This is a genomic window from Streptomyces sp. NPDC088350, from assembly GCF_044753545.1.
Lineage (GTDB): Bacteria > Actinomycetota > Actinomycetes > Streptomycetales > Streptomycetaceae > Streptomyces.
This window is the reverse complement of sequence record NZ_JBIVNL010000008.1, coordinates 1-110627: the sequence shown is the minus strand read 5'-3', so window position 1 is coordinate 110627 and position 110627 is coordinate 1. Positions and strand designations below refer to the sequence as shown.

The 110627-nt window shown below is 70.5% G+C and carries 115 protein-coding genes and 2 pseudogenes (1 of these 117 running past the window's edge); 49 read left to right on the top strand and 68 right to left on the bottom strand.

The genetic code is table 11. From position 1 onward, the window contains the following. The 6 genes in view from ACIQBL_RS28160 to ACIQBL_RS28135 are tightly spaced (at most 46 nt apart) and all read left to right on the top strand, a layout consistent with a single transcriptional unit that may run on beyond the window. On the top strand, positions 1-1361 hold the 3' portion of the coding sequence (locus ACIQBL_RS28160; protein WP_401945976.1) for a FadD3 family acyl-CoA ligase. It extends 223 nt beyond the left edge of the window; 1361 of the gene's 1584 nt are visible here — the last part of the coding sequence; its start codon lies beyond the left edge, outside the window; it ends in the stop codon at positions 1359-1361. After that, positions 1336-2559, top strand: a complete 1224-nt coding sequence (locus ACIQBL_RS28155; protein ID WP_401945975.1) for a CaiB/BaiF CoA transferase family protein — start codon at positions 1336-1338, stop codon at positions 2557-2559. Before ACIQBL_RS28160 ends, ACIQBL_RS28155 begins: the two co-directional genes overlap by 26 nt. Beyond that, positions 2556-3377: an enoyl-CoA hydratase/isomerase family protein gene (locus ACIQBL_RS28150; RefSeq protein ID WP_401945974.1), complete on the top strand. Its 822-nt coding sequence runs from the start codon at positions 2556-2558 to the stop codon at positions 3375-3377. The genes ACIQBL_RS28155 and ACIQBL_RS28150 overlap by 4 nt, the downstream gene beginning before the upstream one ends. After that, complete coding sequence (locus ACIQBL_RS28145) at positions 3377-4522, top strand: thiolase family protein (RefSeq protein WP_401945973.1); 1146 nt, start codon at positions 3377-3379, stop codon at positions 4520-4522. The genes ACIQBL_RS28150 and ACIQBL_RS28145 overlap by 1 nt, the downstream gene beginning before the upstream one ends. 11 nt (positions 4523-4533) lie before the next feature. Beyond that, a complete protein-coding gene (locus tag ACIQBL_RS28140; protein ID WP_401945971.1) occupies positions 4534-5682 on the top strand; it encodes an acyl-CoA dehydrogenase family protein in 1149 nt (382 codons plus the stop codon). Between the two features lie 46 nt (positions 5683-5728). After that, entirely contained in the window at positions 5729-6454 is a 726-nt protein-coding gene (locus tag ACIQBL_RS28135; protein ID WP_401946855.1) for an SDR family NAD(P)-dependent oxidoreductase, read from the top strand. Position 6455: 1 nt separating this feature from the next. Here ACIQBL_RS28135 and ACIQBL_RS28130 read toward each other — a convergent pair whose 3' ends face one another. Together ACIQBL_RS28130 and ACIQBL_RS28125 are read right to left on the bottom strand one after the other, a co-directional pair. Continuing rightward, on the bottom strand, positions 6456-7706 hold the full coding sequence (locus ACIQBL_RS28130) for an amidohydrolase family protein (RefSeq protein ID WP_401945969.1): 1251 nt from the start codon (positions 7704-7706) through the stop codon (positions 6456-6458). Next, positions 7700-8731 carry a CoA transferase gene (locus ACIQBL_RS28125; RefSeq protein WP_401945968.1) on the bottom strand — a complete coding sequence of 344 codons (1032 nt, stop codon included), beginning with the start codon at positions 8729-8731 and terminating at the stop codon, positions 7700-7702. The genes ACIQBL_RS28130 and ACIQBL_RS28125 overlap by 7 nt, the downstream gene beginning before the upstream one ends. A gap of 70 nt (positions 8732-8801) precedes the next feature. On the opposite strand from ACIQBL_RS28125, the gene ACIQBL_RS28120 reads away from it, so the two are divergent. Beyond that, on the top strand, positions 8802-9788 hold the full coding sequence (locus ACIQBL_RS28120; RefSeq protein WP_401945967.1) for an enoyl-CoA hydratase/isomerase family protein: 987 nt from the start codon (positions 8802-8804) through the stop codon (positions 9786-9788). A gap of 51 nt (positions 9789-9839) precedes the next feature. Here the strand turns inward: ACIQBL_RS28120 and ACIQBL_RS28115 are convergent, their stop codons facing one another. The 7 genes from ACIQBL_RS28115 to ACIQBL_RS28085 are packed head-to-tail and all read right to left on the bottom strand — an operon-like array spanning position 9840 to position 16058. Beyond that, positions 9840-10568, bottom strand: a complete 729-nt coding sequence (locus ACIQBL_RS28115) for an enoyl-CoA hydratase-related protein (protein WP_401945965.1) — start codon at positions 10566-10568, stop codon at positions 9840-9842. Next, positions 10565-11860 (bottom strand): amidohydrolase family protein, encoded by a 1296-nt coding sequence (locus ACIQBL_RS28110; RefSeq protein ID WP_401945964.1) that lies wholly within the window; start codon positions 11858-11860, stop codon positions 10565-10567. The genes ACIQBL_RS28115 and ACIQBL_RS28110 overlap by 4 nt, the downstream gene beginning before the upstream one ends. A 25-nt stretch (positions 11861-11885) precedes the next feature. Further along, positions 11886-12203, bottom strand: a complete 318-nt coding sequence (locus ACIQBL_RS28105; protein ID WP_401945962.1) for a hypothetical protein — start codon at positions 12201-12203, stop codon at positions 11886-11888. Continuing rightward, positions 12169-12552: a hypothetical protein gene (locus ACIQBL_RS28100; protein ID WP_401945960.1), complete on the bottom strand. Its 384-nt coding sequence runs from the start codon at positions 12550-12552 to the stop codon at positions 12169-12171. Before ACIQBL_RS28100 ends, ACIQBL_RS28105 begins: the two co-directional genes overlap by 35 nt. After that, complete coding sequence (locus tag ACIQBL_RS28095; protein ID WP_401945958.1) at positions 12549-13256, bottom strand: ABC transporter ATP-binding protein; 708 nt, start codon at positions 13254-13256, stop codon at positions 12549-12551. The genes ACIQBL_RS28100 and ACIQBL_RS28095 overlap by 4 nt, the downstream gene beginning before the upstream one ends. Further along, a complete protein-coding gene (locus ACIQBL_RS28090) occupies positions 13253-13939 on the bottom strand; it encodes an ABC transporter ATP-binding protein (RefSeq protein ID WP_401945957.1) in 687 nt (228 codons plus the stop codon). The genes ACIQBL_RS28095 and ACIQBL_RS28090 overlap by 4 nt, the downstream gene beginning before the upstream one ends. Before the next feature lie 4 nt (positions 13940-13943). Next, positions 13944-16058, bottom strand: a complete 2115-nt coding sequence (locus ACIQBL_RS28085; RefSeq protein ID WP_401945955.1) for an ABC transporter permease — start codon at positions 16056-16058, stop codon at positions 13944-13946. A gap of 210 nt (positions 16059-16268) precedes the next feature. Here ACIQBL_RS28085 and ACIQBL_RS28080 point away from each other — a divergent pair, with 210 nt between their 5' ends. From ACIQBL_RS28080 to ACIQBL_RS28065, 4 genes are read left to right on the top strand one after another with little or no spacing between them, the layout of a single operon-like run. Further along, on the top strand, positions 16269-16664 hold the full coding sequence (locus ACIQBL_RS28080; RefSeq protein ID WP_033282975.1) for a nuclear transport factor 2 family protein: 396 nt from the start codon (positions 16269-16271) through the stop codon (positions 16662-16664). Next, positions 16661-17776 carry an acyl-CoA dehydrogenase family protein gene (locus tag ACIQBL_RS28075; protein ID WP_401945953.1) on the top strand — a complete coding sequence of 372 codons (1116 nt, stop codon included), beginning with the start codon at positions 16661-16663 and terminating at the stop codon, positions 17774-17776. Before ACIQBL_RS28080 ends, ACIQBL_RS28075 begins: the two co-directional genes overlap by 4 nt. A 2-nt stretch (positions 17777-17778) precedes the next feature. Further along, complete coding sequence (locus tag ACIQBL_RS28070; RefSeq protein ID WP_401945952.1) at positions 17779-18567, top strand: acyl-CoA dehydrogenase family protein; 789 nt, start codon at positions 17779-17781, stop codon at positions 18565-18567. Between the two features lie 20 nt (positions 18568-18587). Next, a complete protein-coding gene (locus ACIQBL_RS28065; RefSeq protein ID WP_401945950.1) occupies positions 18588-19391 on the top strand; it encodes an acyl-CoA thioesterase in 804 nt (267 codons plus the stop codon). A gap of 28 nt (positions 19392-19419) precedes the next feature. Here ACIQBL_RS28065 and ACIQBL_RS28060 read toward each other — a convergent pair whose 3' ends face one another. The 3 genes from ACIQBL_RS28060 to ACIQBL_RS28050 all read right to left on the bottom strand — a co-directional run bounded on the left by ACIQBL_RS28060 (position 19420) and on the right by ACIQBL_RS28050 (position 22823). Continuing rightward, a complete protein-coding gene (locus ACIQBL_RS28060) occupies positions 19420-20181 on the bottom strand; it encodes an SDR family NAD(P)-dependent oxidoreductase (RefSeq protein ID WP_401945948.1) in 762 nt (253 codons plus the stop codon). An 85-nt stretch (positions 20182-20266) separates the two neighbouring features. Next, positions 20267-21415, bottom strand: coding sequence for a thiolase family protein (locus ACIQBL_RS28055; protein ID WP_401945947.1), 1149 nt, complete (start codon positions 21413-21415; stop codon positions 20267-20269). Next, positions 21408-22823: a class I adenylate-forming enzyme family protein gene (locus tag ACIQBL_RS28050; RefSeq protein ID WP_401945945.1), complete on the bottom strand. Its 1416-nt coding sequence runs from the start codon at positions 22821-22823 to the stop codon at positions 21408-21410. Before ACIQBL_RS28050 ends, ACIQBL_RS28055 begins: the two co-directional genes overlap by 8 nt. 66 nt (positions 22824-22889) lie before the next feature. Between ACIQBL_RS28050 and ACIQBL_RS28045 the strand changes: the two genes are divergently transcribed. From ACIQBL_RS28045 to ACIQBL_RS28035, 3 genes are all read left to right on the top strand, one after another. Then, on the top strand, positions 22890-23651 hold the full coding sequence (locus ACIQBL_RS28045) for an SDR family NAD(P)-dependent oxidoreductase (protein WP_401945944.1): 762 nt from the start codon (positions 22890-22892) through the stop codon (positions 23649-23651). A 5-nt stretch (positions 23652-23656) separates the two neighbouring features. After that, positions 23657-24418, top strand: a complete 762-nt coding sequence (locus tag ACIQBL_RS28040; RefSeq protein ID WP_401945942.1) for an SDR family NAD(P)-dependent oxidoreductase — start codon at positions 23657-23659, stop codon at positions 24416-24418. A gap of 122 nt (positions 24419-24540) precedes the next feature. Then, on the top strand, positions 24541-24723 hold the full coding sequence (locus ACIQBL_RS28035; RefSeq protein WP_401945941.1) for a hypothetical protein: 183 nt from the start codon (positions 24541-24543) through the stop codon (positions 24721-24723). Between the two features lie 12 nt (positions 24724-24735). Here the strand turns inward: ACIQBL_RS28035 and ACIQBL_RS28030 are convergent, their stop codons facing one another. The 9 genes from ACIQBL_RS28030 to ACIQBL_RS27990 are packed head-to-tail and all read right to left on the bottom strand — an operon-like array spanning position 24736 to position 34218. Continuing rightward, positions 24736-25554: an SDR family oxidoreductase gene (locus ACIQBL_RS28030; RefSeq protein WP_401945939.1), complete on the bottom strand. Its 819-nt coding sequence runs from the start codon at positions 25552-25554 to the stop codon at positions 24736-24738. Then, complete coding sequence (locus ACIQBL_RS28025) at positions 25551-26006, bottom strand: VOC family protein (RefSeq protein ID WP_401945938.1); 456 nt, start codon at positions 26004-26006, stop codon at positions 25551-25553. The genes ACIQBL_RS28030 and ACIQBL_RS28025 overlap by 4 nt, the downstream gene beginning before the upstream one ends. Continuing rightward, positions 26003-27061, bottom strand: coding sequence for a CaiB/BaiF CoA transferase family protein (locus tag ACIQBL_RS28020; protein ID WP_401945936.1), 1059 nt, complete (start codon positions 27059-27061; stop codon positions 26003-26005). Before ACIQBL_RS28020 ends, ACIQBL_RS28025 begins: the two co-directional genes overlap by 4 nt. Beyond that, entirely contained in the window at positions 27058-28014 is a 957-nt protein-coding gene (locus ACIQBL_RS28015) for an LLM class F420-dependent oxidoreductase (RefSeq protein WP_401945934.1), read from the bottom strand. Before ACIQBL_RS28015 ends, ACIQBL_RS28020 begins: the two co-directional genes overlap by 4 nt. A gap of 31 nt (positions 28015-28045) precedes the next feature. Then, positions 28046-28444 (bottom strand): cobalamin B12-binding domain-containing protein, encoded by a 399-nt coding sequence (locus ACIQBL_RS28010; protein WP_401945932.1) that lies wholly within the window; start codon positions 28442-28444, stop codon positions 28046-28048. Next, positions 28444-30045, bottom strand: coding sequence for a methylmalonyl-CoA mutase family protein (locus ACIQBL_RS28005; RefSeq protein WP_401945930.1), 1602 nt, complete (start codon positions 30043-30045; stop codon positions 28444-28446). The genes ACIQBL_RS28010 and ACIQBL_RS28005 overlap by 1 nt, the downstream gene beginning before the upstream one ends. Continuing rightward, positions 30042-31469 (bottom strand): FadD3 family acyl-CoA ligase, encoded by a 1428-nt coding sequence (locus ACIQBL_RS28000; RefSeq protein WP_401945928.1) that lies wholly within the window; start codon positions 31467-31469, stop codon positions 30042-30044. Before ACIQBL_RS28000 ends, ACIQBL_RS28005 begins: the two co-directional genes overlap by 4 nt. Further along, a complete protein-coding gene (locus tag ACIQBL_RS27995) occupies positions 31466-32644 on the bottom strand; it encodes an amidohydrolase family protein (protein WP_401945927.1) in 1179 nt (392 codons plus the stop codon). Before ACIQBL_RS27995 ends, ACIQBL_RS28000 begins: the two co-directional genes overlap by 4 nt. Positions 32645-32679: 35 nt before the next feature. After that, complete coding sequence (locus ACIQBL_RS27990) at positions 32680-34218, bottom strand: AMP-binding protein (RefSeq protein WP_401945925.1); 1539 nt, start codon at positions 34216-34218, stop codon at positions 32680-32682. Positions 34219-34281: 63 nt separating this feature from the next. Between ACIQBL_RS27990 and ACIQBL_RS27985 the strand changes: the two genes are divergently transcribed. From ACIQBL_RS27985 to ACIQBL_RS27975, 3 genes are read left to right on the top strand one after another with little or no spacing between them, the layout of a single operon-like run. Further along, on the top strand, positions 34282-35289 hold the full coding sequence (locus ACIQBL_RS27985) for a 2Fe-2S iron-sulfur cluster-binding protein (protein WP_401945923.1): 1008 nt from the start codon (positions 34282-34284) through the stop codon (positions 35287-35289). 16 nt (positions 35290-35305) lie between these two features. Continuing rightward, positions 35306-36025, top strand: coding sequence for an enoyl-CoA hydratase/isomerase family protein (locus ACIQBL_RS27980; protein ID WP_401945921.1), 720 nt, complete (start codon positions 35306-35308; stop codon positions 36023-36025). Next, positions 36018-36815: an alpha/beta hydrolase fold domain-containing protein gene (locus ACIQBL_RS27975; protein WP_401945919.1), complete on the top strand. Its 798-nt coding sequence runs from the start codon at positions 36018-36020 to the stop codon at positions 36813-36815. The genes ACIQBL_RS27980 and ACIQBL_RS27975 overlap by 8 nt, the downstream gene beginning before the upstream one ends. Here the strand turns inward: ACIQBL_RS27975 and ACIQBL_RS27970 are convergent. From ACIQBL_RS27970 to ACIQBL_RS27900, 15 genes are all read right to left on the bottom strand, one after another. Further along, a complete protein-coding gene (locus ACIQBL_RS27970) occupies positions 36781-37353 on the bottom strand; it encodes a TetR/AcrR family transcriptional regulator (RefSeq protein WP_401945918.1) in 573 nt (190 codons plus the stop codon). The two genes, ACIQBL_RS27975 and ACIQBL_RS27970, sit on opposite strands and share 35 nt — an antisense overlap. A gap of 394 nt (positions 37354-37747) precedes the next feature. Next, positions 37748-38050, bottom strand: a complete 303-nt coding sequence (locus tag ACIQBL_RS27965; RefSeq protein ID WP_401946852.1) for an LLM class flavin-dependent oxidoreductase — start codon at positions 38048-38050, stop codon at positions 37748-37750. Between the two features lie 12 nt (positions 38051-38062). After that, positions 38063-38374, bottom strand: a complete 312-nt coding sequence (locus ACIQBL_RS27960) for a DUF1330 domain-containing protein (RefSeq protein WP_401945916.1) — start codon at positions 38372-38374, stop codon at positions 38063-38065. A 30-nt stretch (positions 38375-38404) separates the two neighbouring features. Further along, positions 38405-38593, bottom strand: coding sequence for a ferredoxin (locus tag ACIQBL_RS27955; protein ID WP_401945914.1), 189 nt, complete (start codon positions 38591-38593; stop codon positions 38405-38407). Next, a complete protein-coding gene (locus ACIQBL_RS27950) occupies positions 38590-39885 on the bottom strand; it encodes a cytochrome P450 (RefSeq protein WP_401945912.1) in 1296 nt (431 codons plus the stop codon). Before ACIQBL_RS27950 ends, ACIQBL_RS27955 begins: the two co-directional genes overlap by 4 nt. A gap of 75 nt (positions 39886-39960) precedes the next feature. Next, positions 39961-40806, bottom strand: a complete 846-nt coding sequence (locus ACIQBL_RS27945; protein WP_401945910.1) for an NAD(P)-dependent oxidoreductase — start codon at positions 40804-40806, stop codon at positions 39961-39963. After that, on the bottom strand, positions 40806-41522 hold the full coding sequence (locus tag ACIQBL_RS27940; protein ID WP_401945909.1) for a DoxX family membrane protein: 717 nt from the start codon (positions 41520-41522) through the stop codon (positions 40806-40808). Before ACIQBL_RS27940 ends, ACIQBL_RS27945 begins: the two co-directional genes overlap by 1 nt. Then, positions 41519-42436: an alpha/beta fold hydrolase gene (locus ACIQBL_RS27935; protein WP_401945907.1), complete on the bottom strand. Its 918-nt coding sequence runs from the start codon at positions 42434-42436 to the stop codon at positions 41519-41521. Before ACIQBL_RS27935 ends, ACIQBL_RS27940 begins: the two co-directional genes overlap by 4 nt. Then, positions 42433-44094, bottom strand: coding sequence for a thiolase C-terminal domain-containing protein (locus ACIQBL_RS27930; RefSeq protein ID WP_401945905.1), 1662 nt, complete (start codon positions 44092-44094; stop codon positions 42433-42435). Before ACIQBL_RS27930 ends, ACIQBL_RS27935 begins: the two co-directional genes overlap by 4 nt. Beyond that, entirely contained in the window at positions 44091-45467 is a 1377-nt protein-coding gene (locus ACIQBL_RS27925; protein WP_401945903.1) for a cytochrome P450, read from the bottom strand. Before ACIQBL_RS27925 ends, ACIQBL_RS27930 begins: the two co-directional genes overlap by 4 nt. A gap of 36 nt (positions 45468-45503) precedes the next feature. Continuing rightward, positions 45504-45698: a ferredoxin gene (locus ACIQBL_RS27920; RefSeq protein WP_327406534.1), complete on the bottom strand. Its 195-nt coding sequence runs from the start codon at positions 45696-45698 to the stop codon at positions 45504-45506. A gap of 43 nt (positions 45699-45741) precedes the next feature. Beyond that, entirely contained in the window at positions 45742-47109 is a 1368-nt protein-coding gene (locus tag ACIQBL_RS27915; RefSeq protein WP_401945901.1) for an ABC transporter substrate-binding protein, read from the bottom strand. Between the two features lie 39 nt (positions 47110-47148). After that, complete coding sequence (locus tag ACIQBL_RS27910; RefSeq protein ID WP_401945899.1) at positions 47149-48354, bottom strand: CaiB/BaiF CoA transferase family protein; 1206 nt, start codon at positions 48352-48354, stop codon at positions 47149-47151. Continuing rightward, positions 48351-49781: an aldehyde dehydrogenase family protein gene (locus tag ACIQBL_RS27905; RefSeq protein ID WP_401946849.1), complete on the bottom strand. Its 1431-nt coding sequence runs from the start codon at positions 49779-49781 to the stop codon at positions 48351-48353. Before ACIQBL_RS27905 ends, ACIQBL_RS27910 begins: the two co-directional genes overlap by 4 nt. Before the next feature lie 5 nt (positions 49782-49786). Then, on the bottom strand, positions 49787-50518 hold the full coding sequence (locus tag ACIQBL_RS27900) for an SDR family oxidoreductase (protein ID WP_401945898.1): 732 nt from the start codon (positions 50516-50518) through the stop codon (positions 49787-49789). Between the two features lie 236 nt (positions 50519-50754). Here ACIQBL_RS27900 and ACIQBL_RS27895 point away from each other — a divergent pair, with 236 nt between their 5' ends. The 5 genes from ACIQBL_RS27895 to ACIQBL_RS27875 are packed head-to-tail and all read left to right on the top strand — an operon-like array spanning position 50755 to position 54895. Next, complete coding sequence (locus ACIQBL_RS27895) at positions 50755-51459, top strand: SDR family NAD(P)-dependent oxidoreductase (protein WP_401945897.1); 705 nt, start codon at positions 50755-50757, stop codon at positions 51457-51459. Next, positions 51456-52091 carry a carboxymuconolactone decarboxylase family protein gene (locus ACIQBL_RS27890; RefSeq protein WP_401945895.1) on the top strand — a complete coding sequence of 212 codons (636 nt, stop codon included), beginning with the start codon at positions 51456-51458 and terminating at the stop codon, positions 52089-52091. The genes ACIQBL_RS27895 and ACIQBL_RS27890 overlap by 4 nt, the downstream gene beginning before the upstream one ends. A 4-nt stretch (positions 52092-52095) precedes the next feature. Then, on the top strand, positions 52096-53361 hold the full coding sequence (locus ACIQBL_RS27885) for an aromatic ring-hydroxylating dioxygenase subunit alpha (RefSeq protein WP_200676570.1): 1266 nt from the start codon (positions 52096-52098) through the stop codon (positions 53359-53361). Further along, positions 53348-53668, top strand: coding sequence for a hypothetical protein (locus ACIQBL_RS27880; RefSeq protein ID WP_401945893.1), 321 nt, complete (start codon positions 53348-53350; stop codon positions 53666-53668). The genes ACIQBL_RS27885 and ACIQBL_RS27880 overlap by 14 nt, the downstream gene beginning before the upstream one ends. A 6-nt stretch (positions 53669-53674) precedes the next feature. Next, positions 53675-54895, top strand: a complete 1221-nt coding sequence (locus ACIQBL_RS27875) for an amidohydrolase family protein (RefSeq protein ID WP_401945891.1) — start codon at positions 53675-53677, stop codon at positions 54893-54895. 31 nt (positions 54896-54926) lie between these two features. Here the strand turns inward: ACIQBL_RS27875 and ACIQBL_RS27870 are convergent, their stop codons facing one another. Further along, positions 54927-55382, bottom strand: a complete 456-nt coding sequence (locus tag ACIQBL_RS27870; RefSeq protein ID WP_401945890.1) for a TetR-like C-terminal domain-containing protein — start codon at positions 55380-55382, stop codon at positions 54927-54929. Here ACIQBL_RS27870 and ACIQBL_RS27865 point away from each other — a divergent pair. From ACIQBL_RS27865 to ACIQBL_RS27850, 4 genes are read left to right on the top strand one after another with little or no spacing between them, the layout of a single operon-like run. Continuing rightward, complete coding sequence (locus ACIQBL_RS27865) at positions 55366-55707, top strand: hypothetical protein (protein ID WP_401945889.1); 342 nt, start codon at positions 55366-55368, stop codon at positions 55705-55707. The two genes, ACIQBL_RS27870 and ACIQBL_RS27865, sit on opposite strands and share 17 nt — an antisense overlap. Before the next feature lie 7 nt (positions 55708-55714). Further along, complete coding sequence (locus ACIQBL_RS27860; RefSeq protein WP_401945888.1) at positions 55715-56242, top strand: nuclear transport factor 2 family protein; 528 nt, start codon at positions 55715-55717, stop codon at positions 56240-56242. Further along, positions 56140-57060 (top strand): NAD(P)-dependent oxidoreductase, encoded by a 921-nt coding sequence (locus ACIQBL_RS27855; RefSeq protein ID WP_401946847.1) that lies wholly within the window; start codon positions 56140-56142, stop codon positions 57058-57060. Before ACIQBL_RS27860 ends, ACIQBL_RS27855 begins: the two co-directional genes overlap by 103 nt. A 32-nt stretch (positions 57061-57092) precedes the next feature. Further along, positions 57093-57893 (top strand): SDR family NAD(P)-dependent oxidoreductase, encoded by an 801-nt coding sequence (locus ACIQBL_RS27850; RefSeq protein ID WP_401945886.1) that lies wholly within the window; start codon positions 57093-57095, stop codon positions 57891-57893. A 20-nt stretch (positions 57894-57913) separates the two neighbouring features. Here ACIQBL_RS27850 and ACIQBL_RS27845 read toward each other — a convergent pair whose 3' ends face one another. The 6 genes from ACIQBL_RS27845 to ACIQBL_RS27820 are packed head-to-tail and all read right to left on the bottom strand — an operon-like array spanning position 57914 to position 63998. After that, positions 57914-58723, bottom strand: a complete 810-nt coding sequence (locus ACIQBL_RS27845; protein WP_401945884.1) for an enoyl-CoA hydratase — start codon at positions 58721-58723, stop codon at positions 57914-57916. Between the two features lie 21 nt (positions 58724-58744). Then, a complete protein-coding gene (locus ACIQBL_RS27840; protein WP_401945882.1) occupies positions 58745-59893 on the bottom strand; it encodes an acyl-CoA dehydrogenase family protein in 1149 nt (382 codons plus the stop codon). After that, complete coding sequence (locus tag ACIQBL_RS27835) at positions 59890-60741, bottom strand: acyl-CoA dehydrogenase family protein (RefSeq protein ID WP_401945881.1); 852 nt, start codon at positions 60739-60741, stop codon at positions 59890-59892. The genes ACIQBL_RS27840 and ACIQBL_RS27835 overlap by 4 nt, the downstream gene beginning before the upstream one ends. Continuing rightward, positions 60731-61702 carry an NADPH:quinone oxidoreductase family protein gene (locus ACIQBL_RS27830; protein WP_401945880.1) on the bottom strand — a complete coding sequence of 324 codons (972 nt, stop codon included), beginning with the start codon at positions 61700-61702 and terminating at the stop codon, positions 60731-60733. The genes ACIQBL_RS27835 and ACIQBL_RS27830 overlap by 11 nt, the downstream gene beginning before the upstream one ends. Further along, the gene (locus ACIQBL_RS27825) at positions 61699-62721 is read right to left on the bottom strand and encodes a phosphotransferase family protein (protein ID WP_401945879.1); all 1023 of its coding nucleotides are present in this window, start codon (positions 62719-62721) and stop codon (positions 61699-61701) included. Before ACIQBL_RS27825 ends, ACIQBL_RS27830 begins: the two co-directional genes overlap by 4 nt. After that, positions 62718-63998: an acyl-CoA dehydrogenase family protein gene (locus ACIQBL_RS27820; RefSeq protein WP_401945877.1), complete on the bottom strand. Its 1281-nt coding sequence runs from the start codon at positions 63996-63998 to the stop codon at positions 62718-62720. Before ACIQBL_RS27820 ends, ACIQBL_RS27825 begins: the two co-directional genes overlap by 4 nt. Before the next feature lie 145 nt (positions 63999-64143). On the opposite strand from ACIQBL_RS27820, the gene ACIQBL_RS27815 reads away from it, so the two are divergent. Beyond that, on the top strand, positions 64144-64809 hold the full coding sequence (locus ACIQBL_RS27815) for a TetR/AcrR family transcriptional regulator (RefSeq protein WP_401945875.1): 666 nt from the start codon (positions 64144-64146) through the stop codon (positions 64807-64809). Positions 64810-64882: 73 nt separating this feature from the next. Next, positions 64883-65944 (top strand): dihydrodipicolinate reductase, encoded by a 1062-nt coding sequence (locus ACIQBL_RS27810; RefSeq protein WP_401945873.1) that lies wholly within the window; start codon positions 64883-64885, stop codon positions 65942-65944. Positions 65945-65994: 50 nt separating this feature from the next. Here the strand turns inward: ACIQBL_RS27810 and ACIQBL_RS27805 are convergent, their stop codons facing one another. The 3 genes from ACIQBL_RS27805 to ACIQBL_RS27795 all read right to left on the bottom strand — a co-directional run bounded on the left by ACIQBL_RS27805 (position 65995) and on the right by ACIQBL_RS27795 (position 69405). After that, positions 65995-66516 (bottom strand): MarR family winged helix-turn-helix transcriptional regulator, encoded by a 522-nt coding sequence (locus tag ACIQBL_RS27805; RefSeq protein ID WP_401945871.1) that lies wholly within the window; start codon positions 66514-66516, stop codon positions 65995-65997. Between the two features lie 205 nt (positions 66517-66721). Then, complete coding sequence (locus ACIQBL_RS27800) at positions 66722-67465, bottom strand: polysaccharide deacetylase family protein (RefSeq protein WP_401945870.1); 744 nt, start codon at positions 67463-67465, stop codon at positions 66722-66724. 308 nt (positions 67466-67773) lie between these two features. Further along, entirely contained in the window at positions 67774-69405 is a 1632-nt protein-coding gene (locus ACIQBL_RS27795) for a UDP-N-acetylglucosamine--N-acetylglucosamine transferase (protein WP_401945868.1), read from the bottom strand. A 230-nt stretch (positions 69406-69635) separates the two neighbouring features. On the opposite strand from ACIQBL_RS27795, the pseudogene ACIQBL_RS27790 reads away from it, so the two are divergent. From ACIQBL_RS27790 to ACIQBL_RS27780, 3 genes and pseudogenes are all read left to right on the top strand, one after another. Next, positions 69636-70034, top strand: a pseudogene (locus ACIQBL_RS27790) (BlaI/MecI/CopY family transcriptional regulator); the annotation flags it as partial. Positions 70035-70080: 46 nt separating this feature from the next. Further along, a complete protein-coding gene (locus ACIQBL_RS27785; RefSeq protein WP_401945866.1) occupies positions 70081-71196 on the top strand; it encodes a M56 family metallopeptidase in 1116 nt (371 codons plus the stop codon). A 250-nt stretch (positions 71197-71446) separates the two neighbouring features. Continuing rightward, the gene (locus tag ACIQBL_RS27780) at positions 71447-72382 is read left to right on the top strand and encodes an alpha/beta hydrolase fold domain-containing protein (RefSeq protein ID WP_401945864.1); all 936 of its coding nucleotides are present in this window, start codon (positions 71447-71449) and stop codon (positions 72380-72382) included. 68 nt (positions 72383-72450) lie between these two features. Here ACIQBL_RS27780 and ACIQBL_RS27775 read toward each other — a convergent pair whose 3' ends face one another. Beyond that, positions 72451-72915 carry an Ldh family oxidoreductase gene (locus ACIQBL_RS27775; protein WP_401946844.1) on the bottom strand — a complete coding sequence of 155 codons (465 nt, stop codon included), beginning with the start codon at positions 72913-72915 and terminating at the stop codon, positions 72451-72453. A gap of 30 nt (positions 72916-72945) precedes the next feature. On the opposite strand from ACIQBL_RS27775, the gene ACIQBL_RS27770 reads away from it, so the two are divergent. Further along, positions 72946-73167: a hypothetical protein gene (locus tag ACIQBL_RS27770; RefSeq protein ID WP_401946898.1), complete on the top strand. Its 222-nt coding sequence runs from the start codon at positions 72946-72948 to the stop codon at positions 73165-73167. A 56-nt stretch (positions 73168-73223) separates the two neighbouring features. On the opposite strand, the gene ACIQBL_RS27765 is transcribed toward ACIQBL_RS27770, so the two are convergent. From ACIQBL_RS27765 to ACIQBL_RS27755, 3 genes and pseudogenes are all read right to left on the bottom strand, one after another. Beyond that, the gene (locus tag ACIQBL_RS27765; protein ID WP_401945862.1) at positions 73224-74144 is read right to left on the bottom strand and encodes a VOC family protein; all 921 of its coding nucleotides are present in this window, start codon (positions 74142-74144) and stop codon (positions 73224-73226) included. 186 nt (positions 74145-74330) lie between these two features. After that, positions 74331-74940 (bottom strand): annotated as a pseudogene (locus tag ACIQBL_RS27760) (LysR family transcriptional regulator). 91 nt (positions 74941-75031) lie between these two features. After that, positions 75032-75604 (bottom strand): carboxymuconolactone decarboxylase family protein, encoded by a 573-nt coding sequence (locus tag ACIQBL_RS27755; RefSeq protein ID WP_401946841.1) that lies wholly within the window; start codon positions 75602-75604, stop codon positions 75032-75034. Positions 75605-75838: 234 nt separating this feature from the next. On the opposite strand from ACIQBL_RS27755, the gene ACIQBL_RS27750 reads away from it, so the two are divergent. After that, entirely contained in the window at positions 75839-76249 is a 411-nt protein-coding gene (locus tag ACIQBL_RS27750; RefSeq protein ID WP_401945861.1) for a cupin domain-containing protein, read from the top strand. A 207-nt stretch (positions 76250-76456) separates the two neighbouring features. On the opposite strand, the gene ACIQBL_RS27745 is transcribed toward ACIQBL_RS27750, so the two are convergent. From ACIQBL_RS27745 to ACIQBL_RS27715, 7 genes are all read right to left on the bottom strand, one after another. Beyond that, complete coding sequence (locus ACIQBL_RS27745; protein ID WP_401945860.1) at positions 76457-77800, bottom strand: MFS transporter; 1344 nt, start codon at positions 77798-77800, stop codon at positions 76457-76459. Between the two features lie 125 nt (positions 77801-77925). Next, a complete protein-coding gene (locus tag ACIQBL_RS27740; RefSeq protein ID WP_401945858.1) occupies positions 77926-78876 on the bottom strand; it encodes a VOC family protein in 951 nt (316 codons plus the stop codon). Then, positions 78857-79984 (bottom strand): 4-oxalomesaconate tautomerase, encoded by a 1128-nt coding sequence (locus ACIQBL_RS27735; protein ID WP_401945856.1) that lies wholly within the window; start codon positions 79982-79984, stop codon positions 78857-78859. The genes ACIQBL_RS27740 and ACIQBL_RS27735 overlap by 20 nt, the downstream gene beginning before the upstream one ends. Beyond that, positions 79981-80685 carry a 4-carboxy-4-hydroxy-2-oxoadipate aldolase/oxaloacetate decarboxylase gene (locus tag ACIQBL_RS27730; protein WP_401945854.1) on the bottom strand — a complete coding sequence of 235 codons (705 nt, stop codon included), beginning with the start codon at positions 80683-80685 and terminating at the stop codon, positions 79981-79983. Before ACIQBL_RS27730 ends, ACIQBL_RS27735 begins: the two co-directional genes overlap by 4 nt. Positions 80686-80687: 2 nt before the next feature. Further along, the gene (locus ACIQBL_RS27725) at positions 80688-81473 is read right to left on the bottom strand and encodes a PIG-L deacetylase family protein (protein WP_401945852.1); all 786 of its coding nucleotides are present in this window, start codon (positions 81471-81473) and stop codon (positions 80688-80690) included. A gap of 61 nt (positions 81474-81534) precedes the next feature. Beyond that, positions 81535-82185, bottom strand: a complete 651-nt coding sequence (locus ACIQBL_RS27720; protein WP_043663832.1) for a GntR family transcriptional regulator — start codon at positions 82183-82185, stop codon at positions 81535-81537. A 94-nt stretch (positions 82186-82279) separates the two neighbouring features. After that, on the bottom strand, positions 82280-83134 hold the full coding sequence (locus ACIQBL_RS27715; RefSeq protein ID WP_401945850.1) for a LysR family transcriptional regulator: 855 nt from the start codon (positions 83132-83134) through the stop codon (positions 82280-82282). Positions 83135-83202: 68 nt separating this feature from the next. Between ACIQBL_RS27715 and ACIQBL_RS27710 the strand changes: the two genes are divergently transcribed. Further along, a complete protein-coding gene (locus ACIQBL_RS27710; RefSeq protein WP_401945848.1) occupies positions 83203-84099 on the top strand; it encodes an EamA family transporter in 897 nt (298 codons plus the stop codon). Positions 84100-84231: 132 nt separating this feature from the next. Here ACIQBL_RS27710 and ACIQBL_RS27705 read toward each other — a convergent pair whose 3' ends face one another. The 4 genes from ACIQBL_RS27705 to ACIQBL_RS27690 all read right to left on the bottom strand — a co-directional run bounded on the left by ACIQBL_RS27705 (position 84232) and on the right by ACIQBL_RS27690 (position 86877). After that, a complete protein-coding gene (locus ACIQBL_RS27705; RefSeq protein WP_401945846.1) occupies positions 84232-84528 on the bottom strand; it encodes a hypothetical protein in 297 nt (98 codons plus the stop codon). A gap of 63 nt (positions 84529-84591) precedes the next feature. Then, positions 84592-85767, bottom strand: a complete 1176-nt coding sequence (locus tag ACIQBL_RS27700; protein ID WP_401945844.1) for an NAD(P)/FAD-dependent oxidoreductase — start codon at positions 85765-85767, stop codon at positions 84592-84594. Continuing rightward, a complete protein-coding gene (locus ACIQBL_RS27695; RefSeq protein ID WP_401945842.1) occupies positions 85764-85961 on the bottom strand; it encodes a ferredoxin in 198 nt (65 codons plus the stop codon). The genes ACIQBL_RS27700 and ACIQBL_RS27695 overlap by 4 nt, the downstream gene beginning before the upstream one ends. Before the next feature lie 205 nt (positions 85962-86166). Beyond that, a complete protein-coding gene (locus ACIQBL_RS27690; RefSeq protein ID WP_401945840.1) occupies positions 86167-86877 on the bottom strand; it encodes a response regulator transcription factor in 711 nt (236 codons plus the stop codon). Positions 86878-87209: 332 nt separating this feature from the next. Between ACIQBL_RS27690 and ACIQBL_RS27685 the strand changes: the two genes are divergently transcribed. Next, positions 87210-88124 (top strand): SGNH/GDSL hydrolase family protein, encoded by a 915-nt coding sequence (locus ACIQBL_RS27685; RefSeq protein ID WP_401945839.1) that lies wholly within the window; start codon positions 87210-87212, stop codon positions 88122-88124. 32 nt (positions 88125-88156) lie between these two features. After that, on the top strand, positions 88157-88921 hold the full coding sequence (locus tag ACIQBL_RS27680) for an SDR family NAD(P)-dependent oxidoreductase (protein WP_401945838.1): 765 nt from the start codon (positions 88157-88159) through the stop codon (positions 88919-88921). 65 nt (positions 88922-88986) lie between these two features. Here the strand turns inward: ACIQBL_RS27680 and ACIQBL_RS27675 are convergent, their stop codons facing one another. Then, positions 88987-89199 carry a hypothetical protein gene (locus ACIQBL_RS27675; RefSeq protein WP_401945837.1) on the bottom strand — a complete coding sequence of 71 codons (213 nt, stop codon included), beginning with the start codon at positions 89197-89199 and terminating at the stop codon, positions 88987-88989. Between the two features lie 178 nt (positions 89200-89377). Here ACIQBL_RS27675 and ACIQBL_RS27670 point away from each other — a divergent pair, with 178 nt between their 5' ends. The 10 genes from ACIQBL_RS27670 to hemC all read left to right on the top strand — a co-directional run bounded on the left by ACIQBL_RS27670 (position 89378) and on the right by hemC (position 101420). Next, positions 89378-90538, top strand: coding sequence for a histidine kinase (locus ACIQBL_RS27670; RefSeq protein WP_401945836.1), 1161 nt, complete (start codon positions 89378-89380; stop codon positions 90536-90538). 22 nt (positions 90539-90560) lie between these two features. After that, positions 90561-91205, top strand: a complete 645-nt coding sequence (locus ACIQBL_RS27665; protein ID WP_329556767.1) for a response regulator transcription factor — start codon at positions 90561-90563, stop codon at positions 91203-91205. Between the two features lie 154 nt (positions 91206-91359). Then, complete coding sequence (locus ACIQBL_RS27660; protein WP_401945835.1) at positions 91360-93558, top strand: MMPL family transporter; 2199 nt, start codon at positions 91360-91362, stop codon at positions 93556-93558. A gap of 112 nt (positions 93559-93670) precedes the next feature. Continuing rightward, positions 93671-94879: a sensor histidine kinase gene (locus tag ACIQBL_RS27655; RefSeq protein ID WP_401945834.1), complete on the top strand. Its 1209-nt coding sequence runs from the start codon at positions 93671-93673 to the stop codon at positions 94877-94879. Then, on the top strand, positions 94876-95565 hold the full coding sequence (locus ACIQBL_RS27650) for a response regulator (protein ID WP_401945833.1): 690 nt from the start codon (positions 94876-94878) through the stop codon (positions 95563-95565). The genes ACIQBL_RS27655 and ACIQBL_RS27650 overlap by 4 nt, the downstream gene beginning before the upstream one ends. A 140-nt stretch (positions 95566-95705) precedes the next feature. Then, a complete protein-coding gene (locus tag ACIQBL_RS27645; protein ID WP_401946839.1) occupies positions 95706-96653 on the top strand; it encodes an ATP-dependent DNA ligase in 948 nt (315 codons plus the stop codon). 137 nt (positions 96654-96790) lie between these two features. Then, the gene (locus ACIQBL_RS27640; protein WP_401945832.1) at positions 96791-97567 is read left to right on the top strand and encodes an NPP1 family protein; all 777 of its coding nucleotides are present in this window, start codon (positions 96791-96793) and stop codon (positions 97565-97567) included. Positions 97568-97644: 77 nt separating this feature from the next. Next, on the top strand, positions 97645-99207 hold the full coding sequence (locus tag ACIQBL_RS27635; protein ID WP_401945831.1) for an MGH1-like glycoside hydrolase domain-containing protein: 1563 nt from the start codon (positions 97645-97647) through the stop codon (positions 99205-99207). A gap of 196 nt (positions 99208-99403) precedes the next feature. After that, positions 99404-100411, top strand: a complete 1008-nt coding sequence (locus ACIQBL_RS27630; protein ID WP_401945830.1) for a questin oxidase family protein — start codon at positions 99404-99406, stop codon at positions 100409-100411. 73 nt (positions 100412-100484) lie between these two features. After that, positions 100485-101420: a hydroxymethylbilane synthase gene (gene hemC, locus ACIQBL_RS27625; RefSeq protein ID WP_401945828.1), complete on the top strand. Its 936-nt coding sequence runs from the start codon at positions 100485-100487 to the stop codon at positions 101418-101420. A gap of 4 nt (positions 101421-101424) precedes the next feature. Here the strand turns inward: hemC and ACIQBL_RS27620 are convergent, their stop codons facing one another. The 4 genes from ACIQBL_RS27620 to ACIQBL_RS27605 form a co-directional block, all read right to left on the bottom strand. Beyond that, positions 101425-101940, bottom strand: a complete 516-nt coding sequence (locus ACIQBL_RS27620; RefSeq protein WP_401945827.1) for a hypothetical protein — start codon at positions 101938-101940, stop codon at positions 101425-101427. 189 nt (positions 101941-102129) lie between these two features. Then, the gene (locus tag ACIQBL_RS27615; RefSeq protein WP_401945826.1) at positions 102130-102990 is read right to left on the bottom strand and encodes an ABC transporter permease; all 861 of its coding nucleotides are present in this window, start codon (positions 102988-102990) and stop codon (positions 102130-102132) included. After that, positions 102950-103810, bottom strand: coding sequence for an ATP-binding cassette domain-containing protein (locus tag ACIQBL_RS27610; protein WP_401945825.1), 861 nt, complete (start codon positions 103808-103810; stop codon positions 102950-102952). The genes ACIQBL_RS27615 and ACIQBL_RS27610 overlap by 41 nt, the downstream gene beginning before the upstream one ends. Further along, complete coding sequence (locus ACIQBL_RS27605) at positions 103807-104262, bottom strand: MarR family winged helix-turn-helix transcriptional regulator (protein WP_401945823.1); 456 nt, start codon at positions 104260-104262, stop codon at positions 103807-103809. Before ACIQBL_RS27605 ends, ACIQBL_RS27610 begins: the two co-directional genes overlap by 4 nt. Before the next feature lie 143 nt (positions 104263-104405). Between ACIQBL_RS27605 and ACIQBL_RS27600 the strand changes: the two genes are divergently transcribed. After that, entirely contained in the window at positions 104406-105209 is an 804-nt protein-coding gene (locus tag ACIQBL_RS27600; protein WP_401945818.1) for a VOC family protein, read from the top strand. Between the two features lie 3 nt (positions 105210-105212). Here ACIQBL_RS27600 and glgX read toward each other — a convergent pair whose 3' ends face one another. Together glgX and ACIQBL_RS27590 are read right to left on the bottom strand one after the other, a co-directional pair. Beyond that, the gene (gene glgX, locus ACIQBL_RS27595; protein ID WP_401945816.1) at positions 105213-107348 is read right to left on the bottom strand and encodes a glycogen debranching protein GlgX; all 2136 of its coding nucleotides are present in this window, start codon (positions 107346-107348) and stop codon (positions 105213-105215) included. Next, entirely contained in the window at positions 107345-107848 is a 504-nt protein-coding gene (locus tag ACIQBL_RS27590) for a pep a2 (protein ID WP_401945814.1), read from the bottom strand. Before ACIQBL_RS27590 ends, glgX begins: the two co-directional genes overlap by 4 nt. 297 nt (positions 107849-108145) lie before the next feature. On the opposite strand from ACIQBL_RS27590, the gene ACIQBL_RS27585 reads away from it, so the two are divergent. Both ACIQBL_RS27585 and ACIQBL_RS27580 read left to right on the top strand, forming a co-directional pair. Beyond that, complete coding sequence (locus ACIQBL_RS27585) at positions 108146-108448, top strand: DUF5133 domain-containing protein (protein WP_401945812.1); 303 nt, start codon at positions 108146-108148, stop codon at positions 108446-108448. A gap of 72 nt (positions 108449-108520) precedes the next feature. Then, positions 108521-110512 (top strand): alpha-1,4-glucan--maltose-1-phosphate maltosyltransferase, encoded by a 1992-nt coding sequence (locus ACIQBL_RS27580; RefSeq protein ID WP_401945810.1) that lies wholly within the window; start codon positions 108521-108523, stop codon positions 110510-110512. Positions 110513-110627 lie beyond the last annotated feature (115 nt).

Below are 110627 nucleotides of genomic sequence, written 5' to 3'. Positions count from 1 at the left end.
CGCTCGGCATCCACGGCGCCGGGGCGATACTGGTTCCGCTCAACACGCGGTTCAAGGCGCAGGAGATCTCGTACATCCTGCGGAAGTCGGAGGCGGCGGCCGTGTTCGCCTCGCCCTTCCTGGGCAACGACTACATCGGCGAACTGCGGAAGGCAGACGCGGGACTGCCGGCCCTGCAGAAGACGGTGTCCGTTCTCGGTCCGCAGGGGGCTGCCGAACTGGCGTGGAACGACTTTCTCGGCGCGGGAGAAGGCGTTTCGGGTTCCGCCGCGCATGAGGCGATCGACCGGTTGACGCCGGACGACGTGTCCGACGTGATGTTCACGTCCGGCACGACCGGCCACCCGAAGGGCGTGATGCTCACACATGGCCAATCGCTGCGCGCCTATGGGTGGATGGCCGAGGAGTACACCTTCCAAGCCTGCGACACCTTCCTGGTGATCCCGCCGTTCTTCCACTGCTTCGGATACAAGGCGGGGTGGCTGGCGTCCCTGATGCACGGGGTGACCGTCATCCCCATGCCCGTCTTCGACGCCGGGCGGGCACTGGACCTCATCGCCCGGGAGCGGGTGAGCATCCTCCTCGGACCGCCGACCATCTTCCATGACCTGGTGAACCACCCCGACCGCGCCGAGCACGACCTTTCGTCGCTGCGGGTCTCCATGACAGGCGGCACCACGATTCCGGAATCGCTGATCCGCGCCATGAAAACGGAGTTGTCGTTCGACATCGTGATGAGCGCCTACGGCCTCACCGAGTCGACGGCGCTCGTGACCACGACCCGTGTCGGCGACTCCGAGGAGACGGTCGCTCGCACCACGGGGAGCGCCATTCCCGATGTCCAGGTCCGGATCGTCGCCGCCGACGGTCTGGACGTCCCGATCGGACTCGACGGCGAGATCCTCGTCCGCGGCTACAACGTCACCCGCGGCTACTGGGACGACCCCGACGCCACCGCCGCGACGATCGACACCGAGGGCTGGCTGCACACCGGGGACATCGGACGGCTCGACGACGACGGCAACCTCTCCGTCGTCGACCGCAAGAAGGAGATGTACATCGTCGGCGGCTTCAACGCCTACCCGGCGGAGATAGAGAAGCTGCTTCTCGGCTACGAGAACGTCCACCAGGTCGCCGTGATCGGGGTTCCCGACGAACGACTCGGCGAGGTCGGCTGTGCGTTCGTCGTCGCGCCACCGGACCACACCCCGACCGAGACCGACGTCATCGCCTGGGCCCGCCGGCACATGGCCAACTTCAAGGTCCCCCGGCATGTCCGCTTCGTCGACCAACTCCCGCGCAACGCAAGCCAGAAGGTACTGAAGGACGAACTCCGTGCCAGTTTCACAACTGCGGGCTGACGTGACTACAACAGGGCCGCTGGCCGGAATCACCGTGGTCGCGCTGGAGCAGGCGATCTCCGCTCCCATGTGCACCCGCACGCTCGGCGACTTCGGCGCCCGCGTGATCAAAGTGGAGAACCCCGAGGGCGGCGACTTCGCCCGCCACTACGACGACGTCGTCAAGGGCCTCGGCGCGCACTTCGTCTGGGTCAACCGGGGCAAGGAATCCGTGGCCCTGGACCTGAAGACATCCGGCGGCATGGACGTCCTGCACCGCCTGCTGGAGCGCGCCGACGTCCTCGTCTCCAACCTCACCCCCGGCACCACGGCCAAACTCGCTCTCTCCCCCGACGACTTGAGGACCCGTCACCCCGGTCTCCTCGCCGTCGAGATCGACGGATACGGCCCCGGCGGCCCCCTCTCCCACAAACGGGCCTACGACCTCCTCGTACAGGCCGAGTCGGGAGCCTGCGCGGTGACCGGCCACCCCGGAGTACCGGCCAAACCCGGCCCGCCGATGGCCGATGTGTGCAGCGGGCTGTACGCCGCCCTGTCCGTCGTCGCGCTGCTGTGCGGCAGAGAACGCGGTGTCGGTCCCGGCGCGTCGTCCGTCGCGGTGAGTCTGTTCGACACGATGACGGAGCTGATGGGATACCCGCTCACCTACACCCGGCACTCCGGCATCGAACAACAGCCCCTCGGCATGAGTTCCCCCGCCGTGGCACCGTACGGCGCACACCGCACCGCCGACGGCCACACCGTGGTCCTCGGCACGACGAACGACCGTGAATGGCAGCGCCTGGCACGGGAGTTGCTCGACCGGCCCGACCTCGCGGACGACCCGCGCTTCCGCGGAAACGCCGGGCGGGTGGAACACCGTGCCCTGCTGGAGCCGGAGATCAGCGCCTGGTGCGCACGGCACGACCTCGCCCACGTGCAGGACCGCGCGGACGCGGCCGGGATCGGCAACTCCCGCTACAACACGCCCAGCGACGTCATCAACCACCCCCATCTGCGGGCCCGCGACCGGTGGCGCGACATCGAGACGCCGTCGGGTCCGGTCCCGGCGCTGCTGCCGCCCCCGGTGATCGCCGGGTACGACCCGCCGATGGGCGCGATCCCCGCTCTCGGCCAGCACACGGACGCCGTACTCGCCGAACTCGGCCTGGCCGTCGAGGAGATCGCCGTTCTCCGGGAACAGGGAGCGGTGCGATGACCGGGGAGCCGGTTCTCCTGACGAGCGATGCCGAAGGCGTCCGGACTCTGACGCTGAACCGGCCGCAGCGCAAGAACGCGATCGACGCGGAACTCTGGGACGCCCTGAGAACTGCGCTCTCCGCAGCGGGCAGCGATCGTACGGTGCGCGCGCTGGTCCTGACCGGTGCCGGTGGTGCGTTCTGCTCCGGCGCCGACATCCGCAAAGGCGTCAGCGGCGAGCATCCGCTGTACCGGATGCGGACCCTGAGCGAGGTCACGCTGCTCCTGCACGAACTGCCGATCCCCACCATCGCCCAGGTGAACGGGGTCGCGGTCGGCGCGGGTTGGAACCTCGCCCTGGGCTGCGACTTCGTCGTAGCCACCCCGGAAAGCACGTTCTCGCAGATCTTCGCGCGCCGCGCGCTGTCCCTGGACTGCGGCGGCTCGTGGCTGCTTCCGAAGCTGGTGGGGTTGCAGCAGGCGAAGCGGCTGGTGCTGCTGGCGGAGACGATCGGCGCCGAGGAGGCCCGCGCCCTGAACCTGGTGACGTGGGTCGTGGACGCCGACAAGATCGACGCCTATGTGGACGACCTCGCCGCCCGGCTGGTGGCCGGAGCCCCGGTCGCCCTTGCGCAGAACAAGGCGCTCCTCAACGAGAACGCGGATCGCACCCTGCGCGAGGCCCTTGCCGGGGAGGCACGAGCACAGGCCATGAACTTCGCCACGGCGGACGTCCCCGAGGCGTATGCCGCCTTCGTGGAGAAGCGCCCGCCTCGCTACACGGGGCGCTGGGCGGTGCCGGGAACACCCGTGCCGAGAGCGACAGAGGAGACGTGATGCGTGAGGCAGTGGTGGTGGAGGCGGTCCGCACCGCCGTCGGGAAACGGAACGGCGGGCTGGCCGGTGTGCACGCGGCCGACCTCTCCGCCGTCGTCCTGAACGCGCTCGTCGACCGCACGGGCCTTGATCCCGAGGTCGTCGACGACGTGGTGTGGGGCTGCGTGGGCCAGTTGGGCGACCAGTCGAGCAACATCGGCCGCTACGCGGTGCTGGCCGCCGGCTGGCCGGAGACCATCCCGGGGACCACGGTGAACCGTGCCTGCGGATCCAGCCAGCAGGCGCTCGACTTCGCCGTCCAGGCGGTCATGTCCGGCCAGCAGGACGTCGTGGTGGCGGGCGGCGTCGAGGTGATGAGCCGGGTGCCCCTCGGGGCCTCGCGGGCCGGCGGTGTGCCGTACGGTCCCCAAGTCCTGGCCCGTTACGAGGGGTTCTCCTTCAACCAGGGTGTCTCCGCCGAGAAGATCGCGCAGAAGTGGGGACTGGGCCGGGGCCTCCTCGACGAGTTCTCCGCGCGGTCGCACGAGCGGGCGGCTGCCGCGCAGGACGGCGGGGCGTTCGAGGCGCAGATCGTGCCGGTGAGCGTCGGCACGGGCCCGGTGACGGTGGACGAGGGCATACGGCGTGGTACCAGTGTCGACACGCTCGCGAAGCTGAACCCGTCCTTCCAGGAGGACGGGGTGATCCACCCGGGCAACTCCTCCCAGATCTCCGACGGTGCGGCGGCCCTGCTGGTGACGACCCCGGAGAAGGCCCGCGAGCTGGGCCTGACACCGATCGTGCGCTACCGCGCGGGCGTGGTCACCGGTTCCGACCCGGTCCTCATGCTGACGGGGCCGATCCCGGCGACCGAGAAGGTGCTGCGCAGGGCCGGAGTCGGGCTCTCCGAGGTGGGCGTCTTCGAGGTCAACGAGGCCTTCGCGCCGATCCCGCTCGCGTGGCTGGCCGAGACCGGCGCGGACCCGGCCCTGCTCAACCCGCTCGGCGGCGCCATCGCGCTCGGGCATCCGCTCGGCGCGTCGGGTGCCGTCCTGATGACCCGCATGATCCATCACATGCGGGACCAGGGGATCCGGTACGGCCTGCAGACCATGTGCGAGGGCGGCGGTACCGCCAACGCCACCGTCGTCGAACTCGCTTCCTGACAGGGGATGTTGTGCGCCGAGACGTCTTCACCGACGACCACGAGGCGTTCCGCCGGCTCGCGCGGGACTTCATCGCGGGCGAGGTGGTGCCCCACTACGCCGACTGGGAGGACACCGGCCGACTCCCCCGCGCACTCTTCGAACAGCTGGGCTCACTGGGCCTGTTGGGCATGGCCGTCCCCGAGGAGTACGGCGGAGCGGGCCTCCACGACTACCGCTACAACGTCGTCCTCCAGGAGGAATCGGCGCGCGCGCTGGTGACGTTGGGCACCGTGCGCACCCAACTCGACGTCGTCCTGCCGTACTTCCTCGCCTACGCCGACCGGGATCAGCGCGAGCGCTGGTTCCCCGGTCTGGCGTGCGGGAAGCTGCTGACCGCCATCGCGATGACCGAGCCGGGGACGGGATCCGATCTCGCCGGAATCCGTACGACCGCCGTGCGCGACGGGGATGCGTACGTCCTGAGCGGCGCGAAGACCTTCATCACCGGCGGGCTCCTCGCCGACCTGGTCATCGTCGTGGCCCGTACGTCGAGCGACCCGGACAACCGCCGCGCCGGGCTCACGCTGCTGGTCGTCGAGGACGGTATGCCGGGCTTCACGCGCGGCCGGGTGCTGCACAAGCTGGGCATCAGGGTGCAGGACACCGTGGAGTTGGCCTTCGACGACGTGCGCGTGCCGGTCGCCAACCGGCTCGGTGAGGAGGGCGCCGCCTTCGGCTACCTCGGCCACAACCTGCCGCAGGAGCGGATGACCGTAGCGGTCGGCTCGGTGGCGCAGGCGCGCGCGGCCCTGGACACGACGATCACGTACGTCAAGGAGCGCAAGGCGTTCGGGAAGACGGTCGCCTCCTTCCAGAACACCAAGTTCGAACTCGCCGCCGTGGCAGCCGAGATCGAGGCCGCGCAGGCGATGCTGGACCGGGCGGTGCTCGAACTCGTCGCCGGCGAACTCAGCGGCCCCGACGCCGCCAAGGTCAAACTGTTCTGCACCGAGATGCAGGCCCGCGCGGTCGACCGCTGCCTGCAACTGTTCGGCGGCTACGGCTACATGCTGGAATACCCCATCGCCCGGCTCTACGCGGACGCGCGCATCACCCGCATCTACGCCGGGACCAGCGAGGTCATGAAGGTCATCATCGCCAAGTCCCTCGGATTGTGAGGCGGTTACGGTGCCGGACTTCTCCAGCAGACCAGGTGTCGCGTTCGTGGCGGGCGGCTCGGGCGGTATCGGAGCGGCGATCGTCCGGCTCCTCGCCGAGCGGGGCAGCGACATCGCCTTCACCTACCGTGCCAACCAGGAGGCGGCGGACGCGGTGGCCGTCGAGGTCACGAAGCTGGGCCGTCAAGTCCGGTCGATGCGGCTGGACTTGACCGACGAGGCCGCTACGGCCGAGGCCGTGTCCGAGGTGGACGGTGGCATCCACACCCTCGTGTACGCGGCGGGCCCGCACGTCCCGATGCGGCACCTGAGCAAGGTGACGCCGAGCGAGTACCGAGCCCAACTCGAAGGCGATGCCGTGGCGTTCTTCAACCTGGTGCATCCCGCGCTGCCGTTGCTCCGCGAGAGCCGGGGCAGCATCATCGCCGTGACGACCGTCGCCACCCGCCGCTTCCCGGTACGGGACGGGCTGTCGTCGGGTGCGAAGGGCGCGGTCGAGGCGGTGGCCCGGGCGCTCGCCGCCGAGGAGGGCCGGTACGGCGTCCGTGTGAACTGCGTGGCGCCCGGCATGCTCAACGACGGTATCGCCGGGCGGCTGATCAGCTCCGGCGAGCTGGACGAGGCCGCTCTCGCCGTCACCCGGCGCAACATTCCACTGCGCCGCTTCGGCGACGCCACGGACATCGCGGAGGCGGTCGCGTTCCTCGCCTCGGACCGCGCCGGGTTCATCACCGGGCAGGCGTTGGGAGTCGACGGCGGATACAGCGTGTAGGTCACGCGGGCGGGATAAGGCGACCTGACACGTATGCGGCGCGGACCAGTTCCCCGGACAGTGTTCGGAGGGCCTCGCGCAACGGTACGTGGAGCAGGCACAGGTCGGCGACCGCGCCGACCGTCAACCGCCGTGCCTGGCCCGGGTGTTGGGGTTCGCCGGTGAACAGCCGCAGAGCCGCCTCGGGTTCGAGCCGTTCGCCGTCGTCCCGCTCGGTCGCCGCCCGCATGACCGCCCAGGGGTCCGAGGTTCCGTACGGCGCGTCGGTGCCGGCGGCGAGCGGGATGCAGGCCTCGGCGAGGGAACGGCAACGGTAGAGGTGCGGGCGGTCGTCGGCGTCCACGTCGGTGGCGTACGCGTCGCCCCGTTCGACCGGGAAGTGGGGCTGGGTCACGACCGTCACCCCGAGCCGCCGCAGCCAAGGGATCGTCTCGACCGGGATCACCGATCCGTGCTCGATCCGGTCACCGTCGGCAGGGCCCACCTCGTCCAGGGCGAGCAGTGTCACCAGCAACTGCACCCGGGTCACGCAGTGCACGGCGACCGGCCGGGGCCTGATCTCCCTTATGGCGCGGGCGAGTTGGGCGGGTGGGGGGAGTGTCGGGTCGTCGAGCATCAGTTTCACCGGCTCGTCGACGCCCATCACGAGGAGCCGTTGCGGGAGGACCGACAGCATCTGGGTGAGCCCGCTCGCGGGGTGCGGGTCGGCGTTGGTGAACCCCGTGACGCCCAGTGCCGCCGCCCGCCGTCCCACCCCCTCCAGATCCAGCCGCACGGGCGGCACGAAGCCGCGCAGCCGCTCGTCCTCGCGCCAGAACCGCCCGTCGCCCTCCAGCCCGGCCGCCCGGAGCGCGGCGCTGTTCCACACCCACAGCGCACCGGTGCGATGCTGCACCCGCACCGGCCGATCGGGCGCGATCGCGTCCAGCGCCCAGCGGTCCAACTCCCCGGCGACGCTCTCGTGGTAGCCGACAGCCCGTACCCACTCCCCCGCCGGCCCACCCATCAGGGCCGCCGAGAGGGCCGTACGGTCTCGCACGTCCGACGGCCCGACGCGCACGGATGCGGTTTCGGCGGCCAGGGCCGCGAGGTGTACGTGGTGGTCGTGCAGGCCCGGCAGCAACGCACCGCCCCGGCCGTCCACCTCGCCCGGCCCCGTCAACCCGGTTCCGATCTCGGCGATCCGCCCGCCCGCGATCCGTATGTCCACCGCTGGTCCGTGGCCCTCGGCCTCCACGTTTCTGATCAGCACGGCGGGTGGATCCGTGTGTGCGTCTCCGCGAGTGTCGCGGCGCAGGCCGCCATGGAGACGCAGAGCAGTTCTCCGCCTCCCGCGGCGAGGGAACGGGCTGCGGCGTGGGCGGCGAAGACGCCGGTGACGGGGTCGGCGAGCGCGTCGCCGAGGAAGACGGGGTCGCCGTTCCGGTCGACGTCGGTCAGGCCGCCGGCCACGGCAGCGTCGTCTCCGAAGGCGATACGGTCGTTCTCGCGTCCGTATCCGGTGATCCCGACCCAGACCCGGCCGGGGCGGGCGGCGAGGAACTCCTCGGCGCGGAGCCCGAGCCGGCGCAGTGCGCGCGGCCGTGACGCCTCGATGACGACGTCGGCATCGGCGACGATCTCGTCCAGGGCGCCGGGGGCGAAGTCCACGACCAGGTTGTCGTGCCCGTCGTGCAGCCAGCGGTAGAAGGCGGGGCTTCCGAGGCGCGCACCGTCGGGTCGCGTCGCGCTCTCCACCTTCACCACCTTCGCGCCCGCCAGCCCCAGCAGCCGCGTGCACAGGGGTCCCGCCCAGAGCGCGGAGAAGTCGACGATCCGTATGTCGGCCATCGCGCGGGTACGCCGGTCACCCCACCGCTCGGCGTGCACCGCGGGCCGTACGCCTTGGGCCGATCCCGGTACCGCGGCGGCGATCCCGAGCAGCTGCGCGGCTTCGGCCGTCTCGGCGGCTGTGACCCGTCGTGCCGCCGTATGCAGGCCGCCGGGATCGTCCGGGGAACCGAGGAGCGCCAGCAGTGCGGGTACGGCGGCCCGGTCGTCGGGGCGGGCCAGGTTCACGGCGGCCCAGCCGTCGGCGGTTCGGAGGAGGTGACAGGAGCCGTTGGCCGATGTCCTTCCCGGATGTCCCAGGCCGGCCAGTCGGGCCCGTAGGAACAGCGCGCTCGGCAGATCGACCGGCGCGCCCGTCAGGTCCGTGAAGGAACGGGCGATGTCGGTGAGAGGGGTCAGGAACGGCTCGACGGAGTCCATCCAGGAACGGAGAGTGAGATTCTCCATGAGCTGAACCCCCTTCTCTCCCAAGGTGATCCCAAATTACACTCCGATCCACGTCTGGAGGGAGATCGCTGTGGAGTCGGCCTTCGTGATCGTCGACCTCGACCGCACTCCCGAGCACGAAACGGAAACACGTGACCGGGACCGTGTCGTCGTCGGCGTGGCGGCAGAGCCCACGGAGGCGGTCAAGGGCGTCGATGTCCTGCTCACTGGCGCCCCTGATCCGCCCAGGCCGTGGGTGAGGTGTGCGGATCCGCATGCCACGGCCCACGAGCTGGGTGGCGTCGTCGAGCGTCGGCCCGCCGCGTCGGTCGCGCTGGTGCAGGTCCTCCGGATGGGCAGCGGGCTCGCGGTATCGGACAGGCTGATTCTCGAATCCCTCGCCTACTCGACGCTTCAGGGCGGAGTGGACTTCCGGACCTGGCTGGCAGCAGCACCCCGGCGCACGCCGCGCACGGCCGAGACTCCCGTACGGCTCGACCGCGACGGTTCCCGGCTGTCCATCACGCTGGACCGGCCCTGGGTGCGCAACGCGTTCGACGCGGCGACACGGGACGCGCTGTGCGAGGCGCTCCAGGTGGCCGTGGCCGACCCGTCCATCAACCGAGTCGACCTGTACGGCAACGGTCCCGCCTTCTGCAGCGGAGGCGATCTCGCCGAGTTCGGTACGTCCCGTGATCCGGCGCGGGCTCACCTGCTGCGGGTACATCGCAGTCCGGGCGCGCTGCTGCACCGCTGCGCTCCGCGCGTGACCGCGCATCTGCACGGCGCGTGTGTCGGCGCGGGGATCGAGCTCGCCGCTTTCGCCGGGCGTGTCGTGGCCGCGCCCGACACGGTGATCCGGTTGCCCGAGGTCGGGATGGGGCTGATTCCGGGAGCGGGCGGCACCGCGAGCATTCCGGTACGGGTGGGCCGCGAGCGGACCGCGTATCTCGCCCTGTCCGGAGTGGAGTTGGGCGTCGGGGAGGCGCTGCGGTGGGGGCTCGTCGATGAGATCAGCACGGCGGCCGACGTGACCGCGAACCCTCCTCAGAAATCCGTCCGACACTCAGCACCGTGAGCTTCACTCCGGGGTCCGCACGACCATGGCCTCGGAGACCCCGGAGTTCCGTCACTTCCCCGTCCAGACCGGGCTACGGCGTTCGGCGAAGGCGCGTGCCCCTTCCGCCGCGTCGGCGCTCCTGAACACCGCCTCGACCTCTTCCGGTTCGGCCCAACGGCGTTCTCGCATCAGTTTCTTGGTCATCGCGACACCGAGAGGGCCGTTCTCGGCGATACGCCCGGCCAGGGTCAGCGCCTCCTCCCGCACCTCCTCGGCCGGTACGGCGCGGTTCACCAGGCCGAACTGCCTGGCGTCCGTGGCGGTGAGGAACTCGCCGGTCAGCCCCATCTCCAGGGCGACGGCGAGCGGCACCCGGTCGGCGAGGGTGGTACCGCCGCCGGCCGCGAACAGGCCCCGTTTCACCTCGGCGATCCCCAGCTTGGCGTCCTCGGCGGCGACCACCAGGTCGCAGGCCAGGGCAAGTTCGAAGCCGCCGGCGAGTGCCGAGCCGTTGAGGGCGGCGATCACCGGGGTGGTGATGCCCTCGCGGAAGAACCACACCAGGCCGTCGAACCTGCCGCCGCCCTTCGCGAAGGCCTTGAGGTCCATGCCGGAGCAGAACACCGTTCCGGCGCCCGTGAGGACGATCGCTCGGACCGCCGGGTCGGTGTCCGCTTCCCGGAGCACGGCTGACAGTTCGTCGATCAGCTCCGGGTTCAGGGCATTTCGGGCCTCCGGGCGGTTCAGGGTCGCCACGAGGACGGCGCCGACCCGTTCCGTCAGGACCAGGTCGCTCATCGGGCCGCCGCCACGGCCGCCCGGGCCTTGGAGCGGAACGCCTCCAACTTCTCGGCGGGCTCGATGAGTTGGTGGCTGCGGGACCGGGTGGAGACGTCGTGCCCCTCGGCCGCCCTGCGCAGCGCGCCCACGGTGGCCTGTTCGCGCGGGATATGGGCGAAGGGGTCGAAGGAGTACCAGCGCATCGCGTTCTCGTAGGTGATCTTCCTGGCCTCGTCGTCGGGGACGTCGCAGCTCGACAGCACGTCGTGCAGTTGCTCGGGGGCGTCCGGCCACAGGGAGTCGCTGTGCGGGTAGTCGCCCTCCCAGCAGATGTTGTCGATGCCGATGTCGTGGCGCAGCCGTACGCCCAGCTTGTCGGTGATGAAGCAGGTCAGGAAGTGCTCGCGGAAGACCTCGGAGGGCAGCTTGCCGCCGAAGTCCTGGAGGGTCCAGGTGGAGTGCATCTCGAAGGTGCGGTCGAGGCGCTCCAGGAAGTACGGGATCCAGCCCGTTCCGCCTTCCGAGAGGGCGATTTTCAGATTCGGGAACTGCTTGATCGGGGGCGACCAGAGCAGGTCGGCGGCGGCGGAGACGATGTTCATCGGCTGGAGTGTGATCATCACGTCGGGCGGCGAGTCGGCGGCCGGTACGGCGAGCCTGCCGGAGGAGCCGATGTGCACCGACATGACGGTGTCCGTGTCGGACAGCGCGCGCCACAGCGGGTTCCAGTACGGGTCGTGGAAGCTCGGGTAGCCGAGGACGGCGGGGTTCTCGGTGAAGGTGAGCGAGTGCACGCCCTTCTCGGCGACCCGGCGGACCTCCGCCGCGCACAACTCCGCGTCCCAGACGGCGGGCAGCGCCATCGGGATGAAGCGGCCCGGGTAGGCGGCGCACCACTCGTCGATGTGCCAGTCGTTGTAGGCCCGCACGAGCGCGAGGGAGAAGTCGGTGTCCTCGGTGGCGAAGAGCCGGGCCGAGAAGCCGGGGAAGGACGGGAAGTTCATCTGGGCGAGGATGCCGCCCGCGTTCATGTCCTTGATGCGCTCGTGCACGTCGTAACAGCCGGGGCGGATCTCGTCGAGGCCCTGCGGTTCGACGCCGTACTCCTCCTTGGGCCGGCCTGCCACCGCGTTGAGCGCCGAGTTGGTGATGGTCGCGCCGCCGAACTGCCAGACGTCGGTTCCGTCGTCCAGGTGCACCAGTTGGGGCGCGTCCTTCTTGTAGCGCTCGGGAAGGTGGTTCACGAACATGTCGGGCGGCTCGATGATGTGGTCGTCGACGCTGATGAGGATGAGGTCGTCGCGGTCCATGACGGCTCCTTCGGGGGTGGGTCGGTCAGTCTGAGGCGGGCAGCGGCTTGGCCGCCTTCAGGGCCATGGGGGCGCCGTCACAGGCCAGTTCGCCCGCTCCGGAGGCGGTGCAGAGGAGTTCGAGCGTCCCGGTGGCGTCGACGTACCGTTTGCCGATGAGGGTGGTGGTGCCGGCCGGTCCGGGCTTCGCCGCCGGCGCGTCCGCGGCGGGGACCAACGGGCTGCCACCACAGGTGAGTTGGGGTGACGTGCCGACGGGTGCGCGGATGACGACCACGCGGGTGCCGCAGACGGTGCTGGCGAGTTGGTCACCGGGGCGCGGCGTCGGTGCCGGTGGGGTCATGGCGGAGGTCCCTTTCGAGCAGGCGGTCGGCGAGGAGTTCCACGTCGTAGGACTGACGCGCCATCCAGTACCGCAGGAAGCCGGTGAGCGAGTAGCGCAGGAAGAGCGCGGAACCGACGACGCTCCCGGCGACCGCGGCGAGGCCGAGGGTGAGAGCGTCGTTCTGCACCAGCGGATCGCTGGTGTTGTGCGAGATGAAGTAGGCGCTCACGCCGAGGACGACGCCGATCGTCATCAGGGCGGCGCCGGCGCGCAGCCAGAGAGCGGCCCTTCCGGCGGCCGGGTCGGGGATTTTCAGGACGGTGAGTTCGCGGACGAAGCGGTCCGCTCGCGTCTCGGTGGACGTCATGTGGAACTCCCCAGGTAGAGAGCGGACAGTTCGGCGCGCAACCCGCCGTCGGGGTGGCCCTGCCGTTCGACCCGGCCGCGGACGAGGACGGCGGCATGGTCGCAGATGTCGAGGACGGCGGCGGCGAACTGCTCGACCACCAGGACGGCCACGCCCTGCCGGGCGATTTCGCCGACCTGCTCGTAGAGCCGGCCGACGACCAACGGGGCGAGCCCCATGGAGAGTTCGTCGAGCAGCAGGACGGCGGGGTCGGTGGCGAGGCCGCGGGCGAGGGCGAGCATCTGCTGTTCGCCGCCGGAGAGGGTGCCCGCGGCCTGTCCGGCGCGCCGGGCCAGGACGGGGAAGCGGGCGAACGCGATCTCCTCGATCTCCTCGCGGCTGCGGCCGGTGAAGGTCATCATCAGGAGGTTGTCGCGGACGGACAGGTTCGGGAACACGCCTCGTCCCTCGGGGATGAGGCAGACTCCGGCGCGTGCCAGGTCGCGGGAGTCGGCGCCGGTCATGTCCCGTCCGCCGAGGACGAGTCGGCCCGATTCGACGGGGTGGACTCCGGCCGCGACGCGCAGGGTGGTGGTCTTTCCCGCGCCGTTCGGGCCGAGCAGCGCCACCACCTGTCCGGCGGCGACGTCGAGGTCGACGCCGTGCAGGACGGTGATGCGTTCGTGGGCGGCGCGGATGCCGCGCAGTGCGAGAAGTGCGCTCACGCGTCCCCCAGATAGGCGGCGAGAACCGTTTCGTCGCTGCGGATCACCTCGGGCGGGCCGACGGCGATGATCTTGCCGAGGTCGAGGACGTACACCTCGTCGCAGACGGCCATCACGAGGCTCATGTCGTGTTCGACGAGGACGACGGCGGTGCCGTCATGGGTGAGGGCGCGCAGGAGTTCCGCGAAGCGTTCGGTCTCCTCCGCGTCCTGTCCGGCGGCGGGTTCGTCGAGGAGAAGCACCTTCGGGCGGATCGCGAGGGCCCTTCCCACCTCGACGAGGCGGCCGACTCCGGTGGGGAGGGCGTCGGGCGAGGTATCGGCGTGGTCGGTGAGATCGAGGCGGTGCAGGATCTCGGTGACGATCCGGTCGGCCCGGCGGCGTTCGGGGCCGAGTTCGGCGGCGACGAGCAGGTTGTCGCGCACGCTCAACCGGCCGAACAGTTCCAGGCGTTGGAAGGTGCGGGCGAGTCCGTGCCGGGCGCGGGCGGAGGGCCGGGCCCGGGTGACGTCCCGGCCGTCCAGCCGGACCTGCCCGGAGGAGGGCCTGCGCAGTCCGGAGGCGACATCGAACAGGGTGCTTTTTCCTGCCCCGTTGGGTCCGATGAGTCCGGTGACCCGGCCTGCCTCGGCGGTGAGGGCGACCCCGTCGAGAGCGCGGTTTCCGCCGAAGGAGACGGTCACTCCACTAACCTGCAGCGACGCCACGGGCCAGCACCTCCTCGTCCTCGGGGCGCCAGTCACGCCGTAGGCCCCACCACTCGACGGGGATCTCCGGCTCGCCGGGGTCGGCCTGCCGGGCGCTCGCCCAGGCGCGGAGCGCCACGGCGAGGACGAGTGAACCCCCGTAGTACGTCCAGTCGTTGATCACGTCGGCGAAGCGCAGCGCCCAGGCCAGGGCGAGGGCGCAGAGCAGGGCGGGCAGGGCGATGCGGTCGCGGGCGAGGGGCTCCCACTGCCGGCGGAGGCGGGAGACGATGCCGTCGGGGTTGTGGCCGAGTCCGACGCCGGCCAGGCCGGGAAGCAGGGCGACCAGGTTCGCGGTACCGGGGGCGATGGCGATCAGGGCGTTCGTCGGGGCGACGTAGGCGGTGCCGGCGAAGAGCCCGTTGCCGACCGCGCCGAGTCCGCCGACCACGGCGACGAGGAAGATCGGCAGTCCCGCGATGAGGCTGAACTGGTCGGCGGTGACGGTGCGTTGCTGCATTCCGTACAGGGCCCCGCCGAGTCCCGCGATGCCGGAGGCGAGGGCGAACACGGCGACCTTGGCGACCAGGAGGTTGCCGCCGAGGGTGGCGTACGCGGCCTCGCTGTCGCGCAGGGCGATCAGTCGCCGTCCGAAGCGGCTGCGGCGCAGGGCCGCCACACCGATGGAGGCGAGGGCGAGGCAGACTGCGGCGAACACCATCAACTCCCGCCCGCTGTCGAGCCGTAGACCGAAGAGGTGGGGTCCTGAGATGTCCACCGAGCCCTGGTCGAACAGGGCGATCCGCAGGCCGAAGACGTGGAACGCCGGGATGCCGAAGATCCACCGGTCGAGAATCACGGCGAACGCGGCTGTGCCCAGGGCGAGATACACACCGGAGAGCCGCAGTGCGGGGAGTGCGACCAGTGCTCCGGCCGCCGCGGAGACGAGGATCGCGGCACCGAGGGCCCACAGTTCGCCGTGGGCGCCGAGGTGTCCCCAGACGACGGCGCCGATGCCGGCCATGCTCAGCTGGCACAGGGAGACCTGTCCGGCGTACCCGGCGAGCGGGACGTACGAGAGGGCCACTACGCCCAGCGAGAAGATCGCTCCGTAAGTGATCAGATCGGCTTCTCCAAGGAGAGAGGCCAGTACCGCGCCGAAGGCGATGACGACCGCGGCGAAGACGAGGGTGCCGCGCGCGCTCGGCACCGGTACGCGGGCCAGCCGTCGCTCGCGGCCTCGCAGGCGTCGGTGCGGGAAGACCAGCAGGGCGAGGAAGAGCAGAAGGGCGGGGGCGGCGAGCCGCAGTCCGGGGAGGTACTCGTTCTGCGGCAGATAGCCGGTCAGATAGCTCTCCATGCAGCCGACGACGACGGCACCGAGGAAGGTGAGCGGCAGGCTGCGCAGCCTGCCGAAGACGGCCGCGGTGTAGGCGCTGACGATCAGCAGGGAGAGCTGGGCGGCGTCGAGGGTGACGGTCGGGGCGATCAGGATGCCGCCGATCGCGGCCAGTTGGGTGCCGAGGATCCAGGAGACCCGGCCGGCCCGGACCGGGTCGGCGCCGGTGAGGCCGACAAGTGCCCGGTCGTCGACGGCCGCGCGCATCTCGGCCCCGGCGCGGGTGCGGTAGAGCAGGACGCGCAGGCCGATGGCGACGGCGACGGCCACCGCCATGGTGATCGCCTGGTGCCAGGTGATGACGGCCGGGCCGAGGTGGAAGGGCTTGCGGGCGGCGAAGAACATCGGCAGGGGCCGGGCCACGTTCGGGTCCCAGATCCAGCGCGCGGTCGCGATCAGGCCGCTGAGCAGCGCGACCGTCATGACGAGCCGTTCGGCTTCGCCGAGGGCCTGGACGGGCCGCAGCACGAACCGCTCCACGAGCAGCCCGAAACCCGGGGCGAGTACGAGCAGCACCACGACCATCGCGACCGGAACGGGCCAGCCCCAGCCGACGGTCAGCTGCCAGTACATGAACGCGGACAGCATGCCGGCCGCACCGTGCGCGAAGTTGAAGACGCCGGTGGTGGTGTAGGTGAGCACGAGCCCACTGCCGATGACGGCATAGATCGCGGCCGTGCTCAGGCCGACGATCCCGAAGGTGAGGAACTGGTCCATCGCGTCGGATCTCCCCTCTCCATCGCTGGAAACTAGCTTCTCGTCTACGGAGAATCAACCATTCAGACAGAGACTGTTGACGTCGCCTTACATGGCATGGAAATCTGCCACTCATCTGAGAGAATGACATTCTCACTCATGGTGAAGGGTGGAAAGTCCTTGTCCTCCTTGCCTGTTCCGACTCCGCCCCCTGGTCCGACCGACGACCTGATGGAGATCCAGCAGCTCCTCGCCCGCTACGCGGTGTGCATCACCCGCGGCGACCTGGACGGGGTGCTGGGGGTCTTCACGCCCGACGGCACGTACAGCGCCTTCGGCGACTCCTACGGCCTCGACGAGTTCCCGGCACTGGTGGCCGCCGCGCCCAAGGGGCTGTTCCTCACGGGTACGCCGGCCGTCGACCTGTCGGGCGACACGGCGACCGGCACCCAGCCGCTGTGCTTCGTCGACCACGCCACACACGACCTGCGGATCGGCTACTACAACGACACCTACGTCCGCACGGACGAGGGCTGGCGGCTGCGCACCCGTGCCATGACGTTCATCCGCCGCAGCGGAGCGCACGACTCGGGCCGCCCGCACGCCTATCAGCGCCCGGGTACATGAACGTCGCCCCGGCGCCCGGGAACATGAACGTCACGGACTTCCGCGCGGGCCTGCGCGCCTGGCTGGACGAGCACGACCTGTCCCCCGGCCCCGACCACTCCCTGGACGCCCAGGTCGCTCAACTGGCCCGGGTTCGCCGGGCGTTGTACGACGCGGACTGGATGCGGTACGGCTGGCCCGCCGAGGTGAGGGGGCTCGGCGGGCCCGCGGTGCTGAGGGCGGTGCTCGGCGAGGAGGTCGCCACCCGGGAGTTGGCCGAGCCGGGGATCTACTCGATGATCGAGGTCCTCGCCCCGACGATGATCTCGTACGCCCCTCCGGCACTGGCCGCCGAGATGGTCCCGCGGCTGCTCAGCGGCCGTGAACAGTGGTGCCAGGGCTTCTCCGAGCCCGGCTCAGGCAGCGACCTCGCCTCCCTCACCACGCGGGCCGTGCCGCGCGGCGACCAGTGGGAGATCAGCGGCCAGAAGGTATGGACGAGCCTGGCCCAATTCGCCGCCCGTTGCGTCCTGTTGACCCGCACCGCGCCGGGACACAACGGGATCACCGCGTTCTTCGTCGACATGGACACCCCCGGCATCACCGTCCGGCCGCTGCGCACGATGCACGGCGTGGACGAGTTCGCCGAGGTGTTCTTCGACGACGTGGTCGTGCCCGCAGACCGGATGCTGGGCCGTCCCGGCGACGGCTGGCGCCTGGCGATGGACCTGCTCCCGCACGAGCGCTCCACCTGCTTCTGGCACCGGACAGCCCATCTCTACACGCGACTTGACCGCCTGCTCGCCGAGACGAGCATCCCGGACGACGCCGAACTCGGCGCCGCCTACCTGGCGTTGCACACCGTCCGCTGCCGCTCCCACGCCACGCAGCGACGCCTGGCCGCGGGGGAGCGCCTGGGCGCGGAGACCTCGGTCGACAAGGTGCTGCTGGCCACGGCCGAGCAACGGCTCTTCGAGACCGTGCGGGATCTCCTGCCCGGCGTACTGGAGTTGACGGACTCCCCATGGCGCTCGGAGTACCTGTACGCGAAGGCGGCGACCATCTACGGCGGCACGGCCGAGATCCAGCGGAACATCATCGCGCGCCGACTGCTCGACCTGGGGAGGGAGTAGCCGTGGACGCCGCCGAACGGGATCTGCTCGCCGAGACGCTCCGCAAGACGATGACGGCGGCGTCGGGGCAGGCGCTGGACGCCTCCCTGACGGACCTCGGCTGGGCCGAACTGCTCGCCGAACACCCGGACATCGCTGTCCCGCTCACCTTCCGCCTGCTCGGCGAGACGGGCGCCCACGCGCCGCTCCTCAACGACGTCCTGCTCAGCGCGGCGGGCCGTCCGGTGGGCGGCACACTGCCACTGCCGTACGCGGGCGGTGGTACGTGGGTCGTCTGGGAGCGCGACGACAGTGCCGCCGGGACGGCCCTGGACCCCGAGCTGCCCCTGCACACCGTGCCCGCCGGACCTCCCGTACCGCTCGCCGCCGGCCGTGTCGCGCTCGGCTGGTGGCTGGTCGGAGCCGGCCGCGCCATGCTCACGCTGGCCCGCCAACACGCCGTGGACCGTGTGCAGTTCGGCCGCCCGCTCGCCTCCTTCCAAGCCGTACGGCACCGGCTCGCCGAGACCCTCGTGGCGCTGGACGGCGCCGAGGCCACCCTCGTGGCCGCCGCCGACGATCTGAGCGCGCTGCTGGCCAAAGCGGCGGCCGGACAGGCGGCACTGACGGCGGCCCGGCACTGCCAACAGGTCCTCGGCGGAGTCGGGTTCACCGCCGAACACGATCTGCACCGGCACGTACGACGGGCCATGGTGCTGGACGGACTGCTGGGCAGCGCACGGGAGTTGACGCGCGAGGCGGGGGCACTGCTGCGGGCCGGAGGGTCCGCGCCACGGCTCGTCCAGCTGTGATCGACCGAGGAGTGACATCAGTGACCGATCTGTGGAGCGACCTGCTCTCCTGCCTGGACCTCGACACCCTCCCCGGTGACGTGTTCGAGGGCCGCAACCAAGAACTCGGGTACCACCGCGTCTTCGGCGGGCAGTTGCTCGCCCAGAGCGTCCGCGCCGCCCAACTGGCCTGCCCGGACAAGGCGGTCAAGAGCCTTCATGTGCAGTTCGCGCGCGCGGGACGGCCGCAGGAACCGGTGCGGTACGAAGTGACGCGACATCATGAGGGCGGCTCCTTCGCCACCTTGACGGTGGTGGCACGACAGACGCAGGGTGTCGCGGCCGTGGCGGCCGTGTCGCTGCACTCGCACGAGGAGGGGCCCGACCAGCAGATCGCGTTCCCGATGCCTCCGGTACCGGGGGCGGAGCACGACGTGGACCTCTCGCTGCTTCCCTGGGACACCCGGGCCACCGTCGACGTGGACTCGCCCAAGTCGGAGCCGCCCGAGTACGACCTGTGGATGCGCACACCGACCGTCGCGCCGGAACTCGCCCCGGCGTTGACGGCGTACACGAGCGATCTGAGTCTGATCGGTACGGCGCTCAGGCCGCTGGAAGGGGTCACCCAGCACGATTCGGGAACGGCGTTCTCCTCCGCCGTCACCGCGCACACGGTGTGGTTCCACCGTCCTTTCACCACGGACGACTGGCTTCTCCTGCGCCAGCGGAGCCCGCTGCTCGCCCACGGCCGCTGCTACGGGCGGGGCGATGTGCTCACCGCGCGGGGTTGCCTGGTCGCCTCGTTCGCGCAGGAGGCGCTGCTGCGCTTCCGTACGGTCGCGTAGCGGCCCGTCCCCGCAAAGCCCTCGGCGCTCAGCGCATGACAGTCCCGCCGTCGACGTTGATGACCTGCCCGTTGATCCAGGCCCCCTCGTCGGACATGAGGTGGGCCACCATGCCGGCGATGTCGTCGGCCCGGCCGTGCCGGGTGCTGCGCGTGCGGGCGAGCAGCGCCTCCAACAGGTCGGGCGCCGCGCCCTCTTGGATGGCCTGCGTCAGGATCAGGCCCGGTGCGACAGCGTTGGCACGGATGCCCTGCCTGCCCCAGCGGGAGGCGACATGGCGGGCGAGGGCGTTGATGCCCGCCTTGGTCGCCGAGTAGGCGGGGCGCGCTGCCTCGCCGGTGAAGGCGGCGATGGACGAGGTGTAGACGATCGCGCCGCCGCCCCGGGCCAGGAGCTCGGGAACGGCGTACCGGGTGACGAGCATGTGGCCCCGCAGATTGACGGCGAAGGTGCGGTCCCACACCGCGAGATCCATGTCGACGACGTCGGTGTCCTTGGAGACCGCGCCCATGTCGCCCGCGTTGATGTGCACGGCGTCCAGACCGCCGTACGTCCGCACGGTGGTCCGTACGAGTTCGCCGACCGAGGCCTCGTCGGAGATGTCGAAGCCTGCCGCAACTGCCTGGCCACCGGCATCTCCGATGGCCGAGGCGGTCCGCCTTGCTCCGTCCACGTCGAGGTCGCCGACGACGACCCGGGCACCCTCGTCCGCCAGTCGCCGGGCGGAGGCGGCCCCCAGTCCGGTGGCCGCGCCGGCGACGAGAACGACCTTCTCCTTCAGACCTTCCACGCTGTTCCCTTCACTTCGCCGACGCTCTCCACCACCGGGACCGACACCAGGACGAGGACCAACACCAGGACCGAGAACTCGCCCGCTACGGCGCCGGTACCTCGATGACCGTGGCCGAGCCCATGCCTCCGCCCGCGCACATCGCGGCGACGCCGATGCCTCCGCCGCGGCGGCGCAGTTCGTGCACGAGTGTGACCAGCATCCGGGCGCCGGTCGCGGCGACCGGGTGGCCCAGCGAGCAGCCGCTGCCGTTGACGTTCACGCGGTCGGGGTCGAGACCGAGCAGTCTCACCGCGGCGACGGGCACGGCGGCGAAGGCCTCGTTGATCTCGAAGAGGTCGACGTCGGAGGTCGAAAGGCCCGCGCGGGCAAGGGCTTTGGGGATCACCTTCACCGGGGTGAGGCCGGTCTCGGCGGGGTCGGCGCCGACCGACGCCCAGGCACGGACTACGGCGAGGGCGGGCAGGCCCAGCCGGTCGCTGGCCACCACCAGGGCAGCCGCACCGTCGTTGGCGCCGCCCGCGTTGCCCGCCGTGATGGAGAAGCCCTCTATCTCCGGGTGGAGCGGTTTGAGCGAGGCCAGCTTCTCCAGGCTCGTGGTGCGGCGGGGGTGTTCGTCGACGGAGAACAGGCCGTGCGGTGTGTCGATCGGCACCAGCTCCGCGTCGAAACGCCCTTCGTCGATGGCGCGAATGGCGTTCTGGTGCGAGCGCAGCGCCCAGGCGTCCATGTCGGCGCGGCTCAGGCCCGCGCGTACGGCGGTGTTCCAGCCGACGGTGATGGACATGTCCAGGTTGGGGGCGTCGGGGCGGTCGGGGTGCGTGGGCGGGCTCCAGGGTTCGACCCACTCCCCGTCTACGCGGAAACGCTGTTTCGGGGACGTGGAAGCGGAGTTCACACCGCCGGCGATGACGAGTTCGTCCATGCCCGCGCGGATGCTCGCCGCCGCGCTCTGCACGGCGGCGAGACCGGCGGCGCAGTGACGGTTGTGGGCGAGGCCCGGTACGGAGGTGAGGCCGACGGTCAGTGCCGCGTGCCTGGCCACCACCCCGCCGCCGTACAGGCCCTCGCCGAGGATCACGTCGTCGACCGCGTCGGGGTCGAGCCCGTCGGTGGCGGCAGCGGCGGCGACGATGTGGTGGGCCAGGTCGAAGGCGGTGGTGTCGCGCAGGGTGCCCTTGACGGCGGTGCCGACGGGGGTGCGCAGAGCGGACACGAGGACTGCTTCAGGCATGGGTGGTCTCCAACTCGGCCAGCAGGGTGCGGCGCAGCAGTTTTCCGGTCTCGGTCTTGGGGAGTTCGGCGCGGAACACGATCGTGTCGGGCGTCTTGGAGGAGCGCAGCCGGTCCTTGACCCACTGGCGGACCTCCGACGGGTCGCCCTCGCCGACCACTACGGCGACGATCCGCTGCCCCCACTCGGGGTCGGGCACCCCGATCACCGCCGCCTCCACGATCCCGGGGTGGGCGACGAGAACGTCCTCTATCTCGGCGGGAGCGATGTTCTCGCCCCCGCGAATGATGGTGTCGTCGGCACGTCCCTCGATGAACAGGTAACCGTCGGCGTCCAGTCGGCCCCTGTCCCGTGTGGGGAACCAACTGTCCGCGTCGAGGGCGCTGCGTCCGCCGTACTCTCCGGAGATCTGGTCCCCGCGCACGAACACCAGCCCGGTCTCGCCGACACCGGCTGGCTTCCCGTCGTCATCGCGGATCTCGATCTCGACGCCGGGCAACGGCCGTCCCACGGAGCCGAGTCGCTCCCGTACGGCCGGGTCGGCCGACGCCAGTGCCGCGCGGTGGTCGTCGGGCCCCAGTACGGCGACCGAGGAGGCCGTCTCTGTCAGGCCGTAGGCGTTGACGAACCCTGTCCCGGGGAAGATCTTCAACGCCCGTTCCACCACGGGTCGCGGGGTCCTGGCCCCGCCGTAGGCGAGGCTGCGGAGCGTGGGTGTACCGGCGTCGTCGGCCGGGACCTCCGCGACGATGCGGGCCAGCATGGTGGGTACGACGAGTGCGTGCGTGACCCGCTCGCGGCGCGCGGTCTCCAGCCACTCCCCCGCGTCGAAGGCGGAGAGGTAGACCAGTCGGCGGCCGGAGTAGAGGTTCGTCAGGAGGTTCATCAACCCGGCCACGTGGTACGGCGGAACGGCCACCAGCGCCACGTCGCCCTCCCCCGCCGAGGCGAACTCCTGGGTGTTCAGGACGTACGCCAGCAGGTGCCGGTGGCGCAGCAGGGCCGCCTTGGGCTCGGCGGTCGTGCCGCTGGTGTAGAGCACCACCGCGACGGAGTCCTGGTCCGGGGTCGACTCCAGTGCCTCGGCGGCCTCTTCCGCGCTCAGCAGGGCGTCGAGGTCGGCGGGACGCAGCACGAGGGCGCCGGGGTGGCGGGTCAGGAGGCGGGCCAACTGGTGTTCGCCGAGGCGGTAGTTGAGGGGGATGAACGGGATGCCCGCCAGGGCGGCGCCGAACAGGGCCACCGGGTAGGCGAGGTGACTGGGGCTCAGATACAGCACGGCCGGGTGGCCCTGGAAGCGGTGCGCGGCGGCACGGGCGCGGGCGAGCAGTTCCGAGGCGGTCAGGGAGCGGCCGTTCGCCGTGACCACCGGTCGGTCGCCGCCCGAGGCCACCATCTCGAGAATCATGGTTATATTCATGAGAATGCTATTCTCGTCTCACTAGAGCGCTGTTCGCAAGAGAGGAAATCCTTGATGCAGATCAGTGGGAGCTCCGCGGTGGTCGTCGGCGGGGCGGGCGGCCTGGGCGAGGCCACCGTCCGTCGACTGCACGCGGCGGGTGCGAAGGTCGTCGTAGCCGATCTGGCCGACGAGAAGGGCAAGACCCTGGAGCAGGAGTTGGGTGTGCGGTATGTGCGCACCGACGCCACCTCCGAGGACGATGTCCAAGCGGCGCTGGCCGAGGCGGAGTCGGCGGGACCCCTCCGGATCTCGGTGGACGCGCACGGCGGCCCGGCGAGCGGTGGCCGGCTCGTCGGCAAGGACGGCTCCCCCCTCGACCTCGCGGGCTTCCGCACGACGATCGACGTGTACCTCACCGGCGTGTTCAACGTGATGCGCCTGGCCGCCGCCGCCATCGCCCGCCAGGAGCCCGCCGAGGGCGGCCGGGGTGTCATCGTCAGCACCGCCTCGATCGCCGCGTACGAGGGCCAGATCGGCCAACTCCCCTACGCCGCCGCCAAGGGCGGGGTCGTCAGCATGACCCTGGTCGCCGCCCGCGACCTCTCCCCGCTCGGCATCCGGGTCGTCACGATCGCGCCGGGCACCTTCAACACGCCGGCCTACAGCAAGGCCGGCGACCAGTTGGAGGCCTACTGGGGGCCGCAGATCCCGTATCCGAAGCGCATGGGGCTGCCGTCCGAGTACGCGGGTCTCGTGCAGCACATCGTCGAGAACGACTATCTCAACGGCGAGGTCGTCCGTCTCGACGGCGCCCTCCGGTTCCCGCCGAAGTAGCCGACATGAGTCAAGTGACGGGCGTGAGCGCGCAGTTGAAGGGCAAGGTCGCGTTCGTCGCGGGCGCCAGCCGCGGTATCGGCCGTACGGTCGCGGTGGCGCTCGCCGAGGCGGGCGCCTCGGTCGCCGTAGCCGCGCGTTCCGAGCGGGAAGGTCGGCTGCCGGGGACGATCCACTCGGTCGCGGACCGGATCGTCTCAGCGGGCGGGCGTGCTCTGCCGGTGCCGTGTGACGTGAGCGACGAGGCGTCGGTCGACGCGGCCGTCGCCGCCACGGTCGCGGAGTTCGGCGGAATCGACATTCTCGTCGCCAATGCCGGGGTGCTGTGGCTGGGCCCGGTCGAGACGACGCCCCTCAAGCGCTGGCAGCTGTGTCTGGACGTCAATCTGACCGGGGTGTTCCTGGTGACCCGCGCGGTGATTCCGCAGGTACGCGCGCGTGGCGGGGGCTCGTTGATCGCCGTGACGACCGGTGGGGTGGGCATGACGGACCGGGGCGCCAACGCGTACTGGGTGTCCAAGGCGGCGGTCGAGCGGCTCTACCTGGGGCTCGCCGCCGACCTGCGGAAGGACAACATCGCGGTGAACTGCCTGGCGCCGTCACGGGTGGTGCTCACAGAGGGCTGGCAGGCGGGCGGCGGGGGCCGGGAGATCCCGCCGGAGATGGTGGAGCCGCCGGAGGCGATGGCGAGGGCGGCCGTCCTTCTCGCGGGCCAGGACGCCTCCGGCCTCACGGGTACCGTCCAGCGCTCGGAATCCCTTGCCTGAACGGCAGTTGGGCCCAGGCACGATGCGCGGTGGGCACGACTGATCGGCCCCATCGGGGGCACACGGAACGACGAGCCACCGGGGTCACCGGTGGCTCGTCGTCCATCCGTAGGGGTTCTCAGATGCTTGCCTTCGTGGCTGCCGCGCTCTTCGTCATCGCTTTCCTGATCCGTGTCACCGAGACATCGACCCAGCTGGTCTTCACCCCGACGAGCCTCCTGCTCCTCGGACTGGCCTTCCTCGCCGCGCACTCGGCCGGCCTGGGGACGGGCTGGTCCGCGCGCCGCAGCGGACGCCGTCGCTGACGCGGCAAGGGGTTACCGGACCGCCGCGCACACCCCGCCATCGACGAGAAGGTCGATCCCGGAAACGAAAGCGGCCTCGTCCGACAGCAGGAACGCCACCGCCGCCGCGACGTCCTCGGCCCGACCCACCCGCCGGAGCGGCGTCTGCTCCACAAGAGCGGCCATGGCGGGCTGGGCCGAGGCCTCCTGTTGCCCCTGCGGGGTGTCGATGACACCCGGCGACACGGAACACACCCGGGCGCCGTGCGGCCCGAGCCGGACCGCCTCCCGCCGTACGAACCGGTGCACGCCGTGCTTGGCCCACGCGTACGCGAGACCGGTGTTCTCCACGGCCGGCCCGAGTGCCTCACGGAGCCGGTCGAGAAAGTCGTCCCGCAGGGGATCGTCGAGAATCGCCGCTACGACCGGATCGGCCGCCAAGTTGCCGAGGAGCGGGGCCATCGAGGCGAAGCACACCATCGCCGTCCCCTCGGTGGCGAGCGGGCGGAGCGCCTCGGCGAGGCGTGCGGTGCCGACGAGGTCCACGTCGAAGATGCGGCGCCAGTCGGCCATGGTGGGCGAGATCCCGGCGGCGTGGGAGACGGCCCTGAGGGTGCCCAACTCAGCTACCCGCGCCGCGAGTTGGGCCACTCCTGCCGTGTCGGTGATGTCGAGGACGAACGGCTCGACCGCCATCTCCCCGTCCGCGGCGGCCAGTTCCTTCGCCGCGGCGGTCACCGCCGCCTCGTCCCGGTCCACCAGCAGCAGCGTGTCCACCAGGTCGGTGAGCCGCCGCGCGCAGGCCAGTCCCATGCCGCGCCCGGCGCCGGTCGCGATGCCTACGGTCGTCATGCGTCCCCTCCTCCATGGCCCCAGAGCTTCTCCAGCCCCGGTCGCGCCACCCGGTCCACGAGTTCCACGAGCAGTCCGCTCGGAGCGCGCAGGAAGGCGAACGGCGCGCCGCCGGAACCGGCCCGGGTCGCCTCGGTCGCGAAGCCCTGCCGGGTCAGTTCGGCGGCGTCCGCGGCCACGTCGTCGGACCAGTAACCGACGTGGTGGACTCCACCGCTGGGCACCGGTTCCCACAGGGTTCCCGGGATCCGACGGATGATCTCCAGTCGGGGCAGCGTCCGGGAGTAGGCGCAGCTGATGTCGAGAACGGCGTTTCCGGTCGGCAGCGTCAGCGGAACCGCCCCGCCGATCTCGGCGCACCACTCGTACCCGAACGCCGCCGAGAACTCGGCCAGTGTCCCCTCGAAGTCCTCGACGACCAGCCCGAGATGGAACTGGTCCTCCGCCCTCATGACTCGGCCACCGCCCCGGAGACGTCATGCTCACCCAGCCGGGGCGGCGGCCCGTAGCCGGGCTCGTACCCCTCGACCCGCACGGAGCTGCGCACCAGCCTGAAGTCCCCCGCCGTCACCACGGCCTCCGGCGTCGCCGCCAGCGCCTGCGGCAGCGTCCGTACGGCGGCGGCAGGCACCCCGAGCGGACGCAGCCGCGCCTCCCAGGCCGCGGCGGTGTCACGGGCCAGGGCATCCGTCACGGCGGACAGCACCTCCTCACGCCGCTCGGCGCGTTCGGCCATGGTGGGGAATCCCTGGACGCCGGCCTCGGCGGCGAACGACTTCCAGAAGCCGTCGTGGGTGATGAAGAGCGCCAAGTAGCCCTCGGCGGTGGGGAAGAGCTGGGCCGGTACGTAGTAGGAGTGCGCGCCGAGCGGCAAGCGGCGCGGCTCGACGCCCTCGTTGAGGTAGGCGGAGGCACGGTAGTTGAGCTGAGACAGCATCACATCCCGCAAGGACACCTCCACTTGACCACCGCGCCCCGACACGATCTGGGCGAGCAGCCCCAACGCGGCTGTCAGTCCTGAGGAGTTGTCGGCCGAGGAGTAACCGGGCAGGGTCGGTGGAGCGTCCGGATCACCGGTGAGCGCGGCGACGCCCGTGGCCGCCTGGACCACGTAGTCGAAGGCGGGTTCGTCGCCCGCCTCCAGCCCGTAGCCGGTGAGCGCGACGCACACGATCCGCTCGTTCCACTCGCGCAGCACGTCGTACGTCAGGCCCAGCCGGTGGATGGCCGACGGTTTGAGATTGACGAGCAACGCGTGGGCGTCGGCGACGAGTTCACCGAGCCGGGCCTGTCCGTCGTCGGTCGTGAGGTCGAGGCGGACGCTGCGTTTGCCGCGGTTGAGGCTGGCGAAGTAGGCGTCGCTCACCTGGCGCGAGATGTCCCCGCCGGGTGGCTCGATCTTGGTGACCTCGGCACCGAGGTCGGCGAGCATCATCGTGGCGTAGGGGCCGGCCAGCATGTGGCCGACCTCCAGGATGCGGATGCCGTCGAGCGGTCCGGCGGTCATCGCAGGTCCGCGGCGAGGGCGGCGAGCATGTCGCGGGTGCGGTACTTGGAGGCGACGAGTTCGTCGCGGGTGTCGCCGATGGGCAGCAGCCGTACGGACAGATCGGTGACCCCGGCGTCCGCGAACCGCTTGAAGCGGGCGGCAATGGCGTTCTCGTCGCCCGCCGCGCACAGGTCGCCGATGTCGCGGGCGTCGCCGTATGCGAGAACACGCTGGTAGTTGGGCGAGATCTCGGCCTCGCCGAGGATGCGGTTGGCGCGCTCGCGGGCCTCGTCGACCCGGTCGGGGCCGCACAGGCAGACCGGGATGCCCGCGACGATCCGCGGTGCCGAACGTCCGGCGCTTTCGGCGGCCTTGGTGATGCGGGGGACGACGTGTTCGGCGACCGCGCGTTCGTCGGCCATCCACAGCACGGTCCCGTCGGCCCGTTCCCCGGCGAGGCGCAGCATGACCGGGCCGAGGGCCGCGAGCAGGACCGGCAGCGGGGAGACGGGGTCGAGGGTGAGTGGATTGTGGACGGTGAAAGTGTCGTTCTCGACGTCGACCATGTCCGTTCCGCCGAACGCGGCGTCCAGGACGTCCAGGTAGTCGCGGGTGAGGGCGGCCGGTTTCTCGTACGGCAGTCCCAGCATGTCCTGGATGATCCAGTGGTGGGACGGTCCGAGGCCCAGCGCGAGCCGCCCTCCCGCCGCGGCCTGGGCCGACATCGCCTGTCGGGCAAGGGCGATGGGGTGCTGGGCCTGCAACGGGACGACGGCGGTGCCGAGTTCGATCCGCTCGGTGCGCGCGCCCATCAGCGCGACGGCGGTGAGCGCGTCGAAGTCGGTCGGGATCTGCGGCACCCACACGGTGTCGAAGCCCGCCTTCTCGGCCCATGTCACGTCGTCGATCATCCGTGTGACCTTGCGGACCGAGTCTCCGCGCTCGGGCCCGATCATCACTCCGATGCGCACGCTGCCTCCAGGTTTTCGGGTCGCCGCAGGGTCATGGCGAGGTGACGGATGTCAGGGCGCGCATCTTGGCCACGAGGGCGTCGAGCGGTGTGCCCGTGGGAAAGACCGCGGCGGCTCCCGCCGTGAGCAGTTTCGGTACGTCGGCCGGCGGGATGGTGCCGCCCACCACGACGGCGATGTCCTCGGATCCGGTGGCGCGCAGGGCCTCGATCACCCGGGTGGTGAGAGCGAGATGTGCGCCGGAGAGAATGCTGAGGCCGACGACGGAAACGTCCTCCTGGACGGCGACGGCCACGATGTCGTCGACGCGCTGCCGGATGCCGGTGAAGATCACCTCGAAGCCCGCGTCGCGCAGCGTGCGCGCGACGATCTTGGCCCCGCGGTCGTGTCCGTCGAGCCCCGGTTTGGCGACGAGCACGCGGGCGGTCATCAGAACACCACCGGTTGCTGGAACTCGCCCCAGACCGCCTTGAGCGCGGCCACCATCTCGCCGACCGTGCAATAGGCGTTGGCGCAGTCGATCAGGATGGGCATGAGGTTCTCGGTCCCTTCCGCGGCGCGGGCCAGTTCGGCGAGGCGTTGCCGTACGACGCCGGCGTCGCGGGTGGCCTTGACGTCGGCGAGCCGTTTCAGCTGCCGGTCGCGGCCCTCCGCGTCGAGTTCGTACGTGGCGAGGTCGGGCGGGGGTTCGTCCGAGACGAAGCGGTTGACGCCGACCACCGGCCGGGTGCCCGCCTCGACCTCGCGGTGCGACTGGTAGGCCTCGTCGGCGATGAGGGTCTGCAGATAGCCGTCCTCGATGGCCCGGACCATGCCGCCGTAGCGCTCCAGGTCGTCCATGATCTCGACGATGCGGGCCTCGGTGGCGTCGGTGAGCGCCTCGACGAAGTACGAGCCGCCGAGCGGGTCCGCGACCCTGGCAACGCCCGTCTCATGAGCGAGAATCTGCTGCGTGCGCAGCGCGAGCGTCGCCGACTCCTCGCTGGGCAGGGCGAACGGCTCGTCCCAGGCCGCCGTGAACATCGACTGGACACCGCCGAGGACGGAGGCGAGTGCCTCGTAGGCGACCCGGACGGTGTTGTTCTGCGCCTGGGGCGCGTACAGGGAGGCGCCTCCGGCAACGCACCCGAAGCGGAACATGGCCGCCTTGTCGCTGGCCGCCCCGTACCGCTCGCGCACGATGGTCGCCCAACGCCTGCGTCCGGCACGGTACTTGGCGATCTCCTCGAAGAAGTCGCCGTGCGTGTAGAAGAAGAAGGAGACCTGCGGGGCGAACTGATCGATCGTCATACGGCCCCGGGCGAGCACCGTGTCGCAGTAGGTGACCCCGTCGGCGAGGGTGAAGGCCATCTCCTGTACGGCGTTGGCGCCGGCGTCGCGGAAGTGCGAGCCGGCGACCGAGATCGCGTTGAAGCGCGGCACTTCGGCCGCGCAGAACTCGATCGTGTCGGCGATGAGCCGCAGCGACGGTTCGGCCGGCCAGATCCAAGTGCCCCTGGACGCGTACTCCTTGAGGATGTCGTTCTGGATCGTCCCGGTGAGTTTGGCCCGTGGTACGCCCGCCCGTTCGGCGGCGGCGACGTAGAAGGCGAGCAGGATCGCGGCCGTGCCGTTGATGGTGAAGCTGGTGCTGATCCGGTCGAGAGGGATGTCCTCGAAAAGGATCTCGGCGTCGGCCAGGGTGTCGACGGCGACGCCCACCCGGCCGACCTCCTCCCCGACTTCGGGATCGTCGGAGTCGTAGCCGCACTGGGTGGGCAGGTCGAGGGCCACGGAGAGTCCGGTGCCGCCCTGTTGGAGGAGGTAGTGGTAGCGGCGGTTGGAGGACTCGGCGGTGCCGAAGCCGGAGTACTGGCGGAGCGTCCACAGCCGTCCCCGGTAGCCGGTGGCGTAATTGCCGCGTGTGAAGGGGAAGTTGCCCGGCGGGGGTGGCTCGGCGGCGATGTCGTCGGGGCCGTAGACCGGTTTGAGCGGCAGGCCGGACGCGGTCCGGACGAGGTCGTCGCCCTGGGGCGGTGTGGGAGGCGTCATCGCAGGAGGTCCTTCATCACCTTTCCGGTGGCGTTCAGCGGCAGTTCCGTGCGGAACTCCACGGTCCGGGGCACCTTGAACCCGGCCATCCGGCGCCGGCTCCACTCGATCAACTCGTCGGCGGTCAGCGGCTCCCGGAGGACGACGAAGGCCTTGCCGACCTGTCCCATCCGTTCGTCGGGGACGCCTATGACGGCGGCCTGGGCGACCGCCGGGTGTTCCATCAGGAAGCCCTCGATCTCGGCCGGGTAGGCGTTGAAGCCGCCGACGATGAACATGTCCTTCTTGCGGCCGACGATCCTCAAGTAGCCGCGCTCGTCGAGCGTGCCGAGGTCCCCGGTGTGCAACCAGCCGTCCGCGTCGATGGCTTCGGCGGTCGCGGCGGGGTCGTTGAAGTAGCCGCGCATCACGCTGTAGCCGCGGACCAACACCTCGTCGTCCTCGGCGATCCGGACCTCGACGCCGTCGCAGGGGGTGCCGACGGTGGTGGCGATGTCCTCGAAGGAGTCGCCGGGCCGAGTGGCCGTCGCTGTCCCCGCCTCGGTGAGGCCGTAGCCCGTCATGATCGAGGTGAAGGGGAGTTCGGTCATCACGCGGCGGATCAGCTCGACGGGGATGTCGGCGGCTCCGGTCACCGCAACTCGCAGTGAGGACAGGTCTCTTGTGCCTCGGTCGGTGAGCAGGGAGTGGTAGAGCGTGGGCGGGCCGGGCAGGACCGTCACCTTCTCGCGCTCGACCAGGTCGAGGACCTTCTCCACGTCGAAGACGGGTACGGGCAGGATGGTCATGCCGCGGATCAGCGAGGCGACCATGCCCGCCTTGAAGCCGAAGATGTGGAAGAACGGGTTGACGATCAGATAGCGGTCGCCTTCCCTGACCCCGGCCAGGTCGCACCACTCCGCGTACAGCCGGAGGGTCTGGGCGTGGGTCATAGGGACGCCCTTGGGCCGGCCGGTGGTGCCCGAGGTGAAGACGATGTCGCTGACCTGGTCGCCGGTCACCTTCCGCTCGAAGGGTGAACCGCTCGCCAGGAAGCCGGACTTGAGGTCGATGATCGGCACGCCGGGCGGTGCCTTGAAGTCTAGGCCGAGGAAGCCCTCCTGGACGAGAACGGCCTTCGCACCGCTGCGCACGATGATGTCGTGCGCCTCGTCCGCCTTGAAGCGGGTGTTCACGGGCACCACCACACCGCCCGCGGTCAGGAGACCGAAGGCGGCGACGATCCACTCGGCGGAGTTGGGCGCCCAGATCGCTACCCGGTCGCCCTGCTCCACGCCGGCCGACGCGAACGCACCCGCAGCCGCACGCACCCGCTCGACCAGCTCGGTGAACGTGAGGCGGAGCGGGCCGTCCACCACTGCTTCGGCGTCACCGAAGCGGTCGGCCGCGCTCAGCACCATCTGCGGGATGCTCTCCCAGGTCATACGCCGATCAGGCGGGCGAGGTTGCCGCCCATGATCTTGGCCTGGTCGGCCTCCTTCATGCCCTGGATGGCGTCGATGTAGGAGACCGGGTCGGCGAGCCCCTCGGGGTGGGGGTAGTCGGACCCGAACAGGACGCGCTCGACTCCGACGACCTCGGAGAGCGCGGCCATGTCCTCCTCCCAGAACGGGCTGATGTGGATCCTGTTCCTGACCTCTTCGACCGGGTCGCCCAGGAAGCCCTTCGGCTGCTTCTTGTAGGTGCTGGCCAGCTGGTCGAGCAGGGGCAGCAGCCAGGAAGAGCCGTTCTCGATGACCGAGACCTTGAGTTCCGGGAAGCGGAACAGGGCTCCGTGGCAGACCCAGGACGCGACCGCGTCGGTGACCGGGCGCCACTCGGACATCATCCGGAAGACCTGCGCCTGGAACGGCGTCATCTCCTGGCTCTTGCCCTCCCAGTCGCTGGAGTAGCGCGAGTAGCCGCTGTCGGAGGAGTGCATGGCGACCAGCACGCCCGCCTCCTCGACCCGCTTCCAGAAGGGGTCGAACTCCGGCAGCGCGAAGGACCGCGACCCGCCGTAGCCGGGGACCGGGGCGGGCCGGACGAGAATCGCCCTCGCTCCGCGCTCCAGGCACCACTCCAGCTCGGCGATCGCCTTGTCCAGGATCGGCAGGCTGATCACCGGGGTGGTGAAAATGCGGTTCTTGTAGTTGAACTGCCAGGTCTCGTGCAGCCATTGGTTGAGGGCGTGGACGACCACATGGATCAACTCCGGGTCGTCCCGCATCCGTTCCTCGACCAGGCTGGCGAGGGTGGGGAACATCAGGGTCTGCTGGATGCCCAGGTCGTCCATGAGCGCCAGCCGCGGGCCGGGCTCGCGGAACGCCGGGATCGACCGCATCGGCTCGCCGAACAGTTCCCGGTGCGACTTGCCCTCCGGGTTGCCCTCGCGGAAGTAGTCCTCCCACGCTCCGGGCCGGGCGACGACCTCGAACGTGGGATTGGGGATGTAGTCGCTGATCTGACCGCGGATGGCGATCTTCGTACGGCCCTTCACCTGCACGTACTGGATGGCGCTCGCGTACTGCTTCGGCAGGTACCGGGTGAGCGCATCCTCGGTCTCGTACAGGTGGTTGTCCGCGTCGAACAACGGATACGGCGGCACGCGCGATGGCATGAGATCCTCCTTCGCAGATTGCGAGAATCCTATTCTCACTCTTGATGGGCGGCAATATCCTTGCGGAGAACGAACTTCTGGACCTTGCCGCTGGCGGTGCGCGGGAAGTCCGCGACGACGTGCAGTTCCTCCGGCCACTTCTGGCGGGCCAGGCCCGCCGCCGCGAAGTGGGCACGCAGGTCGTCGAGAGTGGGTTCGGGGTGGCCCGGTCGGAGCCGCACGACGGCTGCCGCGTGCTCGCCCAGACGGGCGTCCGGTGCGGCCACGACCGCGGCCTCGGCGACGGCCGGCAGGGCGAGGAGAACCTCCTCCACCTCCAGCGCGCCGATGTTCTCGCCGCCACGGATGATGATGTCCGCCTTGCGGTCGGTGATGGTGAGGTAGCCGTCCTGGTCGAACTCCCCGATGTCGCCGGTGTGGTACCAGCCGTCCGCGTCGAAGGCCCGCTCGGTGAGGGCGGGGTCGGTGTAGCCGAGGCACAGGTCCGGGCCTCGGCTGAGGATCTCGCCGTCCTCGGCCAGCCGGATCTCCACCCCGTCGAGTGCGTCTCCGTCCGTGTAGAGGCGCTTGTTCTCGGGCGCGGTGTGGGCCGAGGCGGTGATCGAGGGGTGCTCGGTGCTGCCGTAGGCCCGGAAGACCGTGATGCCGAGGTCCGCGAGCCGTCTGGTCACCGCGTTGGGGACGGCCGCGCCGCCGAGGCCCGCGTACTTCATGCGCGCGAGGTGGGCGGGGGTGAAGTCGGGGTGGTCGAGGAGGCTCGTCATGTAGTACGCGGCGCCGCCGCCGACGGTGAGTCCGTCGCGGGCCATCAACTCCAGGGCGAGGCCCGGGTCCCAGGTGTCGGCGAGGTTCACCGGGCTGCCGTCGAGGACGGGGATCAGGAAGGCGTTCACCATGCCGATGAAGTGGCCGACGGGCGCGGAGGTGAGCTGGTGACCGCGGTCGGGCGGGTAGCGGCCGGCCAGTTGGCGGGTCTCGAAGCCCAGGGTGCGGTGGCTGTGCACAACTCCCTTGGGGTCGCGGGTCGTTCCGGAGGTGAAGGCGATCAGCGCGGGTCCGGACGGGTCCGTGGGTACGACGCCGGGCAGCGGTTCGTCGGCGAGCAGGTCGTCGAAGTCCCGGCCCACGACGCCGACCACGGGGATCTTCGCGCTCAGGTCGGGGTCGTAGTGGAGATGTCCGAACCGGTCGGCGGTGACGAAGACCTTGGGCTCGACGGTCTCCAGGATGTAGCCGACCTCCTTGCGGCCGTAGAAGTGGACGATCGGCACGACGACCGCGCCGAGGAACGCCGACGCCCAGAAGACCGCCGCCGCCTCCATCCAGTTGGGGAGTTGGAGCGCTACGACGTCACCGGGGCCCACACCCCGCTCGCGCAGTCCGGCGGCCAGCCGGCGGGCCGTCAGTTCGACCTCGGCGAAGGTGCCTTCCCAGGGCCGTACGGCCGAGTGCACCCGGAACACGGCCCCCGGGGCTGCCGCCAGGCCCCGCGTCAGGAGGTCACCGATCGTCTCCCTGGTCCACCAGCCCTCCGCCTCGTAGCGGTCGACCAGTTCAGCGGGGATCGTTCGCACGACATGAACCCCTCTCGTCATTGAGAATTGCACTCTCTCAGAGCGAGAAGGTAAATTCCATACATGGGACGAGACCACGGGTTCCACCCGGTGCGGATCACACGGATCATCCAGGAGACGCCCGACACACGGACATACGTACTCGACGCGCCCTTCCGGTACCGGGCGGGCCAGTTCGTGACGATCAAGGCCTGTGGCACGCTGCGCAGTTACTCCATGTCCAGTTCGCCGGAGACGGACGCCGAGTTGATGACGACGGTGAAGCGCGTTCCGGGGGGCCTGGTGTCCAACTGGATGCACGACCACCTCGCGCCCGGCGATGTCGTCGAAACCACGCTGCCCGCAGGGGTGTTCTGTCTGAGAGAGAGCGGCGGGGCCTCCGAAGCCGCCGCTCCGGTGGTGGCGTTCTGCGGGGGCAGCGGGATCACACCGATCCTCTCGCTCGCCAAGTCGGCGCTGGCCGGCACCGGTCGCCCGGTGCGGGTCCTGGCCGCCGACCGGGACGCGGGCGCCGTCATCTTCGCTGCCGCGCTGGGCGAGTTGGCCGAGCGGTACCCGGACCGGTTCGAGGTCCGCCACCACCTCGACGACCGGCAGGGGTTCGTCACCGCGGACCAGGTGCGGGAGTTCACGGGCGCCGACACGAACGCGGATTTCTATCTCTGCGGGCCCGCGCCCTTCATGGATTTGGTGGAGAACGCGCTTCTCTCCCGGGGAGTGGCCCCGGAGCGGATCTTCGTGGAGCGGTTCGCGCAGGTTGTCGATCCCCCGCCGCCCGAGGCGGCCCCCGAACAGGAAGGCACCGTCACTCTCGTGCTCTCCGGCAAGCGGCACACGCTCGCGCAGCGCTCCGGCGAGACGTTTCTGGAGAGCGCGCGTCGGGCGGGTCTGGCCCCGCCGTTCTCCTGCGAGGCGGGCAACTGCGCCACCTGCATCGCCCACGTCACCGAGGGCGAGGCCAAGATGCGCGTCAACAACGCGCTCGACGAGGACGAGGTCGCCGAGGGCTGGGTCCTCACCTGCCAGGGCGAGCCGACCACCCCGCACGTCACTGTCGTCTACGAAGACTGAGGCGAGGACTGAGGCCATGGACGTAGATCTCGAACTCGACGGGGGCCTGGCGGTCGTCACGATCGACCGCCCACAGGCCCGCAACGCCATCGCCCCGACCACGATGGACGAACTCGACAAGGTGCTCGACGCGGCCCAGGGCGCCAAGGCCCTGGTCATCACGGGTGCCGGTGACCGGGCGTTCGTCTCGGGCGGAGACCTGAAGCAGTTGAGTGCGATCCGGACCGAGGAGGACGCGATGGCCATGGCCCTGCGGATGAGGGGGATCTGCGATCGCATCGCCGCCTTCCCCGGACCGGTGATCGCCGCGTTGAACGGGCACGCGTTCGGCGGCGGCGCCGAGGTCGCGGTGGCCGCCGACATCCGCGTCGCCGCCGACGACATCAGGATCGGCTTCAACCAAGTCGCCCTGGCCATCATGCCGGCGTGGGGCGGCGCCGAGCGGCTCGCCCAACTCGTCGGCAAGGGTCGGGCGTTGATGCTCGCCGGTGCCGGGACGGTCCTCGACGCGGCCGAGGCCCAACGTGTCGGACTGCTCGAACTGGTGCTGCCGCGCGCCGAGTTCGCCGAGGGCTGGCGCACCCTGGCCAGATCCCTCGCGACCAATCCGGCGCGGGAGATCAAGCACGTGATGAGCGGAGCCGTCCCGGAGGAGGAGGCGGCCCGGGCCTTCGCCCGCCTCTGGGTGTCCGACGAGCACTGGCAGGCAGCGGAGAGGGTGATGTCCCGTGGGTGACACGCGAGTGGGGACGACCGGAGCGGGCGCCGACCTGGCCGACGTAAGAGCGCGCACGGACCGTGCGGCGGCCGGCGACGGGCGGGTGCGGGTCGAGTCGAGTCCGATCGGGCCGATCGTACGGCCGCCGGACGCGAGCGATCTCGTCATCCTGTATCTGCACGGGGACCGGCAGTTGTCGGGTTCGCCGGAGTCGGCGGTGGACCTGGCCGAGCGGCTCGCGCTGCGGACGGGGGCCGTGGTGGTGTGCCCGCGCTACCGGTCGTCGTTCCCCGGGGCGCTCGACGACGTGCATGCCGTGTACAACTCGTGCCAGGCCCGTGGTCCGGTCGCGCTGGCCGGTGAGCGACTGGGGGCGGGGCTCGCGGCCTCGCTGCTGGTGCGGCTGCGGGACATGGGGGCGCGGGAACCGGACTGCGCGGTGCTGAGTTCGGCGCTGCTCGACCTGACGTTGGACGCGCCGAGTCTGCTGCTCAACGCGGCGGCCGATCCGGGCTTCGACATCGACGAACTCCGGTTGCACGCGGCCCGGTTCGCGGCCGGAGCCGATCGCACCAACCCGCTGTTGAGCCCGCTGCACGCCAACCTGCACGGGCTGCCGCCGATCCAACTCCTGGTCGCCGGTACGGATCCGCTGCTGGACGACTCGCTGTCGTTCGCCGCACGCGCGGCCCGTTCCGGGGTCACGGTGGATCTCCGGGTACGGCCGGACGCGGTGAGTCTGCATCCGGAGAGCGTGACGGCCATGGCCGATTTCATACAGGCGTGGGCCCGAGCAGCACGCCCATGACATCGCGGATGATCTCGGGGTAGTCGGTCTGCTCCTCGTCGAGCATCCACTGCTGCTGGACCCCTTCGAGCATCGCGACCACGGCGGTGGCGGCGGCCCGGGGAGTCAGGCCGCTGGGCACGTGGTCGCCGTAGAGCGCGGTCAGCTGCTCGGCGGTCTGCTCCTGGACCGACCGGTAGTAGTCGTGGCAGAACCGCTGTGCCTCGTCGCTGCCGGTGACGCCCTCGGCCACGAGAACACTGTGGATCTGGGCGAGACCGGGGTTCTTGTGGTCGTAGGCGATGACCTCGGCGAGCTGCCCGGGCAGGTCCTTGCCGGAGTCCGGGTGGAGGGCTGCCAGGTGTTCGCGGGCGAGGTCCTCGCGAAGCCGGACGAGGGCGAGGAGCAGCCGCTTCTTGCTCGGGAAGTAATGCAGCACGCCTTGTCTGGTCAGGCCGGCGCGCTCGGCCACAGCGTCGATGGATGCCTTCTTGTAGCCGTACTCGGCGAACACCGCCAGCGCGGCGACAAGGACCTCCTCGTGTCGGGTCGTCGTCATCGAGCACCCTTTCCACCTCGGCAACACGGATGTGACATTACGGTTGCCGCGGCGGTTGAGCGACCCTTCCAGCCATTGTTGATCGATTGCACGTCTGGTGTGCCGTCTCCCGGTGCGCGGTGGCGAAGGCACGCAACTCGCGGGGCACGTCGGGGCCCGAGGGCGTGAGTTCGCGGTCTCGTCTGGGCAGTTCGGTGACATGGCCCTCGAAAGCCACGAGGTGGTGGCGCTCTTCCGGCTGCGGCGCTTCGAGGCCACAGGGGCACTTCGAGGGGGCGGGGTGCCGCGCGGTCGGCCGTGTGCAGCATGTGGACCGGGTTGCCGTCGACGGCGCCGGTATCGCCGGCGAAAAGGCCGTGCGGCGTCGTGATGCAGTCCGCAAGTGCCGTGATTTTCAGGGGCGTTGGCCGACGGCGACCCGAGCGGTGAATCCCGTGCCGAAGCAGGCGCGGAGGCGTCCGCCGGAGAAGGGGTCGATCGTGGCGATGCCGGACGCCGCCGCCGTCACTGAGCGTTGGTCAGGGACAAGGACGGAGATGCCGAGTCCGACGCGGGTGGTCGCGCGGGCGGCCGGCGCGAGGTGTCGAAGGGTCCTCCCCCAGGGGCGCGGAGTCGTGGATCCACGCCCGGGAGTAGCCCAACTCCTCGGCCAGCAGAACGAGTTCCGCGACGTCGGACCGGCTGTGGCAGCCCGCAGGACAGCTCCGTCTCACTCGCCCCGGGGCGGCATCTCGAAGCCGGCGACGATCACCGCGTTGGTGTCGGCCGCGGCCTGTCGCAGGGGCTTCGCGCGCGCGTAGGCCTCCGACTCGTACCACCTGCGCGCGGCTTCCACCGACTCGAATTCGAGGACGACGGTACGGTCGCCGTGCCACTCGCCTTCGAGGAGGTGCGGCTGTCCGTCGGCGGCGAGGACGGAGGCGCCGCCCTGGGCCATCGACGGGCCGGCCGCCCGGCTGTAGGCGTCCATCCCGGCCGGGTCCTTGACGGACTCGGTCAGGATGACGTACCCCTTGGGCATGTGTTCTCCTCAACTCACCTCGACAGCGGGCTAGTTCACTGTGATCGCACGCTCGGGGCAGCTGCCGGCGGCCGTGCGGACCTGTTCCTCGTACGCGGCGGGGACTTCGGGGGTCAGCACCTCGGCGTAGCCGTCGTCGGTCAGGTCGAACACCTCGGGGCAGATCGACCAGCAGATCCCGTGACCCCGGCAACGGTCGGTGTCGACGACGGCTTTCATCGGGCGGACTCCTCGGCGAGCGTGAACTCCAGGTTCAGATGGGTGAGTCCACGCAGGATGTACGTCGGCAGGTAACGGAAGTTCCGTGCGTCGGCGGGGCCGTGCACGCTTTCCGAGATCCTGATGTCCGTCGTACGGTCCAGCATGCGCTCGATGCCCACCCGGGCCTCGGCGCGGGCCAGCGGGGCGCCGGGGCAGGTGTGGGGGCCGCGGCCGAAGGCGAGGTGGTGGCGGGCGTTGGCGCGGGCCGGGTCGAAGGTCTCGGGGTCCTCGAAGTGGCGCGGGTCGCGGTTCGCGGCGCCGTTGAGGACCATGAGGGTGGTGCCGGCGGGGATGTCGACGCCGCCCACCGTGGACGGGACGCGGGAGAGCCGGAAGTCGCCCTTGATGGGGCTCTCCGTGCGCAGCGTCTCCTCGATGAAGTTGGGGATGCGGTCGCGCTCGGTGCGCAACAGGCTCTGCAGATCCGGGTCTTCGGCGATCAGCTTGAGGGCGTTGCTGAGCAGCCGGACGGTGGTCTCCTGGCCGGCCGCGAAGAGGTTGGTGGCGACGCGGGCCACGTCGGCGACGTCGGGGGTCGAGCCGTCGGCGAACTTCGCGGTGGCGAGGCCCGTGATCACGTCCTCGCGGGGTTCGCGGCGGCGCTCCTCGACATAGGCCGAGAACTGCCCGTACAGGTACTCCAGCGGCGAGTACGACACCTTGCCGTCCGTGCTGCCGATGCCGGCCTGCGGCCGGTGTTCGAGGCCCTCCACGAACGCGTTGCGGTCCTCGTCGGGCACACCGAGCAGATCGGCGATGACCCTCAGGGTGAAGGGACCGGCGAACCCGCTGATGAAGTCGCCCTCGCCGGCGGCGAGATACGCGTCCAGCTGCGCGTCGGCGAGGTGCCACATCGACGCCTCGTTCTCCTTGAGGCGGCGCGGGGTGATCAGCCGCATCAGCAGTCCGCGGTGGTCCGTGTGCATCGGCGGGTCCAGTGTGGGCAGTTGGTCGCTCATCGGGAGCTGGTCGCGGTACTGCTCGATCAGCGCACTCACGTCGGCGTCGCCTTCGAGTGGGACCGGGAACCCGGGGAAGGGTCCGGTCACCGACAGACAGGACGAGAACGTGTCGGAGTCGTTGAGGACCTGTATCGCCTCGTCGTACCCCGTCACCATCGTCACGTCGTGGTGGCTCTCGCGCTGCACCGGGCACTTCCCGCGCAGGGCCGCCAAGTAGGGATAGGGGTCCGCGACGACCTCGTCGTCCTGGAAGAAGTCGATCGCCTCGAAGTCCTTCACGGTGTGCACGGTTCCCTTCCGTCACCAGTCTGACGACGAGCGACGATATCAATCTTCTCCTATGGCGAGAAGCTCGTTTTCACTTCATGGAGAGGGAGTTGCGGGTGCCGTCCGGCGACCTTGGCCCATGTGGTCGAGGGCCGCGTCGGCCGCCGCCAGTACGGTGCCGGTCTCGGCGCCCGCCGCTTCGGCGAGGTCGGCCAGCAGCCTGACGTCCTTGCGGAGCAGCGGTCCGGCGCGCTCCGCGAGCCGGTCGAGCGTGCCGCCCGCGGACTTCACCCGGTCCAGCGCGAAACTCGATCCGCTGCCGTGGAGGACGACTTCGGCGAGTGCGCCGCGGTCGATGCCGAACCCCGGTGCCAGAGCGAGCGTGTCGGCCGCGGTCGCCAAGTTGGCGGTGAACAACAGGTTGTTGAGGAGTTTGGCGATCTGTCCCGAGCCCAGCGGGCCCATGTGCACGACGGGATCACCGAACGTCTCGAACACCTTGCGGCAGTAGGCGACGGTGCCGGACTCGCCGCCCGCCATCACCAACAGTCGGCCCTCGGCCGCCGCCTTTCCGCCACCGCTGACGGGCGCGTCGACCACCGACACGCCGTGCACCTGGGCCCGTTCGGCGAGCCGTCGGCAGGTGTCCGGGTGGACGGTGCTGTGCACGGCGATCACCCCGCCCCGGCGCAGACCGGTCAGCACACCCTGCTCGCCCGTGACGACCTGTTCGACATCGGCGTCGTCGACGACACAGACGCACACCAGGTCGCTGGCGGCGGCCAGTTCGACGGGGGACGCGGCCCGCCGCGCCGGCGTGTCCGCGAACGCGGCGAGCGTGGCCGGGCGGCGCGCCCAGAGCGTCGTGACGAAGCCCGCTTCGACGATCCGGCGTGCCATGGGCGCGCCCTGATTGCCCAGCCCGATGAATCCGACGCGCATCAGCGGGCCTCCTGGTCGACCGACTCGGGGATGTTCTCGGACTCCGGCCCGGCGACGCTCAGGGGTTCGGTGGCCGGCTGGGGCCCGATCTCCGTCCGGGGCCCGGTGTCCGGCTGGGGCTCGACCGCCGTCTTCGGCTCAGCGTCCGTCTTCCGCTCAGCGTCCATGGTGGGCTCAGCGTTCGTGGTGGACGCGGGCTCCGTGGTGGGCGCGGCCTCCGCTTTCGGCTCCGGTCGCCAGAACGTGCCCAGCAGTCCCCCGGTCGCCACCACGGCCGCACCCAGGGCGATTCCGCCGCCGGTCCAGCCGGTCAGGTCGATGCCGGCGGCGTTGTCGACGGACCAGCGGCCGGGGCCCAGTACCGCGAGTGCCAGGGCCACGACGGCGAGCGTGAGGACGTACTCGTAGCCGTCCTTGAAGACGAAGAAGCCGTTGGGCCGGTGGGCGAGGAGTCCCGCGACCAGCATCACCGAGATCACGGCCGCGCAGGCCAGCGGGGTGAGGAGACCGAGGATCAGCAGGATGCCCGCGCCGACCTCGGTGAGCACGCTCATCCACGCCTGCAACACCCCCTGTCTGAGGCCGAGTCCGGTGAACCAGCGGGCGGTGCCCTCGATACGGCCGCCGCCGCGCCAGTGGTTCAGCCCGTGCATGATCATGACCACTCCTACGACCACTCGTACGAGCAGCAGTACCGCGACATCGGCGTCACTCATCCGACCCTCCTAGGCAGATGGTCGATCCCGCCGTTCTCATATCCGAGAACGCAGTCCTCGACAAACGAGAGGATCTTCAGGTGGTACCCGGTCGCGGTGTATCCGATGCTCAAGTTGTGGCCGCCGTCGGCCTGTTCGTCGGTGACCACCCTCGGGGCGGCGGTGAACAGGCTCGCGATGTCGGCCATGGCCTCGGGGCCGGAACTCCACACGCGTTCGTGGTCACCGAGCGTGTAGTGGACGGGAATCCGTACGCGGGCCGCGACTTCGGCGAACTCCAGTGGCCAGCGGCGGGCGACGGCGGCTTCGTAGGACGGACCCGGTGACTGGATACGGGCGGCGCCGACGACCTCGTCCGGATACAGGCGCGACGGTTCCCACAGCAGGTCGCGCAGGCCGGGGCCGGACCGTCTCGGCACGGCCGGGTCACGCTGTCGGAAGTCGAGGATCTCGACGGCGCCGGGAGCGTGGTGGCGTCCGGTACCGGCGATCTCCAGGCCGAGAACGTCGTTCCGCCGTTCGTCGCCCGCCATGCGCACGCCCAGGTCGCAGCCGATCGAGTGCGCCCACAGGAACAGTCCCGCTCCGCGCAGACGTGCGGCGAGCAGCCGGTCCACCGCTCCGTAGGCGAGGTCGACACGTCGTGCGGGGGACGCCATGCCCTCGCCGTACGGAGCCGAACTGCCGTATCCCGGACGGTCGATGGCCACCACGGTGTAGTCCAGTGCCGCCGCGGTGCGCAGGAGGGACAGGCGGGGCTGGTCCGGGTAGTCGAAGTAGCTCGACGTCACGGCTCCCCCGTGCAGCGCGACGACGACCGCGCGCGGATCGCGGACCTCGCTCAGCAGCGCCGACATGGGGATGCCGTCGACGTCCACGACGCGCGAAACGACGTTCGTGGTACGGGAGTTCATCCGTCCGCCCGGAAGAGGATCACGCCGCTCGGGGTGAGACCGCCGCTGCTCGCCACCGCCACCCGCGCACCGGCCACCTGCCGTGGCCCGGCCGCGCCGCGCAGTTGGGTGATGGCCTCGTGGACCAGTCCCATGCCGTGGGTGCGGCCGTGGGAGAGCTGTCCGCCGTGGGTGTTCAGTGGTAGTACGCCGTCCCGTGCGATGTTCTTGCCTCCGTCCAGGAAGTCCTTGGCCTCGCCGATGCCGCAGAACCCCAACCCCTCCAGCCAGGAGAGGCAGTTGAAGGTGAAGCCGTCGTACAGCTCGGCCACGTCGACGTCCTCGGGGCGCAGTGACGTACGTGACCACAAGTGGGCGGACTGGCCGAGGACTTGGGGTTCGTGGGTGAGAGTGCTCTGGTCCCATTCGAGCCGTTCCAGGATCTGGGTGCCGACCGCCTCGACGAAGACGGGTGGCTGGGCGAGATCCCGGGCCGCGTCGACGGCCGACACGATCACGGCGACCGCTCCGTCACAGGGGACGTCGCAGTCGTAGAGGCCGAACGGGGTGGTGATGGGGCGGGCGTTGAGATAGTCGTCCATGGTGAGCGGGTCGCGGTAGACCGCTGTGGGGTTGAGCGCCGCGTTGGCCCGCTGGTTGAGGGCGATCCAGCCGAGGGTCTCGCGGGTGGTGCCGTAGCGGTGGAAGTGGCGTTGGGCGTTCTGGGCGAGGGTGTGGGCGGCCGAGATCGCTCCGAACGGTTTCATCCAGCCGTCGACCTTGCGCGGCGGGTCCTGCGGGATCCTGCCGCGGCGTATCAGATCGCCGTAGGACGCCTCCCAGACCGTGCGGAAGCACAGCACATGGCGGGCCATCCCGCCCGCGACGGCGAGCATCGCGGAGATGAGGGAGCCGCAGGGGCCGAAGGTCTCACTGCCGCCGTTGTACCAGGTCGGTTCCAGGCCGAGGGTGGACTCCAGGGCGGTGACCCCTCCTTCGCCGAAGCCACCGTACGCGGCACCGGCGCCCGGGTAGGTCGCCAGGCCGTCGATGTCGGCCACGGTGAGGCCGGCGTCGGCGATCGCGCGTTCGCAGGCCCGGATCGTCAGGGACACCGGTGGGACCAACAGGCGGCGGCCGATCTCCGACATGCCGATGCCGGTGATCGCGACCTTGTCCTCGAACTTGTCCGTCGTCAGCATCGGCCTTACCCGGCGGGCGAGTTGGCGGGTGTCGACCTCGGCGAACGGCAGCGGGTCCGTCGCCGGGCGTTCGCGTGCCGGGCGGAACAGGGGCAGCCAGGCGTCCTCGACCTGTTCGAAGACGACCTCCATCCGCATGCCCAACTCCAGCTCGTCCGGGGTGCATTGGACGGCGTTGGTGGTGAGCCGGACCCTGGGGTCCTCCTCCAGGGCGACCTGGGCCACGACGTAGGGCGCGGGCAGGCCGGGCAGGGCGAAGCGGTGGTTGACGGTGAAGCCGATCAGCGTCGCGTGGCCGGAGACGGCCCGGACGCCCATGTCGTGCCCGTGGCAGTACCGGCAGACCGGCTGCGGCGGATGGATGAGGGCCGCGCAGGATCCGCACTCCGCCACCCGCAGCCGGCCGTCCGCGCCGGAGGTCCAGAAGAACTCGTTCTCCTCCGTGACCACCGGGCCGGGACGCTGATGGTCCGTCATGTGCTGATCCGTGCCGTGGACTTGCGGACGGTGACCGGTTCAGCGAGGCGCTGCTCGTCGCACACCTTCTGCAGTGCGGCGAGGGTCTCGTCGAGTCCGGCGCCGAGGCGCTCGCCCGGGGTGAAGGTGGCCGGGAGGTGGCGCATGCCCTGGATGACGCCGATGGTCTCGTAGTGGACGGCGCCTTCGGGGTCGCACTCGTAGTCGGGCATCCGGTCGAGTACGGCCGTCACCATCCGCTTGAACACCGTGCGGGCCACGTTGGAGCCGATGCAGCGGTGGATGCCGAGGCCGAAGCTGCTGTGCCGGTTGCCCTTGCGTTCCATGTCGATCGTGTCCGGGTCCGGGAAGACCGACGGGTCGCGGTTGGCCATCGCCCAGGAGAGCCAGAGGCGTTCGCCCTCCTTGAACTCGGTGCCGGCGATCTCGCAGTCGGCGGTGATGGTGCGGCCGTCGCCGGGTGCCGGGGTGTAGAAGCGCAGGAACTCCTCGGTCGCGGAGTCCAGCAGGGTCTTGCGCTCGCGGCTCAACCGGGCTCGCTCCTCTGGGTGTTGGGAGAGCCATTCGAGGGAGTGGGCGGTGAGCGCGGTCGTGGTGTCGAAGCCGCCGCCGATCAACAGGGCACACACACCGAGGAGTTCGCGGTCGTCGGGGTTGCGGCCGTTGAGGTCGGCGCGGACCAGCGCGTCGACCAGGCCCGGCCGGGGCTTCTGCCGGATCTCCGCGAGCTGGGCCATGAGGTCCATGCCCATCTTGCGGCTGAGGTCCAACACCCTTGGCATGTCGGGCGAGTTGGGAGGTGTGTAGACGGAGGCGTGGGCCGGTTCGTTGTAGATGGTCCAGTGCTCCAGCGGGATGCCCATCATCGCCAGGGTGAGCACGGCCGGGACGATGTTGGCGAGGTCGTCGACGAAGTCGATACGGCCCGACTCGATCTTCTCGTCGACACTGGCGCGCACGACCTCGTCGACGAACGGGATCCAGCGCTGGATGGCGGCCGGCGACAGATACGGGTTGAGGGTCTGCCGGTAGTACCGCTGGTCCGGCGGGTCCATCTCCAGGAACCCGCCCTGGGCCTCGCGGGCACGGGGCGGCGGCGGGATGGAGATGCCCTTGTAGCCGCGCCGCTCCCCCTTCACGTCATGGTCGTTGGAGAGGAACTCGGCGGACCGGGCGAGTTCGAACACCTCACGGTTGCCGCTGGCGACCCAGTGGCCGCCGTGGGTCTCCGTCCAGGCGACCGGGCACCGCCCGTGCAGTTCGTGGGTGATGTCCTCGAACCGTTCGCGGTAGTCGGGTGTGTGCCGGTCGAAGTGCACCTGAGGGTGCTTGCGGCCACCGTCGTCGTCGACGGCCGCGTCTTCCGTGGTCATGCGGAGTCCTCTCCTGCTCGGTGGCTGAGGTGGGGGTCAGGAGATGAGGGAGATCGCCCGCTCCGGACAGGACAGGACCGCCTCACGGACGGCCGCCTCCTGGTCGGCGGGGACCTCTTCCTCGACGACCGAGGAGTGCCCGTCGATCTCGCTGAGTTCGAAGGTGTCCGGAGCGCGCATCGCGCAGAGCGTGTGGCCCTGACAGCGCTCCGGGTCGACTCGTACCTTCACGGCCCTTCCTTCCTGCCGGCGGTGAACGGGGGATGTGGCGTGGCTACTTGAGGTCGGCGAGCGACTTGCCGACGTCCGCCAGCGTCGGCGGCTTGCCGTAGTCGCCCTTGTACTTGTAGACGGCCGCGTCGCAGCGGTAGGCGCCGTCGGTCGGCTTGAAGTCGGCGGGCACCCAGCCGCTGGTGGTGGCCTTCTCGACGTTGAAGCACTTCACGGGCTCGTCGGGAGACGACAGGTTCACCGGGGCCTGGAGCCCTCCCCCGGTCCACGCGGTCTGCTTCTTGGCGTTCGCCAGGACACAACTGCGGGTCAGTTCGGCGCAGTTGCGGGCCGAGGTGGCGAACAGCAGCCAGGTGGAGAAGGCGTGCACGGCGGGCAGCGTGATCTGCGCGTCGGGCGCGTACTTCTTGAACAGGGCGACCATCTCCTTGGTCGCCGGGTTGCCGTCCGCCTTCTCCAGCGGGTAAGTCCCGTCGATGCTCGCGAAGTTGGTCTGGGAGGTCAGCGCGGTGTCGGCCAGCTTGAGGAACGCGGGGCCGTAGGCGTTGTTGTTGGCGTCGATCCAGTCGAGCTTGTAGTCGATGTTGGTGAGCGCCTGCTCCAGCTTCGCCAGCTGGGTGAGGTCGCCCAGGAAGACGAGTCCCTTGACCTTCTTCGTCTTGATGGACTGGGCGTACGGCGTCCAGTCGGACACGCCCTGCGCGGGGTAGAGGTCGGAGTAGGTGACCTTGCCGCCCATCGCGGTGAGGACTTCCTTGTCCTGGGCCGCGATGACCTTGATGGCGGGCACGTCTCCGGTGATGATGCCGACGCCGCTCGCCGACGACGGGTACGCCTCCTTCAACAGCCAGGAGAAGTATCCGGCGTAGAGCGCGTACCCGGACGAGGCACCCTGCGTCAGCACCTGGAGGTCGGCGCCGACCTCGGAGGTGACCTGTGCCGGGAACTCGGGGAGCAGGCACTTCAGGCGGGTCTTGGCGCCCAGGCCGTCGAGGGCGGCGCCGCCGCCGACCTCGAAGAAGTCGGTGCGGCAGGCCTCGATCATCTGCTGGTTGACCTGCATGAGCTGGGCGTCGTGCGTCACGGGTGTGATCGTGCGTCCGTTGATGCCGCCGGCGGCGTTGCACCAGGAGGTGAAGACCTTCGCCGCGTTCTCGAACTCCGGGTTCTTGGTGAATCCGACGTCGGTGAAGACGCCGACCTTGACGTCGGTGGCGGTGATGCCCTGGCCGGTGACGGTCTTGGCGGTGCCCTTGCCGCACACGGACTTCAGCGTGCCGAAGTCGGCGATCGCGGTGTCGGCGGCTCCGGTGGTGGAAGGGCTGGTGGTGTCCGCCGACTTGGTGCGGCCGGAACATCCGGCCGCGGCCGCGAGGGCCAGGACCAGCGCGGGGATGAGCAAGCGTCTCATCGGTTCTCCTCGTTGAGAATGAGTCCCGCTGTCGGGTGATCAGGTGACCGCGCCCGCCGCCTTGAGCGCGATGATGCGGTCCCAGTCCAGGCCCAGTTCGAGGAGGATCTCCTCGGTCTGGGCGGCGAACTCGGGTGCGGGCCCGAGTTGTGGGGCGTGCGTGTCGAACTGCACGGGGCTGGCGACCAGTTCGAGCTCTCCTGCCTGAAGCAGGTACTCGTTCGCTCTGATCTGCGGGTCGTCGCCCACTTGCAGGGAGTCCTGCACCGGGGCCCACGGCCCGGCCAGGGTGGTGAAGCGCCTGCTCCACTCCGCGAGGGTGCGGGTGGCGAGGACCTCGCGCAGGATCTTGACGGCCTCCGCCGTGTTGGCCACCAGGTGCTCGGTCGTGGCGAAGCGGGCGTCGTCGGCGAGTTCGGGGCGGTCGATGTGCCGGCACACATCGGCCCAGAACTTGCCGGGCTGCATCATGACGAACGCCAGATGGTGACCGTCGGAGGTCTCGTACAGCCCGGAGAGGGGGTTGGCGACGGAGCCGTGGGTACCGACGGGCGGCGGGATCCAGGGCTTGCCGAGGTGCAGGGAGAGCGCGGTGGCGTGGCCCATCGCCCACAGTCCGCTGCCGAGCAGGGAGACGTCCACGACCGACGGTTCGCCGGTGCGCTCGCGTTTGAGGAGCGCGGCGGCGATGCCGCCGGCGAGGTTGGTGCCGGAGATGGTGTCGCCGTAGGCCGGGGACGGCGGGTTGATGATGCCGTCGGTGCCGGCGGGGGTGATGCTCGCGGCGGTACCGGCGCGGGCCCAGAACGCCGTCATGTCGTAGCCACCCTTCCCCGCTTCCGGTCCGCGCGGTCCGAACGCGCTGCCTCGGGCGTAGATGATGTGGGGATTGACGCTACGGATGTCGTCGACGTCGATGCCGAACCGCTCCCGGTGACCGGGAAGGAAGCTGGTCAGGAACACGTCCGCGCGCCGGGCGAGGTCGTGGAGAACCTCCTTTCCCTCGGGGCGGGAGATGTCGAGGCCGAGGCTGCGCTTGCCGCGGTTGGCGTGCTCGACGTTGGGGTTGGGGTCGCCCTCGACACGCATCGTTCCGGTCTGCCGCAGACCGCGCTGCGGGTCGCCGGTAACGGCGTGCTCGACCTTGATGACGTCCGCTCCCCAGTCGGAGAGGACGGCTCCCGCCGAGGGGACGAAGCCGTACATGGCGACTTCGAGGACGCGGATGCCTTCGAGCGGCATCATGACCGGACCACGACCGCGAAGGACTTGTACTCCAGGAACTCCTCCAGGCCGGGCACACCGCTCTCCCGGCCGATGCCCGACTGCTTGTAGCCGCCGAACGGCACGTCCGCCGCGAAGTAGTTGCCGCCGTTGATGCTGAAGGTGCCGGTGCGGATCCGGCGGGCGAGGGCGATGGCCCGCTCGTCGTCGGCGCTCTGGATGCCGCCGGAGAGGCCGAAGACGGAGTTGTTGGCGATGCGGACGGCGTCGTCATCGTCGTCGTACGGAATCACCACGAGCACCGGGCCGAAGACCTCGTCCTGGGCGATCTCGCTGTCCGGGTCGACATTGCTGAGGAGGGTCGGCCTGTAGAAGAAGCCGGGATCGATCTTCTCGCCGCCGGTAACGAGGTTCGCACCGGCTGCTACGGCCCTCTCGACCATGCCGTCGACCTTGTCGCGCTGGCGTTCGCTGATGAGCGGGCCCGCGAAGGTCTTGGGGTCGGCGGGGTCGCCGAGCGGGATCCGGCCCAGGCCTGCGGCCACCTTTTCGACGATCTCGTCGTGGTGCTCCCGGGGTACGAGCAGCCGTGAGGTGAGCGCGCAACCCTGCCCGGAGTGGGAGCAGATGGTGCCGGCCGCGAACATCGCGGCAGTGGCGAAGTCCGCGTCGTCGAGGACGATCATGGCGGACTTGCCGCCGAGTTCGAGGAAGACCTTCTTCACCGTGCGGCTCGCGGCCTCCATGATCCGGCGGCCGGTCGCCGTGGAACCGGTGAAGGTGATCATGTCGACGTCGGGGTGCGTGGTGAGGGCTTCGCCGACGTCGGCGCCGGAGGACGTGAGGACGTTGACCACGCCGGGCGGGAAGTCCGTGTGCTCCGCGATGAGTTGGCCGAGGAACAGGGTGGTCAGCGGGGTGTCGGGGGCGCCCTTGAGGACGACCGTGCAGCCGGCCGCGAGCGCGGGCGCGAGCTTGGCGAGGGCCAGTTGGTTCGGGTAGTTGTAGGCGATGATCGCGGTGACGACCCCGGCGGCCTCCTTCTCGACCCAGCGGCGGTGGCGCTGGCCCCGGATCTCGACCTCGCCGAGTTCCTCGGTCAGCGGGTACTTGCGCAACAGGTCCGCGTAGAAGCGCACCAGCTTGACGGGGTCGTCGAGCTGGGGGCCGTAGGTGAGCACGCGGGGTGCGCCGACCTCGGCGATGGTCAGCTCGCGCAGTTCCTCGACGTGGTCGGTGAGCGCCTGGTGCAGCTGGTCGAGACAGCGGATGCGCAGTTGTACGTCCGTCGACCAGGCGGTGGTGTCGAAGGCGGTCCGCGCCGCTGCTACGGCGGCCTCGGCCTGCGCGACGGTGGCGTCGGGGGCGTGGCCGTAGACCTCGCCGGTGGCGGGGTTGAGGGAGGGGAACGTCCGTTCCGCGTCGACGAGTTGGCCGTTGATGAGCATGCGGGTCACAGCCGTACCACCTGTCCGCCGTCGACGCTGATGGTCTGGCCGGTCAGCCAGCCGGCGTCGTCGGAGAGCAGGAACAGCACGGTGGGGGTGAGGTCGCCGGGGGTGCCCATCCGTTTGATGGCCAGGGCCTGGGTCATCCGCTCCTGGAACTCGACCGGTACGACGGTGGCCGTGGCCTCGGTGTCGGTGGGGCCGGGGGCGATGCCGTTGACGCGGATGCCCCGGCCGCCGAGTTCGGCGGCGAGGGACGCGGTGAGGTGGTTGATGCCGATCTTGGCCAGGCCGTAGTAGCCGCTGGCCATGTAGGCGGCGGCGGAGGACTGGTTGACGATCGCGCTGCCCTCGGTCAGGTGCGGGACGACGGCCCGGGTGACGTAGAGGGCGCCCATCAGGTTCACCTGGATGAAGCGGTTGAGGTAGTCGAGGTCGACGGTGGTGAGGCCCTCGCGCCGCATGCTGTGGTAGATCGCGGCGTTGTTGATCAGGTAGTCGATGCGGCCGAACTCGGCGACGGTGGCGGCGGCCAGCGCGTCGGCCGAGGCGGGGTCTCCGACGTCGACCTTGACGAAGAGCGCGGAGTCGATGTCCTTGGCGACCCGCTGTCCCTGCTCCTCGTTGATGTCCGCGACCACGACCCGTGCTCCCTCGGCGGCGAGCGCCCGGGCGTAGTCCTCGCCGATTCCCTGTCCCGCTCCGGTGACGATCGCCACCTTGTCCTGGAACCGCATCCTGTTCTCCTCGCATGGATGGGCGGCTTGCTCCAATGGAGCGGAAACTACATTCTCCCTATACGCGAATCAACCATCCGGAAGCGAGAATGTCATCCTGACGACTCGCTGACAGCCGCACGGGGCGCGGTGAACGGCCCCCGCCTGCGCGGGACTTCCGGAAGGACCAGAGACGAGAATAACCTTCTCAGATTCGGAAGGGAGATTTTCATGATCGAGACGAAGGGGGTTCCGGCATGAGGACAGCCCTCGTCACAGGCGGCGGCTCCGGCATCGGACTGGCCATCGCACAACGCCTGGAGGCCGACGGCCTCCAGGTCGCCACCCTCGACCTCAATCCGTCCGACAGGGGCTTCTCCCGCAAGGCCGACGTCTCCGACCGCGCCCAGGTGGACGAGGCACTCGCCGAGGTCCGGGAGCAGCTCGGCCCGGTCACGGTGCTGGTCAACGCGGCCGGGACGGAGGGCTACAAGCGTTTCGCCAACCTCACCTTCGAGGCCTGGCAGCGGGTGATCGACGTCAATCTCAACGGCGTCTTCCACTGCGTGCAGGCCGTCCTGCCGGACATGGTGGAGGCCGGCTGGGGCCGGATCGTCAACATCTCCTCGTCCAGCGCGCACTCCGGCCAGCCGTTCATGACGCACTACGTGGCCGCCAAGTCGGCGGTCAACGGGCTGACGAAGGCACTGGCCCTGGAGTTGGGCCCGCAGGGCATCACCGTGAACGCGGTACCGCCCGGCTTCATCGACACGCCGATGCTGCGCCGCTCGGAGGAGCGCCAACTGCTGGGCGGGACGGTCGAGGAGCACATCCAGCGCACTCCGGTACGGCGTGTCGGGCGCCCGGAGGACATCGCCGCGGCCTGCGCCTTCCTCGCCTCGGACGAGGCCGGTTACATCACCGGCCAGATCCTGGGCGTGAACGGCGGGCGGAACACGTGAGCGAGCAGCGCGAACACGACGGAGCCGGCGAGACGGGCACCGAGTACCGCGGGAACGGCGGAACCGCCGCCGAGAACGGCGTTCGCATCACCCCGGTGCCGTACGGCGACTGGGACCACGAGCTGTTCTCGGTCATCAACCATCCCCGGAAGCTGCCGGAGGCCAACGTCCTGGGGGTCTTCCAGCGGCATCCGGCCCTGGCACGGGCGTTCCTGACGTTCAACATGCACCTCAACACCTCGACCCTGCCGGTGCGCGTCCGCGAGCTGGCCGTCATGCGGGTCGCCTGGCGGCGGGGCAGCAGGTACGAGTGGGCCAGTCATGTCCTGATCGGCCGGAAGGCGGGGGTGACCGAGGACGAGATCGAGGAAATCCGCACGGACGCCGACACGCTGCTCAACCGGGCCGTGGACGAACTGGACACCGACTCGGGCCTCTCGGACGCGACCTACGCGGCGCTCGCCGTCGACCTGGACGAACGCCAGCTCATGGACCTGGTCTTCACCATCGGCGCCTACACGATGCTCACGATGGCCCTCAACACCTTCGGCGTGGAACTCGACCCCGTGATCTCGGAAGAGAACTTCAGTTTCCCAAAACGAGAATGGTATTCTCACAAACGAGAGGGGTGATCCCATGCCACACTTCGCCAAGCCGGCGGCCGGGAGCTGGACCGAGAACTACCCCGAGCTGGGCACCAGCCCGGTGAACTACGAGGACTCCATCGACCCCGCGTACTACGAGGCGGAGAAGGAGGCGATCTTCAAGAAGACCTGGCTGAACGTCGGCCGGGTCGAGCAGGTCCCGAAGGTCGGCAGCTACTTCACGAAGGAGCTGGCGGTCGCCGACACCTCACTGGTGATCGTGCGGGGCAAGGACAAGGAGATCCGCGCCTTCCACAACGTCTGCCGCCACCGCGGCAACAAGCTCGTGTGGAACGACTACCCGGGCGAGGAGGTCAAGGGCACCTGCCGCCAGTTCACCTGCAAGTACCACGCCTGGCGCTACAGCCTCGACGGCGATCTGACCTTCGTCCAGCAGGAGAAGGAGTTCTTCGACCTGGACAAGGCGGACTACGGCCTCAAGCTGGTCCGCTGCGAGGTCTGGGAGGGGTTCGTCTTCGTCAACCTCGATCCCGACGCCCAGCCGCTGAAGGAGTACCTCGGCGAGTTCGCCAAGGGCCTGGAGGGTTACCCCTTCCACGAGATGACCGAGGTCTTCACCTACAAGGCGGAGATCGGCAGCAACTGGAAGCTGTTCATCGACGCGTTCGCGGAGTTCTACCACGCACCCGTCCTGCACATGAAGCAGGCCGTCAAGGACGAGGCCGACAAGCTCTTCAACGTCGGGTACGAGGCGCTGCACTACGAGATCCACCCCCCGCACTCGATGATCTCCTCCTGGGGAGGCATGTCCCCGCCCAAGGACCTGACCATCGTCAAGCCCATCGAACGTGTCCTGCGCAGCGGCCTGTTCGGCCCGTGGGAAGCGCCCGACATCGAGGGCCTCGACCCGCTGCCCCCCGGTCTCAATCCGGGCGGGCACCGCGCGTGGGGCAACGACTCCTTCGAGTTCTTCCCGAACATGACCCTGCTGATCTGGAAGCCCGGCTGGTACCTGACATACCACTACTGGCCGACGGCGGTGGACAAGCACCTCTTCGAGGCCAACCTGTACTTCGTGCCCGCGAAGACGGCGCGCGAGCGGCTGAAGCAGGAGCTGGCGGCGGTGACGTTCAAGGAGTACGCCCTCCAGGACGGCAACACGCTGGAGGCCACCCAGACGATGCTCAAGAGCCGGGTGGTCACCGAATTCCCGCTCTGCGACCAGGAGTTGCTGCTCCGCCATCTGCACAAGACGGTCGCCGACTACGTCAAGGAGCACACCGATGCTGCCCAGTGAGTTCGCGGCTCTCGAACCGTTCGGCGAGTGGGTCCTGGAGTCCGAGCGCGAGCGGTACGGCAAGCGCCTGGCCAGTTCCATGGAGGACATGCAGGCCTTCTACGACGCCGCGTTCCCGCTCCTTGAACAGGCCTCCGACCACCTCGACACGTTTCCTCTCGACGAACTGCCGGAGCAGGAGCGCAACTTGCTGCTCCTGATGTTCTCCCTGGTGAACGTGTCGTTCCCGGTCGAGGTCTGGAAGCAGGCCCGGGTGCCGGACAGCGGGGCCGCCTCCATGGACCTCGTGGTCGAGCCGAAGGTCTGACCGGTCGTGCTCACGCTCAAGGCGGCGCGTGTACTGCACGTGGAGACGGGCGAGTTCGAGTCGCCGGGCCTGGTGACGATCGAGGGCGACCGCATCACGCACGGCAGCGATGACAACGGCGAGAACGAGGTTCTCGATCTCGGCGATGTGACGCTCCTGCCCGGTCTCATGGACATGGAGGTCAACCTCCTGATGGGCGGCCGGGGAGAGACGCTCGCGCTCTCCCCCGTCCAGGATGATCCCCCGCTGCGGATGCTGCGCGCGGTGGGCAACGCCCGGCGGACCCTGCGCGCGGGGTTCACCACGGTCCGCAACCTCGGACTGTTCGTGAAGACGGGCGGTTATCTGCTGGACGTCGCGCTGGCGAAGGCCATCGACGCCGGCTGGATCGACGGCCCGCGCATCGTGCCCGCCGGACACGCCATCACCCCCACCGGCGGACATCTGGACCCCACGATGTTCGCCGCGTACGCCCCCGGAATCATGCCTCTCTCCTTGGAAGAGGGCATTGCCAACGGGGTCGACGAGGTGCGCAAGGCCGTCCGCTACCAGATCAAGCACGGGGCACGGCTCATCAAGGTCTGCGCGTCCGGGGGCGTGATGTCCCACACCGGCACGCCCGGCGCGCAGCACTACTCCGACGAGGAACTGCGCGCCATCGTCGACGAGGCACACCGGCGCGGACTGAAGGTGGCGGCCCACACCCATGGGGCCGACGCCGTCCGGGCGGCGGTGGAGGCGGGCATCGACTGCATCGAGCACGGCTTCCTGCTCGACGACGACACCATCGCGCTGATGGCGGAGCGCGGCACTTTCCTGGTGCCGACCACCGCTCTCATCGAGGGGATGGACATGTCCCGTGCGGCGCCCGAACTGAAGGAGAAGGCCGCCGAGATCTTCCCCCGGGCGAAGACGGTGGTGGCCAGGGCCGGCAAGGCGGGTGTCCGGATGGCGCTCGGCACGGACGCGCCGGCGATTCCGCACGGACGCGGCGCCCAGGAACTGATCGCCCTGGTCGACCGCGGCATGACCCCCCTGGAGGCACTCCGGGCGGCGACCGTCAACGCGGCGGAGTTGATCGACGCCGACGACAGGGGCCGCATCGCGCACGGCCTGCTCGCCGATCTGATCGCGGTGCCGGGCGATCCGCTGGAGGACGTCTCCGTGATGGCGGACGTCCGGTTCGTGATGAAGGGCGGGAAGGTGTACCGCGACGAGCGCCGCTGACAGCAACACCGAGGTCGGTCACGGGAGTTGCTCACACCGGCCCGTCGAGCGGCCGTAGGATCCGAAGGATCATCTCCACCGTGCGCTCGACGGGGCGGTTGCGGGCCGTGACCGTGGACAGGAGGGTGCGGGTCAGTACGGCGCCGAGGAGCATGTCGAAGACGTCGTCCGGGTCCACGGCGGGGTCGACGCTCCCGGCCGGCGCGGCGCGCAGGATGTCCTGGAACTGCGGTCGCGCCGACACCCGCAGCAGCATCTCCGGCGGCCGGGGGCGGCTCGGCGTCTGGGAGTGCGCGAAGAGTCCGGCCGCGGCGGCGCGGGCCGCGGGGGCGCCGAAGGCCGCCACGTAGGCGCGGACGAACCGGCGGAGGTCACGTCGGAGGTCCCCCGTCGGGCGGACGCTCAGCGGGCTGAGTCCGGGGAACGTGGCCTCCTCGATCTGCTCGATCCGGGAGGGCCAGCGGCGGTAGATGGCGGAGGCGTGCACGCCGGAGTGTTCCGCCACCGCCTGGATCGTCGACTCGATCATCAAGGGCTGCGAGCGCGGTACCCGGATCTTCTCCGTCGGCGGTCCGCCGGAGGGCGATCATCTGCACACCCTGACCGCGAAGCGGAAGGGGATCAACATCCAGTTCGGGGGCGGCCCGTCGATGGACCACTGGGACGAGGCGTTCCGTGCGGTCTGCTCCGGCAGCCTCGATGTGGGGCCGATGCTCGGCCACACCGTCGGGCTCGACGGGGTGCCGGCGGCGCTGGACGCCGCACGGGACGCCAACGGTCCGGCCCGCATCATCGTCGTACCAGGGAGCTGAAACACTCATGAGCGAGACCGAGCAACTTGCCCAACTCCGCTCCGTCGTCGAGTCGTTGGCGACCAAGGTGCGCACCCTTGAGGACCAGGTCGAGATCACGCAGCTCGTCGCCCAGTACGGGCCCGCGGTCGACAGTGGTTCAGGGGAGGCCGCGGCGGCACTCTGGACCGAGGACGGTGTCTTCGACGCGATCCCGCACCTCCGGATGGAGGGCCGGGGCGGTATCGCCGGCATGGTCCACGGCCCGGGGCACCAGAGCGTGATCCACAACGGCTGCGGTCACGTCCTCACCGCCCCGCACATCGTCGTCGACGGCGACCACGCGACCGGCCGCAGCCACGCCCTGCACCTCCGCTGGGACGCCGACGCTGGCCGGTTCTGGGTGTTCCAGGTCTCCGCCAACACCTGGCGCTGGGTGCGCACTTCACAGGGCTGGCGCATCGCCGAGCGGGTCAACGCCAACCTCGACGGCACCGATGGACCGCGCGCGATGCTGGCGCCGTCTGTCAACTCCGTTCATCTGGAGGAGAGTTGAGAATCGGATGTATCGGGTCGGGCCGGATGGGGCAGCCGATCGCAGACCGCCTGGTCGCCGCCGGGCATGACGTCACGGTCCACGTGCGCCGCCCGGAGACGCAGACCATCGCCCGTGCGGACAGGGCGAGTCGGGCCGGGACGATCGAGGCGACCGTGCGCGACGCCGATGTGGTGTTCGTCGTCGTCCTGACGGACGAGCAGGTGCGATCGGTGTGCCTCGGCCCGGACGGCGCCATCGCGGCCATGAGGGCAGGGGCGACGCTCGTCCAGCACACCACCTCCGACCCCGCCACCGCGCAGCTGCTCGCCGAGGCGGGTGCGGAGCGCGGTGTCGGGGTCCTGGACGCCGCGCTCTCGGGCGGCCCGCACGACATCGCCGCGGGCCGCCTCACCCTGTGGGTCGGCGGTGACGAAGCCCAACTGGACGCGATACGCCCGCTGTTGGAGACGTACGCCTCGCCGGTCATGTTCGTGGGGCCGGCGGGCAACGGTCAGCGGGTCAAGCTCGTCAACAACGCCCTGTTCGTGGCGCAGGTCGGTCTCGCGGTCGACGCGGTGCGGGTGGCGGGTTCGCTGGGGATCGACGAGAAGGCGATTCTCGCGGCTCTCCAGCACGGCAGCGGTGCCAGTCGCGCGCTCGGTGTCGTCGCGAGCGGGGGCTCGGTCGACGCGGTCGCGGAACGGCTGGCGGACCTGATGAGCAAGGACGTCCGCGTGGTGCGCGAGGTGGCACGCAGCGCCGGTGCCGATCTCGGGATCATCGGGACGGTGCTGTCGTCGGACGCGGTCGAGAAGAAGGTTCTCCGTTCGCCCTGAATGATCCGCACGAGCTGAAGAGGGAGTGGGAAGTGACTGAATCGCTCACCGACAAGTACGGGCCGTGGGGTGTCATCGCCGGTGGGTCGGACGGGGTCGGTGCGGCGTTCGCCCACCGGATGGCCGCCCAGGGGATGAACGTCGTGCTGGTGGCCCGGCGCCTGCCCGTGCTGGAGGCGTCCGCCGACGAGATCCGCGCCCGGCACGGCGTCGAGGTCCGCACCGTCGCGCTCGACCTCAGCTCCCCGAGCGCCCTGTCGGAGTTGGAGCAGGCGACCACCGATCTGGAGGTCGGTCTGTTCGTCTTCAACGCGGGCAGCGACGACCGCAGCGTCCCGTTCCTCGCCAAGGACCTCTCCACCCACCTCGGGCTGGTGCGGCGCAACTGCACCGCCGTACTCGAAGCGGCATACCGTTTCGGTGCCCCGATGGTGGCGCGCAAGCGGGGAGCCGTGGTCCTGGTGACCTCGGGCGCGGCCTGGGCGGGCGGCGCCACGCTCGCCGCCTACGGCGCGTCGAAGGCGTTCGACCTCGTCCTCGCGGAGAGCCTGTGGGCGGAGTGGCAGGGCAGCGGGGTGGACGTCCTGGGGCTGGTGCTGGGCAGGACCGACACCCCGTCCCTGCGTCGGACCGAAGGTGTCCAAGGGGGCTCCTACGGCGGCGACTTGGCCGATCCCGACGACGTGGCCGGCGAGGCGCTCGCCCATCTCCGCGACGGTCCGACCTGGATCTACGGCAGCCCCGCCCCGACCGGCGGTTCACCGTTCGGGGCGCTGAGCCGCCGCGACGCGGTCCTCGCGATGAGCCGGGGAGCCACCGCCCACCGCGAATGAGGGAGGCTCACGATCCCCGCCTACTGCTCTTTGAGGCGTTCCTTCATCGCGTCGAGCTTCGTGAGAATGGGGTATCCGCTGACGCTCAGCGCGTTCCCGTGCCCGGTCTCGTGGATGTCGAACACGGACTGGATGGCCGCGTAGAAACCCTGTACGTCGAGGCTCTGGTTGACGGCCCGCTTGGCCTGGCGGAGGCCGAAGGACGGCATGCGGGCGATCTGCTGGGCCAACTCCATAGCCTCGGTGCCCAGTTGGTCGAGGGGGACGACCTTGTTCACCATGCCGACCTTCTCCGCCTCCTCGGCGGTGACGGCCCGGCCGGTGAAGAGGATCTCCTTGGCCTTGCGCGGGCCCAACTCCCAGGTGTGGCCGTGGTATTCGACTCCCCCGATACCCATGTGGACGACGGGGTCGGAGAATTCGGCGTTCTCGGCGGCCACGATCAGGTCGCAGGGCCAGCAGAGCATCAGTCCGCCGGCGATGCACTTGCCCTGGACCGCGGCGATCGACGGCTTGGGTACGTTGCGCCAGCGCAGCGTGTATTCCAGGTATCGGCGGGACTCGGCGCTGTAGATCCACTCCAGGGTGATCTCGCTCGGTGCCGGCCAGCGGTCCTTGAGGTCGTGGCCGGAGGAGAAGTGTTTCCCGTTGCCCTTCAGGAGGATCACCTTGACCTCCTCGTCGGCGGCGGCCCGGCGCCAGGCGTCGTCCAACGCGTCGAGGAGGACGGCGTTTTGGGCGTTGGCGACCTCGGGCCGGTTCAGGGTGATGACCGCGACCTTGTTGTCGACCTCGTAGAGGACCTCGTCCGTGTCTGCTGTGTCTGTCATGGGTCCCGTCTTCCGTCGGCTCTATCGGGGCAGGCCGAGGATGCGCTCGGCGATGATGTTCCGCTGGATCTCGGAGGTGCCGCCGGCGATCGTCCCGCCGAAGCTGCGCGCGTACCGCTCGAACCAACTGGCGGTGAACGTCTCCAGGTTCATATGGGTGTACGTCCCTGTCTGCACCGGATGCAACAGCGCCTCGGCGCCGTGGTGTTCGAGGGCGTGCAGTTCGGCGCTCTGCGCGGCCTCGGAGCCGAGCAGTTTGAGTACCGAGATCTCCACCGGGTTCCGGTCGGGCCCGAGCAGGCGGTAGCCGAGCAACCGGAGTGCCTGGACGTCTATTTGGAGGGTGGCGTACCAGTCCTCGGCGCAGGCGGCGTCCCGGATCAGTCCGTCCATCCGCTCGGCGTAGTGCACCCACAGCAGGGTCCGTTCGTGGCCGAGCGAGCCGTTGGCCACGCGCCAGCCCTCGTTGAGGGGGCCGACGAGGTTCTCCTTGGGGACGTGGACGTCGGTGAAGAACACCTCGTTGAAGTCGAGGTCGTCGGGCGCGGCGATCGATCCGAACGGCCGCCTGACCAGGCCTTCGGAGTCGGTGGGGATGAGCAGGACGCTGATCCCCTTGTGCTTGGGCGCTTCGGGGTCGGTGCGGACGAAGGTGAGCAGGACGTCGGCGTCGTGCGCGCCCGAGGTCCACACCTTCTGCCCGTTGACGACGAAGTGGTCGCCTTCGAGGACCGCGCGGGTGCGCAGTCCGGCCAGGTCGGAACCGGCTCCGGGCTCGCTCATACCGAGCGACGCGGTGATCTCGGCGCGCAGCAGGGGGACCGCCCATTCGCGCTTCTGTTCCTCGGTGCCGAACGTCAGCAGCGAGGCCGCGATGATGTTGAGGCCCTGCGGGTTGAAGCTCTGGTAGATCCGCCGCCGGGACAACTCCTCCAGGTGGGCGACCACTTGGGGCAGCGTGGCGTTCCGGCCGCCGTACTCGGGCGGCTGGGCGGGTAGCAGCCAGCCCTCGTCGAAGAGCTTGCGCTGCCAGCGGCGGGCCCAATCCGGTATGTCCGCACTGGACGTGGAGCGGACCGTGGCCTCTTCGGGGGTGGGCAGGTGGGCGTCGAGGAAGTCACTGAGATCGGCGCGGAACGTCTCGACCTCGGGGTCGGGGGCCAGCCTCATACCAGCAGCGCCTTCCTGTGTTCGGACGCCGTACCGAGGAGCAGGTCCCCGGCCTTGGCCCGCTTGAGATGGATCTGCAGCTCGTTCTCCCACGTGTAGCCCATGGCCCCGAACAGCTGGAATCCGTTGCGGAAACACACCCGTTGGCAGTCTCCGGCGGCGGCCTTGGCCATCGCGGCGGCCCGGCCGCGGCGAGGGTCGTCCTCGGCGATGGTGAGTGCGGAGAAGTAGGCGAGCACCTTGGCGCGTTCGATGGCGACGTACATGTCGGCGGCCTTGTGCTTGACGGCCTGGAACGAGCCGATGGGGACGCCGAATTGGTGCCGTTGCTTCACATGGGCGACGACCAGGTCGAGGATGCGCCGGCAGCTGCCGACCGTGCTCACCGCCAGGCCCATCAGGGCAAGATCCGGTACGCCTGCGACCAGGTCCGGCACGTCCACCCGGGCGACGTGCAGGGTCGGGTCGAACACGGACAGCCGCTCGGCCGCCAGCTCCTTGCCGTCCCGTACGACCACGCCGTCGGAGGTGAGAAGGGCGATCTCGTCGGCGCGGTCGGCGTCGAGGACGAACCGTCCCTGTCCGTCGAAGACACCGGTGCCCGAGCCGCGCGGCAGCCGTCCGGCCAGGGGCGCGAACCAGGTTGCCGTGGCGAGGAAGGGCGTCGGGTCGGCCGCGTAGCCCAACTCCTCCAGGATGATGGCCAGTTCCACCGGAGGAGCGTCCAGCCACCCCAACTCCAGGTAGGTGTCCCAGAGTTGCTTCTCGGGCAACGACCGTGACTTGGTGACCGTTTCGCGGACCACTCGCTGGAGCAGCCGCTGCTCGTCGTCGAACTCAAACTCCATGCGCGACCTCCAGAAGAACCTTGCCGATGGCTCGGCGCCCCAGGCTGAGGGCGGTAGCGACGTCGGCGAGCGGATACACGGCGTGGACGCGGGGCCTGATCCTCCCGGCGGCGAACAGTCCGTGGAGTTCGGTGCGGGCGGCGACCAGTTCGTCCCGCCGGTGCCGCGCCCAGCCGCCGAGGTCGAAGCCGTGCAGGGTGACGCCTTTGAGCATCGGGAGATTGAGCGGGATACGCGGGATCTCACCACTCGCGAACCCCACGCTCACGTACCGCCCACCCCAGCGCATGGCCCGCAAGGCCTCTTCCGCGTACGGCCCGCCGACCGGGTCGATCACGACATCGGCCCCGCCCGCGTCCCGCAGGGCCCGCTTCAGGTCGTCGTACGGCAAGGTCACCCGCGCGCCCTGCTCGGCGCACGCCGTCCGCTTCTCCTCCGTCGAGGCGACGGCGACGACCTCCGCGCCGAGCAGCGCGGCGAGTTCGACGGTCGCGAGGCCGACCCCGCCGGCCGCGCCGAGGACGGCCACCCGCTCCCCCGGCCGTACGTCGGCGACCAGGCGGAGTGCGTCGAAGGCGGTGGCGTGGCTGACTCCGAAGGCCGCCGCGCGTTCGGTGGGGATTCCGTCGGGGATGCGGCTCAGTCCGGCCGGGCGCGCGGTGACGCGTTCGGCGAAGGCGCCGACGAACATCGAGCCGAAGACCCGCTCGCCCTTCTCGAATCCGTTCGCGGACGCGGCGACCACGCCGGCGAACTCGCTGCCGGGGGTGAAGGGCGGCTCCGCCTTCACCTGGTAGGCGCCGTCGATGACGAGGACGTCGGCGAAGTTGACGGCCGCGTAGTGCACGTCGACCGGGATGCCACCGTCTTTCTCAGCGAACTCCGGTCCGGGGAAGGGCGGTTCAGGGATGTCCTCGACCACCACCGGGCCGCCGAGGGCGTTGCAGCGGGCGGCTCTCATAGCCGGGTCGTCGCGGCGAGTTCGGCCGCCTGCGCGGCCATCTGCAGGACGACGTCGCCGTAGTGGGCCATCTTCGGGTTGCCCCCCTCGCCCTTCACATGACGGGCGTAGCCGCCTTCGAGGACGACGGCCATCTTGAACCGGGCGAGGATCACGTAGTAGTCGATCTCGCTGACGTCACGGCCGCTCACCTTGGCGTAGTGCTCCAGGAGGTCGGCGCGGTCGGGCATGCCGGTGTAGTCGACGTAGCCCTTCTGGGTCCGGTCCTCGTCGGCGTCGGGCCAGCCCATGATCACCCAGCCGAGGTCGAGCAACGGGTCGCCCACGGTGGCCATTTCGAAGTCGACCAGGGCGGCGAGCTTGGCGGGTGCGCCGTGCTGGAACATGACGTTGGCGAACTGGTAGTCGCCGTGGATGATGCCGGGTTCCCAGTGGGCGGGACGGTGTTCTCGCAGCCAGGCAGCCGCGTTCTCCAGGCCGGGTATCTCGCGGAACTCGAACTTGGCGAGGTGGGCCAGCCAGCGGTCGACCTGCCGGTCGTGGAAGCCGTCGGGGCGGCCGAAGCCCTCAAGTCCCTGGGCCCGCCAGTCCACGTTGCCCAACTTGGCGATGCCCTCGACGAGTTGGTACGCGAGGCCGGGGCGCAGGGACAGGTCGCTGAGGAACGGCTCGGGCCAGCCGTCGGAGTTCATCGGCGACCAGCCGTCGACGTGTGCCATGAGGTAGAAGCAGGAGCCGAGCACGCTGGTGTCGTCGCAGACGGCGATGGCCTCGGGGTGCGGGACGTCCGTGCCGTTGAGCGCGTTGAGAACGCGGTATTCGCGGAGCATGGTCTCGTTGCGCCCCGGCGGAACCCTCTCCGGCGGTTTGCGCAGCACCATGCTCCGGTCGCCGCGCCGGATGCCGTAGATGTCGTTGGAGGTGCCTCCGGAGATGTACGACGTCGCGACGGGTTCGCCGGGGGCGATGCCCTGGTCGTCCAGCCAGCGGGCGAGGGATTCCGTGTGGGCGAGCGTCACAGCAGGTCCTCCAACTGCTTCCGGGCCCATTCGCGGCGGGTGGGCAGGTGCTGGGTGGGCCACAGGCCGGGGGCCGCTTCGTGGCCGCGCAGGACGTCACGGGCGACCGTGATCTTGTGGACCTCGGTGGGGCCGTCGACGACCGCCATGACGGCAGCGCCGTTCCACATGTCCGCGAAGGGCATTTCGTTCGACACTCCGAGGGCTCCGTGCAGATGCATCGAGCGGTACACGATGTCGTGCAGCACCTTCGGGGTGAGGAACTTGATGGCGGCGATGTCCTTGCGGACCCGCTTGTAGTCCTGGTACCGGTCGATCTGCCAGGCCGTGTAGAGCACGAAGAGCCGGAACTGGGCGAGTTGGGCGTAGGAGTCGGCGAGGTCGGCGCGGACGAGCTGCTTGTCGGCCAGCAGGCTGCCCTGGGTCTCGCGGGACAGGGCCCGCTCGGCCATCATGTCGAGCGCCTTCTGGCTCTGGCCCACGACCCGCATCGCGTGGTGGACGCGGCCACCGCCGAGCCGGGTCTGGGCGATCGCGAAGGCCTGGCCCTCGCCGCCGAGCAGCGCGTCGGCGGGGACGCGGACGCCGTCGTAGGCGATGAGTGCGTGCATGCCCTCGTCGGTGGCCTCGCCCATGATGCCGAGGTGGCGTTCGATGCGGACGCCGGGGGTGTCGCTGGGGACGAGGAACATCGACATGTCCTTGTAGGGGCTGACGTCGGGGTTCGTCACGGCCATCACGATGACGAACTTCGCGGTGCGGGCGTTGGAGGAGAAGAACTTGCGGCCGGTGATGACCCACTCGTCGCCGTCGCGTTCGGCACGGGTGGTGAACATCGTGGGGTCGGCGCCGGCCTGGGGCTCGGTCATGGAGAAGCAGGAGAAGCACTCGCCTTCGAGCAGCGGCTGGAGGTACCGCTCCTTCTGCTCGTCGGTGCCGTAGCGGGCGATGATCTCGGCGTTGCCGGTGTCGGGAGCGGCCGTGCCGAAGATGACGGGGGCCCAACTGGACTGACCCAGGATCTCGTTGATGAGCGCCAGCTTGACCTGGCCGAAGCCGCGCCCGCCCAGCTCGGGGCCGAGGTGCGGTGCCCACAGGCCCTCGTCGCGGACCTGTTGCTTCAACGCCCTTACTACTGGGCCGAGTTCGTCGTCGAGGGGGTGGTACGCCCGGTCCGGATACAGCAGGTCCAGGGGCTCCACGCGCTCGGCGCGGAACCGCCTGATCCACTCCAGCTTCTCCTCGAACTCCGGCTCGGTGGAAAAGTCCCATGCCATGTCAGACGAACCTCCTGCCAACCCGGACGGATGGCGGTGAGAATATCATTCTCATCTCACGCAAGTAAGAGTCTCGAAACTTGCAGTGCGGTCTTCGGTAGGGGAAGCCGATGTGTTACCGCTGAAGTGGAGTATCGTTCTTCATGTGACAGCCGTCCCCGAAGAACAACCAGCCTGGCGCCAGCGCGCCGTTGAGCGTTCCACCCGTGCCGCCAAGCTCCGCGCCGAACAACGTGTGCAGCGCTTTCTGGACGCGGCGCAGGAACTCATCGCGGAGAAGCGGACGACGGACTTCACCGTCCAGGAGATCGTGGACCGCTCCAAACAGTCACTGCGCAGCTTCTACCAGCACTTCGACGGCAAACACGAGCTGCTGCTCGCCCTGTTCGAGGACGCGCTGTCCAAGTCGGCCGCCGAGATCCGCGAAGCCGCCGGCTCCCAGTCGGATCCGCTACTCGCGCTGCGACTCGCCGTGACGATGCTCTTCGAGCAGTCGCTGCCCAACCCCGGTGTGGAGCGCCCGCTGTTCAGCGACTTCGCCCTCCAACTCCTCGTGAAGCATCCCGCGCAGGTGGCGACCGCCCATCTCCCTCTGCTCACGGTGTTCACCGAGTTGGTCGAGCAGGCCGAGGACGCCGGCGTCATCCCCGCCGGAAAGCCTCGCCGTCAGGCCTCGCTCCTGATGCAGACGGTCATGTTCGTCGCACAGGGCAACGGCGTCCCGGCCGGCAGCCACGCGGCGGGGGTCAACGCCGAGGAGGTCTGGCAGTTCTGTCTCGGAGGCCTCTCGGGCGTCCCCGTGCGCAGCTGACGACCCACCCGCGTGATTGACGCTCTCCAGAGAGGAGAGTACGGTTCTCGCCCACCGGAACGGGAGGTGGGCGATGACCGAGCCGCTACGGCATGGAGTGCGGCGCTACCGGGTCGTGCAGTGGGCCACGGGGAACATAGGTGCCCGCACGATGCGTGCCGTATGGGAGCATCCGAACCTGACCCTGGCCGGGGTGTATGTCCATACGCCGGCCAAGTCGGGCCTGGACGCGGGCGAGTTGAGCGGCGGCGGGTTCGGCGGGACCGGGGTCGTCGCGACGCACGACATCGACGAGATCCTGGCGCTCGGCGCCGACTGCGTCCTCTACACCCCGCGGAGCTGTGATTTCGACGAGGTGTGCACGCTGCTCTCGTCAGGTGTGAACGTCGTGTCGACGCGCGGGGAGTTCCATCACGCGCCCAGCCTCGACCCTGTTGTGCGGAAGCGGATCGAGGACGCGTGCGAGCGGGGCGGCACCTCGGTGCACAGCACGGGCAGCAGTCCCGGGTTCATCACGGAGGCCCTGCCGCTCGCACTCACCTCGATCCAGCGGCGGCTCGACGCGCTGACGATCGACGAGTTCGCGGACCTGTCCCAACGGGACTCCCCCGGGCTGCTGTTCGAGGTGATGGGCTTCGGACAGCCCCCCGCCGAATTCGGCGAACAGCGCCTCAACGGGCTGCGCGACAGCTTCGGCCCCTCGTTGCGGCTGCTCGCCGAGGCGCTCAACACACCCCTCGATTCCGTCGAGGCGATCGGCGAGGTCGCGACGGCCCGCCGCACCACCCGGATCGCCGCGGGCACCCTGTCGGCAGGCACGGTGGCCGCTCAGCGGATCACGGTGTCCGGCCTGCGGAAGGGCCGGCCCCTGCTGCGGTTCCGCGCCAACTGGTACTGCACGGCCGACCTCGACCCCGTCTGGGAACTCCGCGCGACCGGCTGGCACGTCTCGGTCGAGGGGGACGCGCCGCTCGACATCGACCTGCGCTTCCCCGTACCCCTCGACCGGATGGCCGCCACGTCCCCCTCCTACACCGCGAACCGCGCGGTGAACGCCGTGCCGTTCGTCTGCGAGGCAGCCCCCGGCATCCGCTCCACGGCCGACCTCCCGCAGATCGTCGCCGACCTCGGCTGAAGTCGGCGCGACGAAGTCGGCGCGACCGTGGGCGAGTTCCCTTCCGGCGCTCAGCCGGTGCCGGTCGGCATGACGGCCTCCGGCTCGGCGTCATCGTCGATCGAGTACTTCAGGAAGTCGTCGACCATGCGGTGGAACAGCGTGGCCAGTTGCTGCAGTTCGTCCGTCGACCAGTCCGAGAGGGCCATCTGCATGCCCCGCGCGCCGGCGTCCCGGACACTGCCGACGGCATTCCGGCCGGCCTCGGTCAGCTCGATCCGCTGGGCCCGGCGGTCGTCGGGGTCGGGCACGCGGGTGACGTAGCCGGACTTCTGCAGCTGCTGCACCGTCCGCGTCACATGCGAGGCCTCGACCCCGAGGCGCTGCGCCAACTCCCCCGGGCGCAGCGGTTCCGAGTCGGCGACCTGCCGCAGCAACGCCACCGCAGCGCGGTCCAGGGGCACGCCGGCGAGGGCCATGAGCCGGTCGTGCTGGCGGGCGCGCGTGCTCAGGTAGGTGATCCGAGTGAGGGCTCGCTCGATCTCGGTCACCTCCGGGGTGGCGGGGGCGGTGGGGATCGGTGGTGTGGACATGGAACCCACTTTACCATATTGTTGCGTAACTCAAGTAAGTTACTGCGTGCGTTTACCCCGGCTACGGCGACGACAGTACGTCACGGGGAAGCGCTGTTCGCGTCCTTGTTGCCGCCGGCCAGTACGGGCACATCGTTCAGGTGGCCGCCCGGGTAATTGCGAACGTAAACTCCGCCGACCAGGAGTGCCACCAATATCGTCAACTTCAGAGCAGATCCACAGCATGTTCCCGCAGCGGACCCACGGACAGTCCGCGCACGGCGCAGGTGTCGAGGATCCGGGGTACGGCGCCGAGGGTGGCGCGCCAGGAACCGGGGGCGGAGGTGCAGTCGGAGTCGTGCAGCAGGACGGTGCCACCGCCGCGGAGGTCGTCCGTGACCGTCCGGTGGACCGACTCCGGTGTCGCGCGCGCCCTCCAGTCCTCGCCCCAGGCCGTCCACAGCACCGGCGTGAGGTCCAGGCGGCGGGCCGCGAGGTGGGCGGCGGTCGACATCACGCCGTAGGGCGGGCGGAAGAGCCGTGGTGCGCGCCCGATGAGGTCACCGACCGTGTCGCGGGCGCGGGCCAGGTCGTCGTGGGTGGCACGGGGGCCGCGCAGCAGCAGGGGGCGGTGGAGCCAGCCGTGAACGGCGATCTCGTGTCCGGCGGCGGCGATCTCGCGGACCAGACCGGGGGCGCGTACCGCCTGGTTGCCGAGGAGGAAGAAGGTGGCGTGGACCTGGTGGTCGTCGAGCAGACGCAGGAACAGCGGGGTGGACAGCGGGTCCGGCCCGTCGTCGAAGGTGAGCGCCACGTGGTCCGGCCGACCGCGGCCGGAGAGGCGGGGCATGACGCGGTTGCGGAGCGGGCCGTAGGTGGAGAGGACGGGGGCCGCGTACGCGGCGGCGAGGACGGGAAGTGCGGGGAGCGCGATGCGGGCCGCTGTGCGGAGGAGGTGGGTGGCGGTCATGAGGGGCCGCCCTTCGTACAGTCCGCGAAGGAGTCGGTACGCGGGGCGGCGAGTGCAGGTCGCGCAACGCGGGCGGCTGCGGGAAACAGACGGGCGACGGTCATACGGTGCCACCCCTCATGCACTCCGCGAAGAAGTCGCTGCGCGAGGCGGCGAGTGCAGGTCGCGCAACGCGGGCGGCTGCGGGAAACAGGCGGGCGACGGTCATACGGTGCCACCCCTCGTACAGTCCCCAGAGGGCTCCGTGCACGCGGCGGCCCGTACGAGAAACGCGACGCAAGCTGTCGTAGGGAGAAGGCGTACGGACGTCACGAGTGGCGCCCCTTCACAAAGTCGGCGTGGGACACGTGGCCCATGTGGTGGTCGTGGCCGAGGTCGTCGAGGTCCAGGCCGTGCCCTATGGCGTGTATCAGGCCGGGGCCGCCGTCGGTCGTGGCTACCGCCGTGCCGACCGCGCCCGCCCAGACCGTGCAGGCGAGGGCGGTGGTGATCGCGAGCCGCATGGTGGCCGGCCGGGCCACATGTCGGGGGATGGACGGGGTGGCGGGCCCTGCGCCGGACCGGCAGACCCGGGCGATCTCGGCGGCGGGGCCCCGCGCGGTTCCCGTGGCCAGGTCGTGGTGCGTTCCCGTGGTCGGGCTCAGGTGTGTCTCGGCGGCTGGGCCGAGGTCCGTGCCTGAGGGAGAACCCTGGTCCGTCACCGGGCCCCGCCCAAGCGACCCGGCTCCGGGGAACCGATCCGTCTCGGTGCCCGAACCCCACCCCGTACCGGTGGCCAAGCCCCGCTCGGTGTCAGCGACCTGAACCCCGTCCACGAACAGAGCAAGCCCCGCCTCCCGCTGCAACAGCCCGCGGGGACCATCGATCAACTCACCCAGGACAAACTTGAGTTGGGCCGGGTCCCGGATCCACGCGGCGACGCCCGCCTCGTCCAGGGCCGCCGCGTTGGTGAGGCCGTGGCCGGGTATGCAGCCGTAGCTGGCTACGGGCAGGCCGGTGGCGAAGGCCTCCAGGGAGGTCAGGCCGCCGGCGTTCTGGACCAGGACGTCGGCGGCGTGCATGAGGCCGGGCATGTCGTCGACCCAGCCGTAGACGTGTTCGATGCCGTCCGCGCGGAGCTGGTCGGCCAGTGTCTCGTTGCGGCCGCAGACGACGAGCGGTACGGCCGCGCCGCAGTCGCGCAGATCCCGGGCGACCTGACGGACCGGGCCCACGCCCCAGGAACCGGCGACCAGGAGGGCCAGCGGGGTGCCGGCGGGCAGGCCGAAGCGGGCGCGGGCCGCGGCTCGCTCCGTCGCGTCCACGGGGTGGAAGCGCGGGTCGGCGACCGGGCCGCACACCCGGACGTCGTGCGCGCCCGCGGCCCGGGCCTGCGCGGCGGGCACGGCGTGCAGCGCGAGGTGGACGTCGACCCCGTCGGCCACCCACAGCGGGTGGACCGAGAAGTCGGTGAGGTAGGTGAGGACGGGGACGGTGAGGCGGCCGTCGCGTCGGAGGTTGCCCAGGACCCGGCTCGCACCCGGGTAGGTCGAGACGACCGCGCCCGTGTCGGCGGGCAGGGCGCGCAGCAGTCGTTCCTCGGCGGAGCGCAGCAGCACCTTCGCGAGGGGGCCGCCACCGCCCGCGCGCTCGGTGCTGCTGTAGATCCGCTGGTATGCCCACGGCGCCCGGACGAGCATCCGGTGGTAACCGTCCCGCACGAGCCTGCCGAGCCTTGCGGGCAGCACGTCCAGCAGGTCGAACCGGTCGACCGTGAGACCGGCCGCCACCAGGCGCCGCTCCAGTTCGGTGGCGGCGCCGTCGTGACCGGCTCCGACGCTCGCCGAGACGATCACGACACGCTCGGCCGGCGACGGACGGCACGGCGCGGTCGCCTGCCGGGGGCGCAGGGTGGCGGCCGCGAGGGCACGCAGATGCACCGTACTTCCGAGGTAGGGCATGGGCTTTTTCCTCCGCAGGTGGAGTGGAGCGGCGAAACTCTACAACATGTAGTAGGTAACCTCGTACGACATGTAGTAGATCGCGTTCGCAAAGTCCGCACCCGAGCCCGCAGCCGGGCCCTCGACCGACCGCCTCGAACCCTTTCTCGCCCTTGGCGCACTTCCTACAGGCCGTAGTAAGTCGGCGGGTAGGCTGGGATGCCGAGCGGTGAGAGGCGGTGGGGTGAACAGTGCACGACCGGAAGAGCGACGAGCCCGGCGCGACGTCCGGCAGGCGGGCGCGCGGTGAGTTGGAGAGCGGTGTTCTCGCCGCCCTCTACGGGTCCGACGAGCCGCTGAGCGCGCGCCAGGTCCGGGACCGGCTGCCGGGGGATCTCGCCTACACCACCGTGTTGACGATCCTGTCTCGGCTCTACGACAAGGGCATGCTCGTCCGGCACCGCGCGGGCCGCGGGTACGCGTACGCGCCGGCCCGGGACGAGGCGGCCCACACCGCGGATCGGATGCGCTCGCTGCTGGAGCACGGCACCGACCGCGAGGCGGTGCTCACCCGCTTCCTCTCCGAACTGTCCGAGGAGGACGAGCAGTTGCTCCAGCGACTGCTCTCCGAAAACGGCGGACCGCAACACGAGGGACCACAGCACGACGGACCACAGCACGGCCGATCGCAACACGGTGGACCGCAGCACGGCCGACCGCAACACGGTGGACCACAGCGCGGTGCACCTCAGCAGGGCGGACCGCGGTACACGGGTCGCACCGACGAAGGACCGTGAGCCGGTGCTGATCAGTGTGTACGTCCCCCTCCTGATCACCATGGTGATCGCGGTGTTCGCACCCCGCGCCGCCCCGCTGCTGGCCCCGCGCCCGGCCGCCTGGTCCCTGGTCTCCGCCGCACTCGTGGCGTCGCTCGGCTGGCTGGGTTCACTGGCGCTGCTCGCGTTCGCCGGCCTGGTGCAGCTCCCCGAGGTCGCCGAGGAAGGCCGGTGGTCGGTGGCCGCCGTGCGCGCCTCCGACCCCGTGTACCTCACCGTCGCCGCGGTCGCCGCACTCACCTTCCTCGCGTCCGTCACGGGACTCGCCGTCGCCGCCACCCGTCAGCTACGGCATCTGCGCTGGGCCCGCCGCGAGTGCCGACTGCTGCCCGGGGACACGGAGTTGGCCGTCCTGGACATGGAGCTGCCGGAGGCTTTCGCGCTCCCGGGGGCGCCGGGCCGGATCGTGGTCTCGCGCGGCATGCTGCGCTGCCTGGGCGACCGCGAGCGCGAGGCACTGCTGGCGCACGAACGGGCTCACCTCCGCCACCGCCACCATCTCTTCCAGACCCTCTGGCGGCTCACCGCCGCCGTGAACCCGCTGCTGCGACCGCTGTCCCGCGCGGGCGGCTTCGTCCTGGAGCGCTGGGCCGACGAGGTGGCCGCGGTACGCGTCGGCGATCGTACGGTCGTCGCCCAGGCGGTGGGCCGGGCCGCGCTCGCGACCTCGGCGAACCGCTCGCGCCCGGTACTCGCCGCGACCGGCGGGGCCGTACCGCAACGGGTACGGGCACTGCTCGCGCCCCCTCCCCCGCGCCGGGCCCTGCCGTTCGTCGCGGGCGCCGCACTGCTCGTCATGTGCTGTGCGAGCCTGGCCGACGCTGCGACCGACAGCGAGCAGATGATCGAGACCGCGCAGCACGCGGCGTGTCTGACGGCTCAGGCCGCGGCCACGTCGGCGCAACCACTGATTCCGCCCCACGGGCTCTGCTGCGCACATGAACGACCGGGCCCGCCTCCGCGCCACCGGCACTGAGACAGGCCCCCCGCGCAGCTCACCCACCGGGCGTGCACAACGCCCAGAGCTACGGCCACCTCGACGCCGCCCCTCCCGCCCCGCACCCCGCGCCGCGAGCGACGGCCCACCTCTGAACAGGGCCGATCCCACCATCCACCCGACATGCGCCCGTGTTATCGTCGCCCTACCCATCGCCAGGAATCCTGTTGATCGAACCCCGGTGATCGGACTGGAATCCCCGTCGCGCGCACTCCACGAATGGAGCGGCATGTCTGTTCTGGCCCGGCCGGCGGTGGCCGCCTTCGCCGCCAAGTCCCTACAGCGTCTTTCCGTGCTGGCCGACCGGCGCCCGAGCGGGCGTGGTTCCGCCGCCGCCTCGCATGAACGGTTTCCTCAATTTCCGCGGCGAATACGGGAGTTGACGATCCCGACCACCGTCGCCCCGGCGCGCGCCACGGTGTACCTGCCCTCCGGCGAAGGTCCGCCTCCGCCGGTGCACGTGAACTTCCACGGCGGCGGCTATGTCGTACCGCTGACCGAACTCGACGACCCGCTGTGCCGTTTCCTCGCGGCGGAGGCGGGCGTCGTGGTGGTCAACGTCGACTACGTCGTCGCACCGCAGTACCCGTTCCCCGCACCGCCCCGGCAGGCATTCGAGGTGGTCCGGTGGATCGCGGAACACGGTGCCGAGCAGGGCTGGGACGGCACCCGGCTCACCGTGGGCGGCCAGAGCGCCGGCGGTGGACTCGCGGCGGCGGTGGCCCGCCAGGCGCTTGAGGAGGGCGGCCCCGCGATCGCGCTCCAGGTGCTGCACTATCCGCCGCTGGACCTGGCGACCAGCGCGAAGGACAAGCGGTCCGCCATAGCCAAGCCGGTGCTGCGGCCCTGGATGGCCGAGGTCTTCGACACCTCGTACGTCCCGGATCCGAAGGTGCGTGCCGACCGGCTGGTGTCGCCCGCCCATCCGTCGGACACCGCCGACCTGAAGGGCATTGCCCCGGCCATGGTCATCACGGCCGAGTACGACCTCCTCAAGGCGGAGGGCGTCGCCTACGCCGACCGGCTGCGGACGGCGGGCTCCCTGGTCGAGCACGTCGAGGTCGCCGGAGCCGACCACGGCTACGACGGCACGGACGACGAACGGGCCCTGCACACCTATGCCCTGATCGCCCGTCAGCTGCGGGCGTCCGTGGGTGGCGCCTGAACTCCCCTCACGGACAACGCACTTCGCCGACCACCCTCCCTTCGGACGGTCGGCGAAGTGCCGCCTGGTCACGCCGTCGGTACCGGCTCCGGCGGGGTCAGGCCGAACTTCCCTGCCGCTTCCGTCAGTTCGCGCCACACCTTCGGCGCCACCGGGATGCCCTTCGCGCCACGCCCCTCGGCGACCGCCGCGCTGCGCTCGCCGGGGTAGAGGACACCCTCCGCGTCGTCCGCCGGCGGCAACTGCTTGAGGGTGGCCAGCGTTTCGTCGACGGCCGCGGTGAAGGCGGACGGGTCACCAAAAGCCGCCGGGTCCAGGGCGATGAGCAGGGCGTTCTGGCGGTGCTCGCGGCCCTGCGGGTCGTCCGAGTGGAACGCGGCGAAGATCGGCGCACCGACCAGCACGCTGGTGAGCAGCTCAAAGGCGAGGGACATCCCGGAACCCTTGGCGCCGCCCAACGGCAGGGGCATGACGGCGAGTTCGGGGTCGGTGGTCGGGGTGCCGTCCGCGGTGGCCGCCGCACCCTCGGGCAGCGCCGCTTGGATATCGGGGTGGTGCGCCAGGTGCGGAAGCCCTCGGTGGCCGCGTCGAGGGCGCGGTCGAGGTCGGCGGCGGTGGCGGTGGCGGTGGCGGTGGCGGTGGCGGTGGCGGTGGCGGTGGCGGTGGCGGTGGCGAGGGGTACGTCGCCGATCACCTTTTCGGTGGCCGGGTTCACGATCGGGGCGGTCCGTCCGGTGCCGCCCTGGCACCACTCGCCCGCGATGTACATGCGGACGGCGGGGTAGCCGTGGTCGGAGGTCATGAGTGGGTGCCCTCTCAGGCTGGAAAGGCGGGAGGAGAGTCAGATGGCGGGGGCGTCCTGCTGGTCGCGGTGGGAGCGCAGTTGCCAGACGTGGTGCGGCGGGGTGGTCTCGTGGAGGCGGGTCTCGTAGGTGTCGTCGACGCGGTCCATGTCCGCCGCGTACTCGACCCGGCCGCCGCACGGGGCGTGGATGAACCGGAACACGTTCGAGCCGACCGTGTGGCGCCCGAGCTTGCGGGCCTCCCGCCAGCCGCGCTCGATCATGAAGTTGCCGCCCTCGATGACGTCGTCGAACCCGGGGACCTCGTAGGCGATGTGGTTGACCCCGGCGCGGTCGGGGCGGTGGCAGAGCAGCAGGGTGTGCTGGTCGTCGTCGCCCGGTGCCTCCATGAACACGCCCATCGGTTCGACGATGTCGGTGGGCCGGAATCCGAGCCGCTCCGTGTAGAAGGCGACGGCTTCCTCGCGGCCTTCCTTGACGATGTTCAGCGCGACATGGCACATGCGCGGCGGGAAGGCCCGGGTGAGCGGTTCCAGCGCGGTGTTCCAGCGGTCGACGCTGCCCAGCGCGTTGGCGGGGCGCGGGGTGACGTCGGCGTCCTTCGCGCGGGCCAGGGTGAGTCCGACGCCGAAACCGCTCTCGTCGACGGTGTGGAGGACACCGTCGGCGCTCTCGTGGACCTTGCGGTCCCGGCCCACCGCGGTGACGAGCCGCACCAGTTCCTCGGAGGTGTCGACACCCCAGACGATCTCGCGGATGGTGGGGCCTGCCTCCACGGGCGGCGGCAGCAGCGAACCGGGGACGGTGTCCAGGTGAAGCGTCTGTCCGGTCAGGGTCTCGAAGACGGCGTGCTCGTCGGTCCGCTCCAGCAGGAACAGGCCGAAGTCCTCGAAGAACCGTACGCATTCGGCGAGGTCGTCGATGCCGTAGGTGACCGATTCGATTCTCTGGATTCCCATCGATTCCTCGCTTCGTCGCTTCGTCGCTTCGTCGCGGATCACGTCCTGCGGTGGTTCTACGGTCACCGGTACCCCGCGATCGTAGATTTGCGGCTTTGGCCACCTCAACAGCCAGGTCGCGCGGGCATTGCAATCGTTTCTTGCGTTATTCGTCGGCGCTCTTCACGGTGGCCGGACGGGCTCGGGTCAGCGGCCGATCGCCGGAATCGGGTTGTTCGAGAACCACTCGGTGAGGAAGTCGAGGAATACGGTGACTTTCCGCGGGGTGGCCTGGCCGGGGCCGTAGATCGCGTACAACGGGCGGTCCGGTACGGCGAGTTCGGGGAGCAGGACCTTGAGGGCGCCGGAGAGCAGGTCGTCGTAGGCGGGGCGCTGCGGGAGCAGGGCGATGCCGCGGCCGTGGACGGCGGCTTTCTGGAGTGCGAGGTAGGAGTTGGAGGAGAACGCCACGTTGCGGATCTTGTGCAGGGTGGAGGTGTGGCCGTGGCCGATGCGCCAGACCGGGTCGTTCACGTGGACGAGGCATTCGTGGTGGGCGAGGCCGTTGGGCTCGGTGAGCGGGCCGCCGCGCTCCAGGTAGGATGCGGGCCGCGAACTCGGCGTACCTCAGGCCCGGTTCGGTGAGGCTCACCGAGCGGGCGGTGCGGTTGACGAGGCGGACGCCGACCTGTCGCTCCAGCTCGGCCACGTGGCGCGACACCAGCGAGCCCGACGAGCCCAGCTTCTTCGCCGCGCCGCTGAAGCTCCCGGTCTGCGCGACCGTGACGAAGCTGTGCATGAGGAGCAGTCGATCCATGATTCCTCCTGAGGCCCAGGCAGGGAAGAAAAGTATTGGCAATATTGTCAATCTTCCTCTCGGCCGGGAGACCGACGGCGTTCTTGGGTGGTCACGCGCGTGGCTCGGTGCCGTCGGAGGCGTCCGGGGCGACACGGCCGTAGCCTCGGATGTCGGGGAACGGGGGTTCCTTGTCGGCCTGGAGGTCCACCTGGAAGGTGTTCAGGCACATGCCGAGCATGGTGAAGTTGCCGAGCGCGCCGATGGTGTCGACGAGGGCCTTGGAGCCGAAGTGCTCCAGTGCGGTGGCGAAGGTGTCGTCGGTGACGAAGTGCTCGTCGAGGATCTCGCGGCAGAACTGGTAGAAGGCCTGGTCGGCCTCGTTGTCGAAGACGGCCTCGCGCTTCTCGGCGATCGCCTTCACGGCGGCCTCCGGGATGCCGGCCTCGATCGCCTGGTGCACATGGGCGTTCCAGGAGTACTGCGCGTCCCAGTTGCGGGCGGCCATCAGCAGGGTGAGTTCGCTCAGGTGCTGGGGGAGGCTTCTGTCGAAGCGGGCGAACGCGCCGAGGGATTCGGCCCGTTCGCACATCTCCGGGCTGTGCAGCCAGACCCGGAAAGGGCCGCGGACCGCGCCACGGCGGCCGGCGATGCGGGCGGCCAGTTCCTGCTGGCGCGGGTCCATTTCCGCTTCGGTGAGAACGGGGAGCCTCATGGGCCGATACCTGCCTTTTCTTTCCGGCGCGTTCCGTGCGTGGATCGTGCTGCCGTGCGATGCGAGCCGGCGCTACAGCCGGGTCCGGCCAGCTCACCCCTCCGGAAACGCAAGGTAAAGCCGCACGCCGGAGGGCATCCCCTTCCCCCGCGCGAGGCCTACCGTCGTGCGACGCCGAAGCGCGCAAGTGGAAAGGAAATCCGGATGACCACGATCATCAAGGTCGCGTCCGTGCCCCTGTTCGACCGGGGCGGTGCCGTCGTCACGACCCCCCTGGTCACTACGCCGTCGGCGGGCGGGGAGAACCGGATCACCAGCGGCATGAGCGTGTATCCGGTCGGCTCCGGGGCGCCGTTGCACGCGCACAACTGCGACGAGCACGTGACGATCCTGGAGGGCGAGGCGGAGGTGTGGGTCGACGGCGACGTGACGAGGCTGGAGCAGTACGACACCACGTACGTCCCCTCACCGATCCCGCATCTGTTCCGGAACGTCGGCGACACCCCGCTGCGCATCCTGTGGGTGTACTCGTCGGGGTACGTGACGCGGACGTTCACGGAGACGGGCCGGACGGTGGAACACCTGTCGGCGGAGGACCAGATGGGCAAGGACTGAGGACGCCTCGCCAACCGGTCGGCGCCGGTGCCCACTTGGGCGGCCGGCGCTTTTCCGCGTCCCCGCGTTCAATCGTCCCCGCGTCCCCGCGTTCAATCATCCCCGCGTCCCCGCATCCTCGCGCAGGTGCCCGGACTGACCGACGCCGGCCCCCGCATCCCCTGCGGTGGCCGGCGTCCGGTCCTGTCGCAGTGTGCCCGGTCCCGGTCAGTGGATGCCGACCAACTCCCGTTCCGTGCGGGTCCGCGCGGCCTGCTTCGAACTGCGGAGGGCCGCGACGCCGATGAAGACCATGGACGACAGACCCGCGAGGGCGAAGGACGTGAAGCCCCAGTCGCCGTTGCCGGACGCGAGCAACTGGCCGCCGAGCCAAGGGCCGAAGACGGCGCCGAAGCGGCCCATGCCGGAGGTCCAGCCCACCGCGGTGGCGCGGTTGTCCGGGGTGGAACGGATCGAGACCGTCGCGTAGATCATCGTCTGGGCGCTGTTGAGGAACACGCCGGTGAGGAAGACGACCAGCATCGTCACCGCCTGGTTCATGTGGACACCGAGCAGGAAGACACCTACGGCGGTCAGGGCGAACCAGATCGCCGAGATGCGCGGGGCGCCGAAGCGGTCGGCGGAGCGACCGGCGACGAGCATGCCCACGATGCCGCCGAGGTTGAAGACGACGACGAAGGTGAGGGCGTTGCCCAGGGCATAGCCCTCGGCGCGCATCAGGGTGGGCAGCCAGGTGGCGACGCCGTAGACGAGGAGCAGGCCGCCGAAGGAGGCGAACCAGTACAGCAGGGTCTGGAGCCACTCGCCGCCGCGGAAGAGGTGGAGCAGGGCGTCCCAGCGGTCGGCCGCCGTCTTCTTGCCTGTCGCGGCGGGCAGTTCGACCTCGAAGCGCTCGGCGAGGGCGTGGGCCTCGTCGGTGCGGCCCTTGGCGACCAGGAAGCTCAGCGACTCGGGCAGCAGCTTGAGGAGCACCGGGACGAAGAGCAGCGGCAGGACGCAGACCCAGAAGGCGGCGCGCCAACCGACCGGTTCCACAAGCCACTTGGCCACGTAGGCGGAGAGGATGCCGCCCGCGTGGTGCGCGGTCATCAGCATGCCGATGGTGAGGGCGGTCCGGCCGCGCGGGGCGTAGTCGGAGACCATGCTGATCGCGGTGGGCAGCAGGCCGCCGAGGCCGACGCCGGCGAGGGTGCGGCCGAGGCCGAAGACCTCGACGCTGCCCGACATCGCGCAGATGCCGGAGGCGAGCGAGAAGAGCGTCACGCAGCCGATCATGAGCTGCTTGCGGCCAATCCGGTCCGCGACCGTGCCCGCGGTCAGGGCGCCCACCAGCATGCCGAACGTGGCGTAGCTGCCGAGGTCGCCGGCCTGGCCCGGGGTGAGACCGAAGGTCTTCGTCTCGAGCAGGTGCGGGAGCACCGAGCCGTAGACGAACATGTCGAGGCCGTCGAAGAGCACGGCCAGCCAGCACAGGCCGATGACCAGCAGGGCCAGCCTGCTGCCACGGGCGGACCGGGCGGGCGACGGGGTTGAGGAGGGGGAGGAAGACATCGTTGGTTACCTCTCGTGCTTGGTGCGCCAGACGCTAAGGAGTCACCGCCCAGATAGTCAACGTTTTTGTCAACAATCTCATCGACAATCGCGTGAGGGTGACTCCGGCGGCTCCCGCGCACCGCTCAGCCGACCGGCGGTGTCCCGTGGGTGTGGAAGGACTCGATGGTCTTCAGCCCCCAGGCCTGCCCCTTCTTCCGCTCCTCCTCGGTCCAGGTGATCAGCGGCCAGTCGGGCGCCAGGACGAGGCGGGTGAGCGGGTTGCACAACTCGATACGGTTGCCGCCGGGCTCGTAGACGTACAGGAAGAACGTCTGCTGGATGGCGTGCTTGTGCGGGCCCGTCTCGATGAACACACCGGTGTCGATGGCGAGATCGGCCGCGCGCAGGATGTCCTCGCGGGTGTCGGTCGCGAACGCGATGTGGTGCAGCCGGCCGGTCGAACCGGTCCAGTCCTCGGTGTAGACGACGTCGTACGACTTGTTCGTGTACGTCAGCCAACGCGCCGCGATCCGGCCGCTGTTGAGCTGGATCTGCTCCGTCGGCCGCGCGCCCAGCACGTGTTGCTGGAACTCGGCGCCGGCGAGCACGTCGGCCGCGAGGAAGTTGATGTGGTCGAGGCGGCGGACGCCGACGCCCCGGTTGGGTTTGGCCTGCGGCTGGTTCTTGAGCGCCGGCCTCAACTCGTCGGGGGCAACGTAGTGTTCGCTCTCCCAGTACAGGGCGTGCTCGTGGCCGTCCGGGTCGGTGGTGACGTAGAGCTTGCCGAGACCGGGTTCGTCCTCGACCCACTTGCCGGTGCCACCCGCGTCCTCGATCGCTTTGATACGGCGGTGGAGGGCCTCCTCGCTGGAGGTGCGCAGGGCGAGCCGGCCGAGGCCGGGTTGTTCGCGGGCGGTGAGGACCAGGCTGTGGTGCTCGTAGTCGTCGTAGGTCCGCAGGTGGACGGTGTCGCCGTCCTGCCCGTTGACGGTCAGCCCTAGATAGTCGGTGAAGAAGGCCACACTGGCGTCCAGGTCCGGGGTAAAGAGCTGGGCGTGGCCGATATGGGCGATGTCACCGAGCGGCGGAGCCATCGTTGCCTCCAAGAGGGCGTGCGGGTGCGGGAGTTGAGACGGCCGGTCGGGGGAAGACCGTGCCGTCGAAGATCTTGCGGGCGGTGCGTACGACCGCGGTTGTGCGGACCACGGGAGCCGATCCTTCGGTTCCGGCGCTCACGGTGGTTTCGATGTCCAGGAATCCGCTGGGATGCTCGACGCGTATGCGGTCACTCCGCACGGCTGTGTTCGCGCTCTCCTCCCCCACCCCGCCGGGCAGGAGCAGCCCCGCCGCCACGCTCGCGGCACCGAGGACACCGATCGAGGTGTGGCAGCGCACGGGGATGAAGGTGCGGGTCATGACTGCTCCGCCGTTTCTGGGCGGTGCCAGCAGGGTGAGCTTGGGCACGGTGGCGCCGTCGACGTCACCGAGGCCCATCAGCTTGCCGGCCTCCAGGCGGATCTCCCGGAGGCGGTCGGCGAGAGCGAGGTTCTCTTCCAGGTCCTTGGGGTTCTCGTAGCCGGTGACGTCGAGTGCGGCGGCCGGGATCAGGACGACCGGCATGCCGTTGTCGACGCACGTCACCTCGGTGCCGGCGATGACGTCCCGGATACGGCCCGTCGGCAGCAACGGGCTGCTGCCCTGCGGGAATTCGATCACCACCGGTGCCGCCGTGCCGGGCACGCCGGAGATCTCCGCGAAGCCTGTGTAGTCGACACGTCCGCCCGGGGTGGGGAAGCGCGCGATCGCGAGTTCCCCGGTATTGAGCATGCGGATGCGGACGGACGTCTCACCGTCGGCGGGAGCCACGAGCCCCCGCTCCACGGCGAACGGGCCTATTCCGGCGAGGATGTTGCCGCAGTTCTGACGATCCGTCACCTCGGGTCGGTCGACGGCGACTTGCAGGAACAGATAGTCGACGTCGGCCTCGGGGTCGGCCGAGGCGGAGACGACGGCGACCTTGCTGGTGAGTGGATGGGCGCCGCCCAGGCCGTCGATCTGGCGCGGGTCGGGGCTGCCCATGACGCGCAGCAACAGGTCGTCGCGCTCGGCCGTGTCGGCGGGGAGGTCCTCTGCCAGGAAGTAGGCGCCCTTGGAGGTGCCGCCGCGCATCAGCATGCAGCGCACCTCCGCGGGCCCGGTCACGACCCGGCTCCGGTGTACTCCTCGTACGTCCGGTACTCGACGCCGAGTTGCGTGAGGGTGTCGCGCAACCCGTAGCGGTCCAGGCCGAGTTGCCCCTCCAGGAAGGCGGCACGGGTGGCCGCCTCCATGGCCTCGCGGGCCTCGGACCTCTCGGCGGTCTCGCGGGCCTTCTCGCGCGGTACGACGACCACGCCGTCGTCGTCGGCGACGATCACGTCACCCGGGCGGACGACCTGGCCGTCGATGGCGACGGGCACGTTGACCGAGCCGCCGGTGGCCTTGACGGTGCCCTGGGAGGAGACGGCGCGGGACCAGGCGGCGAAGCCCATGTCGCGCAGTTCCTGGGTGTCGCGGATGCCGGTGTTGAGGACGACTCCGCGTACCCCGCGCTTCTGGAGTGCGGTGGCGAACAGTTCGCCGAACAGGCCGTCCGTGCACGGGGAGGTGGTGGTGACGACCAGGATGTCGCCCTCGCCGCACTGCTCGACGGCCGCGTGGATCATGAGGTTGTCGCCGGGCCAGCTCAGCACGGTGACCGCGGTGCCCGCGACCCGAACTCCCTGCTGGACAGGGCGGATCGACGGCCCGAGCAGACCGGTGCGGCCCATCGCCTCGCTGACGGTGGCCACCCCGAAGCCGGCCAGCGCCTCGACGTCCTCGGCGTCGGCCTTCGGAGGGTTGGTGACGATCACGCCGCCCATGGTTACGCCAGCTCCTTCGCGATCTGCGGGTACGGGCGCATGTACGCCTCGGCCATCGTCTTGTGGGCCAGTCCCAGGTTCGGCCCGGCGTTCCGCTTGAGCTGGACGCCCCGGCGGACGGCCAGGTCGGTGTAGTAGTCCCACAGGTGCCGCTGGGCGCCGAGGCATTCCATCGCCCTGCGCTTGGTGTCCCACACAGCGGTGATGTCGAGGAGGACCTCGGGCTTGAAGCCGCTCATCTCGGGCTGGTGCGGCTCGAAGTAGAAGACCGGCGGAGCGCCGATGATCTCGCCCTCGCCGGGGTAACCGATGGCCTGCGCCAGGACACGGGCCTCCAGCGCCATGCGGTTGGCGGCCGGGTGGTCGCCGTTGTACGGGTCCTCGGTGGGGTGGGTGAGCACGGCGTCCGGCTGCGTGGCGCGGTAGACCTCGACGAGCTTGTCGGTCAACTCGGCGGTGGCGACCAGGGGATAGTCTCCGGCGTCGAAGAAACGGACCTCGGCGCCGAGGGCGGCCGCGGCACGCTCGGCCTCGTCCCGGCGTATCGCCTTGATCTCGTCCAGCTTCTTGCCCTCGCGCCAGGCTTTGGCGGACTCGCCGCGCTCGCCGAAGGTCAGACAGGCGATGGTGACCTTCTCGCCGCGGGCGGCGGCCAGGGCGATGGCTCCGCCCGCCCGCCAGACGAAGTCCCCGGCGTGCGCCGTGACGACGAGCGTCGATCGTGATGGGGGTCCCCCCGCGCGAGCGTCTTCGAGCGTGGGGGAGGCGGGCGCGTTGCCGTGCGTCATTGCGTCAATCTCCTTGATGGACAGGTGTGCGCCCGCCCCAGGCGTGCCGATCCGCCGCGCCTCAGTCGCGCAACGCCTCGATCACACTGGTGAGATGGGCGCGGACGGCCGCCTCGGCCGCCTGCGGGTCCCTGGCCGTGATCGCCTCGATCATCGCCAGATGCTCACTCAGGGACTGCTGTGGACGCCCCGGGCGCAGCGCCAACTGGAAGCGGTGACGCACCAGTTGGGCGTTGAGCCGCTCCAGCAGGGCGAGGGCCGTCTGCTGGCCGGAGAACTCCCGTACCTTGTCGTGCAGTTCGTGGTTCAGCTCGGAGTACGTCACCGGCTCGCCGTCGGCCACGGCCTTGGTCATGGCCCGGCCCAGGTCCGCCAGTTCGGTCAGCTGGTCGTCACTGGCCGCGACGGCCGCCTTCGCCGCGCACAGTCCCTCCAGGACCATGCGGCACTCCGTGATGGCGACCGCTTCCTCCACGGTCACCACCCGCACCCGCGAGCCCCGGTTGCGGATCCGCTCGACCAGTCCTTCGGCCGCCAGATCGATCAGTGCCGCGCGGATGCTGGCCCGCGTCACATCGAGTTGCTCGGCGAGCTCGTTCTCCACCAACCGCTGTGCCGGTGCCATGTCGCCGTGCAGGATCGCCTGCCGCAGTTGCGTGAGCGCATGCTGCTTGGCCTGCTCCCCGGTGCTCGGACGGGCTTCTTTCGGCATCGTTGCCCTCCCTGGGTGAGTGCCTGTCGAACCTAAATCTAGCCAAACAAGATTGTCAACAATTTTGTCCGCCGTATTGCGCCGCGTGCCGCCCTCAGGCCTCGCGGTAGAGCGCGGTGAGCAGTTCCAGTACGGCCTGGGTGGCGGGGTGCGGGTCGTCCTTCCACCAGGCGAGCCGTACGGCGATCGGTTCGCCGTCGCGCACCGGTCGGTAGACGACTCCGGGCCGCGGGTACTGGTTGGCGGTCGATTCCGCGGTCATACCGACGCTGCGGCCGGTGGCGATCACAGTGAGCCAGTCGTCCACGTCGTGGGTGTCCTCGGTGGCCGGGCGGGAGTCGGGCGGCCACAGGTCGGCGGTCGTGGTGCCGGTACGGCGGTCGACGAGGAGGGTGCGCCCGGCGAGGTCGGCCAGCCGGACCGAGCGGCGGCGGGCCAGGGGGTCGTCGGAGGCCATCGCGCACAGCCGTCGCTCCAGCCCGACGATGGCCGACTCGAACCGCCGGTCGTCGAGCGCTCTGCGGACCACGGCCAGGTCGCAGGCGCCTTCGGCGAGCCCGGCGGTGGCCGAGTTGACGCGGACCAGGTGCAGGTCGGTCTCCGGGTGGGCCCGGCTCCAGCGGCGCTGGAAGGGCAGCGTGTGCCGGCCGAGCGCCGACCAGGCGTAGCCGATCCGCAGATGGGCGTGGCCCGAGGTGGCGTCCCGGACCAGCTCGTCGACCTCGGCGAGCACCCGCCGGGCGTGCGCGACCACCCGCAGCCCGGTGCTCGTCGGGGTCACCGATCGGGAGGTGCGTCTCAACAGCCTTACGCCCAGGGCCTGTTCGAGTGAGGCGAGGGTGCGGGAGACGGCCGCCTGGGAGACGCCGAGCGCGAGGGCGGCGTCCGTGAAGGTGCCCTCGTCGACGATCGCGACGAGGCAGCGCAACTGCCTCAGCTCCATATCCATGACTCCAGCGTATAGATCGTCCGGCTGTTGCATTTTGCGCATGTACGGGCGGGGCGCACGATCGGAGCATGCCTGGAACCTCCGCAGCGACGACTCCCCTGCCCACCACGTCACACGGCACCCCGCAGCCGTCCCGGGTGGGCCTCGCCGGCGTGGCCACCATGGCCGGCAGCGGTCTGTCCAACCAGACGGGTGCCGCGATCGGCTCCCTCGCGTTCCCCGTCATCGGGCCCGTGGGCGTCGTCGCGGTGCGCCAGTACGTCGCCGCTGCCGTGCTGTTCGCCGTGGGCAGGCCCCGGCTGCGGGAGTTCACCTGGCGGCAGTGGTGGCCGGTGCTGCTGCTGGCCGTCGTGTTCGGGACGATGAACCTGTCCCTGTACACCGCCATCGACCGCATCGGCCTCGGTCTGGCGGTGACGCTGGAGTTCCTGGGCCCGCTCTCCATAGCGCTGGCCGCGACCCGGCGGCGCGTGGACGTCTGCTGCGCGCTCATCGCGGCGGCGGGCGTGGTGACGCTCATGCGACCGCGCCCTTCGGCCGACTACCTGGGCATGGGCCTCGGACTGCTCGCCGCCGCGTGCTGGGCGTCGTACATCCTGCTGAACCGGACCGTCGGCCGCCGCACCCCCGGGGCGCAGGGTGCCGCAGCCGCGGCCGGGGTGTCCGCGCTGGTGTTCCTGCCGGTCGGGATCGCCGTCGCCGTCCGGCACCCGCCGACCCTCACGGCGGCGGCGTGCGCCGTGGCGGCCGGGGTGCTCTCCTCGGCGGTGCCGTATCTGGCCGACCTGTTCACCCTGCGCCGGGTGCCCGCCCCGGCCTTCGGACTGTTCATGAGCGTCAACCCCGTACTCGCCGCCGCCGTCGGGTGGATCGGCCTGGGTCAGCGGCTGGGCTGGGCGGAGTGGGCGGCCATCGGAGCCATCGTGACCGCGAACGCGCTGAGCATCCTCACGTCACGGGACTGAACGGCCGGGACGAGGGGTGCGCCCTCGGAAGATCTCCGTTCCCGGAGTACCGGGCAGCTTCGGCCTACTGGACGACGTACCGGGCCCTGAAGCGGTCGACCCGGTGCTGCGGTTGTCGATGGACGCGAGGCGCTACGAGAGCGCCCGACGCCGGCGTCGGGGGGCGCCCCACCCCGCCACCGGCTCGAAGGCGTCGATCACACGGACCGTGCCGAGCAGGTCGACCTCCAGGATCGTCCGCGCCGACACGATCGAGGCGGAGACACCGGCCGTGTGCGCCCCGGCGACGATCCAGCCCTCGTCGGCCGCCGTCCGGGCGGGCTTGTCGCCGGCGACGTCGGTGGAGACGCCGTGCGCCGCGTGGCCTTCGGCGCGCAACGCCGAGACGGCACAGTCGAGTTGACCGCGCGAGGCCTCGGCGAGAAACAACGGCGCGCGATCACCGTCCCCGTGCCGCCCGCGCCGGTGACCACGACAACGTCTCGGGGTTCCTCACACGGTCGTCGCGCCGTGGACGGCCTCCTGCCAGGTCGATCCGGCCGCGATGGCCCGCCGCCACCCACGGATCGCCTTGGGTGGCATGCCGATCGCGAGGGCGCCGGTGAGCCGGTCGCCGGTCCGGTAGGCGGCCACGAACCGCCGCTCGCCCAAGTCCCCCTCCACCACGGCGAGTTCGTCGTGGCCGCGCAGATGGCCGTAGGCCTGGATCTTCATGTCGTACTGGTCGGACCAGAAGTACGGCACGGGTGCGAACGCCTTGCGTGCCCCGGGGTTGAGGAGGTTGCGGGCGGCGGCCATGCCCTGTTCGGCGGCGTTCGTGCGGTGCTCGATCCGCATCGAGGTGCCGAACAGCGGGTTGTGCCAGCGGGCGACGTCACCGGCCGCGTAGACGTTGCGGGCGGCCTCGCAGTACGCGTCGCACACCACGCCGTCGCCCACCGGCAGTCCGCTGTCGGCGAGCCACTCGGTGTTGGGCAGCGAGCCGATCGCGACGAGCACCTCGTCGGCCTCGATCTCCTCGCCGTCCGCGAGCCGTACGCCCTCGTCGGTCACCTCGGTGCCGGAGACACCGGTGCGCAGGTTCACGCCGTGCTCCCCGTGCGCCCGCGCCAGCACCTGCCCGACCTCCACACCCACCGCGTGTGCCAGGGGCACCGAGGCCGGTTCCAGCAAGGTCACTTGAGCGCCCAGGCGCCGGGCCACCGCGGTGGCCTCCGCGCCGAGGAACCCGGCGCCCACCACGACCAACCGCCGCCCGGGGCCGAGCCGTTCACGCAGCATGAGGGCGTCGTCGAGCGTGCGCAGCACATGCGCGCCCTCGCCCGGCAGCCGCCGTGGGCGCACCCCGGTGGCGATGATCAGCCCGTCGTACGACACCTGCGCGCCGTCCGACAGCCACACCTCCTGCGCGGCGAGGTCGAGCGCGGTCGCGGCGACCCCGAGGCGCAGGTCGAGACCGAGCCCGTTCAGGTCGGCCGGGGTACGCAGGGCGATCCGGTCCGGTTCCCACTCGGCGGCGAGGACCTGTTTGGACAACGGCGGCCGGTCGTAGGGCAGATGGGGTTCTTCGCCCACGAGGGTGAGGGTGCCGGTGTAGGCCTCGCGGCGGAGTGTCTCGGCCGCCGCGAGTCCGGCGGCCGAGGCTCCGACGACGACGATCCGGGTCACCGCTCCACCAGTCGGACGGCCGCGGCCGGGCAGACCGCCACGACTTCCCGTACGCCGTCGACGAGTTGGGCGCCGGGGTGCTCCTCCAGGAGGACCGCCACGCCGTCGTCGTCCCGCTGGTCGAAGACGTCGGGGGCGGCGACCACGCACTGCCCGGAGGCGACGCGTTTCGGTTCGTCGAGTTCGACCTTCATGGCTGTGTCCTTCGCTCTCTGTTCGTTCGCTGTTCGGTCATGAGCGGGTGATCGCCGGGCGACGGGCAAGCAGGCCACGCTGCCGGTCGGAGGGTCGGAACGCCCCCTTGTCGGGCCCGGCGCCGGGGTGCTGGGAACAAGGCCTCTGTGGGCACACGCAAACAGCTGTGCTCCGCGCATCCCTTCAACTCCCCCGGCGGAGCGCTCACCCCTCACCGGCGGCCCGCCCGAGCCAGTAGCCGAAGCCCCGGCGCGTATGAATGAGCGCCGCGCCCTCCTGGTCCACCTTGCGCCGGAGTCGGGAGACGAGCTGCTCCATCGCGTTGTCGCCGCGGAAGTCGTCCCAGACGTAGCGGCTGATCTGCTCCTTGGACAGCACCTTGTGCGCGTTGACGAGGAGATGGCGCAGCAGCCGGTACTCCGCGGGCGTGAGGTCGAGGGTGCGCCGGCCGCGCCGCGCCTGGCAGGTGGTGTCGTCGAGGACCAGGTCGGCGTAGTGCAGCGCGCCGTCCCTGCCGCGCAGTAACACCTGGATGCGGGCCAGCACTTCGGCGATCCGGAAGGGCTTGGTGACGTAGTCCCGCTCCCCCGCGCCCAGTTCGGGCAGCAGCCTGTCGAGGGCGTCCCACGCGGTGAGCAGGAGGACGGGCGGGCGGTGCGTGACGAGTCGGGCCCCGCGGGCGAGGGCGTCCATCCGGGGCAACTCGGCGTCGATGACGACCAGTTCGAACCGCCGCTCCGCGAGCCGGGCCACCACCTCGGTGCCGCTGCCGGCCGTCCTGATCTGATAGCCCGCCAACTCCAGTGTCACGGAAAGGAGTTCGGCGTTGTCCGGCTCACCCACGGCGACGAGCAGATGCTGCCCGCCGCCGCGGGCGAGTGATCGTGTCTCACTGATGCTGCCGTACGTGGACATGCGCATCACCCTACCGTCCTGCTTGCCTGACTCAAGCAATATACATTCGATTGCTTGACTCAAGTAAGTCCATATGGTTGCCTAACTCAAGCAAGCCCGTCGGAAGCGCGGCCCGGCGGAAAGCAGGAACACAACTGAGCCCTCACTCACCAGAGCCGGGGCCGCCTTGAGCGGAAGGCGGCCCCCGCGCCGAACCCGTGGGGACGGGGTCGGCGCTGTCCCGGACCCGGTCGCCGGCCACTCCCCCAGATCGGCACCGGGTCCGTGGACACACCCCTCTCCCCGCGCCCTTCGTACCGAGCACCGGTACGAAGCGAACGACAGGACCCTCGATGAAGACCTCCGTACGAGCAGGGCTGGCCGGAGTCCTCGCCTGCGGTGTGCTCGGCGCCGCGATCACGATCCACCGGGGCGGGGACCCCGCGCCGCCCAGGGGTCCGTACGTCGCCCTGGGCGACTCCTACACCGCCGGCCCGAAGATCCCCGCGCGACACGGGACGCCCGCCGGGTGCGACCGGTCCGACCACGACTACCCGGCGCTGGTGGCGGCCGAACTCGGCCTCGCCGGGGCCGACTTCCGCGATGTCAGTTGCAGCGGGGCGACCCTCGACGACCTCTCCGCCGCGCAGTCCACCGACGACGGGACCAACCCGGCCCAGTTCTCGGCGCTGTCCGCCCGGACCCGGCTCGTCACCGTCGGCATGGGCGGCAACGACATCGGCTTCAGCTCACTGGTGAAGCGGTGCGTGACGGCGGGCGCGTTCTACTTCGCCACCGGCAAGTACCTCAAGGAGGACGCGCCCTGCCGGGACCGGTACGTCTCCGGCGACACCGACGCCGTACGGCAGCGGATCCGGGACGCGGGCGGGAAGCTCGCCCGCGCCCTGGCCGAGGTGGAGCGCCGGGCACCCGAGGCCCGGGTGTACGTGGTCGGCTACCCGGCGATCCTGCCGGCCGACGGCAAGGGCTGCGGCGGCGAGATGGCGATGGCGCCGGGCGACATCACGTATCTGCACGACAAGGCACGGCAGCTCAACGCCGTGCTGCGGCAGCGCGCCGAGGCCGCCGGGGCGCGGTACGTGGACACGTACCGGCCCTCCGTGGGCCACGACGCCTGTGCGGCCTCCGGCACGCGCTGGATCGAACCCCTGTTCCCCGACGCCCCCGCGGCGCCCGTGCACCCCAACGCGCGCGGCGAGCGCGGCATGGCCGACGCCGTCCTGACCTCCCTGCGTGCCTCGGGATGACACCCGCGGACACGCGACGAAAGGAGTACGCCATGCGCAACACCGGCCTTGCGGGGCGCAGTGTCGTCGTCACCGGGGCGGGGTCCGGGATCGGGCGGGCCGCCGCACTGCAGTTCGCCCTCGCGGGTGCCGAGGTCGTGGTGGCGGACCTCGACCGGGCGAGGGCGGAGGGGACCGTCAAGGAGATCGAGAACGACGGCGGCTCCGCCGTGCGCGTCATCGGCGACCTGAGCGAACAGGCGGTGGTGGACGAGGTCGTCGCCACCGCTGTCGACGCGTTCGGCGGGCTGGACGTGCTGGTCAACAACGCCGGGGTCATGGACCGTATGTCGGCCCTCGCGGACACCGACGACGCCGAGTGGGAGCGGGTCCTCCGGGTCAATCTGACGGCGCCCTTCCTGCTCACCCGGGCCGCGCTGCCGCACATGCTCGCCGCCGGGCGCGGCGCGATCGTCTTCACCGCCGCCGAGGCCGGTCTGCGCGGCAGCGCGGCGGGCGCCGCCTGCACCGCCGCCAAGCACGGCATCGTGGGCCTGGTGAGGTCCCTCACCGTGATGTACCGCGGCCAGGGCATCCGCGCCAACGCCATCGCCCCCGGGGCCACCGCGACCGGCATCACCTACGACGTCGACGCGCGGGCCCACGGCCCCGGGGTGATCGGCCCCGGCCTCGGACTCTCCGACCGGATCGCCTTCCCCGAGGAACAGGCGGCGGCGCTCGTCTTCCTGGCCTCCGACGCCGCCCGGAACATCAACGGCGTCGTCCTGCCCGTCGACAACGGCTGGTGCGCCGTATGACGGGCGCCACGGGGCTCAGCCCCCGCTCGGGTCGACGTCGCCCGGGGCGACGGCGAAGGTCTTGGTCACGTTCGCCGCACGGCGGCCCGTGTCCGTCGGGCCGGCTTCCGGCGGGTCCGGAACAGGCTGACGCCCGCCCCCATCGAGACGACACCCATGCCCACGGCGGTCAGCACGGCCTGTGCCCCGTCGGCGACGAAGGGCGCGGCTGCGGCGACGACCAGATTGAACAGGAACAGGAACCACAGCACCGGTCTCGACGCGAGCAGCGGCTTCATGGGTGGTTTCCTCCGGATCGAGAAGACTTGGATCTTGGTTGACGTGTTGCTTCAACGATTCCGTCGTCCGCCCGAGGACACGAGGGAGCGCTCTCCCGAACCCGTGGTGGAGCGGGCTGCACCCGTGCCGGGCGGTCCGCTCCCCCGCCGGCGGGCCCACGCGCATAACCTGATCTCCATGCGCCACACCCTGCGGCAGGCGGCCCGGGCGACGGTCCAGCTCGTCATCTCCGCCGCGATGGCCTTCGGGTCGTACATCTTCATCACCGTGCTCCTGATCACCGCGATCGCCACGGCCGCGGTGGTCGGCGCGTTCATGCTGCCCGAGACGGTGCTGCTGATACGGCGGATCGCCGGGGCGAAGCGGCAGCAGGCGGGCGCGTGGACGGGCCGGAAGATCCCCGAGGCGTACCAGCCGCTCACCGGCACGGTGCGGGAACGGGTGCGCACGGCGGTCCTCGACCCGAGCACGCTCACCGACTTCCGCTGGATGGTCGCCTACTACGCCTACGGCACGCTGCCCGTGCTGATGCTGCCGCTGTGGCCGCTGGGTCTGGTCGTCGACGGGGTGTGGTGCGGGCTGCTGCGCCGCCGGGCCGTCGTCCTGCCGCTGATCAGCCGGCTCGCGGATCTCGACGCCCACTGGTCCACCGTCCTGCTGAAGCCCTCGCCGAAGGCCCAACTGGCCGTACGCGTCGAGGAGTTGGTGCAGACCCGGGCGGGCGCGATCGCCGCGCACGGCGCCGAACTGCGTCGGATCGAGCGGGATCTGCACGACGGCACGCAGGCCCGGCTGGTGTCGCTGTCGATGCGCATCGGGCTCGCCAAGCGGGCCTACGACCGGGACCCGGAGGCTGCGCGCAGGATGCTCGACGACGCGCAGACGCTGGCCGAGGAGGCGCTGACGGATCTCCGGCACGTCGTACGGGCCATCCATCCGCCGATCCTCACCGACCGCGGCCTGGTCGGCGCGGTGCGGGCGCTGGCCGCCAGCAGCGCGCTCGCCGTCACCGTGACCGTGGACGGGCTGACCGACGGGCACGACGGGCCGCGCGCCCCGGCGGCGGTGGAGGCGGCGGCGTACTTCGTGATCGCGGAGTCGCTGACCAACGCGGCAAAGTACAGCGGCGCCGAGCGCGCCGACGTCCGTCTCGCCCGCGCCCGCACCGGACTGCGCGTCCAGGTGCGCGACGAGGGCCGGGGCGGAGCCGACGAGGCCGGGGGGTCGGGGCTGCTGGGTATGCAGCGCCGGGTCGCCGCGCTCGACGGCAGTGTGACCGTGACCAGCCCCGTGGGGGGACCTACCGTGATCGAAGTGGAGCTGCCGTGCGTCTGGTGAGCGTAGTTGGGGCGGAGCTGTCGTGAGAGTGGTGATCGCCGAGGACAACGCCCTGCTCAGGGAGGGCCTGGTCCTGTTGCTGACATCGGCAGGTCACGAGGTGGTGGCCGTCGCGGGCAGCGGGCCCGAGGTGCTGCCCGCGCTGCTCGAACACCGGCCGGACGTGGCCGTGCTCGACGTGCGGATGCCACCCGGTTTCCGCGACGAGGGGCTGCGGGCCGCGTTGGAGGCGCGGGAGCGGATCCCGGGGCTGCCGGTCCTTGTGCTCTCCCAGTACGTCGAGGAGTCGTACGCCGCCGAGCTGTTGGGGGTCGGGGCGAGCGGGGTCGGCTATCTCCTCAAGGACCGGATCGGCCGCGTCGACGAGTTCCTGGACGCGCTGGACCGGGTGGCGGCCGGCGGTACGGCGCTCGACCCCGAGGTGGTGACCGAGCTGCTCACCCGGCGCCGCAACTCACCGCTGGACTCGCTGACCCCTCGGGAGCGCGAGGTGCTGAAGCTGATGGCGGAGGGCCACGACAACACGACGATCGCGAAGACCCTGGTCGTCACGGAACGCGCGGTCAGCAAGCACATCGGCAACGTGTTCCTGAAGCTGAGCCTGCCGCCGAGCGACAGCGGGCACCGCCGGGTGCTGGCCGTGCTGGCGTATCTGCAGAACGTGTGACGCGCGCCGCCGGTCGTGCCCGGGGATGACTCGGCAGGCGGCGCGTACTGCGTTCTCAGTAGCCGCGATTGTCGGCAGCCGCACGACGACGGGACGGGGGTCCGCCCGGGAGTCTGGGACGGTCCCCGAGAGCAGATGTGGAGTACTCCGTCCCGTGGCTACTTTCCTCCATCGACTGGGCCGACTCGCCTTCCGGCGACGCTGGTACGTCACCCTGTTGTGGGTGGCCGTCCTGGCCGCCGTCGGCTTCGCCGCCGCCAAGGCTCCCGAGGCGCCCGACGAGGGGTCCTCCATGCCGGGGATCGAGTCCCAGAAGGCGTTCGACCTGCTGGGGCAGCGCTTCCCCGGCTCGGCGGCGGACGGCGCGAGCGCGCGGATCGTGTTCGTCGCCCCGCACGGCGAGAGGATCACCGCGACCGAGAACAAGGCGGTGGTCGAGAAGCTGGTGACCGAGGCGGCCGAGGGCTCCCAAGTGGCCAGTGCCGTCGACCCGTTCGCGGCCGAGGCGGTGAGCAAGGACGCCACCACCGCGTACGCGACCGTCACCTTCAAGGCGAAGGCCCACGATCTGACCGACGCCTCGAAAGCCCATCTGCAGAAGGCGATCGACCGGGCCCGCGCCTCGGACCTGACCGTCGAGGTCGGCGGCACCGCGCTGGCGCCCCAGCCGGCGGCGGGCGGCAGCGCCGAGGCGATCGGCATCGCGATCGCCGCCCTGGTGCTGCTGATCACGTTCGGCTCGCTGGCGGCGGCCGGACTGCCGCTGCTGACCGCGGTCATCGGGGTGGGGATCGGCATGTCCTCGATCCTGGCCCTGTCCAAGGCCCTCAACCTGTCTTCCACGACCGGCACGTTGGCGACGATGCTGGGCCTCGCGGTCGGCATCGACTACGCCATGTTCGTCGTCTCCCGCTACCGCGAGGAGCGCTCCAAGGGACACCCGCCGCAGGAAGCGGCGGCCCTGGCCGCCGGTACGGCCGGTTCGGCGGTGGTGTTCGCGGGACTGACCGTGGTGATCGCGCTCGCCGGACTGTCGGTGGTCGGCATCCCGACGCTCACCAAGATGGGGCTGGCCGCCGCCGGTGCGGTCGTCGTGGCCGTCCTCATCGCGCTGACGCTGGTCCCGGCGCTGCTCGGGTTCTGGCCGAACGCCGTCCTGTCGCGCTCCGCCCGCAAGAAGGGGCGCATCGAGGAGAGCGGCGCGAACAACGGCGGCAGCCGCTGGGCCCGCTTCGTCCTACGCCGTCCCGTCACCGTGCTGCTGCTCGGCGTGGTGGGCCTCGGCGCGCTCGCCCTTCCGGTCGCCGACCTCCAACTCGGCATGCCCGGCGACGAGGTGAAGTCCACGGCCACCACGGAACGCCGCGCCTACGACGACCTCGCGAAGGGTTTCGGACCCGGCTTCAACGGCCCGCTGACCGTCGTGGTCGACGCGCAGAGCGCCACCGGCACCAAGGCCGCCGTGACGACGATCTCGAAGAGGATCGCGGCGACCGAGGGCGTGGTCTCCGTCTCTCCCGCCCGCTTCAACCCGGCGGGCGACACCGCGGTCTTCTCGGCCGTCCCGTCCACCGGCCCCAGCGAGGAGAAAACGAAGGACCTCGTCCACACCATCCGCGCCGAACGCCCCGCGATCGAGTCCGCGACCGGCACGACCTTCCTGGTCACCGGCACGACCGCGGTCAACATCGACGTGGCCCAGAAGGTCCAGGACGCGCTGATCCCCTACCTCGCGGTCGTCGTCGGCCTCGCCGTCGTCCTGCTCCTGCTGGTCTTCCGCTCGGTCCTCGTCCCCCTCAAGGCGGCCGTCGGCTTCCTCCTGTCGGTGCTCGCCTCGCTGGGCTCGGTCGTCGCGGTCTTCCAATGGGGCCACGGCGCAAGGCTGTTGGGCGTCGAGCAGACCGGTCCCATCATGAGCATGATGCCGATCTTCCTGGTGGGCATCGTCTTCGGCCTCGCCATGGACTACGAGGTCTTCCTCGTCACCCGCATGCGGGAGGCCTACGTCCACGGTGACCGGCCGGGGCAGGCGATCGCGACCGGGTTCCGCTACAGCGCGCGGGTCGTCGTGGCCGCCGCGCTGATCATGATGGCGGTGTTCTCGGGCTTCGTCGGCGCCGGCGAGACCATGATCAAGATGATCGGCTTCGGGCTCGCGGCGGCGGTGCTGCTGGACGCGTTCGTGGTGCGGATGGCGATCGTGCCCGCCGTACTGGCGCTGCTGGGCCGGGCGGCCTGGTGGCTGCCCGGCTGGCTGGACCGGCTGCTGCCGAACATCGACGTCGAGGGCGAGGCACTCACCCGGCCCGCCTCCCCGGCGCCGCCCGAACCGGTGCCCGTGGCACGTGTCTGACCTCCCACCTCCCCCGGAGGGCCGCCCGCAGAGCATCACGCGGGCGGCCCTCACCCCGCGTCCGAACCGGCCATAACCGACCATGGTCCCAGGAGCCCCACCGGAGAGATCCATGAACGACAGCTGGCAGCGCTACGCGGACGAGCACATCCGCACCGTCGACACCATGTCGGCCGTCCTGCTGTTCGCCATGTTCCTCTTCGGCAGCGAACTGGGCGTGCCCAGCGGTCCCCGCCCGGACTCGGTGGGCCCCACGATCGCGCTCGCCGCCGTCTCCTGCGCGGCCCTGCTCTGGCAGCGGAGCCGTCCCCGTACGGTCGTCGCCGTCACGGCGGTGGCCGCCGCCGGTGCCGGCGCGCTGGGCTGTCTGCTCACCCCGCTGATGCTGGGGCCGCTGATGCTGGCCCTGTACCGGCTGGCCGTGCTGACCCGGCGCAGAACGGCCCGCCGCTACTTCTTCGCCTCGGTCGTGCTGGTGGTGGCCACGGCCACGGTGGTGGACCCGGTGCATCACCCCTGGCCGTTCAAGACCGTCGGCCCGGCCGCCTGGCTGCTGTTGCCGGTCGTCGCCGGGAACGCGCTCCGGCTGCGGGACGCCTACCTGGAGGCGGTGCAGGCGCGGGCCGAGTACGCCGAACGCAGCCGGGAGGAGGAGGCCCGGCACCGGGTGGCCGAGGAACGGATGCGCATCGCCCGGGAGTTGCACGACGTCGTCGCCCACCATCTCGCCCTGGCCCACGCCCAGGCCGGCACCGCCGCCCACCTCGCGCGCACCCACCCCGACCATGTGCAGAAGATCCTCACGGAACTCGCCGGTACGACGTCCTCCGCGCTGCGCGAGATGAAGGGCACGGTCGGTCTGCTGCGCCAGCCCGACGACCCCGGCACACCGCTCGCCCCGAGCCCCGGACTGGCCCAACTCCCGGAACTGACCCGCACGTTCGGGGCCGCAGGCCTCACGGTCACCGTCACCACGGAGGGCGACCCGCGCCCCCTCTCACCCGGGGTGGACCTGACGGCGTACCGGATCACGCAGGAGGCCCTCACCAACGTCAGCAAGCACGCCACGACCGAGTCGGCGCACGTCCGCCTGCGCTACTCCTATGACCGGCTGACCGTCACCGTGACCGACGACGGAGCGAGCGCGGCGACGGCCTGTACCCCGGCCCCCGGCCGCGGCTTCGGACTGATCGGGATGCGCGAGCGCGCCCGGTCGGTCGGCGGCGCCCTCCAGGCCGGACACCGTGTCGAGGGCGGCTTCGAAGTCACCACCGAACTGCCGCTGTACCCCAGCGCCCCGGAACCGGAGAGAACCCCATGACCATCCGCGTGCTCCTCGCCGACGACCAGGCCCTCCTGCGGGCCACCTTCCGGATCCTGATCGACACCTGCGAGGACATGGAGGTGGTCGCCGAGGCGGCCGACGGCGCCGAGGCGATCCTGCTGGCCGGTGAACACCGCCCCGACCTCGTCCTGATGGACATCCGCATGCCCGGCACCGACGGCCTCACCGCCACGACCGCCATCTGCGCCGACCCGGCGCTGTCCGGCACGCGTGTCCTCATCCTCACCACCTTCGAGGTCGACGAGTACGTGGCACGGGCACTGCGGGCGGGCGCGAGCGGTTTCCTCGGCAAGGACGTCACCGCCGAGGCGCTGCTCGCCGGCATCCGCACGGTCGCGTCCGGCGACTCCCTCCTCTCCCCGCTCGCCACCCGCACCCTGATCACCCGCTTCCTCGCCACACCCGTCCAGGGCACCCGGCTGGCCGCGCCCGACCGACTCGGCGCCCTCACCGCCCGGGAACGCGAGATCATGGCCATGGCCGCCGAGGGCCACTCCAACGACGAGATCGCCGAGAAGCTGTACGTCAGCCCGCTGACCGTCCGCACCCATGTGCACCGCGCCATGACGAAACTCGACGCCCGCGACCGCGCCCAACTCGTGGTGATGGCCTACCAGACAGGTCTGGTGCAGGCACCGCCTCCGCCGGTCCCCGAGTTCTGATCCGGAGGCGATGCGAGGGGAGTCGCCCGAGGGAGCTGACGCCGTTCAGGCGAACCCGCCCCACCACACGCGTGCCACCGCCCGCCCCCGTCGACACCTGAGCCGTGACCCTCCCGTTCCCGCTCCCCCACATCCCGCCCATGCTCGCCACCCCCGGCACCCTCCCGCCCACCGCACAGGACACCCGCTGGGCCTACGAGACCAAGCAGGACGGCCAGCGCGTACTGGTCTACCTCCCCGGCGACGGCAGCGTCCTCCTGCGTGCCCGCTCCGGCGAGGACATCACCGGCGCCTATCCCGAACTGATGCCCCTGGGGCGCGAGTTGGGCGCCACCCCGGCGATCCTGGACGGCGAGGTGCTGGCCCTGGACGAACAGGGGCGCGCCGACTTCCAGTTGCTGCAGAACCGGATGGGCCTGGCCGGTTCGCCCGCGCTGGCGGCACGCCGGGCCGCGGACGCGCCCGTCCACCTGGTGCTGTTCGACGTCCCCTACCTCGGCCGGCCCCTCCTCGCGCTCCCCTACGCCCGCCGTCGCGCCGAGTTGGAGCGACTCGGTCTGGACGGCCCGTACTGGTCGACTCCCGCCGCGCTCACCGGACATGGCGCCGAGGCGCTGCGAGCCACCCGCGAGCACGGCTTGGAGGGTCTCGTCTGCAAGCGGCTGGACTCGGTGTACGAACCCGGGGTGCGTTCCCGTGCCTGGATCAAGATCCGCAACCTGCGCGGCGAGGACGTGCTGGTCGGCGGCTGGGTGCCCGGCAAGGGGCGCCTGTCGGGTCTGCCCGGCGCGGTGCTGGTGGGGCAGCGCGCGGACGGGCGGCTGCGGTACGTCGGCAATGTGGGCACCGGCTGGAGCGAGGCCGAGCGCGCCGAACTCGCCGTACTGCTGCGGGCCGCCGGGACCGATGTGTGCCCCTTCGATCCCGTGCCGCCGGTGGCCGGTGCCCGCTGGGTGGTGCCCCGGCTGGTCGGCGAGGTCCGCTACAGCACCCGCACCCGGGCCGGGATGCTGCGCCAGCCGTCCTGGCTGCGGCTGCGCCCGGACCTCGCACCCGAGGACTCGGCCGCCGACTTCCCGGCGGACTGAGGAAGTTGCGAAGATCAAGTATTGGGCGGCCCGTCGCCGGGGCGACACCCCGCCCCCTTGGCGCGTACATGAGAAGCAGGGACTCTGAAAGCCCTTTCCCCCCACAGCCGTCGGGCTGCGCCCGAGAGGAGGACGCAGTGTCGTCCCAGAAGTCCCTTACCCGCCGCAGAAGGTGGCTCGCCGGTCTCGGCGGTGCCGCCGCGCTCGTCATCGCGTTCCCGAACGCCGCCTTCGCCGCCCCGCCCAAGGCGCTGCCCGCGAACGCCGAAGCCGCCGAGCAGACCTATCTGCCCGCCTTCGACTACGACACGGACGGCTGCTATCCGACGCCCGCGATCGGCCCCGACGGGACCGTCAACGGCGGCCTCAACCCGACGGGTTCGCTCAGCGGCGACTGCCACGACGCCTCGGACCTCGACAACACCAACAGCTACTCGCGCTACAAGTGCGACAACGGCTGGTGCGCGTACATGTACGGCCTGTACTTCGAGAAGGACCAGGCCGTCGCGAACTCCAGCATCGGCGGGCACCGCAACGACTGGGAACACATCGTGGTGTGGGTGCAGAACGGCACGATCCAGTACGTGTCGACATCCAACCACGGTTCGTTCACCGTGCACGCGGCGTCCGACGTCCGCTTCGACGGCACCCACGCCAAGATCGTCTACCACAAGGACGGCATCGGCACGCACGACTTCCGGCTGGCGAACGCCAACGACGAGCCGCCGGAGAACGACAAGCACACCTGGCAGTACCCGCCGCTCGTCGGCTGGAACGGCTACCCGGCGGGCCTGCGCGACAAGTTGAGCGCCTACGACTTCGGCAGCGCGAACTTCGGACTCAAGGACGCCAACTTCGCCGCCCACCTCACGAAGGCCGAGCCGTCCGGAATCTCGTTCGACCCGGGCGCCTGACGGTACCGGGCACAGGGCACCATCGTTCTCAGGGCTCCCGGAGTCACCTCGACCCCGGAAGCCCGAGAGGACGGAACGTGGCAGCTGAACGCGGGATCTCGCGCAGGGCTCTGCTCATCGCCCTGGGCATCGCCGGGGCGACGGCCATCCCGGCGGGTGCGCAGGGCCCTGCGCCCGGGAACGGATACTCCATGCCCACCCTCGCCTTCGACGACCCGGCCGTCCAACGCCGGCTCGGCGACGTCTACTCGTCCGCGCTCAGATCCGTGTCCGGCGCCAACACCATCGGCGCCGACCGCTCGGTGTACGACAAGGCGGGCCTGCTCACCTACCCGCCAGGCACCGTCGTCCGGGCGGGCGGCGGCTATCCCGCACCGCAGCGCTGGACGCGCGACGCGGCCGTCAACACATGGAGCGGGGTCAGCCTGCTGGCGCCGGACGTCGCCCGCAACACCCTGTGGTCCGTGGTCGACCGCGCGCGGGACGGGCTCGTCGTCCAGCAGGACAACCAGTGGTGGGACCAGATCGTGTGGGTCCTGGCCGCCCACCACCACTACCTCGTCACCGGCGACCGCGACTTCCTCACCCGGGCCCACGAGACGTCCGCGCGCACCCTCGCGGCCCGCCGCGCCCAGCACTTCAACCCGTCGTTCGGCCTCTTCGAGGGGCCCGGCTTCATGAACGACGGCATCTCCGGCTACCCCAGCCCGCCCGCCTCCAAGTCCGTCCACTCCTCCTTCGTCCTCGACCACCCGCACACCGACAAGCTGATGTGCCTGTCGACCAACTGCCTCTACCACGGCGCCCATCTCGCCCTCGCGGCCATGTCCGAGGCCCTCGGCCACCCCGTACAGGCCGCCTCGCTGCGCTCGGACGCGGACCACCTGCGCACGGCGATCGACCAGCACCTGTGGCGCGCGGACGCCGGCACCTACGGCTACCTCGTCCACGGCGAGGGCCCCCTCGCAGGACACCTCGACACCTCCCAGGAGGGCGCGGGCCTGGCCCTCGCCGTCCTCCTCGGCGTCGCCGACCACGCACGCGCCGGCCGGATCCTCGACTCCACGCACTGGCAGCCGTACGGCGTCGTCAACGTCTGGCCGCACTTCCCGCGCTTCGACGACGGGCATCCGGGACGTCACAACATGATGGTCTGGCCGATGGTCCACGGCCTGTACGGCCAGGCCGCCGCCGACGCGGGCCGCACCGAACCGTTCGCCCTCGCCGTCGACACCCTCGCCGGCCTGGTCACCACGAGCGGCGGCTTCTACGAGCTGTACAACTCCGTGACCGGCGCCGTCGACGGCGGCTGGCAGGGCGGCGCGAGCGGGCACGCCGACCACTTCGTCTCCCAGCCCGACCAGACCTGGTCGGCGACGGCCTATCTGCGCCTGGTCCACGACGGCCTGTTCGGCCTGACGTTCACGGACGACGCGCTACGGCTCCGCCCGTGCCTGCCGTCGAACTGGGGGGCGGTGAGTCTGCGCGGGCTGCCGTATCGGGGGACGACGTTGGATGTCACGCTGAGCGGCGGGGGGAGTCGGGTGCGGTCGTGCACGGTGGACGGGCAGTCGGGCGAACCTGTCGTGGGCGCCGACGGGCGGGGGCATCGGGTGATCTCGATCGAACTGGCCGAGTGAACGCTCTGCCGGTCGGGCGGCGGTAGGCAGTCGTTCGGCTGCCGCCGCGTCGTGGCTGGTCGCGCCCGCGCGGCGGAGCCGCATATCGACACAGCCCCGCGCCCCTTCGGGGCCGCAGGCGTAGGACCAGAGGTGGGTGCTGCTTCCGCCTCCCGCCCGTTCCGCGGTCGCCGCCCCCGCGCCTAGCGTGCTGGGCATGGACACGAGCGGAACGTTGGAAGAGGCATTCGAACGGCTGCACTCCACCGGGCCCGAGCGAAACGGCTGGCTCAGCAATCACGCGCCGATGGTTGTCGAGGCGCTCGCCGCGCACGGGCGGGCGGGGGACGTCCATCGCTGGCTCGATCTCTACCGGGGCAAGCTGGAGGACTTCCCCGAGCCGGTGGCTCCCGTCACGGACGGCGACTGGGCCTCGGCGCTGGGTGATCCGCGCCGGGCCGCCGACTGGATCGGCTACTTCTCCCGGGCCCTCGCCGAACGGCCCTGGCGGAGCGTCCTCGCCGTGTGGTGGCCGCGCCTGCTGCCCGGGATCTACGCGGGCGCCACCCATCCGGTCATCCGCGTCGGCCATGCCGTACGGGCGCTCGGTTCGGGCGAGAACCAGCCCCGCCGCACCGAACTCGCGCACGGGCTGGGCTATTGGGCCGCGCGGCACCAACCCGTGGCGGGCATCGTGCAGTTGCCCGGTGGAACCAGCGCCGCCGGCACCCTCGACGCCGTGCCGCCGATCGCCGGAGAAGTGCTCGGCTTCCGGGCACGGCTGGCCGCCGTACGGCAACTGCCCGTCTGGGCGGGCGAGGTGACCGATCCGGACGTGGCGCGGGAACGGCTCGCCGAGCTGGTGCGCGCCGCCACGCATCGCTACGCCACCCACGGACACGGCGAGCCGACGATGCTGGTGCACGCGGCGACGGCGCCCAACGCCGTGCTGCGTGCCCTCGACGCGCTGCCCCGCGAGTTGTGGGCGCCGAGTCTGCACGCGGCGTGGGCGGCGTCGGCGGCGGTCACCGCGATGTACGCCCCGAGTGCGCCGATCGTGTACACACCGTCGGCGCGCCTCGTGGCGGACGAGGTGCTCGAACTCGCCGTGGCCCATGGCGACGAACACGTCATCAAGTTCACCGACACCGCCCTGGACGTCGGGGACGAAACGGCCCTGGTCGCCGCGGTGCGTGCCGTGGAGATCAGCGAGCCTCTTGTCTGAAAGGAGTGGTGTACCGGGTTTGGGTTGACCCGTGCTGCGTCGGGGGACGTGCCGGAAGGTCTATCGTGTCCGCATGTCCGTGCCCGAACTGATCCGTATCGTCTCCCGCGACTCGCCCATGGCGCTGGCCCAAGTGGAGCGCGTGCGTGCCGAGTTGGCCGTCCTCCATCCGCACGTGCGCACCGAGGTCGTACCGGTGAAGACGACCGGCGACAAGTGGATGGGTGATCTGTCCCAGGTCGAGGGCAAGGGGGCGTTCACCAAGGAGGTGGACGCGGCCCTGCTCGCCGGTGAGGCGGATCTCGCGGTGCACTGCATGAAGGACGTGCCCGCCGACCGTCCGCTGCCCGCCGGTACGACGTTCGCCGCGTTCCTGAAGCGCGACGACATCCGCGACGCCCTGATCCACCCGGGCGGGCTGACCCTCGACGAGCTGCCGGCCGGCACCCGCATCGGCACCTCGTCGGTCCGCCGCGTCGCCCAACTGGCGGCCACGCACCCGGAGTTGGAGTGCGTGCCGTTCCGCGGCAACGTCAACCGGCGGCTGGAGAAACTCGCGGCGGGCGAGGCCGACGCGCTGCTGGTCGCGATGTCCGGCCTGGAGCGCATCGACCGGCGTGACGTGATCAGCGAGGTGCTGTCCGCCGAGGCGATGATGCCGCCGATCGGCGCGGGCATCCTCGCCCTGCAGTGCCGTGAGGGCGACACCGACGTGATCGACACGATCAGCGCGCTCGGTCACCCCGAGACGCACCGGGAGGCGACGGCGGAGCGCATGTTCCTGCACGTCCTCCAGGGGCACTGCAACAGCCCGATCGCCGGGTACGCCCAGGTGGACCGGAGCGGTGAACTGTCGCTGCGCGCCTGTGTGTTCACCCCGGACGGCAAGACCCGCCTCAACGCCCACGAGTGGGCGGGCCGGCTGGACCCGGCGACACTCGGCACGTCGGTGGCGGTGGCGCTGCTGCGGCAGGGTGCCCGGGAGATCATCGACGGCATCCCGCACTGACCTCTCAGGCAGTGCCCGGTTCGGCCTGGTCGCGCAGGAACTTGCTCACCTGGTGCGCCAGGCCGTCCCGCCCGGCACCGGCCGCGACGGCCTCCTCGCACAGACCGATACCGCCCGCCCACAGGCGCCGCTCGGTCCACTCCTCCTCGACCCGCAGCTGCACCTGCACGTCGACCTGTGTCAGGGACGCCTCCGCGCCCGCCGCGTATACGACGGCGGTGGCGCGGCGCAGCGGGTAGACGTCGAAGCCCTCGATGAACTGGGAGCTGCGCCAGTCGATGAAGGCGCTCTCGCCGTCCGGGCCGAGCCTGACGTCGATCTGGCCGTCCTCCAGGTGGATGCCGAGGTGCCGGGCGCCGCGGTTCTCGACGGTGACACGGAGCGTGAAGTAGGTCAGCCCTTCGGCCGCGTCGTCGCGTCCGCGCGGCGGCTCGGCTGCCGCCAGGCTGTGGACGCGGACACGCAGACCGGCATGTTCGTCGTACTCGTGCCAGTCCCCGACCACGTTGGGCTCGTACACAGTGCACCCTCTCGACCTCAGAGAGCTGCTTCCTATCTGTGTGCTCAGCGCACTGTCAAATGAGCGGAATGCGCTGTGGCCAGCGTTTTCGTCCGCTTGATCACTGATCAAGTCGTGTGCAGGAAGAATCCGCTTTCCGGCCGTCGAATCCCGGCCGGGGGCGTGCCGCACATCACGTCCCGCACAAGATCAGCGGGCGAGCCGTCCGAGCAGGGAGGAGGCGGTCGCGATGCCCAGTGCGGCGGCCACCAGCAGGACGCCGAAGTCGGTGCCCGGATGCGACGGGGTGCCGAGCAGCAGCCCGCGCAGCGCGTCCACTTCATAGCTGAGCGGGTTGACCTTGCTGACCGCCTGGAGCCAGCCCGGCATGATCGCCACCGGGTAGAGGGCGTTGGAGCCGAAGAACAACGGCATGGTGATCGCCTGGCCGAAGCCCATCAGCCGGTCCCTGCTGAGCACGATGCCGGCGATGGTCATCGACAGACAGGAGAAGAAGGCCGAGCCGAGGATCACGATCGCCCCGACGCCGAGCAGCTTCAGCGGGTTCCAGGTCAGCGCGACCCCGAGGATCGCGGCGATGACGACCACGACGACGGCCTGGATCAGCGATTTCACTCCGGCGGCGAAGGCCTTGCCGGTGATCAGTGCCGAGCGCGGGGTGGGGGTGACGAGGAGCTTGTTGAGGATGCCGGCGTCGCGTTCCCAGATGATCTGGATGCCGTAGAAGATGGCGATGAACATCGCGGACTGGGCGATGATGCCGGGGGCGAGGTAGTCGATGTAGGGGATGCCGCCGGTCGGGATCGTCTTGATGCGGGTGAAGGTCTGGCCGAAGATCAGGAGCCAGAGCGCCGGTTGGACGGCTCGGGTGTACAACTCGGTGCGGTCGTGGCGGAGTTTCTGGAGTTCTACCGCGCACATCGCGAGGACGCGGGCGGGCAGCAGGCGCCAGCCGGACCGGGGCCGGGGCGGGGTGAGCAGCAGGTTCAGGTCGTACTCGGGGGTCTGGTCAGCCGACGCGGTGCGCGGTGCGGCGGGTGCTTCGGACATCGCGGAAACCTCCTGACCGGTCTTCGAGACCGCTGCCGGCGATGTCCCGGAAGACGTCCTCAAGGGTGGGCAGCGGATCGGTCGCGGGCGCTCCGTCGGCGCGGCGGCGTTCGCCGAGGCCCTCGCGGAGCTGGACCGGGGTGCCCAGGGCGCGGATACGGCCGCGGTGCATCAGGCCGACGCGGTCGCAGTACTGGTCGGCCTCGTCCATGTAGTGGGTGGTGACCAGGACGGTCATGCCGGTCGCCTCGCGCACGGCGTTGATGTGCTCCCACACGCTGGTGCGGGCGATCGGGTCGAGGCCGATGGTGGGCTCGTCGAGGATGAGCAGGCGGGGCGCGCTGACCAGGGCCTGCGCGAGTTCGAGCCGGCGGACCATGCCGCCGGAGTAGGTGTTGGCCAGCCGGTCGGCGGCGTCGGTGAGGTCGACCGCCCGGAGCGCCTGGGCGACGCGGGCGGCACGTTCTCTGCGCGGGACGTCGAAGACGCGGGCGAAGAGAGCGACGTTCTCGCGGCCGGTGAGCCCGCTGTCGGCGGACAGCTGCTGCGGGACGTAGCCGAGCAGTCGTCGTACGGACATCTGCTCCTTGGCCGTGTCGTGGCCGAAGACGTGGACCATGCCCGCCGGGACCGGCAGGAGCGTGGTGATGCAGCGGATGGCTGTCGTCTTCCCGGCGCCGTTGGGGCCGAGCAGGCCGAAGACCTCGCCCTCCCCGACGGACAGATCGAGCCCGTCCACGGCGGTCGTCTCGCCGAAGGAATAGGCGAGCCGGGTGCAGCTGACGGCTGCGGACCGCCCGGTGTCGGTGTCCGGTGTCATGAGTCCTCGGCCTCCTCGTGCAGATTGACGGCCAGTTGGCGCAGGGCCGGGATCGCCGCGCGCAGCGCGTCCCGGTCCGCCCGGTCGAGACGGTCCACCTGTCCGCGTACGAGGGCCGCGCGCCGTGCGTGCCAGTCGCCGAGGCGGGTCTTGGCCGCGTCCGTGAGCTGGAGGCGGGCGGCGCGCCGGTCGGCGGGGTCCGTCCCGCGGATCAGGAAACCGTCCCGGACCAGCTGGTTGACCAGCGTCGACACCGAGTTGCCGGCGAGGAACAGCTCCTTGGCCGCGTCCGAGATGCCGATGCCGGGCCGGACCTCGACCAGCCGCAGCAGCTCCACCTCGGCGCCGCGCAGCCGCGGCACGGTCATCTCGCTCCGCAGCCGCCTGCGGATCAGCCGCTGGACCCCGACGAGCGCGTCGGCCAGCTCTTCCGGGAAGTTCTCCGTCTCCACACCCCGAGATTACCTCTTTAGCAGAGGTAACTAACCCAAAAGGATGGTCAAGACCCCTGCTCGGGAGGCAGCGGGACCGCTTCCGGTCGGACACTGGGAGGAGACCGGTGGCCGCCGGTCCACGAGATCGGAACGCGACTGCCATGAACCACGACAGGAAAACGTCCTTCGGCAAGCCGGACGCCGTCTCCACCCGTTCGGTGTTCGGCGCCCCCTGCTGGGTGAGTCTCACCTGCCGCGACGTGGAGACCACCGAGGCGTTCTACGAGGCCGTGTTCGGCTGGAAGTGGCGCGAAGCCAGCCTGGGCGAGCGCTTCCGGATCGCCACGGCGAACGACACCCCCGTGGCCGGCCTGGCCGCGGTCGCCACGATGTGGCAGGTCGCGGTGGCCTGGACGCCGTACTTCGCGGTGCCCGACGCGGATGTGGCCACGGCCCGGGTCCGCGAGCGCGGCGCCACGGTCGCCGTGGGACCGCTGTCCTTCCCGCCCGGCCGCGCGGCCCTGCTCGCCGACCGGGACGGCGCGACCTTCGGGATCTGGGAGGGCGACCTCGTCGGCGGCTGGGAGACCTGGCGCCGCTCGGCACCGGCCTTCGTCCGCCTCCACACCCGGGACGCCTTCGACGCCGCGATCTTCTACGGCGAGATCCTCGACTGGGCGTCGGCGGACCCGGCGAGCTGCGAGGTCCAGTACGAGGGCGGCGAGGTGGTCCTGCGCAGCGGCGGCAACGTCGTCGCCCGCATCGAGTCGGGCGCGCTGGAGGCGGCCCCCGACCCGACCGTCCGGCCGCACTGGCAGGTCCACTTCGCGGTCTCGGACATCAGGTCGTGCGCCCGGGTCACCGAGGCGCACGGCGGGAGCGTCCTGCGGGAGAACGCGCACGACGCCGTGCTGCGCGACCCGGACGGCGCCCGGTTCACGGTGACCTCGCGCGGCGCCCCCTGACCCTCACCGCCGGGCGGGCCGCGACAGCAGCACCAGGCTGCGCGCCTCGACCGCCATCTCCGTGCCCGCCTTGTGTTCCGTCTCGTCCGGAGCGCCCTGCGGCTCGGCGGTGTCGATGAGGGTCGTCCAGCGCTCGCCGTAGGTGACATCGGGCAGCCGGAAGTCGACGGGCTCCCAGTAGCTGTTGAGCAGGAGCAGAAAGGAGTCGTCCACGACGGGCCCGCCGTGCGGGTCGCGTTCGGCGATGGCGTCGCCGTTGAGGAAGACGCCCACACAGTGCGCGTCGGAGCGCTCCCAGTCCCGGTCGGTCATCTCACGCGCGTCGGGCAGCAGCCACACCAGGTCGGGCAGCGGCTGTCCGGCGTGCACGGCGGTCTCACCCCGGAAGAAGCGGCGCCGGCGCAGCACGGGATGCGCGGCGCGCAGCCCGATGACGTACCGCGTGAAAGCGGCCAGTTCGCGCTGCTCAACGCTCAACTCCCAGTCGATCCAGGAGACTTCGTTGTCCTGGCAGTAGGCGTTGTTGTTGCCGCCCTGACTCCGGTCCAGCTCGTCGCCGTGGCCGAGCATCGGGATGCCCTGCGAAAGGAGCAGCGTGGCAAGGAAGTTGCGCTGCTGCCGGGCGCGCAGTTCCAGGACCGCCGGATCGTCGGTCTCCCCCTCCGTTCCGCAGTTCCAGGACCGGTTGCCGCTCTCGCCGTCCCGATTCCCTTCCCCGTTGGCCTCGTTGTGCTTGTCGTTGTACGAGACCAGGTCGCGCAGGGTGAACCCGTCGTGCGCGGTGACGAAGTTGACGCTGGCGCGCGGACGCCGCCGGCTGTGCTGGTACAGGTCGGACGATCCGGTGAGCCGGGACGCGAACTCGCCGAGCGTGTGCTCGCCGCCCCGCCAGAAGTCCCGTACGGCGTCCCGGTACTTGCCGTTCCACTCCGACCACAGCGGCGGGAAGTTGCCGACCTGGTAGCCGCCCTCGCCGACGTCCCACGGCTCGGCGATGAGCTTGACGCGGCTGATCACCGGGTCCTGCTGGATCAGGTCGAAGAACGCCGACAGCCGGTCCACCTCGTGGAACTGCCGGGCCAGGGTGGCCGCGAGGTCGAAGCGGAAGCCGTCGACGTGCATCTCGGTGACCCAGTAGCGCAGCGAGTCCATGATGAGCTGGAGGACGTAGGGGTGCCGCATCAGCAGGCTGTTCCCGGTGCCGGTCGTGTCGTAGTAGTGGCCCCAGTCGCCGTCCACCAGGCGGTAGTAGGAGGCGTTGTCGATGCCCCGGAAGGACAGGGTGGGGCCCTTCTCGTTGCCCTCGGCGGTGTGGTTGTAGACCACGTCGAGGATGACTTCGAGGCCGGCGGCGTGCAGCGCCTTCACCATCGACTTGAACTCGGTGACCTGCTGGCCGCGTTCGCGGTGTGCGGCGTAGGCATTGTGGGGCGCGAAGAAGCCGATCGTGTTGTAGCCCCAGTAGTTGGACAGCCCGCGGTCCTGGAGCACGCCGTCCTGCACGAACTGGTGCACCGGCATCAGTTCGACGGCGGTCACCCCGAGCGAGGCGAGGTGATCCACGACGGCCGGATGCGCGAGTCCCGCGTACGTCCCGCGGAGTTCCTCGGGGACCTCCGGGTGGGTACGGGTCAGCCCCTTCACATGGGCCTCGTAGATCACGGTGTCGGCGTACGAGCGCCGGGGCGGCCGGTCGTCGCCCCAGTCGAAGGCCGGGTCGGTGACCACGCCGAGCATGCCGTGCCCGGCACTGTCACCGGGCGCGGGTCCTGCCGAACGCTCGTACAGCGAGGGGTCGTTGTCGATCTGCCCGTCCACCGCCCGGGCGTACGGGTCGAGGAGCAGCTTGGCCGGGTTGCAGCGGTGTCCCGCGGCCGGAGCCCACGGGCCGTGCACCCGGTAGCCATAGCGCTGCCCCGGACCCACGCCGGGCAGGTAGCAGTGCCAGACGAAGCCGTCGGCCTCGGTCAGCCGAACGTTCCGGTGGCTGCCGTCGTCATCGACCAGGACGAGGTCGACGCGTTCGGCGACCTCGCTGAACAGGGCGAAGTTGGTGCCCGTCCCGTCGTACGCGGCTCCCAATGGATAAGGGTGCCCGTTCCAGACGGGCACCCCTCTCCGGGACGGGCGCGCGGTCACCGGGCGTCCTCCAGGACGCCCTGCGTCGGGCGGGTCGGCAGGGCGGCCGGTACCTCGCGCGGGAGTTGGAGCGTCTCCCGCAGGCGCGGCGCGGGAGTCGTGGGGACGCGCGGGACGCGTTCGCCGCTGCGGGCGCGCTGCGAGAACCAGATGACCTTGCTTCCGGTGTCGGTGGCGCAGCAGCCCCAGCCGTCGCTCATCGCGGCGATCCGGGCGAGGCAGGCGCGCAGGTCCTGGTCCGGGCGCAGATCGCGGTCGTTGTCGCCGATGGCGGTGATCAGGTGCTGGCCGTTCCACCACAGCTCGATCGACGTGTGCTTGTCGGTGGCGTGCTCGTCGATGGCCCGCAGCAGCAGCTCGGCGCCGCGGCAGACGGGCTCCACGAGTACCTCCAGGTCCCAGAGTCGGAGGTGGGCGGCCAGGATGCGCCCGACCTGCCCGACCCGTTCCGGACTGACGTCCACGTCGAGGTGGTAATAGCAGGGCACTGCGGTCTTCATCGTCGTTGGCTCCCTACCGGCGAAGCTCACGCCTCCCCTCGCCTGCGGGGCCGGGGCCCCGCACACGAAGCGTGAGCACTGATCGCTTCTGAGTCAGCTCCAGAGTGCGAGCGCTAGGCCATTCGTGCAACACGAGCGACGGGCGAGGTGGTTGAAGATCCAACAAGACGCTTGGTCATCACCTGTGCACCATGAGTGAAAGCCTCGACTGCCGTGACGGAACGATCCCTCTCCGTGCACGGCCGCCACCCGACGGTCGGGAAACGCGGTCCGCCGAGGCGGAAGGTGAACAGCGCCATGCTGCTACCCGCCAAAGCCGAAGTAGCCCGCCACCTGCGGCGCTACCGGGTGTGGGAACGCGTGATGCTCGCGTCGCCGGGCGACCGGACGGCGCGGGCCACCTTCGAGGACTCGGGCTACACCTTGTGCGTGCTGATGGGGAAGCGCTGCGCGCGCGAGGCCGCGGACGCCGCCGAGCGCTATCTGCACAGCAGCCAGGGCACGTACCTCCAGGAGCAGAACGGACGCCCCCGTACGACGGCCGTCGTCCACCGCGGACCGCCCGTCACCGTCGACCGGCGTTCCCCGGCGGGAAGGTAGTCCCCCTTCCGGCGCAGCTTGGACCCCGGCCGGGCCAACAGCCCGGCTTCGAGCACGGCGGAGGTGAGACCCGTGAACGCGACCCCCGCGGCCATCGGCCGCATTCCGGTACGTGACGTACGCCCGGCCGTGGACAGCGGCGCCCGCCCGGCGAAGGCGGTGGTGGGCGAAACCTTCCAGGTCACCGCCACCGTGTTCCGCGAGGGCCACGACACGATCGGCGCGAACGTCGTTGTCCGTGATGAGAACGGCCGTCCCGGCCCCTGGACCCCGATGCGCGAACTCGCCCCCGGCAGCGACCGCTGGGGCGCCGAGGTCACCCCGGACGCGACGGGCCGGTGGTCCTACGTCGTGGAGGCCTGGGGCGACCCCGTCGCCACCTGGCGCCGGGCCGCCCGCATCAAGATCCCGGCCGGCATCGACGTCGGCCTGATGCTGGAGGAGGGCGCGGAACTGCACGCGCGAGCCGCCGCCGGGGTGCCCGAGGGACCGGCACGCGCCGCGGTGCTGGCCGCCGCGGAGTCGCTGCGCGACGACACGCTGGCGGTGGGGACGCGGTTCGTGGCCGCGTTGACGCCGGAGGTGGAGGGGGCTCTGGAGCGGTATCCGTTGCGGGAGTTGGTGACGGTCTCCGAACCTCGCGTGTTGCTGGTGGAGCGGGAGCGGGCGTTGTACGGCGCCTGGTACGAGTTCTTCCCCCGCTCCGAAGGCAGCGCGGAGACCCCGCACGGCACGTTTCGTACGGCCGCGCGGAGACTCGACGCGATCGCGGCGATGGGCTTCGACGTGGTGTATCTGCCGCCGATCCATCCCATCGGGACGGCCTTCCGCAAGGGCCCGAACAACACCCTGTCCGCCGGGCGTGAGGATGTCGGTGTCCCGTGGGCGATCGGCTCGCCGGAGGGCGGTCACGACGCGATCCATCCGCTGCTGGGGACGCTGGAGGACTTCGACGCGTTCGTCGCGCGGGCCGCCGAGCTGGGCATGGAGATCGCGCTGGACTTCGCGCTGCAGTGCAGCCCGGACCATCCGTGGGTGGACAAGCACCCGGAGTGGTTCCACCACCGCCCCGACGGCACCATCGCCTACGCGGAGAACCCGCCGAAGAAGTACCAGGACATCTACCCGATCGCCTTCGACCGGGACCTGGACGGCCTGGTCGCCGAGACGGTGCGCGTGCTGCGGCACTGGATGGACCACGGGGTGCGGATCTTCCGCGTGGACAACCCGCACACCAAGCCGGTCGTCTTCTGGGAGCGCGTGATCGCCGAGGTCAACGGCGCCGACCCGGACGTGATCTTCCTGGCGGAGGCGTTCACCCGGCCCGCGATGATGGCCACCCTCGCCCAGGTCGGCTTCCAGCAGTCGTACACCTACTTCACCTGGCGCAACACCAAGCAGGAACTCACGGAGTATGTGAGCGAGTTGTCCGGTGAGGCGGCGGCGTACATGCGGCCGAACCTGTTCGTGAACACCCCGGACATCCTCCACGAGTTCCTCCAGCACGGCGGGCGGCCCGCTTTCGAACTGCGGGCGGTGCTGGCCGCCACCTTGTCCCCGGCATGGGGTGTCTACAGTGGCTACGAACTGTGCGAGAACTCCCCTCTCCGGCCGGGCAGCGAGGAGTATCTCGACTCGGAGAAGTACCAACTCCGCCCCCGCGACTGGGAGTCCGCCGAGCGGGAAGGACGTAGCATCGCGCCACTGCTGGGCAAGCTCAACGACATCCGGCACCGTCACCCGTCGCTGCGCAGGCTCAGGAATCTCCGCTTCCACCGGACGGACAACGACGCGCTGATCGCGTACAGCAAGACGACGGGTGTGGACACGGTTCTGGTGGTCGTCAACCTTGATCCGCACCACACCCAGGAGGCCACGGTCTCGTTGGACATGCCGCAACTCGGCCTGGAATCAAACGAATCCATGTCGGTGTACGACGAACTGACGGGTGAGTCCTATCAGTGGGGCAGGACCAACTATGTGCGTCTCGAACCCGGCCGGGCTCCCGCGCACGTGCTCCACGTCCGGCGGTCCACACAGAGCGGAGGGTCAAGAGCTTCATGACTGTCAACGAACCGGTCCACGACACCTTCGAGGACACTCCCGCCAAGGACCGGGACCCCGAGTGGTTCAAACGCGCCGTCTTCTACGAGGTCCTGGTCCGCTCCTTCCAGGACAG

Excerpts from the sequence above, each read along its gene's own strand:
- ACIQBL_RS27960 (WP_401945916.1), bottom strand. The coding sequence starts at position 38,374 with ATGCCCAAGGGGTACGTCATCCTGACCGAGTCCGTCAAGGACCCGGCC.
- ACIQBL_RS27935 (WP_401945907.1), bottom strand. The coding sequence starts at position 42,436 with ATGAACTCCCGTACCACGAACGTCGTTTCGCGCGTCGTGGACGTCGAC.
- ACIQBL_RS27695 (WP_401945842.1), bottom strand. The coding sequence starts at position 85,961 with ATGAAGGTCGAACTCGACGAACCGAAACGCGTCGCCTCCGGGCAGTGC.
- ACIQBL_RS27980 (WP_401945921.1), top strand. The coding sequence starts at position 35,306 with ATGGACGTAGATCTCGAACTCGACGGGGGCCTGGCGGTCGTCACGATC.
- ACIQBL_RS27880 (WP_401945893.1), top strand. The coding sequence starts at position 53,348 with ATGCTGCCCAGTGAGTTCGCGGCTCTCGAACCGTTCGGCGAGTGGGTC.
- ACIQBL_RS27720 (WP_043663832.1), bottom strand. The coding sequence starts at position 82,185 with ATGCCGAAAGAAGCCCGTCCGAGCACCGGGGAGCAGGCCAAGCAGCAT.
- ACIQBL_RS27750 (WP_401945861.1), top strand. The coding sequence starts at position 75,839 with ATGACCACGATCATCAAGGTCGCGTCCGTGCCCCTGTTCGACCGGGGC.
- ACIQBL_RS28030 (WP_401945939.1), bottom strand. The coding sequence starts at position 25,554 with ATGACGACCGTAGGCATCGCGACCGGCGCCGGGCGCGGCATGGGACTG.
- ACIQBL_RS27645 (WP_401946839.1), top strand. The coding sequence starts at position 95,706 with ATGCTCGCCACCCCCGGCACCCTCCCGCCCACCGCACAGGACACCCGC.
- ACIQBL_RS27915 (WP_401945901.1), bottom strand. The coding sequence starts at position 47,109 with ATGAGACGCTTGCTCATCCCCGCGCTGGTCCTGGCCCTCGCGGCCGCG.
- ACIQBL_RS27865 (WP_401945889.1), top strand. The coding sequence starts at position 55,366 with ATGGCGGAGGCGTGCACGCCGGAGTGTTCCGCCACCGCCTGGATCGTC.
- ACIQBL_RS27885 (WP_200676570.1), top strand. The coding sequence starts at position 52,096 with ATGCCACACTTCGCCAAGCCGGCGGCCGGGAGCTGGACCGAGAACTAC.
- ACIQBL_RS28085 (WP_401945955.1), bottom strand. The coding sequence starts at position 16,058 with ATGGACCAGTTCCTCACCTTCGGGATCGTCGGCCTGAGCACGGCCGCG.
- ACIQBL_RS27940 (WP_401945909.1), bottom strand. The coding sequence starts at position 41,522 with ATGAGTGACGCCGATGTCGCGGTACTGCTGCTCGTACGAGTGGTCGTA.
- ACIQBL_RS28050 (WP_401945945.1), bottom strand. The coding sequence starts at position 22,823 with ATGATTCTCGAGATGGTGGCCTCGGGCGGCGACCGACCGGTGGTCACG.
- ACIQBL_RS28115 (WP_401945965.1), bottom strand. The coding sequence starts at position 10,568 with ATGAGCGACCTGGTCCTGACGGAACGGGTCGGCGCCGTCCTCGTGGCG.
- ACIQBL_RS27725 (WP_401945852.1), bottom strand. The coding sequence starts at position 81,473 with ATGACGCACGGCAACGCGCCCGCCTCCCCCACGCTCGAAGACGCTCGC.
- ACIQBL_RS28020 (WP_401945936.1), bottom strand. The coding sequence starts at position 27,061 with ATGACCGCCGGACCGCTCGACGGCATCCGCATCCTGGAGGTCGGCCAC.
- ACIQBL_RS27655 (WP_401945834.1), top strand. The coding sequence starts at position 93,671 with ATGAACGACAGCTGGCAGCGCTACGCGGACGAGCACATCCGCACCGTC.
- ACIQBL_RS28100 (WP_401945960.1), bottom strand. The coding sequence starts at position 12,552 with ATGACGTCCACCGAGACGCGAGCGGACCGCTTCGTCCGCGAACTCACC.
- ACIQBL_RS28005 (WP_401945930.1), bottom strand. The coding sequence starts at position 30,045 with ATGACGCCTCCCACACCGCCCCAGGGCGACGACCTCGTCCGGACCGCG.
- ACIQBL_RS27715 (WP_401945850.1), bottom strand. The coding sequence starts at position 83,134 with ATGGATATGGAGCTGAGGCAGTTGCGCTGCCTCGTCGCGATCGTCGAC.
- ACIQBL_RS28025 (WP_401945938.1), bottom strand. The coding sequence starts at position 26,006 with ATGAGGGCGGAGGACCAGTTCCATCTCGGGCTGGTCGTCGAGGACTTC.
- ACIQBL_RS28125 (WP_401945968.1), bottom strand. The coding sequence starts at position 8,731 with ATGGAGAATCTCACTCTCCGTTCCTGGATGGACTCCGTCGAGCCGTTC.
- ACIQBL_RS27905 (WP_401946849.1), bottom strand. The coding sequence starts at position 49,781 with ATGCTCATCAACGGCCAACTCGTCGACGCGGAACGGACGTTCCCCTCC.
- ACIQBL_RS27970 (WP_401945918.1), bottom strand. The coding sequence starts at position 37,353 with ATGACGACGACCCGACACGAGGAGGTCCTTGTCGCCGCGCTGGCGGTG.
- ACIQBL_RS28105 (WP_401945962.1), bottom strand. The coding sequence starts at position 12,203 with ATGACCCCACCGGCACCGACGCCGCGCCCCGGTGACCAACTCGCCAGC.
- ACIQBL_RS27590 (WP_401945814.1), bottom strand. The coding sequence starts at position 107,848 with ATGAAGACCGCAGTGCCCTGCTATTACCACCTCGACGTGGACGTCAGT.
- ACIQBL_RS28045 (WP_401945944.1), top strand. The coding sequence starts at position 22,890 with ATGCAGATCAGTGGGAGCTCCGCGGTGGTCGTCGGCGGGGCGGGCGGC.
- ACIQBL_RS27845 (WP_401945884.1), bottom strand. The coding sequence starts at position 58,723 with ATGACAGACACAGCAGACACGGACGAGGTCCTCTACGAGGTCGACAAC.
- ACIQBL_RS27810 (WP_401945873.1), top strand. The coding sequence starts at position 64,883 with ATGACCGAGCCGCTACGGCATGGAGTGCGGCGCTACCGGGTCGTGCAG.
- hemC (WP_401945828.1), top strand. The coding sequence starts at position 100,485 with ATGTCCGTGCCCGAACTGATCCGTATCGTCTCCCGCGACTCGCCCATG.
- ACIQBL_RS27585 (WP_401945812.1), top strand. The coding sequence starts at position 108,146 with ATGCTGCTACCCGCCAAAGCCGAAGTAGCCCGCCACCTGCGGCGCTAC.
- ACIQBL_RS28080 (WP_033282975.1), top strand. The coding sequence starts at position 16,269 with ATGGAGATCCAGCAGCTCCTCGCCCGCTACGCGGTGTGCATCACCCGC.
- ACIQBL_RS27745 (WP_401945860.1), bottom strand. The coding sequence starts at position 77,800 with ATGTCTTCCTCCCCCTCCTCAACCCCGTCGCCCGCCCGGTCCGCCCGT.
- ACIQBL_RS27670 (WP_401945836.1), top strand. The coding sequence starts at position 89,378 with ATGCGCCACACCCTGCGGCAGGCGGCCCGGGCGACGGTCCAGCTCGTC.
- ACIQBL_RS28150 (WP_401945974.1), top strand. The coding sequence starts at position 2,556 with ATGACCGGGGAGCCGGTTCTCCTGACGAGCGATGCCGAAGGCGTCCGG.
- ACIQBL_RS27985 (WP_401945923.1), top strand. The coding sequence starts at position 34,282 with ATGGGACGAGACCACGGGTTCCACCCGGTGCGGATCACACGGATCATC.
- ACIQBL_RS27680 (WP_401945838.1), top strand. The coding sequence starts at position 88,157 with ATGCGCAACACCGGCCTTGCGGGGCGCAGTGTCGTCGTCACCGGGGCG.
- ACIQBL_RS27910 (WP_401945899.1), bottom strand. The coding sequence starts at position 48,354 with ATGATGCCGCTCGAAGGCATCCGCGTCCTCGAAGTCGCCATGTACGGC.
- ACIQBL_RS27650 (WP_401945833.1), top strand. The coding sequence starts at position 94,876 with ATGACCATCCGCGTGCTCCTCGCCGACGACCAGGCCCTCCTGCGGGCC.
- ACIQBL_RS27800 (WP_401945870.1), bottom strand. The coding sequence starts at position 67,465 with ATGACCGCCACCCACCTCCTCCGCACAGCGGCCCGCATCGCGCTCCCC.
- ACIQBL_RS27925 (WP_401945903.1), bottom strand. The coding sequence starts at position 45,467 with ATGACCACGGAAGACGCGGCCGTCGACGACGACGGTGGCCGCAAGCAC.
- ACIQBL_RS27805 (WP_401945871.1), bottom strand. The coding sequence starts at position 66,516 with ATGTCCACACCACCGATCCCCACCGCCCCCGCCACCCCGGAGGTGACC.
- ACIQBL_RS28000 (WP_401945928.1), bottom strand. The coding sequence starts at position 31,469 with ATGACCTGGGAGAGCATCCCGCAGATGGTGCTGAGCGCGGCCGACCGC.
- ACIQBL_RS28055 (WP_401945947.1), bottom strand. The coding sequence starts at position 21,415 with ATGCCTGAAGCAGTCCTCGTGTCCGCTCTGCGCACCCCCGTCGGCACC.
- ACIQBL_RS27710 (WP_401945848.1), top strand. The coding sequence starts at position 83,203 with ATGCCTGGAACCTCCGCAGCGACGACTCCCCTGCCCACCACGTCACAC.
- ACIQBL_RS27615 (WP_401945826.1), bottom strand. The coding sequence starts at position 102,990 with ATGTCCGAAGCACCCGCCGCACCGCGCACCGCGTCGGCTGACCAGACC.
- ACIQBL_RS27840 (WP_401945882.1), bottom strand. The coding sequence starts at position 59,893 with ATGAGGCTGGCCCCCGACCCCGAGGTCGAGACGTTCCGCGCCGATCTC.
- ACIQBL_RS27685 (WP_401945839.1), top strand. The coding sequence starts at position 87,210 with ATGAAGACCTCCGTACGAGCAGGGCTGGCCGGAGTCCTCGCCTGCGGT.
- ACIQBL_RS27830 (WP_401945880.1), bottom strand. The coding sequence starts at position 61,702 with ATGAGAGCCGCCCGCTGCAACGCCCTCGGCGGCCCGGTGGTGGTCGAG.
- ACIQBL_RS27675 (WP_401945837.1), bottom strand. The coding sequence starts at position 89,199 with ATGAAGCCGCTGCTCGCGTCGAGACCGGTGCTGTGGTTCCTGTTCCTG.
- ACIQBL_RS27835 (WP_401945881.1), bottom strand. The coding sequence starts at position 60,741 with ATGGAGTTTGAGTTCGACGACGAGCAGCGGCTGCTCCAGCGAGTGGTC.
- ACIQBL_RS27600 (WP_401945818.1), top strand. The coding sequence starts at position 104,406 with ATGAACCACGACAGGAAAACGTCCTTCGGCAAGCCGGACGCCGTCTCC.
- ACIQBL_RS27765 (WP_401945862.1), bottom strand. The coding sequence starts at position 74,144 with ATGGGAATCCAGAGAATCGAATCGGTCACCTACGGCATCGACGACCTC.
- ACIQBL_RS28110 (WP_401945964.1), bottom strand. The coding sequence starts at position 11,860 with ATGGACCGCGACGACCTCATCCTCATCAGCGTCGACGACCACATCATC.
- ACIQBL_RS28035 (WP_401945941.1), top strand. The coding sequence starts at position 24,541 with ATGCTTGCCTTCGTGGCTGCCGCGCTCTTCGTCATCGCTTTCCTGATC.
- ACIQBL_RS28010 (WP_401945932.1), bottom strand. The coding sequence starts at position 28,444 with ATGACCGCCCGCGTGCTCGTCGCCAAACCGGGGCTCGACGGACACGAC.
- ACIQBL_RS27690 (WP_401945840.1), bottom strand. The coding sequence starts at position 86,877 with ATGTCCACGTACGGCAGCATCAGTGAGACACGATCACTCGCCCGCGGC.
- ACIQBL_RS27795 (WP_401945868.1), bottom strand. The coding sequence starts at position 69,405 with ATGCCCTACCTCGGAAGTACGGTGCATCTGCGTGCCCTCGCGGCCGCC.
- ACIQBL_RS27945 (WP_401945910.1), bottom strand. The coding sequence starts at position 40,806 with ATGCGCGTCGGATTCATCGGGCTGGGCAATCAGGGCGCGCCCATGGCA.
- ACIQBL_RS27740 (WP_401945858.1), bottom strand. The coding sequence starts at position 78,876 with ATGGCTCCGCCGCTCGGTGACATCGCCCATATCGGCCACGCCCAGCTC.
- ACIQBL_RS27895 (WP_401945897.1), top strand. The coding sequence starts at position 50,755 with ATGAGGACAGCCCTCGTCACAGGCGGCGGCTCCGGCATCGGACTGGCC.
- ACIQBL_RS27955 (WP_401945914.1), bottom strand. The coding sequence starts at position 38,593 with ATGAAAGCCGTCGTCGACACCGACCGTTGCCGGGGTCACGGGATCTGC.
- ACIQBL_RS27755 (WP_401946841.1), bottom strand. The coding sequence starts at position 75,604 with ATGGACCCGCGCCAGCAGGAACTGGCCGCCCGCATCGCCGGCCGCCGT.
- ACIQBL_RS28040 (WP_401945942.1), top strand. The coding sequence starts at position 23,657 with ATGAGTCAAGTGACGGGCGTGAGCGCGCAGTTGAAGGGCAAGGTCGCG.
- ACIQBL_RS27820 (WP_401945877.1), bottom strand. The coding sequence starts at position 63,998 with ATGGCATGGGACTTTTCCACCGAGCCGGAGTTCGAGGAGAAGCTGGAG.
- ACIQBL_RS27930 (WP_401945905.1), bottom strand. The coding sequence starts at position 44,094 with ATGACGGACCATCAGCGTCCCGGCCCGGTGGTCACGGAGGAGAACGAG.
- ACIQBL_RS27860 (WP_401945888.1), top strand. The coding sequence starts at position 55,715 with ATGAGCGAGACCGAGCAACTTGCCCAACTCCGCTCCGTCGTCGAGTCG.
- ACIQBL_RS27630 (WP_401945830.1), top strand. The coding sequence starts at position 99,404 with ATGGACACGAGCGGAACGTTGGAAGAGGCATTCGAACGGCTGCACTCC.
- ACIQBL_RS28075 (WP_401945953.1), top strand. The coding sequence starts at position 16,661 with ATGAACGTCGCCCCGGCGCCCGGGAACATGAACGTCACGGACTTCCGC.
- ACIQBL_RS28145 (WP_401945973.1), top strand. The coding sequence starts at position 3,377 with ATGCGTGAGGCAGTGGTGGTGGAGGCGGTCCGCACCGCCGTCGGGAAA.
- ACIQBL_RS27610 (WP_401945825.1), bottom strand. The coding sequence starts at position 103,810 with ATGACACCGGACACCGACACCGGGCGGTCCGCAGCCGTCAGCTGCACC.
- ACIQBL_RS27900 (WP_401945898.1), bottom strand. The coding sequence starts at position 50,518 with ATGCGGTTCCAGGACAAGGTGGCGATCGTCACCGGAGCGGGACAGGGA.
- ACIQBL_RS27995 (WP_401945927.1), bottom strand. The coding sequence starts at position 32,644 with ATGCCATCGCGCGTGCCGCCGTATCCGTTGTTCGACGCGGACAACCAC.
- ACIQBL_RS27730 (WP_401945854.1), bottom strand. The coding sequence starts at position 80,685 with ATGGGCGGCGTGATCGTCACCAACCCTCCGAAGGCCGACGCCGAGGAC.
- ACIQBL_RS27780 (WP_401945864.1), top strand. The coding sequence starts at position 71,447 with ATGTCTGTTCTGGCCCGGCCGGCGGTGGCCGCCTTCGCCGCCAAGTCC.